Source organism: Pseudomonas sp. NFACC04-2 (assembly GCF_900119265.1).
In the GTDB taxonomy this organism is placed as follows: Bacteria; Pseudomonadota; Gammaproteobacteria; order Pseudomonadales; family Pseudomonadaceae; genus Aquipseudomonas; species Aquipseudomonas fluorescens_AA.
In genome coordinates, this window is the sequence record NZ_FPJC01000003.1 from 115344 (window position 1) to 230686 (window position 115343).

The following is a 115343-nucleotide window of genomic DNA, read 5'->3' on the forward strand; positions in this document are numbered from 1 at the left end:
TGAGCAGGGTCGCCAGATACTGTGAACCGATGGTCAACCCGGCCACCACCGCGCTGAAGCCCAATTGTTCATGGACATACCCCGGCAGCACGGCAATCGGCAGGCCGATGCAGAGGAAGGCGATGAAGGTGTAGAACACGATGGAGACGATCTGCAGGGTGATCGATAGGGAACTGGGGGCAGAGGAGGGCGTGGGCATGGGGCTCGTTCGCGGGCAGCGGCAGGAGAGCCTCATCATGGCGCGAGGTGGGAATAAAAGAAAGCAGGCTAACTAAATGTGTTTCGGGGACTGGGTGTTCAGGCTGGATTGTTGGGGTATGTGCTGCCGCCATCGCGAGCAAGGAGGTTGGGCTTGAACAAAAATGGAGGAGCGCCACAGACCCAATGTGGGAGCGAACTTGCTCGCGATGGCGGTGGGTCAGGTAATACGGTGCGACTGTTAGGGCCTCATCGCGAGCGAGCTCGCTCCCACAGGTTTTTACCCCGCTGAAATACAAAAAAGCCCTGTCGCAGTGGACAGGGCTTTTCACTTGCCGCTTGGAGCTTGCAACTCGGAGCTGGCCTTAGAACACCACACCCTGGCTGCGCAGGTAGTCGTCATAGGTGCCGCTGAAGTCGACCACGCCGTCGGCGCTCAGTTCGATGATGCGGGTGGCCAGGGACGATACGAACTCCCGGTCATGGCTGACGAAGATCAGTGTACCCGGGTAGTTTTCCAGTGCCAGGTTCAGCGCTTCGATGGATTCCATGTCCAAGTGGTTGGTCGGTTCGTCCATGACCAGCACGTTTGGCTTCTGCAGGATCAACTTGCCGAACAGCATGCGGCCCTGTTCACCACCGGAAATGACCTTGACCGACTTGAGGATCTCGTCGTTGGAAAACAGCATGCGGCCCAAGGTGCCACGGACCAGCTGTTCGCCACCCTGGGTCCACTGGCCCATCCAGTCGAACAGGTTGACGTCGTCTTCGAAGTCATGGGCGTGGTCCTGGGCGTAGTAGCCCAGTTCCGCGGCGTCGGTCCATTTCACGGTACCGGCATCCGGTTCCAGTTCATTGACCAGGGTGCGCAGCAAGGTGGTCTTGCCGATACCGTTCGGGCCAATGATCGCCACGCGTTCACCGGCTTCGACGGTGAAGCTGAAGTCCTTGAACAGCGGCTTGCCGTCGAAGCCCTTGGCCATGCGTTCGACAATGACCGCCTGGCGGTGCAGTTTCTTGGTCTGCTCGAAACGGATGAACGGGCTGACGCGGCTCGATGGCTTGACCTCGGCCAGCTGGATCTTGTCGATCTGCTTGGCGCGGGAGGTGGCCTGCTTGGCTTTCGAGGCGTTGGCCGAGAAACGGCTGACGAACGACTGCAGTTCGGAAATCTGCGCTTTCTTCTTGGCGTTGTCCGACAGCAACTGCTCGCGGGATTGGGTCGCCACGGTCATGTATTCGTCGTAGTTGCCCGGGAACAGGCGCAGCTCGCCGTAGTCCAGGTCCGCCATGTGGGTGCAGACACTGTTCAGGAAGTGACGGTCGTGAGAGATGATGATCATCAGGCTCGAACGCTGGGTCAGCACGTTTTCCAGCCAGCGGATGGTGTTGATATCCAGGTGGTTGGTCGGCTCGTCGAGCAGCAGCACTTCCGGGTCGGAGAACAGCGCCTGGGCCAGCAGCACGCGCAGTTTCCAGCCTGGCGACACTTCGCTCATCGGGCCGAAATGCTGCTCGATGCCAATCCCCAGGCCCAGCAGCAGTTCGCCGGCGCGGGATTCGGCGGTGTAGCCGTCCATCTCGGCAAATTCGGTTTCCAGCTCGGCCACGGCCATGCCATCTTCTTCGGTCATTTCCGGCAGCGAATAGATGCGGTCGCGCTCGGCCTTGACCTTCCACAGCTCTTCGTGACCCATGATCACGGTGTCGATCACGGTGAATTCTTCGTAGGCGAACTGATCCTGGCGAAGTTTACCCAGGCGCACGTTCGGTTCGAGCATGACCTGGCCGCCGGACGGCTCGAGGTCGCCGCCGAGAATTTTCATGAAGGTCGACTTGCCGCAACCGTTGGCACCGATCAGGCCGTAGCGGTTACCCGCGCCGAACTTGACAGAGACGTTTTCGAACAGTGGCTTGGCGCCGAACTGCATCGTGATGTTAGCTGTAGAGATCAAAGGTTTATCCTGCGGAACATTCAGAGTAGCTAAGGGTGCGGCAGTACCTGTTCAGTACCTGTTTGCGCACGTTCCGACCGCGCAAAGGCGTCGTGGTCGCAAGCGCAAGGGTCCATCCGGCATAAGAGGACAGCAGCATACGGAGCGCCTGCCCGGGTAGACGTGCGCCGAAGCCGTGGTTTGCGGTGTCGGCCAAAGGGGGCGCGTGATAATTGGCGGCGATTGTACTGATCTGGCCGCATAAACGATAGGGGATTGCCCGGGCAAGACAGTTTTTCACAACTTCGGGATAACTTTTGCTTACAAACTGTGGCTAAAATGCCATCTCACCCGATGCCATCTCCCTTGCCGCTTGGCTGGCCTGGAGACGCAGCCTGTTCACTCCTGCATTGTGACGGACTTTCGTGAAGCTCATCATTGTCGCGATTTACCTCCTCTCCATTGGCTACGTTCACCTGCGCGGACGCGTGCGGCATAAGATCGGGCGCCAGTTGAGCGATCATTCGTCTTTTCTGGCGCCGATCAATTGCCTGCTTTACCTGTGCTCGAAACTGCCGAACAAGCCTTTCCTGAGCCCGGCGCAGTTTCCCGACTTGAGCCCGTTGCAGGCCCATTGGGAAGAGATCCGGGCCGAAGGCCAGAGCCTGCTGCGCGCCGGGGAGATCAAACGCTCGAATCAGTATGACGACGTGGGCTTCAATTCATTTTTCAAGACCGGCTGGAAGCGTTTCTACCTGAAGTGGTACGGCGACAGCCATCCCTCGGCCATGAAGCTGTGCCCACGCACCACGCAACTGGTGCAAAGCATCGGGTCGATCAAGGCGGCGATGTTTGCCGAGTTGCCGCCGGGGTCGAAGCTGGTCCGCCACCGCGACCCTTACGCCGGGTCCTATCGATATCACCTGGGCCTGGAAACGCCCAACGATGCCGGCTGCTACATCAATGTCGATGGGGAGCCTTATCATTGGCGTGATGGCGAAGCGGTGATTTTCGACGAAACGTTCATCCATTATGCCGAGAACACCACCGCCCATAACCGCATCATCCTGTTCTGCGACGTGGAACGGCCGATGAGGTTTCGCTGGGCCACCGCCTTCAACCGCTGGTTCAGCCGTACCGTGATGGCGGCCGCTGGTGCGCCCAACGACGCGGGCGACAGGACGGGCGGCCTGAACCGGGCGTTCTCCAGGCTCTACAAGATCCGGTTGCAAGGCAAGGCCCTGAAGAAGCGCAACCGCACGCTGTATTACCTGCAGAAGTGGGCCTTCTTCGGTGGGCTGTTGGCGATTTTCATCTGGATCTAAGTGTGCGTCCCTGCGCGTAGGCAGCTGGCGAAACCTGCGATCTTTTGATCTTGATCTTTCGCTCTCGATTCAATGGGCTGTGGAAAGATCGCAGCCTCGCTTCGCTCGGCAGCTCCTACGGAGGGTGTTCAATCGTTGGGTTTTTGCGCATCCAGTTGCTCCCACATCCTGGCGGTAATCCGCTGGCGGTGGTTGTAGCCCTCCCAAGGATCGGCGCCCAAGCCTCTGGCCCGTTCCAGCGCGGTATGCATGTCCCATTGCTGGGCGTTGCGCAGGGTCGACAGCTCGGCCCGGGCAATCGGCACCGAGACCGGCAGGCCCGGCCTGGCACGTACCGAATAGGCGGCTACTGTGCTGGCTCCACGGGCGTTGCGCAGGTAATCGACGAATATTTTCCCAACGCGGTTCTTCGGTCCCATGGTGGCGGTGATGCGCTCGGGCATTTGCCGGGTCAGGAACTGAGAGATGGCTTTGGCGAACGCCTTGGTGGTGTCCCAGCCTTCGTTTCTCGCCAATGGCACGATCACATGCATGCCTTTGCCACCGCTGGTCTTGAGGAAGGCCTGCAAGCCCAACTCGTCGAGCACCGCCAAGGTCATGCGGGTCGCCTCGATCATGGCGCTCCAGGGCAGCGATGGGTCCGGGTCCAAGTCCAGGACAAACAGGTCAGGCGTCTCGATCCGGTCGTGGGTCGCGGCCCAGGTGTGCAATTCCACCGTGCCCATCTGCGCCGCGCCGACCAGCGCGTGGATATCATCGATCTCCATCAGGGCTGCATGGCCTGGGTCCAGTTGCGGATCCAGCTGCTTGATGTGGGGAATCTCCAGGCGATCGGCGTGTTTCTGAAAGAACAGTTCTTCGCCGATACCGTCAGGTGCCCGCAGCAGCGCGACCGGGCGCAACTTGAGGTGCGGCAGGATCCAAGGGGCGATATCCAGGTAATACTGTGCCAGCTCGGCCTTTTGCACGCCGCTGACACTGTCGATGACCCGCTCGGGGTGGGTGATCGTCACCCCGTCGACTTTGGCGGTGCTGGCTTTTTTGCGACGCTGGGGTTTTGGCGTGGAGGGCTTTATCGGCAGGGGCTGCTCCCGAACCACTGTGCTGGCGAGCGTGTGGGGCGGCAAGCCAAGGAAAATAGCCTGCCGCACCTGGTTATCGCGGGTCCACTCGGTGAATTCGACTTCACAGGTCAGGGTCGGCTCGACCCATTGCACGCCGCGTCCCTGCGTACCGTTGAGCGGCTCAGCCAGTGGCGAGGTCTCGCGTTGCTGAGTACACAGTTGCTCATGCAATTGCTTGATCTGTACCTGGCTGAACCCTGTGCCGACCCGACCGGCATACACCAGCCCCGGCGCTCCGTTGACGGCCAGCAGCAGCGCGCCGAAACCGCTGCGCTTGCCTTGGGGGCGGGTGAAGCCGACGATGACGAAGGCTTGGCGCAACCGGCACTTGAGCTTTACCCAGTCGGCGCTTCGGCGGGACATATAAGGGCTGCCCAGGCGCTTGCCAACCACGCTGTCCAATGAGAGCGCGATGGCGCTTTCGAACATGTCGTGCTGGCTGGCGGAAAACGACTCGGAAAAGCGCAGGCGCTTGCTGGCATTGTTGCCGAGGGCTTTTTTCAGCGCTGCACGGCGTTCTTCCACGGGTGCCAGGCGCAGGTCGATGCCATTGAGAAAGGGCGCATCGAACAGGAAATACACCATGTCGACGGTGCGGCTGATTTCGAAAGCCTCGCGCAGGGCAGCGAAATCGGAGTGGCCGGTTTCATCGAGCAGGACCAGTTCGCCATCCAGCCAACTGTCCCCCAGGTCCAACCCGGCCAGGGCATCGGCATGCAGCTTCAGCCGATCGGTCCAGTCCTGGTGATTGCGGTTGTATAACCGCACTTCACCGTGTTCGATGCGAGTCAGCAGGCGATAACCGTGGAACTGGACTTCGTAGCGCCATTCCCCGGTGGGCGGCTCGTCCACAGGCGTGGCCAGCTGCGGCGACAGGCGCTCGGGCAGGCCGGTGCCCGGGGCTGCCTTGCCCCCTCGGCCAGGGTTGCGGGGCGTCGTTGCGTCCGACTGGGCATTGGACAAACGAGCAGATTCACTCTCGGCGTTGGCCATGACAGATTCCCTTGTATTGCACACGCCAGGGTTTTAGCCCCGGGAGGCCTTGGTGGCTTTTTTGGCAGGAGCGGATTTACCGGTTTTCGCGGATTTTGCCGCAGGCTTCCCGGCGGATTTGTCGGTGGCCTTGCCCTTGCCGCCCAGGCTGCGCTTGAGCAACTCGGTCAGGTCGATGACATCGGCGGTCTTGCGTTGTTCTTCGCCCGGATCGGCCTCCACGGCTTCGAGGCGGCCTTCGTTGGCCTTTTTCTCCACCAGTTCCATGATCTTGTCTGTAAAACTGTCCCGGTAATCTTGCGGCTCCCAGTCGGCGCTCATGTCCTCCACGAGACGCTTGGCCATTTCCAGTTCGCCCTTGGCCAGGGTCGGGTTCGTGACCTCGTCGCCCAAGTCCAGGACATCCAGCTCGCGCACCTCCGCGGGCCAGCGCAGCAGCACCAGCACCAGGGCCGATTCAAGGGGCATGAGGGCGGCCAGGTGCTGGCGGGTATGCAGCACGACGTGGGCCAGGGCCACCTTGTTGGTCTTGACCAGGGTTTCGCGCAGCAGGGCGTAGACTTTGCCGCCACGCTTGTCGGGGGCGAGAAAGTAAGGCGTGTCGATGTTTTGCAGGGGGATCTTCTCGCTGTCGACAAAGGAAAAGATATCGATGGTCTGGGTGGATTTAGGGTGGGCGGAGCGGATTTCCTCTTCGCTGAGCAGCACGTACTGGCCTTTCTGGTACTGGACGCCCTTGACGATGTCTTCTTTGGTCACTTCCTTGCCCGTAGCCTTGTTGATCCGTTTGTAGCCCACCGGGTCCATGCTGCGTTTGTCCAGCCAGTCAAAATCCACACCCTGTGAAGAGGTGGCCGACACCAGCGCGACGGGGATGTGGACCAGCCCGAAACTGATTGCGCCTTTCCAGATTGCCCGAGCCATGGTGGTGTTTTCCTTGCCTATGGATGTCTCTCTGGTGACCTTCGCGCCTCGGGAAAAGTTTCCATTGTGGACGAGCAAGCTTGCTCCCACCTGTGTTTGGAGACGCTTCGTTACATCTTCACCGGGATATTTCGCTTAACAAGGGCGAACCTGCGGCGTAGCGTGCTTTCGATATGCCTGAACCCAAGAGGTGTCCCAATGAACAGGCTGGTGCTCGTCATCATGACGCTATTACTGATTGCCGCTGCCCAGGCCGCCACGCCCAGCGAAGGCCCAACGGTCCTGGCCCAAAACCTGCCGGGCAACAACAATCCATATAACAGCCCGACGCGCCGGGCCAATCCCAACAGCATGCAGGGCACCCGGCCCAACGTGCCGACGATTCATAACAACCCGACAGTGCCGGTACCTCGGCCACCGACCCTGGAAAATGGCGGCATCGGCAATGGCTACCCCCGTTCCGGCCAGCCATCGGGTTCGCCGCAACCGACCATCGAGTCTCCTGCGCCATCGCGCAACAGCCAGAATGGCAACCGCTAGGCGCTGGCGCCTGTTGTTCTCTTTCAACACCGCAGAAGGAAATGTGCATGTTGCGTAAAACACTCCTGGCCGCATTCTGCGCCAGTGCTGTCCTGACCCTTACCACCCCGGCCAGTGCCGCGCCCACCCAGTCATTCAAGAGCGAGGAGGGCACGCTGGAAGTGACCACCGTGGTCAAGGGCCTGGAGCACCCTTGGTCCGTTGCGTTCCTGCCTGGCCAACAGGGCATGTTGGTGACGGAGCGAGGGGGAAACTTGCGCGTGGTCAGCCCCGATGGCCAATTGTCCGCCCCCTTGAGCGGCGTGCCCGACGTGTGGGCCAAGGGCCAGGGCGGCCTGCTGGACGTGGTGCTGTCGCCGGACTTCAAGCAGGATCGCACCGTCTACCTGTCTTATGCCGAGGCGGGCGCAGACGGCAAGGCAGGTACCGCCGTGGGGCGGGGGCAACTGGCCGAAGACCTCAAGAGCCTGAAAAACTTCGACGTGGTCTTCCGCCAGCAACCCAAGCTGTCCACGGGCAACCACTTTGGCTCTCGACTGGTCTTCGACCGGGACGGTTATCTGTTCATTACCCTGGGGGAAAACAACGATCGGCCCACCGCCCAGGACCTCGACAAGCTGCAAGGCAAGGTGGTGCGCATCTATCCCGACGGCAAGGTCCCTGACGACAACCCCTTCGTCGGTCAGAAAGACGTGCGTCCCGAGATCTGGTCCTACGGCATGCGGAACCCCCAGGGCGCCGCCCTCAACCCCTGGAACGGCACTTTGTGGGAGAACGAGCACGGCCCGCGGGGCGGCGATGAATTGAACATCATCGAGCGCGGCAAGAACTACGGCTGGCCACTGGCGACCCATGGCATCAATTATTCCGGGGTTCCGATTCCTGAAGCCCAGGGCAAGTCCGTCGAAGGCGCCGTTGACCCCTATCATGTCTGGCAGGTCTCACCCGGTCTCAGCGGCATGGCGTTCTATGATCATGAACGCTTCAAGGCCTGGCAACACAACGTGTTCATCGGGGCCTTGGTGTCGGGGGAACTGATCCGCCTGCAATTGCAAGGCGACAAGGTCGTCCATGAAGAGCGCCTGTTGGGCGAGCTCAAGGTGCGCATCCGTGATGTTCGCCAGGGACCGGATGGGTATCTCTATGTGTTGACGGATGAGGACGACGGAGCGCTGTACAAAGTCGGCCTCAAATAATTGAAGAAAACTGTGGGAGCGAGCTTGCTCGCGATTGCTATGGGTCAGCTGACATTGATGCTGACTGATACTCCGCTATCGCGAGCAAACTCGCCCCCACAGGTAATGATGTTGTTCACTTAATGTCATTGCGGCGAATATCGGCTGGCACTTGATATTGCCCATTGACTTGCCGCCAACGCACCGCTAATTTCCAGGCATGAACTCAGCCGTATTGCTCAGCCAGCCAAGCATTATTACCGCCATTCCTTATTTGGCGGGCTAGCTGACGGCTGCACCGAACCCGCCCTCGAGGCGGGTTTTTTCTTTCTGTCTCCTGGGCTCCGAGCGAACCAGGAGATCGCCATGACCGTTGCCCACACGGAGCAAACCCTGCTTGAACACTATGTAAAGAAAATCCTCGCCGCGCCGGTCTACGAACTGGCCGTGCACACGCCACTGCAAGCGGCGCCCGCGCTGTCCGAGGCACTGGGCAACCGGGTCCTGCTCAAGCGCGAAGACCTGCAACCGACTTTTTCCTTCAAGATTCGCGGTGCCTATAACAAGCTCGTGAACCTGACCCCGGAGCAGCGGGCCCGAGGTGTCATCACTGCCTCAGCCGGCAATCACGCCCAGGGTGTCGCGCTGGCGGCACGGGAGTTGGGTATTTCGGCCAGCATCGTCATGCCCGTGACCACCCCGCAACTGAAAGTGCTGGGCGTGCGCAATCGCGGCGCCGAGGCGCTGCTGCACGGGGACAGTTTCCCGTTTGCCCTGGCCCACGCGCTGGAGTTGGCCGAGCAGACCGGGCGGGAGTTCGTCTCGCCATTCGACGACCCGGACGTGATTGCCGGCCAAGGCACCGTCGCCATGGAAATCCTGCGCCAGCATCCCGGCCGACTGGACGCGATTTTCGTTCCGGTCGGAGGCGGGGGGCTGATCGCCGGGATCGCGGCCTACGTCAAGTACCTGCGCCCGGAAATTCGCATCATTGGCGTCGAGTCGCAGCACTCTGCCTGTCTCCAGGCTGCGCTGATCGCCGGAGAGCGGGTGACCTTGTCCGAGGTGGGAACCTTCGCCGATGGCGTGGCCGTGGCGCAGATCGGCGTCCATGGCCTGGATATCTGCCGTTTCTGTGTCGATGAGGTGATGACCGTGACTAACGACCAACTGTGCGCCGCGATCAAGGACATCTATGACGACACCCGTTCGATCACCGAACCGTCAGGGGCCTTAGCGGTGGCGGGCATCAAGCAATACGTGGCGAACACAGGCGCGCGAGGCGAGACCTTGGTCGCGATCGATTCGGGTGCCAACATCAATTTCGACAGTTTGGGCCATGTGGCGGAGCGGGCGGCGGTGGGAGTTCTTTGAGTTTTTACGCTACGTCACACTTTTTTTTTACCAGGCGACGGATGCCCACTTTCTCCTGCGCAATAGGGGCTAATCTAGGTTGCGAACAGGATAAAAGTGATTGCAGTTTGCATGGAAAAAACAACCTTTCCATGCATATTGCACGAGCTCTCCGGCGCGGGACGAAGCTAAGCGCTTGATTCATAATCAATTCGGAAGGTTGTCAATACAGGCATATTTTTTGCGGGATGGTTCAGGAGTTCGCTTGAACGAACTCGTTAACTGAAAACGCCAAGAAAAGAACGAACGGCACGGTATCCAGAGTCCCAGTCCGCAGGGAAGAAAACGGACGAAAGTACCGCCGTCGTGAACATAAATTGGCCGCCTCAACAGGAGAGAGTCGCCATGTTTTTATCTGCCCTCGAAATGCGAAACATCATTGAAAGCAGCTTGCTGCCCAAGCGCTCGCAATGCACGTTGTCACCTGAGCTGACGATGACGATCAAGATCTTCGATGACCACAGGACCGACCATGTGGCCTTGCTCAAAACGAACATCGATGCCAGGAAACTCACCGGGTGCCGAGCCATCAACGACCTGATTGCCGAGTTGCGTACGGAGCTTGACCACAACCCTGCCGCAGGCAATCACTTTCATCAGCAACACCATCGAATGACCGGGCGCTGATTACGGCCTTGTCATTTTCCCTCTGACGCTCGGGTCCGGTGATGTCCGAACCCGGCGTCCAGCTTTTCAGCTATGACGCGCAAGTCAGGCCAGTTGCTGCCGATAGGGCAGGTCCGGCCCGGTTTTGCCGCACGTCAGTGCTGCGGCGCGAATGGCGAACTCAAGTATGGCGCTGACCTGCTCGCGGGTCAGTGTCTGCAGGCCCTCGATCGAATCCAATTGTTGTTCAGTCAGCCAGGCAATCAGCGCGGCCTGGAAGGTGTCGCCTGCACCCACGGTGTCGGCGATCTTCACCGGGCATGCTGGCAGCGACCATGTGCCGTGCTGGCGACTGAAGACGGCCGCCCCCTGGCCGCCACGGGTCAGGAAGACCAATTGGCAGCGGTGCTTCAGCCAACCTTCAATGACCGCCTGGGGCTCCACCCCTGGGTAGAGCAGGCCCAAGTCCTCGTCACTGACCTTGATCAGGTCGGCATATTGCACCAGTGTCGCGATCCGCGAACGCCATAGTTCGATATCCGGCTGCGGGTTAAGCCGCACGTTCGGGTCGAGACTGATCAGGCGCCGGCCGCTTTCCCGTTGCACCAGGGCCAGGAGCGTGTCGGCAATGGGCTGGACCACCAGCGAGAACGAGCCGACATGCAAACCACGCACTTCAGGGCCCAGCGCCGGTAGATGGGCCAGACCCAGTTGTCGGTCGGCACAGCCTTCGCCGCGAAAGCTGTAATGGGGCGAACCGTTGGCCCCTACGGCGACCATCGCCAGGGTGGTCGGTGCGTCGAAATCCAGCAGGTATCGGGTGCTGACACCTTCGTTGAGCAGCACCTGCTGCAAGCGACGGCCCAGATAGTCGGTGGACAATCCGGTAAACAGCGCCGATTCAATACCCAGGCGGCGCAACCCCACCGCCACGTTGAACGGCGAGCCACCGGCAATCGCCTTGTAGTTCACCTGGGAGGCAGGGCCATCCGCCTCGGTTTCACTGAAAAAATCAAACAGCGCTTCACCACACACCAGATACATAGTTGCCCGCTCTCAAAGGGTTGCGACGTGTTGTCGATAACGTTCATAAGCCTGCTGGGACGCCGTGACATGGGCGGCGATTGGCCGGGTTTCGCTGGCCGGGTCGAGCTTGACGCAGCGCTCGCACAGTTCGGAGAGGCTGCCTTGCGCGCCTGAATGGCACCACGCGGCCTGGATCGCCGCACCCAACGCAGCCGCTTCGCTTTGTTCGGTGCAAATGACCGTGGTGTCCATGATATCGGCGACGATCTGCCGCCACACCGGGCTCTTCGAACCGCCGCCGATCAGGCGAATGCTCTGGGCCTTGAGCCCGTTGGCCCGTAACAGGTCCAAGCCATAGCGCAAACCGAAGGTCGTGCCTTCGACCACGGCACGGCACAGGTTGGCCCGGGTCAGGTTGGTGGTGGTCAGGCCCAGCAGACTACCGCTGGCATGGGGCAGGGCAGGCACCCGCTCGCCGTTGAGGAACGGCAGCATGCAGACACCCTCGGCGCCAATCGGGGCCTGGACGACCAGGGCGTTGAAGGTGTCGATGTCCAGGTCCAGCAGCTCGCGAATCGCCCCGGTGGCATTGGTCAGGTTCATGGTGCAAATCAATGGCAGCCAGCCACCGCTGGAGGAGCAGAACGTCGCCACTGACGGTTGCGGGCTGACCGCGGGTTCGGCGGCATAGGCATAGACCGTGCCGGAGGAACCGAGACTCATGGTGATCACGCCGGGCTGGATGTTGCCGGTGCCGATGGCGCCCATCATGTTGTCGCCGCCACCGCTGGCCACCACCGCGTCAGGGTTGATGCCCAGGTGCGCGGCAATGGCTGGCAGGATGCGTCCGACGGGCTGATGGGCCTCGATCAGCTCCGGCAACGCCGCTTGCAAGCGTGCGCTGGGGTCGATGTGCTGCAGCAACTGCAGGTCCCATTGGCGGGTGCGCACGTTAAAATAGCCGGTCCCCGAGGCATCGCCATATTCGCTGCAATGGCGGCCGGTGAGCCAGTAGTTGAGGAAGTCGTGGGGCAGCAGGACGCTGGCGATGCGTTCGAATACCTGAGGATGCTGCTCCCGCGTCCAGAGCAGCTTGGAAACCGTGTAGCCCGGCGCGATCACCACGCCGAGGCGTTTGAGGCTGGCGTCTTCACCGCCCAGGTGCGCCAGGAGCCGATCGTTTTCCGGCGTCGTCTCGGTGTCGCACCACAGCTTGGCCGGGCGCAAGACCTGGCCCTGGTCGTCAAGCAGCACCAAGCCGTGCTGCTGGCCGGACACGCCGATGCCGAGGATCGCCTGGCCATCGACCCCGGCGGCCGCCAAGGCCTGATGAGTCGCCTGGGTAAATGCATCGAGCCATTGCTGGGTGTCTTGTTCACGACGACCGTTGGCCCCGCTGATCATGCTGTGGGCAGCGGCGCCCTGGCCGAGTACCTGGCCGCTGATCGCATCCAGGATCAGCGCCTTGGTGCCTTGGGTGCCACAGTCGATGCCCAGGAACAGTTGTTGGTTTGCCATAGAAATCCTTGGTCGTCAGATCAATATCCGCAGAAAATAGCCACTCGGTCAGCCAACACCTACCTGTGGCGAGGGAGCTTGCTCCCGCTGGGCTGCGAAGCAGCCCTAAAACCTGCCACTCGGTCTATCTGGTTCACCGTGTCGGCTGTCTGGGGGCCGCTGCGCAGCCCAGCGGGAGCAAGCTCCCTCGCCACAAAAGCGGACCGTTAGTCTGTGTCAGCCAATACCCGCTCAAGTGTTCGTGTTACCCCGTGCTCGCGCAAGCTGTTGCAGCACCATTCAAATGCTGCCACGAACTCCGGCGAGCGGGGGATCGCCGTGCCAAAGATTTCTTCCACGTCCAGCACCCGCTGGGTCACCAGCGCATCGTCAGCCACCAATGCCTGGCAGAACGCTGCCCGTGGGTCCGGGATAGAATACGTCACGCCGTTCTCGTCCACGCCCTTCAGGTACACGGCCCAGGCCGCCACGACCAGTGCCGCACGGCGGGTTTCGCCGCCGTCGGCAATCAAGCGGTTGATGGTCGGGACGGTGAATTTTGGAAACTTCGACGAGCCGTCCGAACAGACCCGTTCCAACTGGTCGGCAATCGCCTGGTTGGAAAAGCGTTCCACCAGGGTGTTCTTGTAGTCGGTCAGGTCGATGCCCGGTACTGGTGCCAGTTGCGGCGTCACGTCCAGGTCCATGTAGGCGCGCATGTAACGCACGAACAGCGGATCATTCATGGTCTCGTGGACAAAGCGATAGCCCTTGAGAAAGCCCAGGTAGGTCAACGCCAGGTGGCTGCCGTTGAGCAACTTGATTTTCATCTCTTCATAGGGAGAAACGTCATCGGTAAACTGCACGCCGACCTTTTCCCAGGCCGGGCGACCGTTGACGAATTTGTCTTCCAGCACCCATTGCACAAACGGTTCGCAGACCACCGGCCAAGCGTCATCGATGCCATGTTCGTCATGCAGTTGCAGGCGATGGGCCACGCTGGTCATGGGCGTGATGCGATCGACCATGGCGTTGGGGAAGCTGACGTTGCGGTCGATCCACTGCCCCAGTTCCGCGTCGCGCAACTGGGCGAAGGCCAGCAACGCCTTGCGGGTCACGGCGCCGTTGTGGGGCAGGTTATCGCAAGACATCAATGTGAACGCCGGGATGCTGGCCGCGCGACGCTTGGCCAGCGCAGCGCAGAGGAAGCCGAAGACGGTTTTCGGTGCCTCCGGGTGGGCCAAGTCGTGCTGGATCTGCGGCAGGTGGGCCATGAATTCGCCATTGCTGTCGTCGATGCAATAGCCACCTTCGGTAATGGTCAGCGAAACAATGCGGATCTGCGGATCGGCCAGCTTGTCGATCAGCGCCTGGGCGCCGTCTTCGGCCAGCAACATGTCATTGATCGCGCCAATCACCCGGACTTCGGTGTCATCGGTGTCGCCCAGTTCGTACAGGGTGAACAGGTAATCCTGGCTGGCCAGGTCATCCCGGGCACGGCGATCCTCGGCCCGCAGGCCCACGCCGCAGATGGCCCAATCCAGGTCGGCGCCGGTGTTCATCAGCGCATCGGTGTAGTAGGCCTGGTGAGCCCGGTGGAAACCACCGACACCGATATGGGCGATGCCCTGGCGGATGTCGCCCAAGGGGTAGGCGGGCAGGGCTACGTCAGGGTTGAGGTTGTGCAGGTTTTGTCGGTTGAGTTTCATCGCAATTCTCGGCAATCAGGCGGCGGCGCGCAGCGCGCGGCTCACCGCCACGCCCTCGGCATCGAATAGGTGGCAGTGTTCGGCGTCCAGGTGCAGGTTCAGTTGCTCGCCGAAACGGCTCGCCAGGTCGCCGCGGACCCGCATGGTCAAGGCTTCGCCGGATGTCGTGACGACGTGACAGAAGGTGTCGCTGCCCAGGCGCTCGCTGACGTCGGCGGTGACTTGCAATGTGCAATCGCCGGGTTGCGCCAGGTTCAGGTGTTCCGGACGAATCCCCAGGGTCACCGCGCCGCCGACACTCAGGTTGGCACCGCTGCGCGGCAGGTTGATGCGCGTGCCGGCGTCCAGCAGCACCTCACAGCCCTGGCTGTCCAGGGCGGTGACCTTGCCTTTGAGGAAGCCCATTTTCGGTGTGCCGAGGAACCCGGCGACAAACAGGTTGGCTGGCTGGTGATACAGCTCTAGCGGCGAGCCGACCTGTTCGATGCGTCCGCCATTAAGCACCACCACCTTGTCGGCCAGGGTCATGGCTTCGACCTGGTCGTGAGTCACGTAGATCATGGTCGCCTGCAGCTCTTTGTGCAGGCGTGCCAGTTCCAGGCGCATCTGCACCCGCAGGGCGGCGTCGAGGTTGGACAGCGGTTCGTCGAACAGAAAGATTTTCGGATTGCGCACGATGGCCCGGCCGATCGCCACGCGCTGGCGCTGGCCGCCGGACAGTTGCTTGGGCTTGCGCTCAAGCATCGGCCCCAGTTCGAGAATGCGCGCCGCTTCGTTGACCTTCTTCTCGACTTCGGCCTTGGGCACACCGGCCAGGTCGAGGGCGAAGGACATGTTCTTGCGCACGCTCATGTGCGGATACAAGGCGTAGGTCTGGAACACCATGGCCAGGTCGCGCTTGGCCGGGCTGACTTCGGTAATGTCCCGGCCGTCCAGTTCGATGGTGCCGTCGCTGACCTCTTCCAGCCCGGCGATCAGCCGCAGCAGCGTGGATTTGCCACAGCCCGACGGGCCGACGAAGACCACGAACTCGCGGTCGTTCACCTCAAGGTCGATGCCCTTGATGATGGAGAAGCCTTCGAAACCCTTTTGCAAATTCTTGATTTTCAGGTTGGCCATGATGATGGGCCTCCGCTTCTGATAATGGTGTAGGGCGCGTTACTTCACCGCGCCGAAGGACAAACCGCGCACTAGCTGTTTCTGGCTGATCCAGCCAAAGATCAGGATCGGTGCGCAAGCCAGGGTCGAGACGGCCGACAATTTGGCCCAGAACAAACCTTCCGGGCTGGAGTAGGAAGCGATCAACGCCGTCAGGGGCGCGGCCTTGGAGGAGGTGAGGTTCAGCGACCAGAACGCCTCGTTCCAGCACAGGATCAGCGACAGCAGCACGGTGGACGCCAGGCCGCCCTTGGCGATCGGCAGCAGCACGCGGACCATTTCCTGCCAGAGCGTGGCGCCATCCAGGCGCGCGGCCTCGAGGATGTCTCGAGGAATGTCCTTGAAGTAGGTGTAAATCATCCAGACCACGATGGGCAGGTTGATCAGCGTGTAGATGATGATCAACGCGATACGCGTGTCCAGCAGGCCGAATTGCTTGGCCAGCAGGTAGATCGGCATCAGCACGCCCACCGGTGGCAGCATTTTGGTGGAGAGCATCCACAACAACGTGCCTTTGGTGCGTTGGGTTTCATAGAACGCCATGGAGTAGGCCGCCGGTACCGCGATCAGCAGGCACAGGGCGGTGGCGCTGAAGGAAATCACCACTGAGTTCCAGGCGAAGCTGAAGTAATTGCTGCGCTCGTTGATGTGTAGGTAGTTCTCCAGGGTCGGGGTGAAGATGAACTGCGGCGGCGTGGCGAACGCATCGATTTCAGTCTTGAAGCTGGTCAGCACCATCCAGAAGATCGGAAAGAAGATCAGGATCGCGATGGCCCAGGCCAGCGTGCCCAGCAGCAGGCTTTGCAGGCGACGGGATTGTTGAAGAGTCATGGCGACGGCCTCAATGCTTGTCGGTGAGGTTTTTGCCGATCATCCGGACGAGGATGATGGCGGCGATGTTGGCAATGACCACGGCAATCAGGCCACCGGCCGAAGCCATGCCGACGTCGAACTGCACCAGCGCCTGGTTGTAGATCAGGTAGGCAAGGTTGGTGGAGGCATAGCCAGGGCCACCGTTGGTGGTGGTGAAGATCTCGGCGAACACCGACAGCAGGAAGATGGTTTCGATCATCAGCACCACGGCAATCGGGCGGGCCAGGTGCGGCAGGGTCAGGTGCCAGAAAATCGCAATGGGGCCGGCACCGTCCAGGCGAGCGGCTTCTTTCTGTTCCTGGTCCAGCGACTGCATGGCGGTCATCAGGATCAGAATCGCAAAGGGCAGCCATTGCCAGCTCACGATGATGATGATCGACAGCAACGGGTAATGGGCCAGCCAGTCCACCGGCTGGGCGCCGAACAGTTTCCACACCGAGGCGAGGATGCCCGAGACCGGGTGGAAGATCAGGTTCTTCCAGATCAGCGCACCGACGGTGGGCATGATGAAGAACGGCGAGATCAGCAGCACACGGACGATGCCGCGACCGAAAAACTCACTGGCCTCCAGTAGCGCGCTGATCAATACCCCGAGGACGATACTGATCAACAGCACGCTGCCCACCAGCAACAAGGTATTGGTGGCACCGGGCATGAAACCCGAGTCGGTCAGGAAATAGGTGAAGTTCTCCAGCCCGACGAATTCGTTTTCGCCGGGGTAGAGCAGGTTGTAGCGGATCATCGAGAAGTAGACGGTCATGCCCAGCGGCACGATCATCCACAGCAGCAACAAGGCCACCGAAGGGCTGACCAGGAACCAGCCGGGATTGGCCAGGCGGATCTTGCGCGCCGGCGGCGGAGCAATCTCGATGGGGGCTTTGGCGGTTGTAGTTGAGCTATTCATGGCATTGAACCGATTTTGTGCAGGCCTACAAAAATTCCCTGTGGGAGCGGGCTTGCTCGCGAATAGGGCAGCACATTCAACATCAATGTGACTGACAGATCGCTTTCGCGAGCAAGCCCGCTCCCACAAAAGACAGAGCGGCGGCGCGGGTTACTTGGGATACCCAGCGCGTTTCATCTCGCGTTCGGTGGTGGACTGCGCGGCGGTCAACGCCTGGTCCACGGTCTGCTGGCCGGTCAGCGCGCCCGAAAAGAATTTGCCCACCTGGGTGCCGATGGCCTGGAATTCGGGAATGGTCACCAGCTGGATGCCGATGTAGGGCACAGGTTTGAGGGTTGGCGCTTTCGGATCGGCGACTTTCAACGATTCCAGGGTCACCTTGGCAAATGGCGCGGCCTTCATGTACTCGTCGCTGTAGGTCGAGGTGCGGGTACCTGGTGGCACGTTGGCAATGCCGTCGGTCTTGGCGACCAATTGGCTGTACTCCTTGGACGTCGCCCAAGTGGTAAAGACCGTGGCGGCTTCCTTGGCTTTGGAGCTGGTCGGGATGGCCAGCGACCAGGAGTACATCCACGAGGTGCCTTTGTCGGTTTTTTCGTGGGGGGCGAAGGTGAAACCAACGTGATCGGACACCTTGCTCTGGGTCTTGTCGGTGACGAACGAGCCGGCGACGCTGGCATCCACCCAGATCGCGCATTTGCCGCTGTTGAACAGCGCCAGGTTTTCGTTGAAACCGTTGCTGGAGGCGCCCGGCGGGCCGGATTTCTTCATGTTGTCGACATAGAAGTTGAGTGCGTCTTTCCACTCGGGGCCATTGAATTGCGGCTGCCACTTCTCATCGAACCAGCGTGCGCCATAACCGTTGGCCAGGGTGGTAATGAGCGCCATGTTCTCGCCCCAACCAGCCTTGCCCCGCAGGCACAGGCCATATTGCTCCTTGGATTTGTCGGTGAGTTTTTCCGCGAACTCACCGATCTGGGTCCAGGTCGGGTGTTCGGGCATGGTCAGCCCGGCGTTCTTGAACAGGTCCGTGCGGTAATAGGTGATCGAGCTTTCGGCATAGAACGGCAGAGCGTACAGCGACCCTTTGACCGACAAACCATCGCGCACGGAAGGGAAAACGTCGTCCAGGTCGTAGGAGGCCGGCAAATCCTTCATCGGCTCCAGCCAGCCCTTGGCGCCCCAGAGTGCAGCTTCGTACATGCCAATGGTCAGCACGTCGAACTGTCCGCCTTGGGTGGCGATGTCGGTGGTCAGGCGCTGGCGCAGGACATTTTCTTCGAGCACCACCCAGTTCAGCTTGATGTCCGGGTGCTCGGCCTCGAAGGTTTTCGAGAGCTTTTGCATGCGGATCATGTCGCTGTTGTTGACGGTGGCAATGGTGAGGGTCTGTGCGCCGAAGCTGACGCTACTGAGGGTCATGCAGGTGGAGACAAGCAGAGCTTTTACCGAAGGTTTCATCGCGCACTCCTTTTCCGCGCCCAGAAGGCTGCAGAAGGACAGTTATTGTTTTTGTGTCTTCCGGATGAAGGGAAGAATGTGCGCTGATTACAGCCTTCAATGGACGGTGTGACAAATCATCCGTCGCACTTGTGCTGATACTTTTTTGCACTTAAGAAAATTTCTGGTAGAGAATTTCATCTGTGGTGAGGGGATTTACCCCCGCTGGGCTGCGAAGCAGCCCCAAAAATGTATCTACCATGGAGGCGGATCAGAAAACCCAGGGGGCCGCTTCGCGCCCCAGCGGGGATAATCCCCTCGCCACAGGGTCAGCCCTGGTTCTGCTCGGTCAATCGCTGCACCGCCAGCCGCCGGTAGTGGGAAGGCGTCATGCCCTTGAGCTGCTGGAAACGCCGGTTGAAATTGGAGATGTTGTTGAAACCGGATTCAAAACACACGTCCGTAACCGGTTTGTCGCCGTCGGCCAGCAATTCGCAGGATTTGCTGATGCGCAGGCGATTGACGAATTCGATGAAGCAGCGGCCAGTGGCCTGTTTGAACACCCGGCTGAAGTAAGTGGGTTTCATGCCCAGGTGTTCGGCGACTTCTTCCAGGGGCAGCTCCCGGGCGTAATGGGCAAAGATATAGTCCACCGCGCGGTTGGTGCGGTCGATACTGTGTTCGTCCGCCGTTTGCGGGGCGGTCGCGCCGGACAACAATTGGTAGTCATCCGTGGCGGCCAGCAGCTCCATCAGAATGAAAAAATGCCCCAGGCGGCTCATGCCCTGGGAGTCGGCGATGCGCTGCATCAGGCTCATGGCCTGGCGGATGGTGCGCTTGCAACGGAACTCGATACCGTATTGGGCGCGTTCGAGCAGCGGTGCGACCGTCTTGAGTTCGGCGAATACCTGGTGGCCGCTTTCGAACAACTCGTCGGTGAAGTTCACCAACATGTCGCGCTTGGGCACCACTTCGTCCTCGGCCACCTGGCTGATCCAGTTGTGGGGCAGGTTGGGGCCGGTGAGAAACAGCGACTGGGGGTAGAAGTTGCCGATGTAGTCGCCAATGAACACCTTGCCGGAACTGGCGACGATCAAGTGCAGCTCGTATTCCTTGTGGAAATGCCAGCGCACCAGCGGGCAGGGAAAGCCGTGCTGGCGGTAGATGATGGACAGCCCGTTATGGTCGTCCATCAACTCGTAGGAGGGGTCGGTGACTCTGGCTGTTCGGGTCATGGGCCTGGCGCTTTTATTGTTATCGCCACTGGATAATGCCCCCTTCGCCAGGCAGGTGCCACCCTGACGTCTAACCGTCGCGGTTTTTTTCCTCGATCCACTGGGACATGTATTGGGTGCTTTTGTGCTGGTGGTGACGCAGCATGCTGCCGGTGAAATTGTCTCGGCGTCGTTGTGCCAGGTCCGCTCGGCAAGCGTTGATGCTGTCGATCAGCGCCGGCCCATGCACCTGTTGCCGGTATCGGCTCGCCAGCAGCTCCAGGCCTGTGTGCTGGGCCTGAGTCCAGCGCGCCTGGTCGCTATACAACTGCACCGCCGCGTCGGCGATGCCTTCGGCGCTCTGGGCAATCGACCCGGGCCAGGGCATGTCGCCGTGCATGGCTTCGGCTCCCATGGGCGTGGTGACGTTGGGGGTACCGCAGAGCATGGCGTCGATCAGCTTGCCCTTGATCCCGGCGCCGAAACGCAACGGCGCCAGGCAGATGCGTGCCGCCGACATGACCTGCAAGGCGTCCTCGGCCCAGTTCATGATGTGAAAGCCCTGGGCCGGATTGTGCAGCGCGGCGGCCTTGGGCGGGGTATAGGCGCCGTACAGGTGCAGTTGTGCGCCGGGCAATTGCTGGCGGATCAGCGGCCAGATGGCGTTTTTCATCCAGAGCACGGCGTCCCAGTTCGGCGCGTGGCGAAAGTTGCCGATACTCAGGAAATGCGCCCGGTCCTCGAACGGTACCGACGGTTCACTGGGCAGGTCCAGCATCAATGGGCACCAGTGCAGCAGGTTGCGAGGCAGCTTGAAGTGCTCCACCAAGAGTTCGATTTCAACCTCGGACACCATCAGGTTGAGGTCGCAGCGGTACAGGGCGGCGATTTCTCGCTTGGCCAGATCGGTGTCGGCCATCCGTTGGAACTCCTCGCCCAGGGCCGGGGCGAAGAGATCGCTGAAGTCCTCGCTCGCCTCATCGCGCTTCAGGCGCTCCTTCAGACGTTGATGCCGGGCGTGACGCAGGCTTTGCAGATCGGAGGTCTCCAGCACCCGCAGGGCGCCGGGGCAGTGCTTTTCGACACGCCAGCCGAACTGTTCTTCCATCATGAACTGGTCGAACAGCACGATGTCCGGCGCAAGTGTATGGATGAACGCGTCGAAGCTGCTGTTATTGAGTTCGATGGGCACTTCGCGGATACCCAGCGCGACCAAGTCGGCGCGCTGCTCGCCCGGGCCGGCCGGGCTGCTGAAGGTGATGTCCCAGCCTTGGCCGAGGAAGGTGTCAAGGATCTGCATGACGTGCCCACTGGCCGCCGATGAGCGCGGCTCGGGCCAGACATAGCCGATAACCAGGACTTTGGTGGCAGTCATGAGCAAGGGGTTCCTCGGAGCGAATCAGGCGCTATCGGCGCGCGGGGCGCCGATAGTGACCAAGAATGCGATCCGGCTCAAGCAAGAATGCTTTTGACCTTGTCCCGCAATTGATCGATGGAGAAGGGTTTGCCGATCACCGACATGCCTTCAGGCACGTCGATGCTTTCGGCATATCCGCTGGCAAACAGCACCGGCAGTTGTGGCCGCTCGAGTCGAGCCTGCTTGGCCAGTTCGCGTCCGTCCATTACCGGCAGGCCGACGTCGGTCATCATCAAGGCGATGTCCTGTTGTTGGTCACGCAAAAAACTCAGCGCCTGCTCACAGCCGTCCGCCTCCAGCACCTGGTACTCCAGTTCCTCCAGCACGTCGACGATCAACATCCGCACGATGTCATCGTCTTCGACTACCAGGATGGTGGGCTGGGTGGTGGCTGGGGTGGTGGGCATAGTCGACATTCTCGAAAGATGGGAGCGGGAGGGGCACGAAAAAAATGGCCTCATTCATGAGTAAGTGCCAAGGCGGCACAAGTTCCCTGGGTTGTACAAGAAAGGATCTATAGTACAAGAGCTGACAAGGATAGTCGCTTCCCTGCTATAAGACGGATTGTCGTGGGATTTGTCTCCTTGACTTGTCAGAAAATGTGGATCCAGGCGCGGTTTTTCGGGCAAACTCCACCGATTTCAACTGTCCACCAAGGCCCCTTTCCATGACTCCTTCGTCTTCGGTCGACGAGCAAAGTTTTCGCAAGCTCCTGAGCCGCAATATCAGCCTGCCGTTGGGCATAGGCGCCCTCAGCGCGGTATTTTTCGTCATCCTTATCACGTACCTGCTGTCGGTGATCCAATGGGTCGGCCATACCGACAGGGTGATCAATAACGCCAACGAAGCGCTCAAGCTGAGCGTGGACTTGGAAACCGGTATGCGCGGCTACCTGTTGAGTGGTGACGAGCACTTCCTCGACCCCTATGAAGTGGCCAAACCGCGGATTGCCGTGGCGTTGGACACATTGCTGGAATTGACAGCCGATAACCCCGTCCAGACCGACCGCCTGCACAAGATCCAAGCACTCCAGACGGAGTGGGCCAATTACGCTCAAAGCATGATCGACCTGCAACGCAGCAGCGGCGATTACCGGGGCGCGGTGAAGGCCGGGCGCGGTAAGCGCCTGACCGACGAAATTCGTCAGTCCTTCGAAGAGGTCGTCGAGACCGAGCAACAATTGCGTGCAGCGCGCAACCAGGATGTGCGCACCACCACCGTCTGGAGCATTGCCCTTTACCTGTTGTTCGTCGCAGCGGTCAGTGGGCTCCTGGCCTATGTCGGTCGCCGGGATCTGTTGAACCTGTCCGAAAGCTACAGTGCCAGCCTGAAAGTCCAGCAACGCAGCGCTTTGCACTTGGAAAAACAGGCCTGGCTGCGAAGCGGCCAGACGCAACTGGCCGAGCAGGTCCTGGGGCAATTGTCGCTGAACCTGTTGGGCCGCAATATCCTGCAGTTCTGTGCGAAGTACCTGGGTGTCGCTGTCGCTGCGCTTTATGCGCGAGAAGAAAGTGGCGTCCTCAGGCGTGTCGCCACCTACGGGCTCTCCCGGGAGGATGAAGAACAACAGCAAGTGATCGTCGCCGGCGAAGGCATCGCTGGTCAGGCCGTGCAGCAGGGGCGCCTTATCCGTCTGGACGATGTACCGGACGATTATCTGAAAGTCAGCTCCGGATTGGGGCAAGGTCTGCCCAACAGCGTGCTGGTAGTGCCCACCAGTGACGATGACCGGATCAACGGTGTCATTGAGCTGGGATTCCTGCGGCCATTGACCGAGCGTGACATCGAGTTGCTGGAACTGATCGCCGGTAATATCGGCACTTCCATCGAAGCCGCCCGTTATCGCCAGCGTCTGCAGGAAGTACTGGCCGAAACCCAGCAGTTGAACGAAGAGCTGCAAGTCCAGCAGGAAGAACTCAAGACCGCCAACGAAGAGTTGGAAGAACAGTCGCGTATCCTCAAGGAGTCCCAGGCCCACTTGGAAGCCCAGCAACAGGAACTGGAGCAGACCAACGAGCAATTGGCCGAGCAGCGTGACGCCATGGACCAGAAGAACAGCGAGTTGAACCTGGCCCAGATCCAGTTGCAGGAGCGCGCCGAAGAGCTGCAGCGTTCGAGCAAGTACAAGTCCGAGTTCCTGGCCAATATGTCCCACGAGTTGCGCACGCCGCTCAACAGCTCGCTGATCCTGTCCAAGCTGCTGGCGGAGAACCCGCAGCACAACCTCAGCGAGGAGCAGGTCAAGTTTGCCGAGTCGATCTACTCCGCCGGCAACGACCTGCTGAACCTGATCAACGACATTCTTGACATTTCCAAGGTCGAGGCCGGAAAGCTGGAAGTGCGTCCGGAAAACACCAGCGTGCAGCGTCTGGTGGAAGGGCTGCAGGATATGTTCAAGCCGTTGGCTGCCGACAAGGGCCTGAATTTCGAGGTCCAGGTGCTGCCCGATGCGCCGGCGATGCTCTACACCGACCGCCAGCGTCTGGAGCAGGTGATCAAGAACCTGCTGTCCAACGCCGTGAAATTCACTGAGCAAGGTTCCGTCAGCCTGTCCGTGGCCGGTCAGCCAGGCTCGGGTATCGCGTTCATGGTGCGGGACTCCGGGATCGGCATCGCCGCCGATCAACAGCAAAGCATTTTCGAAGCGTTCCGCCAGGCCGATGGCACCACCAACCGTCGCTACGGCGGCACCGGCCTGGGGTTGTCGATTTCCCGGGACCTGGCCATGTTGCTGGGCGGCTCGATTTCGGTCTCCAGCGAGCCGGGGCAGGGCAGTGTGTTTACGCTGGTATTGCCTGAGCGTTATGTCGAGCCCGGTGACACGCCGATAGCGCCGATGACCTTCACCCCGACGGCCACCGCGCCGGCGCCTGTCGCGCCCCAAGCCGCGCCGGCGCCGCTGATAGCCGATGTGGACACGCCGATTGCCCGGTTCGCCGACGACCGCGACAAGGCGCCGTTCGACACCCGGTGCATCCTGGTGATCGAAGACGAGCCCAAGTTCGCCCGGATTCTATTCGACCTGGCCCACGAGCTCGGTTACCAGTGCCTGGTGGCCCACGGCGCCGACGAAGGTTTCGACCTGGCTTTGCAACTGGCTCCCGACGCGATCCTGCTGGACATGCGCCTGCCAGACCATTCCGGGCTGACGGTGTTGCAGCGTCTCAAGGAGCAGGCCGAAACCCGGCACATCCCGGTGCACGTGATTTCCGTCGAAGACCGTGTCGAAGCCGCCATGCACATGGGCGCCATCGGTTATGCCGTCAAGCCGACGACCCGTGAAGAACTCAAGGAAGTGTTCGCCCGCCTGGAGGCCAAGCTGACCCAGAAGGTCAAGCGGGTGCTGCTGGTGGAAGACGATGATCTGCAACGCGACAGTATTACCCGCCTGATCGGCGACGATGACATTGAGATCACCGCCGTTGGCTTGGCCCAGCAGGCCCTGGATCTGCTGCGGACCAATGTCTACGACTGCATGATCATCGACCTCAAGTTGCCGGACATGCTCGGCAATGACCTGCTCAAGCGCATGTCCAGCGAGGATATCTGTTCCTTCCCGCCGGTGATCGTCTATACCGGGCGCAACCTGACACGGGACGAAGAAGCCGAACTGCGCAAGTACTCACGCTCGATCATCATCAAGGGCGCCCGTTCGCCAGAGCGCTTGCTGGACGAGGTGACACTCTTTCTGCACAAAGTCGAATCCCGGTTGTCCCATGAACGACAGCGGATGCTCAAGACCGCCCGCAGCCGCGACAAGGTGTTCGAAGGCCGCAAGGTGCTATTGGTGGACGACGATGTGCGCAACATCTTTGCCCTGACCAGCGCCCTGGAGGCGAAGGGGGCGATCGTGGTCATCGGCCGCAATGGCTTGGAAGCGATCGATCGCCTGAATGAATTCGACGACATCGACCTGGTGCTGATGGATGTGATGATGCCGGAGATGGACGGTTTCGAAGCCACCACGCTGATCCGCAAGGACCCGCGCTGGCGCAAGCTGCCTATCATCGCCGTGACGGCCAAGGCCATGAAGGACGATCAGGAACGCTGCCTGGCGGCGGGTTCCAATGACTACCTGGCCAAGCCGATCGATCTGGATCGTCTGTTCTCGCTGATTCGCGTGTGGTTGCCGAATATGGAAAGAATTTAGTGGAACGTGACACTGACATTGAACTTCGTTTGTTGATCGAAGCGATTTACCTCAAGTACAGCTACGATTTTCGCGATTATTCCGGCGCCTCCATCAAGCGCCGGGTCCACCATGCGTTGAGCCAGTTCGAGTGCAAGACCATCTCGGCCTTGCAGGAGCGCGTGCTGCACGACCCGGGTGCATTCATGCAGTTGCTGCAGCTGCTGACGATCCCCGTCAGCGAAATGTTTCGCGACCCCTCGCATTTCCTGGCGATCCGCGAGGAAGTCGTGCCGCTGCTCAGGACGTACCCTTCGATCAAGATCTGGATCGCCGGTTGCAGCACGGGAGAAGAGGTCTACTCCATGGCGATCCTGCTGCGAGAAGAAGGCCTGCTGGACCGCACATTGATCTACGCCACCGATATCAACCCGCGTTCGTTGGAAAAAGCCAAGCAGGGCATTTTCTCCCTGGAAAACGTGCGCACCTATACGCAGAACTACCAGAACGCTGGAGGACGGCGATCATTTGCCGAGTACTACACCGCCGCCTACGATTATGCGATGTTCGATAAAAGCCTGTGCGAGAACGTGACCTTTGCCGATCACAGCCTGGCGACCGACAGTGTTTTTTCAGAAACTCAATTAATTTCATGTCGCAACGTATTGATATATTTCAATAAAAAGCTGCAAGATCGTGCGTTTGGACTGTTCCATGAGTCCCTTTGTCACCGTGGTTTCCTGGTATTGGGCAGTAAGGAGACATTGGATTTTTCGGCTTACGGTCATCGATTCGAGCCGTTGGTCAAACAGGAACGGATCTATCGCAAGTTATGAACCAGACGAAGGACAAATCCAACCCGCCCATCGAGGCCATTGTCGTCGGTGCATCGGCTGGCGGCGTCGAAGCATTGCTCAGGGTATTCGGACACCTGCGCAAAGGTTTCGGCTTGCCCATCCTGGTGGTACTGCATTTGCCGGATGAGCGCGATAGCCAACTGGCCTCCGTGCTCGGCCATCGCTTGGCGGTGCCGGTGGAGGAGGCCAGGGATAAACAGGACATTGCGCCGGGTACCTTGTATGTCGCCACGCCCGGCTATCACTTGTCGGTCGAGGCCGACCGTTGCCTGTCGTTGAGCCTGGAAGAGCCTGTACATCATTCGCGACCGTCCATCGACGTGCTGTTCGAGTCGGCCGCCGATGTCTACGGCGAGAAATTGCTGGCCGTGGTAATGACCGGCGCCAATGGCGATGGCGCTCGGGGCCTGGCGAGAGTCAGGGCGCTGGGCGGGATCACCGTGGTCCAAGACCCCGCTGAAGCCCAGGTCGCGACCATGCCCGAAGCGGCGCTGGCCCTGCATGAGCCTGACCATATCCTTACTTTGCAAGGCATCGGCCAATTGCTGGCCGGGCTGGAATGAACCACATGCCAAGAGATATTCAAGCCAAACTGCTGATCGTCGACGATCTGCCTGAGAATCTGTTGGCCCTGGAAGCGCTGATCAGGGGGCCCGACCGCGAGGTCTTCAAGGCCCTGTCGGCGGACGAAGCACTGTCCCTGCTGCTGCAACACGACTTTGCCCTGGCCATCATCGATGTGCAGATGCCCGAGATGAACGGTTTCGGGCTGGCCGAGCTGATGCGCGGCACCGAGAAGACCCGCAGCATCCCGATCATTTTCGTCAGCGCCGCCGGTCGCGAGCGCAACTATGCCTTTACCGGTTATGAAAACGGCGCGGTGGACTTCCTGCACAAGCCGCTGGACACCCAGGCCGTCAAGAGCAAGGTCAATGTGTTCGTCGAGCTGTATCGCCAGCGAAAGGCCATGAAGGAGCAAGTCGTGGCCCTCGAGCAGAGCCGACGGGAGCAGGAGGTCCTGCTGCAGCAACTGGAGGCCACCCGCGGCGAGCTGGAGCAGGCGGTGCGCATGCGTGACGACTTCATGTCCATTGTCGCCCACGAGGTGCGCACCCCCCTCAATGGCCTGATTCTCGAGACCCAACTGCGCAAGATGCACCTGGCCCGGGACAATGCCGCGGCCTTCAGCCTGGACAAGGTGCGAGCGATGGTCGAGCGCGACGAGCGCCAGATCAAGAGCCTGATCCGGCTGATCGAGGACATGCTGGATGTATCGCGGATTCGTACCGGCAAGCTGTCGATCCGTCCGACCCGCTTCAATTTGACGGCACTGGTGGAAAACCTGCTGCGCAACTTCCAGCCGCAGATTGCTATCGCCGAGTGCTCATTGACCTGCATGGCCGAGCCGGCGGTGGAGGGACTGTGGGATGAGTTTCGCATCGAACAAGTGGTGTCGAACCTGTTGACCAATGCGCTGCGCTACGGTGGCAAGAGCCCGATCGAAGTGCGCGTCTACAAGACGCCCGAGCATGCCTGCATCGAGGTCCGGGACCACGGCATCGGCATCAGCGAGGAGAACCAGAAGCGTATATTCCAGCAGTTCGAGCGCGTATCGTCCAAGGCGGCCGCTTCAGGCCTGGGGTTGGGGCTGTTCATTTCCGAGCAGATTGTCACGGCCCATGGCGGGACGATCACGGTCGACAGTCGTCTCAATGAAGGGGCGTTGTTTCGTGTGTGCCTGCCCTTGCAGAAAACTGTCTTGGACAAAACCGCCGAACAGACGCAACCTCTGAGAGACCCTAAGGTCGTATCAGCAGCTATTGATCGAACAAAGGCTTCTCATGAGTGAAGATGCGCAAGATGTTGTATTGATCGTCGAGGATGACCCGTCGATCCTGATGGTGCTGTCGGCCTACCTGTCGGGCGAGGGATACCGGGTGTTGCAGGCCGAAAACGGTGACCAGGCGTTCGAGATCCTGGCGAGCAAGCCGCATCTGGACATGATGATTACCGACTTCCGCCTGCCGGGCGGTATTTCCGGCGTGCAGATCGCCGAGCCTGCGGTCAAGTTGCGCCCCGAACTGAAGGTCATCTTCATCAGTGGCTACGCGCAGGAAGTGCGCGACACCGATAGCCCCATTACCCGCAAGGCCCCGATCCTGGATAAACCGTTCGACCTGGATGAGTTGCAGGCAATCATGCAAAAAATGTTGTCGTAAACCTGTAGGTGCATGGTGGATCTGTGGCGAGGGGATTTATCCCCGTTGGGCTGCGCAGCAGCCCCAATTAATTAGTGAGTTCGAAATATCGAAGCGCCTGATTCAGGGCCGCTGCGCGCCCCAGCGGGGCGGTGCGACGTTTCGATAAATCCCCTCGCCACAACTGTGCTTGAGCTTAAGTTCCGGTTTACCTCAAACCTTGATCATCTCCCGTACTTTGGCCGTCAACAAATCAAAGGTGAACGGTTTGGTGATCATCTGCATCCCCGGGTCCAGGAAGCCGCCGCGTACCGCCGCATGCTCGGCGTAGCCGGTGATGAACAGCACCCGCAGGTCCGGACGCACCTGCCGGCCGATTTCCGCCAGCTGCCGACCATTCATGCCGGGCAGGCCTACGTCGCTGATCAGCAGGTCGATGCGTTGGCCTGATTGGAGGATCGGGACCGCGCCATTGGCGTCGGCCGCTTCCACAAAGGCATAACCCAGTTCGCTCAACACCGCGCTCACCAGCACCCGCACCGCCGGATCGTCCTCGACGATCAGCACGGTTTCGCCGTCCCGCGCGTGCGGCGCGTGCTGCGTGATGACCTGGGGCTCGTGGACTTCTTCACCGCGAAAGCGCGGCAGGTACAGGTTCACGGTGGTGCCTTTGTCGACTTCGCTGTCGATGGTCACGTGGCCACGCGATTGCTTGCTGAAGCCATAGATCATCGACAGCCCCAGCCCGGTGCCCTGGCCGATCGGCTTGGTGGTGAAAAACGGGTCGAACGCGCGGCCGATCACCGCCTCGGGCATGCCACAACCGGTGTCCTGCACGCTCAGCACCACATAGTCGCCGGGCTCCAGATTGCTGTAGGCATCGGTGAAGTCGGCGTCCAGGTGTCGGTTGCAGGTCTGCACCACCAGGTTTCCGCCGTTGGGCATGGCATCCCGGGCGTTGAGCACCAGGTTGAGCAGGGCGCTTTCCAGTTGGTTGGGATCGGCCTCGGCGACCCACAGCTGTTCGTCCAATCGCATGTCCAGGCGAATGCTTTCGTTGAGGCTGCGTTGCAACAGCTCGCCCATGGACAGCACCAGCGTATTCATCTGGACCGCCTTGGAGTCCAGCGATTGCCGTCGGGAAAACGCCAGCAGGCGATGGGTCAGGCCGGCGGCGCGGTTGGCCGAGGTCACGCCCAGGTCGATCAGGCTGTCCAGGTCCTCGGTACGGCCCCGGGCCAGGCGCCGACGCAGCAGTTCGAGGCTGCCGATGATCCCGGTGAGCATGTTGTTGAAGTCGTGGGCGATACCGCCGGTCAACTGGCCGACCGCTTCCATTTTTTGCGACTGGCGCAAGGCCTCTTCGTTATGGCGCAACTGGGCGGTACGTTCTTCTACCTGTTGTTCGAGGGTTTCAAGGGTGGTCTGCAGGCGCAGTTCGCTATTGCTGAGGTCGATCAGGCGGTCGCGGGCTTCGTACTGCCTTCGACGACCCCGCAGGGCGGTGGTCACCAGGCTGATCAGGGTCACTGGATGGAAAGGGCGTTCGAGGAAGGTCACGTTGCCCAATTGCGTACCGATACGGGCCGCCGGGTTCTGTTCCGGCCCGCCGTGATGGGTCAGCAAGACAATGGGCAAATCGGACCAGGCCGGTTGCTGTTCGATTTGCTGAAACAGCGTTTCCAGGTCTGGCCCTACCAAGGCCTCCGAAGAAATCACCAGCAGGCCGGCACCGCTTTCCAACTCTTCGCACAAATGGCCCAGGTGGCGGCATGTGAGGCCGGCAAAACCGGCTTCATTGAGGATCATCAAGGCGATCTGGCTGTCCCGTCCCAGCGGCGCGAGGATCAGCGCCCGCTCGGACAGGGGCTCGGTCAGCGTCACCGGTGTTCATCCTTGAGCAGCGGGTTGCTCTCGCCCATGTAGGTGGGGACCCCGCGCAAGACACCTTGGAACGCCTCCAGTGGCTCGCCGATGGTCATGCCCTGGCGGCTGATGCGGTATTCGCGGATGGTCGACTCGTGGCTGCCGGTGCGTTTCTTGATGATGGAGATCGCCCGACGAACCTTGCCCAGTGCTTCGAAATAACGCAACAGAATCACCGTGTCGGCCAGATAAGTAATGTCCACGGGCGCCTGCATGTCGCCGACCAGGCCGTGCTGTGCGACGGTCATGAAGGTCGCCGCGCCCTTGCGGTTGAGATAGAGCAGCAATTCATGCATGTGCAGCACCAGGGCGTTCTCTTCCGGCATGGCCGCCTGATAGCCGTTGATACTGTCGATGACCACGGTCTTGATGTTGCCCTCATCGACGCAACGGCGCACGCGATGGGAGAACTCGCCGGGGGACAACTCGGCGGCGTCGACCTGTTCGATCAGCAGATTGCCGGTCTCTAGCAGGGCTTGCAGATCGATGCCGATGTTTTTCATGCGCTCGAAAAGCAAGCCCAGCTCTTCGTCGAAGATGAACAGCGCGGCCTTCTCGCCGCGCTGTACGGCGGCTGCGGCAAAAATCAGCGCGATCAGCGACTTGCCGGTACCCGCCGGGCCCAGGATCAAGGTACTGGACCCCGTCTCGATACCGCCGCCCAGCAACGCATCCATTTCGCCTATGCCGCTGGAGAGTTGCTGGCGCAGGTACTGCCCACGGTGTTCGGCGGCCACCAGGCGCGGGAAGACGTGCACGCCGTCGCCCATGATGGTGAAGTCATGGTAACCGCCGCGGTATTTCTGCCCGCGATACTTGACCACCCGGATCCGCCGCCGTTCGGCGCCGTAGCTGGGGGTCAGTTCTTCCAGGCGAATCACCCCGTGGGCGACGCTGTGCACGGTCTTGTCCAGGGACTCGGTGGTCAGGTCGTCGAGCAGCAGGACCGTGGCGTCGTAGCGCACGAAGTAATGCTTGATCGCCAGGATCTGGCGACGATAGCGCAGGGAGCTTTGCGCCAGCAGACGGATCTCCGACAGGCTGTCGAGCACGACCCGGGTCGGCTTGAACCGTTCGACCACTTCGAAAATCTGCCGCGTCGCTTCGCCCAGTTCCAGGTCCGAGGAGTACAGCAGGCTCTGCTGGTGCTCGGCATTGAGTAGGCTTTCGGGCGGGGTCAGCTCGAAAATATGAATATTGTCATCCAGCGTCCACCCGTGGGAGGTCGCGCCCTGACGCAATTCACGCTCGGTTTCCGATAGCGTGATGTACAACGAGCGCTCGCCAGCCTTGGCGCCGGCTAACAGAAAATGCAACGCGACCGTAGTCTTACCAGTCCCGGGTTCTCCCTCAAGCAGGAACACATGACCGCGGGATAAACCACCGGAAAGGACATCATCCAGTCCTTCGATGCCGGTGGCGGCTTTTGCACTGATCAACTCGTTAGATGTAGACAAAAATAGCCCTCTCATGACTAGGGAAGTGGGCAGCAGGCGGGGTAACGCCTGAAATCGACTGCCTGAATACTTGACCTTTGGCGGTGATGGCGGTTCCGCTTACATCTACAAAACGCGGTGTACTGCACAACTTTGTAGGACTGTCGAGTGAAGCGAGGCAGAAGGCAATTGAATGGTCGCAGCCTTCGGCCGCTCCTACAGGCCCTGTTGCAGCGCCGGGTCATCGGGGTTCAACTGTTCCAGTTGCGCCAACAGGATTTGAACGTTCTGCAACTGACCGGTTTCCTTCCAATAGTTGATCAGCAACACCCGTGCCTTGCGGTCGGCGGGGTAGCGCTGGACGATTTCCTGCAGCTGTTTCTGCGCCGCTTCCACCTCCTGTTCGGCATGCAAGGTGGTCGCCAGGTCATAGCGGTAATGCCGGTTCTCGGGTTCCAGTTCCACGGCTTTTGCCAGACCGAGTACCGCATACTCGCTCTGGCCGTGTTGCAGCAGCCACATGCCCAGCGCATGTTGCAGATAAGCCGAGGTTGGCTGGGTTTGCAACTGTCGGGCGAGCAATTGCCGTGCGGCTTCGCTCTGGCCTTGTTTGTCCAGCACTTCGATCTGCATGACCAGCGCCGGGAGATTGTCCGGCTGCAGACGCACGGCCTGCTCAAGGGCCGATTGGGCTTTCTTCAATTCGGCGTTGTGCAGGTGCAGCCGGGCGAGCTGGTAGTGGGCGTCCGCGGTTTTCGGACCATCCTCGAGCACCTGCTCCCAGGTATCGATGGCGATCTGCATCGCGCCGAAATACAAACCGAGGTCATCTGGCGAGAGGCCCAGCAGCGCATTCACGGCAGCGAACCGGACATTCGGGTCGTCATCATCCAGGAGTGGGCCGAGCAACAGGCTGCGCTGGCCCGTCGGTACCAGCCCGACGACGCTGCCGATGGCGGCCCGGCGCACGTCCGGTGATTCGCTGTGCAGGTCTGCGTCGGCCAGTTTCAGAGCTTGCGGGCTGGGATAGTTGGGCAGTTCGGCGTGCAGCCACACACGGCGCTTGGGCGAAAGGTCTGGACGCCCCAGTTGCTGGTAAAGCATGCGCGCCGCTCCCGGCTGTCCGTTTCGGGCGCTTTCCAGGGCTTCACTGTAACCACGCTTGATCGCTTCGGGGATTTGCGGCGTGGTACTGCGTAGCCACACCGCGACAAGACCGATCAACAACAGGACACAGAGGCTGAGGAGCAGATAGCGGCGGCGAGGCGAGGGCATGCAGGGAATCCATTACCAGAAGCGTGAAATGTCGCAAGCTTCGGTCAGGTGGCGGCTTGAGTCAAACCTTGTCACAACGGTAGCGGACCTGTGGGAGCGAGCTTGCGCGCGATGGCGGTTGCGCATCCGACATCACCGCCAACTGAGCCACCGCTATCGCGAGCAAGCTCGCTTCCACAATGGGCTCTTTCACGTTGGGTGGTGGGCGATAGGCAAAAAAAGCCCCGCGTCCAAATGAACGCAGGGCAAAAAATTGGTTGGTTGCGGCCAACCAAAGGAGCTCGGTTGAGCAGGGCGGGTCAGTTGCTGGCAACGGTTTCCGGTTTCCAGCCGCCACCCAGGGCCTTGTAGATCGCGACGATGCCGCGGTACAGGTCCACTTCGGCCTGGGCCTGGGTGTCTTCGGCGGCCAGGCGTTCACGTTGGGCATCGAGCAGCACGAGGAAGTCCACGGTGCCTTCGCGGTAGCGAATCTCGGCCAGGTCGGCGGCGGCGCGGCTCGATTCACTTTGACGGATCAGCGAAATCAGCCGTTGCTGGCGCTTGCCGTAGTCACTGAAGGCGTTTTCCGATTCTTCCAGGGCCAGCAGCACTTGCTGTTCGTAAGTCGCCAGGGCGCCATCCGCCTCGGCGTCGGCACCGCGCAAGCGTGCCCGAACGCTGCCTAGGTCGAAAGCGGCCCAGGTAATGCTCGGGCCCAGCGCCCAGGCGTTGGCGGCCGAGGAGCCGATCTGCGAACCGCGTCCAGCCGTGAAGCCGAGGAAACCGCTCAGGCTGACCCGTGGGAACAGGTCGGCCTTGGCCACGCCGATGCGTGCCGTGGCGGCGGCCAGTTGGCGTTCGGCACTGAGAATGTCCGGGCGTCGTTGCAGCAGTTCACCCGGATCGCCGATGGGCAGGGCCTTGGCGATGGCCGGCAACTGTTTCGGGCTCAGATCCACGCTGAGTTTGTCCGGGCGCTCGCCCAGCAACGTGGCGATACGATTGCGTTGGCGCACCTGTTCGGCCTGCAATTGCGGCACGCTGGCTTCTACAGACGCCAGGCGGGCATCGGCACGCACCACGTCGAGCTGATCGCCGACGCCGGCATCGCGCAGGCTTTCGGTGATCTTGCGCGAGTCCTGCTGATTCTTCAGGTTGGCCAAGGCGATCTTTTCCCGCAGCTGAGCGCCGCGCAATTGACCGTAGGCGTCCACCAGTTCGGCGATCATCGTCACCTGCAACTGATAGAGGTCGGCTTCGACCGCCTGCTGATCGGCATCCGTGGCTTCCAGGTTGCGCCGGATGCGTCCGAACAGGTCCAGTTCCCAGGCCATGTCCAGGCCCAGGTCGTAACGCTCGGTGTTGACCCGGTCGGTGGTCTGCCCGGGAATCTGGCCTTTGCCCAGGTCGCTGCTGGCACGGCTGGTGATGGTTGGCATGACGTCATTGCTGGCGTCATCGCGAATCGCCCGGGCGGCCCGCAAGCGGGCGAAGGCCACGCGCAACTCGCGGTTGCCTTCCAGGGAGCGAGTCACCAACGCGTTGAGCGTCGGATCTTCGAATTGCTGCCACCAGACGCCTTCGAAGCGGGCCCGGTCGAAATTCTTCTGGCCGGCGGCACCGTCGGTGGCGGTGGTGATGGTCGCCGCCTCCGTTTGTGGTGCCTTGTAGTCCGGACCCACGGCGCAGGCGCTCAACGCCAGGGCCAGCAAGCTCGGAACGAACGCTTTCAAACTCATTGTTGCGCCTCCAGTTTCAAAGCCCGGGCCGCCTTGCGGGCCTCGCTGCGCTCGACGAAGTTGCGGATCAGTACATAGAACACAGGGGTGAGCAGCAGGCCGAAGAAGGTCACGCCGAGCATCCCGGAGAACACCGCCACACCCATGGCATGACGCATTTCCGCACCTGCGCCGCTGGAGAACACCAGGGGCACCACGCCCATGATGAAGGCGAAGGAGGTCATCAGGATCGGCCGCAGACGCAGGCGGCACGCTTCGAGGACCGCCGCCAGCGGGTTCATGCCTTCGAGCTGTTTATCCTTGGCGAACTCGACGATCAGAATCGCGTTCTTGCAGGCAAGTCCCACCAGTACGATCAAGCCGATCTGGGTAAAGATGTTGTTGTCGCCACCGGAGAGAATCACCCCGGTAATCGCCGACAGCAGGGTCATCGGTACGATCAGGATCACCGCCAATGGCAGGCTCCAGCTTTCGTACTGTGCCGCCAGCACCAGGAACGCCAGCAGGACGCAGAGCGGGAACACGAACAGCGCGGTGTTGCCCGAGAGGATCTGCTGGTAGGTCAGATCGGTCCACTCGTACGTCATGCCGTTGGGCAGTTCGTCCTTGAGCAGTTTCTCGATGGCCTTTTCAGCCTGGCCGGAGCTGTACCCCGGGGCAGCGGCACCGTTGATTTCAGCGGTGATGAAGCCGTTGTAGTGCATCACGCGATCTGGTCCCGAGGTATCGCTGACCTTGATGAAGGTCGCCAGCGGGATCATCTCGCCACGGTTGTTGCGCACCTTGAGCTGGCCGATCTGGTCCGACTCGAGACGGAACTGCTGCTCGGCCTGGACGTTGACCTGATAGGTGCGACCGAAGCGGTTGAAGTCGTTGGCATACAGCGAACCCAGGTAGATCTGCAGGGTGTCGAAGATGTCGCTGACGGCCACGCCATGGGTCTTGGCTTTCTCACGGTCGATGGCGGCATCGACCTGGGGCACGTTCACGGTGTAGCTGGTGAACAACCCGGCCAGTTCCGGCACGCTGCGGCTCTTGGTGATGATGTTCATGGTTTCTTTGTACAGCTCGTCGTAGCCCAGGTTGCCCCGGTCCTCGATTTGCAGGCGGAAACCACCGATCGTGCCCAGGCCCTGTACCGGCGGCGGCGGGAAGATCGCCATGTAGGCCTCTTGGATCTCCGAGTACTTGCCGTTCAAGGCACCGGCGATGGCGCCGGCCGACATGCTCGGGTCCTTGCGCTCGTCGAAGGGCTTGAGGGTCACGAACACGATGCCGGCGTTCGGGCTGTTGGTGAAACCATTGATCGACAGGCCGGGGAAGGCCACGGCGCTTTCAACGCCTGGTTGCTTGAGGGCCAGGTCGGACATGCGTTTGATCACGTCTTCGGTGCGATCCAGGCTCGCGGCGTCCGGCAGTTGGGCGAAGGCCACCAGGTATTGCTTGTCCTGGCCAGGCACGAAGCCGGTCGGAGTGGTGGAGAAGCCGAAGAACGTCAGCACCATCAGGCCGGCGTAGAGCACCAGAGCGATGCCGCTGCTGCGGATCACCCGAGCGACGGTGCCCACGTAGCCATGGCTGGCCCGCTCGAAGAAGCGGTTGAACGGACGGAACAGCCAGCCACCGAATACCTTGTCCAGGAACTTGGAGAAACGGTCCTTGGGCGCGTCATGGCCTTTGAGCAGCACCGCGGCCAAGGCCGGCGACAGGGTCAGGGAGTTGATCGCCGAGATGACCGTGGAGATGGCAATGGTCAGGGCGAACTGCTTATAGAACTGACCGGTCAGGCCACTGATGAACGCCGCCGGAACGAAGACCGCGCACAGCACCAGGGCGGTGGCGATGATCGGGCCGGTCACTTCGCCCATGGCGCGCTTGGTCGCCTCCACGGGGGTGAGTCCAAGCTCGATGTTTCGCTCGACGTTCTCCACCACCACGATGGCGTCGTCCACCACGATACCGATGGCCAGAACCAGGCCGAACAGCGACAGGGCGTTCAACGAGAAGCCGAACAGGTGCATCACCGCGAACGTACCGATCAGCGAAACCGGCACCGCCACCAGGGGAATGATCGAGGCACGCCAGGTCTGCAGGAACAGGATCACCACCAGCACCACGAGAATCAGGGCTTCGAACAGGGTGTGGACCACCGCTTCGATGGAGCCCCGCACGAAGATCGTCGGGTCATAGACGATGCTGTAGTCCATCCCGGCGGGGAAGCCCTTCTTCAGCTCTTCCATCTTCTCGCGAACGTCGTTGGAGATCTGGATCGCGTTGGAACCCGGGCGCTGGAAGATCGGGATCGCCACGGCCGGCTGATTGTCCAGCAGCGAGCGCAGGGCATATTGGCTGGAACCCAGCTCGACCCGGGCGATGTCCTTCAGGCGCGTGATCTCGCCGTCGGCGCCGGAGCGAATGATGATGTTCTCGAACTCTTCCTCATTCACCAGGCGGCCCTGGGTGTTGATCGACAGCTGGAACGCTTGGGCATTCGGCGCTGGCGGCGCACCCAGGGCACCGGCGGCCACCTGACGGTTCTGCTCACGGATCGCCGTGACCACATCGGTGGCGGTCAGGTTGCGCGAAGCGGTCTTGTTCGGATCCAGCCAGACCCGCAGGGAATAGTCACCCATGCCGAACAGCTGCACATCCCCCACGCCACCCAGGCGCGCCAGCTCATCCTTGATGTTGAGCAGGGCGTAGTTGGACAGGTAGAGCATGTCGTAGCGTTGGTCCGGCGAGGTCAAGTGCACGACCATGGTCAGGTCGGGCGAGGCCTTGTCCACCGTGATGCCGATCCGGGTCACTTCTTCCGGCAGCTTGGGCTCGGTTCGGGTGACGCGGTTCTGCACCTGCACCTGGGCGTTGTCCAGGTCGGTGCCCAGGGCGAAGGTGATGGTCAAGGTGATCTTGCCGTCAGCGGTGGACTGCGAGGACATGTACAGCATGTTCTCGACACCGGTGATGGCTTGTTCCAGGGGCGCGGCTACGGTTTCGCCGATGACCTTGGGGTTGGCGCCAGGGAAGTTGGCGCGTACGACCACGGTTGGCGGCACGACTTCCGGGTATTCGCTGATCGGTAGCTGGAACAGCGAGATGGCGCCGGCGATCAGGATCAGCAGCGAAAGCACTGCTGCGAAGATCGGCCGCGAAATGAAGAACTGGGAAAATTTCATCTTGGATTCAGTCCCTTAACCGCGTGGGGTCGCAGCGGCCAGTTTGCCTGCCGAGCCTGACGCTGCCTTGGATGGCGCGACTTGGGGCAGGTTGCTGGCTTCGAGCGCTTTACGTTGTGCTGCCAGGGCGGCAATGGTTTCTTCACTGGCCATCGGCACGGTTTCAGGCGTGACCGGCGAGCCAGGGCGAGCCCGTTGCAGCCCCTTGACGATGATGGTGTCGTCCTTGCTCAAGCCGTTGCGCACGATACGCAGGCCTTCAATCTTCGGCCCCAGCTCGACAGCGCGGTAGGCCGGCTTGTTGTCGGCGTCCATCACCAGCACGAATTTCTTGCCCAGGTCGGTGCCCACGGCTTCGTCGTTGATCAGCACGGCAGAGTAGGTCCCGCTGCCCACCAGCTTCAGGCGGGCGTACAGGCCTGGGGTGTAGGCGCCGTCCTTGTTGTCGAACACGGCGCGACCGCGAATGGTGCCGGTCTGCGGGTTGACCTGGTTATCGACGAAGTTCATCTGCCCCAGGTGCGGGTTGCCGTCTTCGTTGGACAGGCCCATGTAGACCGGCGTGGCCTGGCCGCGCTGGCCCTGGCGGGCGAGTTGGGTGTACTTGAGGAAGACACGCTCGTCGGCGTCGAAGTAGGCGTAGACCTTGTCGGTGGATACCACGCTGGTCAGCGGCGTGACGTCGGCGGTCACCAGGTTGCCGGCGGTAATCTGCGCGCGGCTGACACGCCCGCTGATGGGCGAGGTGACGCGGGTGAAGCTCAGGTTCAGCTTGGCCAGGTCCAATTGCGCCTGGATAGCCGCGACAGCGGCACGGGCTTCCTGGGCGGCGGTGGTGCGCGAGTCCGCCAGCTCGGCGGAAATGGCGTTGCTCAAGCGCAGGCGTTCGCCACGCTGGGCTTCGTTCTCGCTGCGGGTAGCGGTGGCCCGGGCTTGGGCCAGTTGGGCTTCGAGACGACGCACTTCAGCCTGGAAGGGGCGTGGGTCGATCTGGAACAGCAGGTCGCCTTTCTTGACCAATGCGCCTTCGGTGAAGGCCACTTCGTCGATCTGTCCGGAAACCCGCGGGCGGATCTCGACGGTTTCTGGTGCCTCGAGGCGGCCGGTGAACTCATCCCATTCGTTGACAGGTTGCTCCAACACCTTGGCCACACTGACTTTGGCCGGCGGCATGGACGCTGCCGTGTCGGGAGTCTTGCCGCAGGCGCTCATCACCAGCACCGCCAGCAGTGCGAGGGGAAAACGCAGTTTTGAAAGTGAATGTTCCATGGATAGCATCCGCCAATGTATTGAGAATGGGCGGATGATGCGTGGCGCAAGGCACAGGAACGAATCGAATGAAGCAAAGGTAACTATCATTCAGAATGATATAAGCCATCGATGAGGGCTCTAGTCCGGCTCCCCTCGCCACAGCCTATCGCGGCAAATAAACGTCATGGATACGCTTGACGGTTCCATCCGCGCGAAGCGCTTCAACCGCGTCGCGCAAATGCTCGACCATTTCTGGCGAGCATTGCTTGGAGCAGGCCAGGTAAAGGTCGGCGTTGCTGCCAACCGAACTCATGAGCAGCTTGCGCTTGGACACCTTCGGCCAGATGTAACGACTCTCCGGCACGCCGTTGAACCAGGCATCGATACGCCCCATCAACAGCATCTGAGCGGGATTGTCGCCGATGGCCAACGGATAGATCTGCTCATCGCTGAACCCTTCGCCGCGCAGGATATCTTCCTGTGCACTGCCCAGGCCGACGCCGATCTTGCGGTAGGTTTCTTTCGCTTGGGCGAAGCTGCTCACCCGCCGCTCAAGGCTGAAAAAGGCGCGCTCCATGGGCATGATCGAGGCGATCCAGGTGAAGCGATTCTCACGAGTGGGAATTCGTGACAGGGGGGTGATCAAGTGATCATGTTCTTCACTGACATGCTTTTGCGCCCGGGCCCAGGGAAGCACATGGATCTTTACGGTGTACCCGGCCCTGGTCATTGCGGCCACAGCGACATCGCCCACTATTCCGTGACCCCTGGGGTCGTTGACGAACGTCAGCGGCGGTGCGTCGAGAATGTGCAGTTCAATGATCGGAGACTCAGCGCTCGCCTCATGGGAAGCCAGCAGCGGCAGTAACAGACAAAGCCGGTAAAGTGCTTTGGTTGATGCGTTCAAAACGCGTGTAGTCAGGCTCATGGACGATACTTCAGGCATTGAAAGTGGTGCGCCAATCCCGGCGTACGGGGCGCCGGAAACAACGTCTACAGGCCAGCTTCTTATATAAGGCAGCGCATGATGCAGCGATCCAGCAGGATTCGCCACAACCGCTCCATTCCATCACGTCAGTGCCGCCTTGGCCCGACTGTGCTTCTGAAGGTATAGATCATTTGCTCGGCGCAAGCCGTCAATTTGGATGTGTACCTGCACGGCGGACCTGCGCTGCAAGGTCCTGCCGCGAAAAAACCGTCCGCTCCCAGCATCGCTTGGCCACGGTCTGTAGGGTTTTCTTACCGCAAGCGCGGCGCTAGGATGGCCCAACCCCACACGTAAGAGGACTCTCAATGAGCCTTTCTCCGTTCCATCTGGCGATTCCAGTTTACGATCTTGCTGCCGCCCGTACTTTCTATGGTGAAGTGTTTGGCCTGGAAGAAGGCCGTTCCAGTAGCCAGTGGGTCGATTTCAATTTCTACGGTCACCAACTGGTGATTCATGAGCAACCCAAGACCGCTTTCCAGGAAAGCGCCCAGAGCAATCCGGTGGACGGGCACGATGTGCCTGTCCCGCACTTTGGTGTCGTTTTGGCTTGGGAGGCGTGGGAGGCACTGGCTGAACGATTGAGATCTTTCGGCACGGAGTTCGTGATTGAACCCTACGTCCGCTTCAGAGGGCAGGTTGGCGAGCAAGCCACGATGTTCCTGTTCGATCCGTGTGGCAATGCCCTTGAATTCAAGGCCTTCAAGGATATGAGCCAGCTTTTTGCCAAATGACACGGATGAATCGGGCGTTCTTGTGGCGAGGGAGCAAGGCGTGCGTAACTGATGGACGGCTGTTTTGTGACGATATTCGTGGGTGGTCACAAGTTGTCATCCATCGCAGGGATGCGTAAGCTGCTTCCATGAATCAGCCAACATCACCTTCGCCCAGCACTCGCGGCCCAGCCGACCATGACATTCGCGACCAGATTGTCGCGGCGGCCAACGAGCATTTCAGCCAATACGGCTACGCCAAGACCACCGTGTCTGACCTGGCCAAGGCCATCGGCTTTTCCAAGGCCTACATCTACAAATTTTTCGATTCCAAGCAGGCGATTGGCGAAGCCATTTGCTCCAGCTGTCTTGCGAAGATCGTTGCGGCGGTGGAGGAGGCCATCAGCGAGGAAGGGCTCTCTTCGACCGAGCGCTTTCGCCGCCTGGTCAAGACCCTGATTACCACGGGGATCGATCTGTTCTTCAATGATCGCAAGCTCTACGACATTGCCGCATTCTCCGCGTCGGAGCGCTGGCCCAGCTCCCAGGTGTATGACGCACGGATCAAGCAATTCGTGGTGCAGGTCGTACGGGAAGGGCGCGAAAGCGGTGAGTTCGAACGCAAGACGCCCCTGGATGAAACCGTTGAGGCGATACACCTGACCCTTCGGCCTTTCGTCAACCCCCTATTGCTGCAGTACAGCCTCGATCATGTCGAGGTGGCGCCGACGCTCACCGCCAACCTCATCCTGCGTAGCCTGATGCCCTGAGGGACGGCTGCGACGAGTAGCCGTCCCGATTCAAAAACGACTTTCCGTGCATTCGGGTTGTACCCGACTGGGTGGTCTCTTTTTGCCTGAAAAGTGACTATTGACACAAATGGTCACATGAATAAGTATGGCATCGACTTTCAAAGTGATCCCTCTAGCGATGCATCAGCGGGTTCACGTTCAGGCCAGTCGGGAGACGTCCAAATGACCAGTTTTGCTCAGGTGCTGGCGCAGTTCGATCCGAGCGTGCCGTTCATTGCTCCAGCCAATTGGCAGCAGGGTCGCACGATCTTCGGTGGTCTTTCGGCGGCGCTGTCGTTGGAGGCGGTTCTGCGCGAACGCCCACAGGGCTTTCCTCCGTTCAAGTCGGCGCAGGTGTCATTCATAGGTCCGGTCACGCAAGCCCAGACATTCGATACAAGCGTTTTGCGCGAAGGGCGATCCGTGACTTCGGTGTCTGTCGATTGCAAGTCGGGCGATGAGCTGGCTCTGCGCACGACTTTGCTGTTCGCTCAACCACGAGCCAGCAGGATTACCCATGAAGCATGGGGATGCCCGTTGGTGGAGGAGGCGTCGCGGTACACCACGCTGGCGCTGGACAACACCATTGCGCCTGCCTGCGCCTTCAACTTCGAAATGCGCCCTGCGGGTGGTTCACTGCCAGTGTCCGGGGCTAAAAATCCCGAGTTACTGATGTGGGTTCGTCACCTGGATGCCCAGGGGGTGGACCCGGCGGTGGCTTTGATTGCCCTCGCTGACAGTCTGCCGCCCGCCGCGATGACCTGCTTCACAGAGCCGGCAGCCATCAGCTCGGCTTCCTGGACAATCGATTTGCCGCAGCCCGCCGTGACCGGCGAATGGTTCCTCATCAGCTCGTTCAGTCAGCAAGCCTTGGAAGGCTACTCGCTACAGGATATGGAGATCTGGGACGAAAGCGGTCGGCGGGTGCTTTGGGCGCGTCAGACCGTGGCGATTTTTACCTAGCAGAAAAACAAACCGTTCCCCCAGCAGTTGCTCCTAGAGTCCTAATAATGAAAAAAATCTTGCTCAAGACCCCCATGAGTCTCGCCGTTGCGCTTGCAACGTCCCAAGTATTTGCCAGCGGCTTCGCGCTGAACGAACAAAGCATCAGTGGGATGGGCGCGGGTTTTGCCGGGCGTTCCTCTTCCGCTGAAGATGCCAGTACTGTCTTCGGCAACCCGGCGGGCATGTCTCGCTTGAGGAAAGAGCAGGTCAGCCTGGGCGCTGCGACACTGTTTACCCAGAGCGATATCAGTCAGACCCGCAGCACTTTCGGTGGCCGAGAGGATGGTGACATGGTGCCGACCACCACGGTGCCGATGGGTTACTACGTCAAGCCGGTGGATGAGCATTGGGCTGTCGGCGTCGGTTTTTATGTGCCATTTGGTTTGATCACCGATTACGGCAGCGACTTTGCCGGGCGTTATTACGGCAACAAAAGCGAAGTGACGACGCTGACCTTCCAGCCTACCGTCAGCTATGCCTTCAACGACAAGGTATCGATCGGGTTCGGTCCGACCATCAATCGGATCAGTGGTGAGATCTCCGGGATGGTGCCCAATCCCCTCAGCCCCGGCAGTAACGACGGTAAGCTCAAGAGCAATGGCGACGATACGGCGCTCGGCTTCAACGCCGGCATCCTGGTGCAGGCGACGGACCGGACTCGCCTGGGGCTGACTTACCATTCCAAGGTCAGTTACCACCTGGACGCCAAGTCCAAGCTCACCGGCGGCATTTTCAGCGTGTTGGGGGTAAGCGGCCGCAGCTATGACGCGTCGCTGGATGTGGATACTCCGGAGTCCGTGGACATCTCGGTCACTCATCAGCTCAATGACGACTGGACGATGTATCTGGGAAGTACCTGGACGCGCTGGAGCCGCTTCAAAGAGTTGACCATCGAGAACTCCGGCCTGCCTGCGCTGCTGAGCGGCGCGTTGAGCACCGTCAGCGAAGAACAGAACTGGCATGACACCTGGGCCCATGCCATCGGTGCCGCGTATAAGCTCAACGATCAATGGGGCCTGCGCGCGGGCCTGTCGGTCGACCAGTCGCCCGCCAACAACACCAATCGTGGGCCTCGGATACCAACCGGCGACCGCACGGTGCTCAGCTTCGGTGCCGGCTGGACGCCAGTGGAAGAGGTGACGATCGATGTGGCTTACTCCTACTTGCAGGAAGAAAGCGTGCGCATCAACGAAACCTCGTCGACCCGTGGCGCATACAGTTCCAAATACCGGAACAGTGCCAGCGGTTTTGGTACTTCAGTCAGCTATCGCTTCTAACGCAATAGGGCGTGTGCCGGGAGCCATTGTGGCTCCCGGTCCTTCGCCGCAGCGCATTCATGCCCCCATGACATTCGCCATGAGACGCTGGTGAAATCGGCGTGGCGTGGCCCAGGTCAACACCGTGAGCGCCTTGTTGCCGAAGCCGGGTACCACACTCATGCGCCCGGCTTGCAGGGCGCGGATGCCTGCGCGAACCACGGGCTCGGGTTGCATCATCACCATTTTCAGCGCTGGCGTGAGGGTCTGGTTGGCACTCTGCGCAAACCCGGTATCCGACATGCCTGGGCACAGTGCGGTCACGACGACACCGTCGCCCTTGAGTTCCTGATGCAGTGCCTCGGAGAAGCGCAGCACGTAGGCCTTGGCCGCTGAATAGACGGCGAAATTTTTCACGCCTTGATAGGAAAGCAAGCTGGCGACCTGCAAAATGTGGCCGCGGCGGCGGATGCGCATGTCCTGGGCAAAGAGGCGAGTCATGGTGGTCAGGCTGGCGATGTCCAGATTGATCATTGCCAGGGATTGGTCAATGGCGTGGTCCAGGAACGGGCCCTGCAATCCATGGCCGGCGTTGTTGATGAGCACATCGACCGCAATACCCTGTTGAACCAGCCGCTTGTGCAGTTCGATGACTGCCGGAATCGAAGACAGGTCGACTTGTTCGTTGATCACCTCGATGCCAAAACGCTCACGCAGTTCTTTTGACAGCGCTTCTAGTTTGTCCAGCCTGCGGGCTACCAGAACGAGGGATTTCCCCTGCGCTGCGTATTGCCGGGCGAACTCCTCGCCAAAGCCGCTTGAAGCGCCCGTGATGAGCACCCAGGAATTCTCGTTGGTTTTCATGTGGCTGGACTCCGGTTGCCAAGATTGAAAATAGTTGTGATTGACTGATCGCGAGCAAGCTCGCTCCCACAGGAAATGAGCGTTAACCCTGGGGGAGCGAGCTTGCTCGCGATGACAGCCTGGTGTTCATGTCAGATCATCGGCTCGCGATGGGCTGGGGTGGCTGCGGCGCTTGCCAGCCGCCGCCGAGCGCCCTGAATGCCGCGACCGCCGCCCGTGCCGATTCCGTCCGTGCTTGTGCCCGGGCATCGGATGCCTGGAGCAGTGTTTCGTCGGCGTTGAGGACATCGATCAGGCTGGCCGTGCCTTTCTGATAGGCAATAAAGGATGATCGACGGGCCTCGCTCAATGATGCTTCGCCTGCGCTGAGCGTGGTGGCCTGGGCTTCTCGGTTGACCAAGGCGGAGAAGGCATTCTCGACATCCTCGGTGGCGCGCAACGCGGACTGGCGGTAAGCGGCCAGCGCCTCGGCCTCCTGTCCCTTGGCCTGGTCGATCTGGGCGTTGATCCGGCCAAAATCGAACAGCCTCCAGCGCAGTCCCAGTGCCCCCGACGCCTGGCTGGCGCCGCCGGAGAAAAGGTGCCCGGCAGAGACCGTAGTGGCGCTGCCGAGCAACGCGCTGAGGGAAAATTTTGGATAGTACTCGGCGACGGCTTCACCGATGCGGGCATTGGAGGCGGCCAGACGGCGCTCGGCGACAATGAGGTCCGGCCGGCGGCGCAGCAAATCAGCCGGCGTACCCATCTCGCTGATTTGTGGGGGCAGGGGAATGCTAGCCGTCTCGGTCAGTCGCGGGCGGTGGGTGCCTGGCGGCGTGCCGAGCATGACATCCAGCGCATTCATGGCGGCATCCAGCCCGGTTTGCAGGACCGGTACCGTTGCTTGGACCTGGGCAAGTGCGCCCTCGGTCTGGCGGACCTGATAGCTGGCGGCGAGCCCTTTGCTGTAGAGCAGCTGGACTTTTTCCAGCAGGTCCTGCTGGGTCTTGACCTGACGGTTCGCAATGTCCAGTCGCGCTTGCAAGCCGCGCAGGGTGATGTAGATGTCAGCGGTCTGTGCGGCGACGGCCAGCCTCGTGGCCGCGGCCCCGGCCTCGGAGGCCTGGTACTCGGCCAATGCAGCTTCGCGTCCGCGTCGCAGGCCACCAAAGACATCCAGTTCCCAGCTCGCGCCCAGGTCCATCGAGTAGGTATTTCCATATCGATCATAACCGGGGGTTGAATCGAGCACCTTGCCCAGCGGCGTCTCGACGGATTGATAGGCCCGTGCGGCCTGGCCGCTGATATTTCCCGACGGCAGCATGGCGGCGTTGGCGGCGCCGAGACCTGCCCGCGCTTGGGCAACGCGCGCTAAGGCCTGGGCAAGGTCGAGGTTCTGCTCCAGCGCCCTGGTGATGAAATCGGTCAGCACCGGGTCGCCAAAACCCTCCCACCAGACTGTGAGACTGGTCCGTGTTGTGCCGGTCCTTTGTTCGACAGAAGACTGGCCCAGAAAACGATCCGACAGCGCGGCATCGGGGCGCTGATAGTCCGGACCGACCGCGCAGCCGGTCATCAAGCTGGCGCTTACTAAAAAAGCAAGGGGGCGCAGGGGTGGCATTGACGTTTCCTTGGGATCAACATTTGTGACCATATTATATGATGGTCACACTCTGTCAATTGGTGGTGGAAGTGGTCTTCGGAATTGAAAGTCTAGTATTTACTGGGTTTCTGTAAAAAATTAGCTTTCATAAACTACCCAGCGATATGTGACCATTGACAGTATTGGTCACGAGCGCAAGAATGAGTTCCCAATCCTCCATTCAGTAAAGGGAACCTATGCTCCGGCTCCGACCTGTCACCCTTGCCGCTTGCGTGTTGCCTCTTGTCCTCACGGCGTGTGGCGACTCATCCACTGCCACCGATCCGCGCACGCTTGCTCCTCTGGTGAGGGTTGCGCAAGTACAGGGTTCCTCCGCCGGCGCTCGTTCCTTCACCGGCGTCGTGGCGGCCCGCGTCCAGAGCGACCTGGGCTTTCGTGTGTCAGGCAAGGTCCTGGAGCGGTTGGTGGATGCCGGTCAGGCCGTCAAGAAGGGCCAGCCGCTGATGCGTCTGGACCCCATCGACCTGGGCTTGCAGGCGCGAGCCCAGCAAGAGGCTGTCACGGCCGCCCGCGCCCGGGCCAAGCAGACCGCGGACGATGAGGCTCGATATCGCGAGCTGGTGGCCGCCGGGGCGATTTCGGCGTCGGGCTATGACCAGATCAAAGCCGCCGCCGATACCGCGAAGGCGCAGCTCAGCGCCGCCGAGGCGCAAGCCGACGTGGCCCGCAATGCGTCCGGCTATGCGGTGCTCCTCGCCGACGCCGATGGTGTGGTGATGGAAACGCTTGCCGAGCCGGGGCAGGTCGTCAGTCCGGGTCAGCCGGTGGTCCGACTGGCCCGAGCCGGGCAGCGCGAAGCCGTCGTGCAACTGCCCGAGACCTTGCGGCCGGCCGTCGGGTCCAGCGCCCAGGCGACATTGTATGGCAACACCCGCGGGGCGGTCGCCGCCAAGCTCCGCCTGCTTTCCGAGTCGGCTGACCGGGTGACCCGTACCTTTGAAGCACGCTATGTCCTGGAGGGCGCCCTGGCTAATGCCCCGCTGGGCTCGACCGTCACGCTGCGTATCGCCGAGGGCGTGACCCAGGGGCAGGTGCTGCAAGTACCGATTGCGGCGCTTTACGACCCCGGCAATGGCACGGGCGTGTGGGTCATCGACGGCGAACCGGCAAAAGTGACTTGGCGTCCCGTCCAGGTCTTGGGCTTGAGTGACGACGCGGCGCGCGTTGCAGGCCGTCTCAACGTCGGTGAGCGCATTGTCGGCCTGGGTGCGCATCTGCTGCGTGAAGGCGAGCCCGTCCGGCTGCTTGCGCAGGGTGATGTGAACGTCGCGGGGACCCGTCAATGAGCTTCAACCTTTCGGCGCTCGCCGTGCGCGAGCGCGCCATCACGGTATTCCTGATTTTCCTGATCGCCGTCGCCGGGACCCTGGCGTTCTTCAAGCTTGGCCGCGCGGAAGATCCGCCGTTCACAGTCAAGCAACTGACCGTCATCACAGCATGGCCGGGGGCGACGGCGCAGGAGATGCAGGATCAGGTCGCCGAGCCACTGGAAAAGCGCCTGCAGGAATTGAAATGGTACGACCGCTCGGAAACCTACACCCGACCCGGCCTGGCTTTCACCATGGTCTCGCTGCTGGACCGTACGCCGCCCTCGCAGGTGCAGGAAGAGTTCTACCAGGCGCGCAAGAAGCTCGACGACGAAGCCACCAAGTTGCCGGCGGGGGTGATCGGGCCACTGGTCAACGACGAGTACTCGGACGTGACGTTTGCGCTGTTTGCCCTCAAGGCCAAGGGTGAACCGCAACGCCTGCTGGTACGTGATGCCGAGGTTCTGCGCCAGCGCCTGTTGCATGTGGCGGGGGTGAAGAAGGTCAACATCATCGGGGAACAGGCCGAGCGCATTTTCGTTTCCTTCTCCCATGACCGGCTGGCGACCTTGGGTGTTTCCCCCCAGGACATCTTCGCCGCACTGAATAGCCAGAACGTACTGACGCCCGCCGGCTCCATCGAAACCAAGGGGCCGCAGGTTTTCCTGCGGGTGGAGGGCGCCTTCGATAAATTGGAGAAAATTCGTGACACGCCGCTGGCCATCCAGGGGCGCACGTTGAAGCTCTCGGACGTGGCGACGGTTGAACGTGGCTATGAAGACCCGGCCACCTTCCTGGTGCGCAACAACGGCGAAGAAGCGTTGTTGCTGGGCGTGATCATGCGCGAGGGGTGGAACGGCCTCGATCTGGGCAAGGCGCTCGATGCCGAGACGAGCAAGATCAATGAAGACATGCCGCTGGGCATGACGCTGACCAAGGTGACCGATCAGGCGGTGAACATCAACTCGGCTGTCGACGAATTCATGGTCAAGTTCTTCGTTGCCTTGCTGGTGGTGATGGTCGTCTGCTTCATCAGTATGGGCTGGCACGTCGGGATCGTGGTCGCGGCGGCAGTACCCTTGACCCTGGCCATCGTGTTTGTGGTGATGGCGGCCACCGGCAAGAACTTCGACCGGATCACTCTGGGCTCGCTGATTCTGGCCCTCGGATTGCTGGTGGACGACGCCATCATCGCGATCGAAATGATGGTGGTGAAAATGGAGGAGGGCTACGACCGGATCAAGGCCTCCGCGTACGCCTGGAGCCACACGGCCGCACCAATGCTGTCCGGTACGCTGGTGACGGCGATCGGCTTCATGCCCAACGGCTTCGCCCAGTCCACCGCTGGCGAATACACCAGCAACATGTTCTGGATCGTCGGCATTGCCCTGATCGCTTCCTGGGTGGTCGCGGTAGCGTTCACCCCCTACCTGGGGGTGAAGATGTTGCCGGACATCAAGAAGGTCGAAGGCGGGCAAGCGGCCATCTACGACACCCCACGCTACAACCGCTTCCGGCGAATCCTGACGCGGGTGATCGCCCGCAAATGGCTGGTGGCCGGCACCGTCATCACACTGTTTGTGGTCGCCATCCTGGGCATGGGCCAGGTCAAGAAGCAGTTCTTCCCGACCTCGGACCGTCCCGAGGTCATGATCGAAGTACAAATGCCCTATGGCACCTCCATCGAGCAGACCAGCGCCGCCACCGCCAAGGTTGAGGCGTGGCTGCAAAAACAGGCGCAAGCCAAGATCATCACGGCTTACATCGGGCAGGGCGCACCGCGCTTTTTCCTGGCGATCGCGCCAGAACTGCCGGACCCATCGTTCGCCAAGATCGTGGTGCTGACAGACAACCAGGAAGCACGGGAAGCCCTCAAGCTCCGCCTGCGCGAAGCGGTCGCTGAAGGGCTGGCCCCGGAGGCACGGGTCAGGGCGACGCAAATTGTCTTTGGTCCGTACTCACCCTTTCCAGTGGCCTACCGGGTGATGGGACCTGACCCGTCGAAACTGCGGGAGATCGCAAGCCGCGTCCAAGACGTCATGCAAGCCAATCCGATGATGAGGACCGTCAACACCGATTGGGGCCCACTGACGCCGACGTTGCATTTCAATCTGGACCAGGATCGCTTGCAGGCGGTTGGACTGACGTCCAGCGCCGTCGCCGAGCAACTGCAATTCCTGCTGGCCGGGGTGCCGATCACGGCGGTTCGCGAGGACATTCGTTCGGTGCAGGTGATGGGACGCGCCGCCGGGGATATCCGCCTCGATCCGGCCCGGATCGAGGGCTTTACGCTGGTGGGCGCGGCGGGGCAGCGTATTCCGTTGTCCCAGGTTGGCGAAGTGGACGTGCGCATGGAGGATCCGATCCTGCGCCGCCGTGACCGGACCCCGACCATTACCGTGCGCGGCGACATTGCCGAAGGCCTGCAACCGCCGGATGTGTCGAGTGCAATTATCAAGCAACTGCAACCGATCATCGACACGCTGCCCGGCGGCTACCGGATCGAGCAGGCGGGGGCCATCGAGGAGTCTGGCAAAGCCGGCCAGGCCATCGTGCCGCTGGTGCCGATCATGATTGCCCTGACGCTGCTGATCATCATCGTCCAGGTGCGCTCGATCTCGGCCATGATCATGGTGTTCTTCACTGCGCCGCTGGGGTTGATCGGCGTGGTGCCGACGCTGCTGATTTTCCACCAGCCATTTGGCATCAACGCCCTGGTGGGGCTGATTGCGCTGTCGGGCATCCTGATGCGCAACACGCTGATCCTGATCGGGCAGATCCATCAGAACGCAAAGGAGGGGCTGGACCCGTTCCACGCGGTCATTGAGGCCACGGTGCAGCGGGCTCGTCCGGTGCTGCTGACGGCGCTGGCGGCGATCCTGGCATTCATCCCGCTGACCCATTCCGTTTTCTGGGGAACGCTGGCCTACACCCTGATCGGCGGCACCTTCGTCGGCACCATCATAACGCTGGTGTTCCTGCCGGCGATGTATGCCATCTGGTTCAAGATCCGTCCGGTCAATACCGTTCAAACTGAAACAGCAACCCTGGCATAAGCGATTAATCGCATACCGCTCCAGTGAGCGCCTACAGAACTGAAGAGGTTTCCATGAGTAGTGCAGCAGGTCAAACACGCATTGTAGTCACGGGCGTCGGCATCGTCGGCCCCCTGGGTTGTGGTGTGGAGCAAGTCTGGCAGCGGCTGCTGGCTGGGCGTTCCGGCATCCGTAGCCTGCCTGAGGCGTTCACTGAGGGGACCGGCGTCGGGGTTGGCGGCCAGGTGCCCTCTCTGGAAGAGGATTCTGTTGCCGGTTATGACCCGGAACGCTTTATCGCGCCCAAGGATCGCAAGAAAATGGATCGCTTCATCGAGTTTGCGCTGGTGGCCGCCCATGAGGCCCTGGAGCAGGCGGGCTGGCATCCGACCGAAACCGTCGACCAGGAGCGGACCGCGACGATCATTTCATCGGGCGTGGGTGGGTTTGGCGCCATTGCCGATGCCATACGCACCACCGACTCGCGGGGGCCGCGTCGGCTGTCACCGTTCTCTGCACCGGCGTTTCTCGCCAACATGGCGGCCGGCCACGTGTCCATCCGGCATGGCCTCAAAGGCCCCCTCGGTGCACCGGTAACCGCCTGTGCCGCCGGCGTCCAGGCCATCGGCGACGCGGCCCGGCTGATCAGGAGCGGGGAGGCGGACATTGCCGTTTGCGGCGGTACCGAGGCGGCGATCGATCGCGTGACCCTGGGTTGTTTCGCGGCGGCCAGGGCGCTCTCCACCGGTTTTGCCGAACGCCCGCAGGAAGCTTCGCGCCCCTTCGACCGTGATCGCGATGGCTTTGTCATGGCCGAAGGCGCGGGGTTGCTGGTGATCGAGTCGCTGGAACACGCCTTGGCGCGTGGGGCCAAGCCCCTGGCGGAACTGGTCGGTTATGGCACCAGCGCCGATGCCTACCACCTGACGGCCGGCCCGGAAGACGGCAACGGCGCCCGCCGCGCAATGGAACAGGCGCTGCGCCAGGCCGCTGTCAGCCCAGCCGACGTGCAGCATATCAATGCTCACGCGACCTCTACCCAGGTCGGCGACAGCGGAGAACTGGCGGCGATTCGTTCGGTGTTCGGCACGCACTCCGGGGTGGCGATTACCTCGACTAAATCGGCTACCGGCCACCTGCTGGGCGCGGCCGGGGGCATTGAAGCCGTTTTCACGGTATTGGCGCTGCGTGACCAGATCGTGCCGCCAACCCTGAACCTGATTCATCCTGACGAGGCTGCCGCTGGGCTTGATCTGGTTGGCTTGAAGGCCAGGAAGATGCCGATTACCCATGCGCTCTCCAATGGGTTTGGGTTCGGTGGAGTCAATGCCAGCGTGTTGTTTCGTCGTTGGGAGGCTGAGACTTGAGTATTTGATCTTGTGTCGCCCGCCGCGCAGGGCCACCCGCGTGGCGTATCACCTGTCACGCCAATTTCGATCTTTCCTTAAGAACTGCAAAACCGTGCCGATACAACGCGGTAGATCCGATTGTGCGGGCGCTCCAGTGGTACCCGCCGAGCGGTATTCCAGGCGTTCGCGTGCCTGTGCCCTTGTGATTTTTCAGGTTTGACCAGAATCGGACCTCAGGTGATGAACCATGTCAGCCCACGCCAGGACCGAACTGGAAGGCGCCCTTGCCGTCTGCAAAGGTAGTTTTCTTTCCGTTGGTTTTTTCAGTTTTTTTGTCAACTTGCTGATGCTGGTTCCTTCGTTCTACATGCTACAGGTGTATGACCGCGCGGTAGGCAGCGCCAGCCTGTCGACGCTGTTGATGCTGACGCTGATCATGTTGCTGTTGATGATCACGATGGGTGGTTTGGAGTGGGTCCGTTCGCGAATCATGGTGCGGATCAGTACTCGACTGGACACGCTGCTGAGCCAGCGTCTGTTCGACGCCAGTTTCAAGCAGGCGCTCAATACCAGTGGCATGAATGCCACGGCCCAGCCCTTGAGCGACCTGAACGGTTTGCGCCAGTTCCTGACGGGCAACGGGCTGTTTGCATTTTTCGATGCGCCGTGGATCCCGATCTACCTGGCTGTCATGTTCATGTTTCACTCCTGGTACGGCTGGATGGGGATCGTGAGTGCCGTGTTGCTGGGCGCGCTGGCCTTTGCCAACGAAAAGCTCACCCACTCGCCGCTGCAGGCTGCCAACCGTGAACAAATGGCGGCCACTGCGTTCACCAACAAAAGCTTGCGCAATGCCGAAGTGGTGGAATCCATGGGCATGCTTGCCAGCTTGCGCGAGCACTGGAGCGGGCGAACCCATAAGATTCTCGCCCTGCAAAGCCTGGCCAGCGACCGTGCCGCGACCATGACATCGGTGTCCAGGACGTTCCGGCAGATCGTTCAGTCGCTGGTGCTGGGCCTGGGCGCCTATTTGACGATCAATCACGAGATTTCGTCCGGGCTGATGATTGCCGGCTCGATTTTGCTAGGGCGTGCGTTGGCGCCCATCGATCAGTTGATCGGCGTCTGGAAAGGCTTCCTGGGCGCCCGCTCGCAATATGCACGACTGCACGAGTTGCTGCTCAAGATTGCCGCCGAGCCTGAACGCATGCCGTTGCCGGCGCCCGAAGGGGCGATTCGCGTCGAGGATCTTTCGGCGGGATCGCCGGACGCTCGCAAACCGATTATCCGTGGTGTGAATTTCCAGGTGGCCGCAGGCGAGGTCGTGGGCATCATTGGACCCAGCGGTGCGGGGAAGTCGACCCTGGCCAGGGCGTTGTTGGGCGTCTGGCCAAGCCTGGTCGGCACCGTGCGCCTGGACGGTGCGGACATCAGCCAATGGCGTCGGGAGGAGTTGGGCCAGTACATCGGTTATCTGCCCCAGGACATCGAGCTCTTCGAAGGCACGATCAGCCAGAACATTTCCCGCTTCGGCCCGGTGAACGCACCTGCCGTGGTCGCCGCCGCGCGCATGGCGGGCGTACATGAGTTGATTCTGCAACTGCCCGATGGCTACGACAGCCTGATCGGTGCCAATGGCGGTGGGTTGTCCGGCGGCCAGCGACAACGTATCGGCCTGGCCCGCGCCTTGTACGGTGAGCCGCGCCTGGTGGTGCTCGATGAACCCAACTCCAACCTGGACGATGCCGGAGAAAAAATGCTCGCCGAGGCGCTGCAAAAGCTCAGGCAGAGCAGGGCCACGGTATTTGTCATTACCCATCGATCCGGCGTGCTGGCGCAGGTGGACAAGCTGCTGGTGCTCAATCATGGCGAACTGAGTCTGTTCGGGCCACGGGACCAGGTCTTGGCACGCCTGCGAGACGTAACACCCGCGGCCCGCCAGGCTGCCGCGATTCAACCGTAGGAAACGGATGAGCCATTTCATGCAAAACAGTCAGCACTCATCCACTGCGTTGCCCGTCGATGACAGGCCGATACGCCGCGTCGGCTACCTCATGCTGCTGGTCACCTTTGGCCTGTTCGGTGGCTGGGCGGCATTGGCCCCCCTCGACAGCTCGGCACTCGCGCCGGGCGTGGTCACGGTCAAAAGTTACCGCAAGACGGTGCAGCACTTGGAAGGTGGCATCGTGCGCGAACTGCGCGTCCACGACGGGGACCTGGTGAAAACCGGCGATGTGTTGCTGGTGCTCGACAACACCCAGGCGCGTTCGGAAATGGAAACGACGCGCAGCCAGTTGATCGCCGCGCTCCAGTTACAGGCCCGGTTGGAGGCAGAACGTGACGCGCTGTCCGAGCCTGTGGCGGTGCCGACCCTGGACCCCGCTGACCCGCGAGTACAAGAGGCCCGGGACAGTGAAGCACGAATTTTCCAGACTCGACGGACCTCATTGCTGGGCGAAATCGGTTTGCAAGAGAAGACCATCGGACAAATCGAGGAACAGATTCGCGGATTCAAGGCCATCATTGCCAGCAAGCAGATGCTGGCGGCCTCTTATCAAGACGAAATAGTCGATCTGCGGGCACTGCTTGCCGAAGGCTACGTGGACAAGCAGCGCCTGCGTGAGCAGGAGCGCAGCCTCGCTCGCCTGCAAACCGAAATAGCCGAAAGCCAGTCCGAGATCGCGCAAGCGCGGGTCCATGTCGACGAGGCGCAGTTGAAGATCCTGCAATTGAAAAAGGCCTTCGCCAGCGAAGTGGCCGGCCTGCTGGGCGATGCGCGGACCAAGGTGTATGAGTTGCGCGAACGACTGGCCACCTTGCAGGACCGCGATCAACGTACCGATATCCTCGCCCCCGAGTCCGGAATGGTCATGGGCATGACCGTCCACACCCTCGGTGCCGTGGTCAGCCCGGGCACTGCGCTGCTGGACATCGTCCCGGCCAACGAGGAATTGATCGTCGAGGCGCAAGTGTCGCCGATGGACATCGACCGCATCGCGTTGGGCAAGTTGGCGGACATTCGCTTCAGCGCATTCAAGAGCAGCACCACGCCCGTCATCGAGGGGCGGCTGGTGCAGATTTCCGCCGACCGTCTGATCAACAAGGACACAGGCACGGCTTATTACCTGGCGCGCGTAGCCCTGACGGACAAAGGGCGCCAGACGTTGGGCAACCTTACCCTGGTGCCGGGAATGCCGGTCGAAGTGCTGGTCAATACGGGCGCGCGGACGCTGTTGCAATACTTGATGCAGCCCGCGAGCAATGTGTTCGCCCGTTCGTTGATCGAGGACTGAGATGAAGCGCCTGATCATCCTGTGCCTGGTCCTCATGCCACTGGGAGCCCTCGCTGACGACACTTATGTCGACCTGTGGCAATTGCACCAGGAGGCGCAGGGGGCCGATCCGCGCGTCCTGCGGGCACAAGCCCTGACCCGAAGTGGCGAGGGCAAGGAGCGGGCAGCCTTCGGTCAATTGTTGCCGCAACTCAACGCCAGCGGCAGCGTCAACCGCGGCCGGCGCGACGACGACCTGAACCGTATCCAGTACAACGGCAAGCGCATGGCCGTGGTGCTCAATCAGGTGATCTACGATCCGCAGGTCTGGCGCAGTTACCAGAAGTACATCGAGTTGGCCCGGCAGAGTGGCTACGAGTCGACCGATACCCAGGTGCAGGCCAGCATCGACCTGTCCGAGCGCTATTTCGCCGTGCTTGCCGCGGAAGACGAGCTGTCGTTGGTGCGCAGCGAACTGCAGGCGACGGAGCGTAACCTCAAGCGGGTCAAGGCCTTGTACGCGCGACAGATGGCGATGGTGACCGACGCACTGGATCTTGAGGCGCGGGTGGATGCGCTCAAGGCAGACGAGATCGAAGCCAGCAACAAGGTCCTGGTCAGCCGTGAAGCGATTTCCGAACTGGTGGGGCGCGATGTCAGCGAGCGGTTCAAGCGCATCGGCGACAATCCAGCCTTCAGCCTGCCGGCGCAAGCGCAGGACTACTGGGTGCAGACGGCACTCGACAGCAACCCGGCGCTGCAAGCCCGGGAGCACAGTGTCCTTGCTGCCGAGGCGGCCATCGCTGAAAACAAGGCAGGGCATCTTCCCCGGCTGGGCCTGAACTTGACGGCGCAACGCAGTGATATCGGTTATGAAGGCGCCGTGACGCCTCGCTCGGACAACCTCGTTGCCTCCCTGGATTTGCAGATGCCGCTCTACAGCGGCGGCTCCACCCGGGCACGAGTATCGAGTTCCGAAAGTGACAAGGAAGTCGCCCAGCAAGAACTGGAGGCCTTGCGTCGCCAGGTCATCAAGGAAACCCGCACGGCTTATCTCGGCATGAGCGCCGAACTCAGCCGGATCAAGGCAACACGGCGTGCGCTGGAGTCTGCCGAGAAGTCACGCATGGCCACGGAAAAAGCCTTTGGCTACGGGGTCAAGAATGCCGTCGATGTGCTCGATAGCATCAAGGAAGAGTTTCGTGCACGGCGTGATTTCTATCAGTCCCAATACAAGTTCGTGACCAGTTTGCTGGTGCTGCATCGCTGGAGCGGTCGATTGGGAGATGGGGATATTCGTCGGGCGAATGAGTGGTTGGTTGCGCCGCCATCGTCTGATTTGGGATCAAAAATAGTGGCTAAGTGATGTCAATCTCAACGCTTCTCATGCAAAATAACCCTATGTAGCGGCCGCATCCAGGAAGGTCCGCAGATAGCCCACAGGAAACATACATGCCCAGTCCATTAGGTTATTCATCCATTTCGTACGCAAAGCTGACCGGCAACGCACAGGTCAATAGCTTGCTCTATGGCACTTACTGGACTGGCAGCTTGAGCACCACGTCCTTGACGTACAGCTTCATGACGATGAGTTCGTTGTTCGCCAGCAACTACAGCAGTGAAAATGAATACGAGGCTGGTTATGTTCTATCGTCCGCGCAAAAAAATGGCATTGTCAGCGCGCTAGGCACATGGAGTTCGGTTGCCAACATTCAATTCCGGCAGGTCAGCGAGACGGCCAGCAACGTTGGTGACTTGCGGTTCGGTGGCTATCTGTACATGGACGATGACACCGCTGCCTGGGGCTATTTCCCGGGTAACACCCCCAGCGCCGGGGATGTCTGGCTGGGGCCTGTCACGAACAACCCGGCTCCCGTCAAAGGTACCTACGACTACCTGGTATTCATGCATGAGATTGGCCACGCCCTGGGGCTCAAGCATCCCTTCTCCCCCAGCTCGTCGAACTCAACCGTGCTTTCTGCTCAGTTCGATGATGTCCGTTACACGATCATGAGCTACAACACCGCGTACGCCTATGAGCCAACCACCCCAATGCTGCTGGATATTGCCGCCATCCAGAGTCTCTATGGCGCAAACACCCAGTGGCAGACGGGTAATAACACCTACAGTTGGGCCGTCGGCCAATCGGTTTTCGAGACGATCTGGGACGCAGGCGGCAATGACACGATCGACGCAAGCAATCAGCTGACAGCGGTGCGCATCAATTTGAATGAAGGCCAGTTCAGCAAGATCGGCCAAACGTTTCTGAAGCTCGACACCCAGACGGCCTTCAATGAAGGATTGGCGATCGCCTACGGGGCCAAAATCGAAAACGCAATCGGCTCGGCCAATGACGACACACTGATCGGCAATGCATTGGCCAACCTTCTGAACGGTCGTGCCGGTAAGGATACGATGATCGGTGGAGCGGGCAGCGACACTTATGTTGTCGATAATATCGGTGACAGGGCGCAGGAAAGCAGCACCTTGGCCAGCGAAATTGACACTGTCATCTCGTCGGTCAATTACACCCTGGGTGCCAACATCGAGACCCTGACGCTGAGCTCAACCGCCAATCTCAACGGCACGGGCAACGCGTTGAGCAACCGCATCAACGGCAACGCCGGCGCCAATACCCTGGATGGCGGCGGCGGTATAGATACTCTCGTTGGCGCTGCCGGCAATGACATTTACGTGGTGGACAACCTCAAGGATGTCGTCACCGAAACCAGCACCCTGACCAGCGAAATCGACTCCGTACGTTCTTCGGTGAGCTGGGCCCTGGGCGCCAACCTGGAAAACCTCATCCTGACCGGTTCCGCTCATCTCAATGGCACCGGCAACGCTCTGAACAATGTGCTGACCGGCAATGCCGGTAATAACGTGCTGAACGGTGGAGTCGGACGGGACACCCTGATCGGCGGGGCGGGAAATGACACCTATGTGCTCGATCGAGCCGATGAATTGGTCCTGGTACAAGAGAATGTCAATCAGGGCAGTGATGGCCTGATCGTCACTTACACCGCGAGTTCGTCGAGCAGTGTCCTCAACCTGAACCTGAGCAATCTGCGCAACGTCGAAAACGTCGTTCTGAACGGCATTGGGGCGTTCACGGTGGTTGGCAACGAGCTGAATAACAGCCTGCTGGGCAATGCCTCCGTGAACAACCTTCAGGGCGGGGCAGGCAACGATGTTCTTGATGGGGGGGCAGGTGCCGATACCTTGATTGGCGGCACTGGCAACGACACCTACGTGGTCGACAATCTCAAGGATATCGTCAGTGAAACCAGCACCCTGGCCGGTGAAATCGATACCGTGCGCTCCTCCCTGAATTGGAACCTGGGAGTCAATCTGGAGAATCTCACGTTGATCGGCAGCGCCAACCTCAATGGTAACGGCAACGCCCTGAACAACGTACTGATCGGCAACACCGGCAACAACGTACTGAGTGGTGGGGCAGGTAACGATGCCCTGGACGGCAGCAGCGGTATCGATACCCTTATTGGCGGTACCGGCAACGACACTTACTGGGTCGACAACCTCAAAGATGTCGTCACCGAAACTAGCACCCTGGCCGGCGAAATCGATACTGTGCGCTCCTCGGTGAGCTGGACCTTGGGCGCGAATCTGGAAACCCTGATCCTGGCTGGGTCCGCCCTGCTCAATGGCACCGGCAACGCTTTGGGCAACGTGCTGATTGGTAACGCCGGCAACAATGTGCTGAGTGGTGGAGCAGGCAGTGACACTCTGGATGGGGCCGGCGGTATCGATACCTTGGTTGGCGGTAGCGGCAATGACACTTACGTGGTCGACAACCTCAAGGATGTCGTCACCGAAACCAGCACCCTGACCAGCGAAATCGACACCGTGCGTTCTTCGGTGAGCTGGGCCCTGGGCGCCAACCTGGAAAACCTCATCCTGACCGGTTCCGCTCATCTCAATGGCACCGGCAACGCTCTGAACAATGTGTTGACCGGCAATGCCGGTAATAACGTGCTGAACGGTGGAGTCGGGCGGGACACCCTGATCGGCGGGGCGGGGAATGACACCTATGTGCTCGATCGAGCCGATGAATTGGTCCTGGTACAAGAGAGTGTCAATCAGGGCAGTGATGGCCTGATCGTCACCTACGCCGCGAGTTCGTCGAGCAGTGTCGTCAACCTGAACCTGAGCAATCTGCGCAACGTCGAAAACGTCATCCTGAACGGCATTGGGGCGTTCACGGTGGTTGGCAACGAGCTGAATAACAGCCTGCTGGGCAACGGCTCCGTGAACAACCTTCAGGGCGGGGCAGGCAACGATGTTCTTGATGGGGGGGCAGGTGCCGATACCTTGATTGGCGGCACTGGCAACGACACCTACGTGGTCGACAATCTCAAGGATATCGTCAGTGAAACCAGCACCCTGGCCGGTGAAATCGATACCGTGCGCTCCTCCCTGAATTGGAACCTGGGAGTCAATCTGGAGAGTCTCACGTTGATCGGCAGCGCCAACCTCAATGGTAACGGCAACGCCCTGAACAACGTACTGATCGGCAACACCGGCAACAACGTACTGAGTGGTGGGGCAGGTAACGATGCCCTGGACGGCAGCAGCGGTATCGATACTCTTATCGGCGGTACCGGCAACGACACTTACTGGGTCGACAACCTCAGTGATGTCATTAGAGAAACCACCGTCCTGGGCAGTGAAATCGATACCGTGCGCTCCTCGGTTGGCTGGATCCTGGGGGCCAATCTGGAGAATCTCACGCTGACTGGCACTGCCTTCATAGGTATCGGTAACGACCTGGATAACGTGCTGATCGGCAACGCCGGGCGTAACGTGCTGGATGGCGGGACGGGCAATGACACACTGATTGGCGGCCTGGGCAGTGACAGCCTCACTGGAGGAGGCGGAAGCGACCGTTTTGTTTTCAATACGCTGGGTGAGCTGGGCACAGGTTTTAACCGTGACTCCATTTCCGACTTCAGTAGCCTGCAGGGCGACAAGTTGGACCTGTCGAAACTCGATGCCAATCTCCTGACCACGTTTGCCGACACGTTCAGCTTCATCGATTCGAATGATTTCACGGCAGCGGGACAATTGCGCTTCGTCGACCAGATGCTGTACGGCAACGTCAATGGTGATTTGGGCGCGGATTTTGAAATCCAGCTGACGGGTGTCAATACCCTCAACGCCAACGATCTGATCGTTTGATAGCTCGGGCCCTGTGAGGAAAATCCAGGGCCCTTTCTGTATCAAGTGTCGCGTTGTCACCATGTGCCTGCTGCTTGCGCTGGCGCCCGGTCACTTGCTGCCGGAGGATGCGGAACTCGTCAAGCCAGTCGCTTTGCTGGCGGACTTTACCGAGGCTCGTCGGTGGGAGCCATGAAGGCGTTGGCATTTTTCGCCAACGCCTGATCGAGTCACAGCATGCGGCGCAGGACATCGTTTCGAGGGTCGCGGTCATAAAACCGGTGCTTCAGGGCACCGGCGACATGCACCAGGATCAGGCCGAGCAGGGTGTAGGCGAGCACTTTGTGCAGCCATTGGAAAACCACGAACCAGTCGTCATTCTTGCCCAGTAGCTCGGGAAGGTTCACCCCAAAGAAAAACACACCGTCGCTCATCGTGTAGGTACTCGACATCGAATAGCCCATCAACGGCACGATCACCAGCAGCGCGTACAAGGTACGGTGGGCGAGCCGTGAAGACACCCGCTCATACCGTGCCAGCGTCTCTGGCGGTTGCGGCAGCCTGGCCGTTCTCACCCGCACGGCGATCTGGACCAGGACCACCAGGAATGCCAATACCCCAAAGGATTTGTGCCACGGGTAGTAGAGCTCATATTTGCTCGCCACTTCGTCATCCAGCCCAGTCATGTGCCAGCCCGCCCAGAGGAGGCCAGCGATGAGCATGGCGCGTACCCAGTGCAAAATTCGCAGGGATGTCGGATACCGATCAATTGTTGTTTGATTTACCGGATTCATCACGGTTTCTCCATCGATCATCAGAGCCAGGGGAATGCACGTTTGAACGGCCACCCTCTACAACACAGGGGCGTGGAGGGTGGCCGGGGCAGTGCGGGTTTACGCTTAGCCAGGCAGCAGCACGGTGATCACCTTCTCCTCGGTGTAGGCCAGTGCGCCGCTGAATCCACCTTCCCGGCCAATGCCGCTGGCCTTGACGCCACCCCAGGGCAGGTTGGCGTCCAGCGGGCTCCAGCAGTTGATACCCACGGCGCCAGCCTTTACCGCAGCGGCTACGCGGTGTGCTCGCACCAGGTCGGCGGTCCAGACCGTGGCCGCCAGGCCATAGGTGGAATCGTTGGCCAGGGCGACCGCTTCATCTTCGCTGTCGAAGGTGATCACCGTGCCGACGGGCCCGAAGATCTCATCCTGGGCGATCGCCATGCCATTGCGGGCATTGGCGAAGATCGTCGGCTGGACAAACCAGCCCTGTTCAGGGCTCGATACCCCGCCGGCCAATAGCGAGGCGCCTTGGTCGATGCCCAGCTGGATGTAGCGGTTGACGCGATCGAATTGCGCTTTCTTGGCCACCGGCCCCATCTGTATATCGGGTTGCCGGGGATCGCCCACCTTGACCGCACGGGCAGCATCGGCAAGCGCCGCGGCGAAGCGATCGGCGAGGCTGCGGTGCACCAGGATGCGCGAGCCCGCTGCACAGATCTGGCCTTGGTTGACGAACAGGCCGAGCGCGCAGCCGCGCAGCGCGTCCTCGAAGGAGGCGTCGTCGAAGACAATCTGTGGGCTCTTGCCGCCCAGCTCCAGTGCCACGCGCTTGAACAGCACGCCGGCGGTGCGTTGGATCTCGCGTCCGGCCTCGGGGCTGCCGGTGAAGCTGATCTTGGCGACGTGCGGGTGTTCGCACAACGCGCGACCCACCTCGCCGCCGTAGCCGGTGACCACGTTGATCACGCCGTCAGGGAAGCCCGCTTCCTGGGCCAGCGCCGCCAGGTGCAGCGCCGATTGTGGCGTCTCTTCCGACGGTTTGATGACCACGGTGCAGCCTGCTGCCAGCAACGCGGCGAGCTTCCACACCGTGATCATCAGCGGTGAGTTCCAGGGCACGATGGCGCCGACCACGCCCACCGGCTCGCGTATCGTGTACGAGAGGGTCTTGGCGCCGAAGTAGCCACCGGAGGGAATGGTGCGCCCCTCGAGCTGGTTGGCCCAGCCGGTGGCGGCGCGCAGGTTGGCGATCGCGTTGGGCAGGTCCATCCGGCGCGGTTCGAGCGGTGAGCGACCGATGGCGTTGGCGTCCAGGTCGGCCAGCACGTCAGTGTCGCGTTCCACCAGATCGGCCAGTTTTGACAGCAGTCGAGCGCGCTGGGCACCGTCGAGCTGGCTCCAGGCGCCACGTTCGAGTTGGTGGCGTGCGGCTCCCACGGCACGGTCCACGTCCTCGACGGTACCGCGGGCGCAGCTGCCGTAGACCTGTTCCGTCACGGGGTTGACGAGGTTAATGCAGCGGCCGTCAGAGGCTTCGAAAGACGCGCCTGCGATGAAGTGTTTCAAGTGCTCAGTCATTTTGAAGTCCATGAGTGATGTGCAGGAGTCGGGGCAGGTCACGCATCGAGGGCGTCCAGGGCATCGCCGAAGATGTCCAGGGCCTTGAAGAACAGCGCCCGTGAGATCGTCAGCGAGGGCATGACACGCATCACGTTGCTGTAGCGACCGCAGGGAATCATCAGCACGCCGTGGCTCAGCAGGTAACCCATGAGTTGGCCAATCTTTTCCGGTGCCAGTGGCGCCTTGGTGGTCGGGTCCGAGACCAGCTCGATCCCGATCATCAGGCCGCGACCGCGGACCTCACCCACCAGCGGGCTGCCGAAGCCACGGATACGCTCCTGTGCTTCCAGACCCAGCGCGTGGGCACGGTTGAGCAGATCGAGCTCCGGGTCCTGGAGGATGCTGATGTTGGTCAGCGCCACTGCCGCGGACAACGAGTTGGCGGCGAAGGTGTTGGGCATTGATCCGTCAGGAATTGCCGCCGCCAGGTCCGAGCGCATGATTAGGCCGGCCATTGGCAGGTCGCTGCCGATGCCCTTGCCAAAGGTGAGCATGTCGGGCTTCACGCCGGAGTGCTCGACCGCCCACATCTTGCCGGTACGCCCGGCGCCGGACTGCACCTCGTCGACGATCAGCAGCGCACCGCTGCGGTCGCAGGCCTTGCGCAACAGTTGCAGGAACTCTGGTGAGGGCGGCACATAACCGCCTTCGCCTTGCACCGGCTCCACGATCACGGCCGCTACGTCATCGGCGGCGGTGTAGGGGGTATTCAGCAGGTAATCCACGTACTCACCGGCGATCTGCTCGGCGCTTTTGTGCGTGGTATCGAAAGGGAAACGGTAGGCATAAGGGTAGGGCGCATGAATGACGCCACCCATTTGGGCACCATAACCCTTGCGATAGGCCGTGCCTGTCGTCAGCGCACCGGAAGCGTTCCACACGCCGTGGTAGCCACCGTGGAAGGCGATGATCTGGTGCCTCCCGGTGACTCGCTTGGCGAACTTGATGGCCGCCTCCAGCGCATCGCTGCCGCTTTGCGTGAAGAACGTGATGCAGTCACCGCGCAAGCCGTCGGGCGCGATCTCGGAGAGCTTGGCGGCCAGTTCGGTGCGCCGGGTGCTATTGACCTCCAGGGCGTGCATCAGCACTTCGGATTGTTCGCGAATGGCTTGCACCACTTTCGGGTGGCAGCGACCCACGCTGCTGACCCCTACACCAGCGGACAAGTCGATATAGGTGTTGCCATCGGCATCCTTGAAGGTCGCGCCGAATGCCCGGTCCATAGCCACCGGCATGCGTCCGCCGCCGCGTGCCATGGATTCGGTACGCGCCGACAATGCCAGCGCCTCGGTGGTTCGGGGGCCGGGAATGGTGGTGGTGATCCGCGGGGCATCCGCGAAATGGAGGGCTTCGAGTTTGGCTTCGCTCACGACGGTCTCTCAGGATGTCGGTTTCAGTGTGCCGATCATCCCCGTGGCCTGTTCCGGGCCGGTAGCCCGAATCGGCACATGGATGGGCCGCCGCGCGCGTCAGCACCGGAGCATAGACATTGCCCAAAGAAAATTTGCAGAATTCTCTTTATGTGAGAATATCGCTCAGGAAGGCGATCTAAAAAAGAAGAATATCGGCCGAGGCTTTCGTCATCATGAAAAACCAGAACATCAGCCATTTCCATGACATCCATGTCCACGCCGCCACCGTCCAGGAGTGGAGCCAGGATTACAACCAGTTGACCGCTGGTACGGCTGAGAGCTCACTTATCCAGTTGACGACGGCGCGCTGCCACGTGTTTCGCGAGCAGATCAACCAGCGTGTCGTGCAGCACGGCGTGGCCCCACGGGGCAAGATGTGTTTCGCTGTGCCGATCACCGTCCCGGGTTCGATCCGGATGCAAGGGCGGGAAGTGGACGACAGCAGCCTGTTCTTTCTTCATGGTGGCGAGGAGTTCATGTTCCATATGCCGCTGGGCATGGAACTGCTGGCGATCACCTTCGAGCGGGAGTTGTTCGAAGACGCGTTGGCGCAAACCGCGTCGGCCAAGGAAATCGCTCAGTTGTTGCGTCAGCCGGTGATCAAGGTGTCCACTCAGCGCTATGCCGAGGCTCGCCGCCGAATGCTGGCGGCGTTCTCTCAGGCGCTCTTGAGTGAAGAGCTCGACAATGCGCAAGACCGGGAACAGGCGCTGGAGCAGACCATGCTCGGCGAGCTGCTGCAATTGATGACCGACCCTGCCTGCGACAAGCAGCAGCGTACGCCAAGTTCCACGCGCAGCTACATTGTCGAAAAGTGCCACCGCCTGGCGACCGCGCAATTGAACAACGTGCCCAGCGTGGACGAGTTGTGCCAACGACTCCAGGTCAGTCGACGTACCGTGCAGAACAGCTTCCGCTCGGTGACCGAGACGACGCCGGTCAATTACCTGCGCTCCGTGAGGCTGAACGGTGTGCGCCGAACCCTGATGTCCACCCCCGCGACGCATCTTTCGATTGGCGATGCCGCAGCCCAGTGGGGCTTCTATCACCTCAGCCATTTTGCGGCGGAGTACCAGGCGCTGTTCGCAGAATTGCCGTCCCAAACCGCGCGCGCTGCCATCAGCGGTTGCGCCCTTGCTTGAGCCTTTGCCCGCTGCACCCGGCAGCGGGCGGGCTGGCCTGCACAAGGATGGGGAAAAGATGAATAGCCTTCGCCGTCTGCTCAGGGTCTTCGACTTGTTCCGCCCTGAACAGCCGGTCATCGACGTGGACGTGATTTGTCGGGAACTCGGCTACACGCCCGCCACTGCCTATCGTTATTTGCGTGAACTCGGTGACGCGGGTTTCTTGAAGCGATTGCCACGTGGCTACGCGCTCGGCCCACGGATCGTCACGCTGGAACACCAGATGGCCCACTACGATCCATTGCTAGCCTGCAGCCGGGGCCTGGTGGACAGACTGGTGACCGACACGGGCCTGGACGCACTGGTCAGCGAATGGCATGGCGACTCAGTGGTCAACGTGCTGATCCAGCGGGGGTCCGACGCCGGCCCCGTGGGTGGCGACCGGGGGCGGCCGATCGATCTTTTTCACAGCGCGACCGCTCGGGTCGTATTGGCCTATCTGCTGCCGCGCCAGATCCGCCGCATCTACGACGTCCACGCGAACCCCGCCGAAGTGCCGCATCAGGGGCTGGAGTGGAAACCCTTCACCAAGGAGTTGCTCGCTATCCGCAAGCAGGGCTACTGCATCAGCGAAAGCGAGCTGCACCCGGGGCGCAGTGGCGTCGCGGCACCGATCTTCGACGAAAAACGCCGAGTGCTCGGGAGCATGACCCTGGTGGGGCGTAGCGAGCGGTTTCATGCGTTCCAGCAGGGCTACCTGTGCGACCTGGTCACCGGTGCGGCGTCGGAACTGACGGCGCGTATTGCCTCGCAATAAGGCAAGCACAGCTGGACGGCTGGCTTTTTCGAGGGGAACGCGCCGATTACCGATTTGGGCTAATGGAGCGTTCGGGAAGAGGCATAGGATCGAGTCCAGCGTACGACACGAACAATAACGCTATCCGGTGACGGCGAGGGATTGACTGCACCGATTCTACAGCGATTGCCTCATACAATAAGGTCAAGAAAACATGAGTGTACCTCTCCCGGTCAATAGCTCCACGGAGCTCAAGCGTGGGGCCCTGGGTGTCGGCTTCATCATCTTTTTCGTGGTTTCGGCGGCGAGCCCCTTGAGCGTCATCGCCGGCGGCTTCCCTATCGGCATCATGCTGGGCAACGGCGCCGGCACACCGGCCTTGCTGATCCTGGCCTTGCTGGTGTTACTGGCGTTTTCGGTGGGCTACACCACCATGTCCCGGCACGTGACCAACGCCGGCGGTTTCTATGCCTTCACTTCTCGCGGCCTGGGTGGCCTGGCCGGTGGAGCGGCGGGGGTGCTGGCGATGTTTGCCTACAACATCCTGCAAGTCGGACTGTATGGCATGTTCGGTGGCGTGGTCAGCGGCACGATGGAAAGTGTCTTCGGCCTGGTCTTGCCCTGGTGGTCGTACTCGCTGATGGCGATGGCCAGCGTTGCTATTCTCGGCTATCGCAAGATCGATCTGTCCGCTCGGGTGCTGTCGGTCATTGTGATCGCCGAATACCTGGCGATCCTGCTCCTGGATTTCGCCATTCTCAAAACGGGCGGCGACAGCGGCATCAATCTCGACGCGTTCGATCGCAGCCACGTGTTCAGCGGCACGCCGTCCATCGGCTTGCTGTTCTGTTTCGCGGCGTTCATCGGCTTCGAGGCCACCACCATCTATGGCGAAGAGGCCAAGAACCCGCAACGCACGATCCCGATTGCCACCTACTGTTCGGTTTTGCTGATTGGCGGGTTCTATGCGCTGTCGGTCTGGTCGATGGTGATTGGCGTGGGGGCGGACAAAATTGTCTCCACGCTTCAGGCCTTGCAGGACCCGACGACGTTTATCTATGGCATGTCCGACCACTTTGTCGGCCCACACCTGACCCAGGTCATCCGCGTGCTGTTCATGGTCAGCATCTATGCCGGGCTGCTGGCGTTCCACAATGCCGCGGCCCGTTACTTCTACGCCATCGGGCGTGACGGTTTGCTGCCCAGCCGGTTGGGTACCACCCATCGCGTCCACCAGAGCCCGCACATGGGTTCGGCATTGCAGAGCTTGATCTCCGCCGTGGTGGTACTGATTTTCGCCGCCATGGATGCCGATCCGATCCTGCAACTGTTCGCCTGGCTTTCCAACCTGGCGACGCTGTGCGTGATTTTGCTAATGGCGCTGACTTCCGCAGCGGTCTGGGTCTTTGCCCAGCGCCACCCCGAACTCAAACTGGGGATCTGGCGTGGGCGGATTTTCCCTGGTTTTTCTTGTGTGGCGTTACTGGCGGTCCTGGTCATTGCGGTGGTGCATTTCGATGTGCTGACCGGCGCGAGCAAGGCCTTGTCATACGGCCTCTGCGCGATCATTCCCGTGGCCTTGCTGGCGGGTGTGTTTCTGGCGGCGCGACTGCGCAAAGTGGCGCCGCAGCGGTATTTGGGGTTGGGGAGTCATAAGCTCTAAACCCCCCATTTTGGACCCATGGGTCAGATACTGTGTGCATCCCTTGTAGCTTGGCGGCTAACCGAATCACTCCATCAGCTTAGACTCCGCGGCCTCGTCAAACTTCGACCGGGCCGCTTCAACCTCAGGCAACTTGTCCAGCGTCCATTTATGCAATTCGCGAAATGGCTGTTGAAGTGTTCGCCCCAGCGGGGTGATCTCATACTGCACTGCCACGGGCGAGAACGAAATGATCTGGCGCGAGACGAGACCATTGCGTTCCAACCGCCGCAGGCACTGGGTAAGTGCCTTCTGGGTGACGCCCTCCAGGCGACGCTTGATGGCGTTAAAGCGATGCGGCCCGTCATCGAGCACCGCCAGAACCATCATTGACCACTTATCCGCGATCTGGTCGAACAACGCCCGGCTTGGGCACTCCGACGAAAAACATTGCGGCTTTAATTCCAGCATCGAAGTTTCCTCACGTATACCTAGGCGATTTTAAGTGCCTAATTGACATCAGGTTTACAAAATATACTTTATGGCCTCCGAAAACAAATGGAGTCCATCCGATGTCGATCCTTGATACCAGCATCTTATTCCGTCCTTTTTCCATCCGGTCGCTCGAACTGAAAAACCGGATTGTCATGGCGCCGATGACGCGTCTGTTCTCACCCGAAGGTATCCCGGGTGAAGCAAGCACGGCCTATTACCAGCGGCGGGCGGAGGGAGGTGTGGGCCTGATTCTGTCGGAAGGCACCGTGATTGATCGCCCGGCATCGCGCAATGATGCCGGCATTCCTTTTTTTCACGGCGAAGCGGCGCTGGCTGGATGGAAGAACGTGATCGATGCGGTCCACAACGCTGGCGGGCGCATGGCACCGCAGATCTGGCACACCGGCTCGACGCGTTACATCAACGACTGGGAGCCAGATGCACCCGTTGAAAGCCCGTCGGGCCTTGTTTCGCCAGGTGACCTGCGTGGCGTGGCGATGAGTGAAGAAGACATTGCCGACACGTTGGCAGCGTTCGCCAAGGCCGCAGCAGATGCCAAGCGATTGGGCTTCGATACCGTTGAGATCCATGGAGCCCATGGTTACTTGATCGATCAGTTTTTCTGGTCTGGTAGCAATCTGCGTACCGACCGCTACGGCGGCCCGACAATCAAGGAACGCTCGCGTTTTGCCAGTGAGGTCGTCTCTGCCGTTCGTCAGGCTGTTGGCCCGGAGTTCCCGATCATCATGCGCGTCAGCCAGTGGAAGCAACAGGACTACGGGGTGCGCGTTGCCGAAACGCCGGCGGTGATGGAGGACTGGTTGTTGCCACTGGTCGAGGCCGGTGTCGACGTCCTGCACTGCTCGCAGCGCCGCTTCTGGGAACCTGAGTTTCCCGAAATTGACGGGGAGAACGGCTTGAACTGCGCGGGCTGGGCGAAGAAAGTCACTGGAGCCACGACCATCAGCGTCGGTTCGGTTGGGCTGGAGAATGATGTCACTAACGCCTTCGCCGGCAAGGGATCGGTCCCTGCGAGCCTGGATCGGCTCATCGAGCGTATGGAGCGCGGAGAGTTCGATCTGATCGCAGTAGGGCGTGTGTTGCTGAGTGACAAGGATTGGGTCGCCAAGGTGGAAAGAGGCGATTACGCGGATCTGAAGGGCTTCAATCCGGCATCTTTAGCTGAATTGGTTTGAATTGCAGTGTGGCCCGGGCATTTACACCCAGGCCACGCAGCATCACAAGCTATCCGGATCACCGAAGAATGCTTTGACTAGGCTCTAGGACCAATCATTGAGCATGAGAACCGCAGCGTCATGGAATATTGCGATAGAGCATCAGCCGAGCCGTTTCATGCAGCCCCCGTGTCAGCCCGTTCAAGCGCTGAAACTCCTCGGGATACTGCGCGGCCACATCGTCACGCGGCGTGGGTGATGCCAAGTCGTGCAGGGTCGGTGAACTGCCGTCGTGCTGCATCTGCAGCAGGAAGTCCTTGGTAACGCCGCCAATGATCGGGAGTGTACCCTCGCGCAGCACCAGCGGCACCACGCGCTCACCCTCGGGTGCCGGCTGCTGGATATCCTGGCCCAGCGCGCCATTTCTGAACGGTATACCCGCCATGCCCGCCACCGTCGGAGGCACCGACGGCGCTGGTGCCGAGGGATTCGAGCATGACGAAAATCACATTCGGCGGGCGCTCACCGGCCAGTCGATAAGGCTGCACGCCTTGCTCGCCCCGTGAGGCAGGGAGCATTCAGATCTGCATTTAATAGGTAGCAACTAGGGATGCCGCTAGTATCATTGTGTTGAATTCTAACGGCACCAATCTGGACTTATAATTCGAATAAATTCGAGTTGTGATCGAAAAAATCGAATGTGATTGGGTGTTCACGTGATGGTCATGGCGTTTCGCGAAGGTAATGGAAGCTTTCTAGCTGGAGGAGCCGAGCATGGTGATCGACTGCCCGCTTACTCTCTAGAACTAAAAAAAAACCATAACCACGCATGCACGAAGTCCACGCTGCACGGTTGTAGAAAAGCAATCAAGCTGAATCCATCGTTGAAGGAGGGGCACTCGCCCACCAAGTCGACATCTTCCCAGCGCATCTGTACCAGTTCGCCGGGGCGGACGGGCAACATGACCAGCAGGCGCATTGCGGTGATGGTGCGTACGCGCCGAGCCATGGCCATAATGCGCTTGCGGCGCAGCTCCGTGATGATTGTGGTGATGTCCTCCAGCTTGATCTCGCTGACCGGTTTATTACCAATGGCAGGCAAGATGTGGTTATTCAACGCGCCACTAAATCCTGAGATAGATTTGGTCACCAGTTCGGTAGACTTAAATGCTAGCCATTGCTTGGCCACATATTCGAAGTGTGCTCTTCGTTGAGCAACTGTGCCTCGATCTTCGCGGTCTTGGCCCTGAGAGGGGCGATGTGGTTAGCCACGTCGCGGCGCGCGCCGCGGGCAATGTCGCGCGTTTCCTTCAGACCGATGTGAAAACAACCGCATTATCTGGGGGCATCGGTGGGGGCATCCTTTTTAAGGATGCCGAAATTTGCCCCCAATTATGCCCTCATGATCCTTGGAGTTCATTGGATTTAGACAGTCGGCAGTGGACCGAAATTACCGATAAGCGCTTGTTATAAAAAAGTTTTATGGAATTTGCTGGAACTCCATTACAAGCTATCGGGGTCCCCGAAGAACATTTGAATCCGCGAACGCAACCAGCGCTCCCCAGGATCATTGTCCTGAGAGCCCCGCCAGGCCATATGCAGTTCGAAGCTGCGTACCGGTATGGGTGGGTCTTCGGCGCGTACGCCACCGGCGGCGGTCAGCGCGTCGGCGGTGTAGTCGGGCACGGTGGCGATGATGTCAGTGCCCGACAGCAGGGTGCTCAAGCCGTTGAACTGCGGCACGGCCAACACCACATGGCGTTTGCGGTCGAGCTTCGCCAGTTCTTCGTCGATGAAGCCGCTCAAGTCCCCTGCGAAGGAGACCAGGGCGTGGGGACGAGCGCAGAACTCATCCAGGGTCAGTCGCCCCGGTGCGGTGTCGGCCCGCAACACTTTGGGCATGCTGCGCCGCAAGACCTTGCGCTTGGCGTTGGCCGGCAGGTCGTCGGTGTAGCTGACGCCGATGGAGATTTCACCGGACGCCAGCAGGCCCGGCATCAGGATGTAGTTGACCCGGCGCACCACCAGCACAATGCCCGGCGCTTCGGCCCGCAGGCGTTTGAGCAGCATGGGCAGCAGGGCGAATTCGGCGTCGTCCGACAGGCCAATGCGAAACACCGAGGTGCTGGTGGCCGGGTCGAATTCCGCGGCGCGGCTGACCGCCGTGGAAATCGAATCCAGGGCCGGAGAGAGCAGGGCGAAGATCTCCACCGCCCGGGCCGATGGTTCCATGCTGCGGCCGGTGCGCACGAACAGTGGGTCATCGAACAGGCTGCGCAGGCGCGACAGTGCGGCACTGATGGCCGGCTGGCCGAGAAACAGCTTCTCGGCCGCGCGAGTCACGCTGCGTTCATGCATCAACGTTTCGAACACGATCAACAGGTTCAGATCGACACGCCGCAGGTCATTACGATTCATCTGGGGTCCTGGCAGATTCGGTAAGCTTGACGTGAACGGCCATATGGGAACAATGGCCGGCATGAATCTTACGGGGAAAGGCTGGTACTCTGCACCGGCTAATTGAGTTTTCTTAGGTTAAGTCCTACAGGAGTGGTTGGTTTTCTTGCTGCGGAATCAATGACAGGCATGTCGACTATTAATAGCCACTGATGGTCTTGGCTACAAAGCCCGGATAGAGTTCATGGCATTAGAGGTTACTTTGACGAGGTTTGCGATGTCCCGCACGATCCGTTTTCACAAGTTTGGTGGTGCCGAGGTGCTCAAATGCGAAGAGCATGCGGCGGCTCTTCCTGCGCCAGGAGAAGTGCAGGTCCGCGTCGAAGCGATCGGCATCAGTTGGTACGACACCTTGTGGCGCCAGAACCTGGCGTCCTCCCAGGCACGCCTGCCTTCGGGCCTGGGCCATGAAATGGCCGGCGTGGTCACAGCCGTCGGCGACGGCATCGATGACTTGGCCGTGGGCGACAAGGTCGCCAGTTTTCCGGCCGAAAGCCCGAACGATTATCCGGTGTACGGTGAAGTCATCGTGCTGCCCCGCACCGCCCTGACCCGTTATCCCGACGTGCTCAGCCCGATCGAAGCCGCCGTGCATTACACGCCGCTGCTGATCGCCTATTTCGCCTACATGGACCTGGCGCGGGTCAAGCCGGGGCAATTCGCCTTGGTCACCGATGCCAGTCATTGCGCCGGCCCGTCCTTTGTCCAATTGGGCAAGGCCTTGGGAGTCCGGGTGATCGCGGCCACCAAGACGGCCGACGAGCGTGAATATCTGTTGTCGCTGGGCGCCGAGAAAGTCATCGTCACCGAAGAGCAGGACTTGTTGATGCAAATCAACAAGCTCACCGACAGCCGTGGCGTCGATGTGGTATTCGACGGCCTTGGCGGGCCGCAGATGTCGCTGTTGGGTGATGTGCTGGCACCCCGTGGCAGCCTGGTGTTGTATGGCTTGCAGGGTGGCAACCAGACGCCGTTCCCGGCCTGTGCGGCGTTCCAGAAGAACATTCAGTTCTTCGTGCATTGCATCGGCAATTTTACCGGCAAGCCGGAACTGGGCATCGTCCAGGACCAGGTGGCGTTGCAACGAGCATTGCGCGATATCAATCAACTGACCGCCGATCGCGTGCTGTTGCCACTCAAGACTCGGGTTTTCCCGTTTTCCGAGTTTGTCGAAGCGCACCGGTACATGGGTGAATGCCCTTGCCGTGAGCGCGTTGCCCTTCAGGTCGTCGACCCCGCCTGATACCTGTCTTGCGCAAGAGTCATTGCCGGCTCTTGCGCTGTCCTCGATTCGATCTCCATCCCTCCTTTCCCACGCACTGCCGGCCTGGCGGCGGCGCGTTCGTGCCTCGCAAGCCCCCTCAAGCAGCCTGTCCCGGTTCTCTCGAAGCAGAAACGGTTTGTCGATGCACATCTGAACTGGTTTTTGCCCTCAATCTGTATCTTCTAATCATTATTTAAGTCCTGATAATTGAACGCTGATTTCCATATCAAGGAAGAAGTCGTGGTGCGGTGTAACTTTTTCGAAGGCTTTCATCCTTCTAGCTGCATTCAAGGTACAGCGAGCGTTAATTGGCAAGGGGCTATCTATCGATCCTGGAGAAAACAGGGTGGGGTAGAAGGTCGATTAAAGTTCGGTAAGTTCCTTATTTCTCGTACTCATTGTCTGTGGGACGTTGTCGGAATTCTCCTAGGACGTACCGTCAGCCCGGCAAGTCCCAGTGTTTTCAGGGGGCGCAGCGGCGGCCCCAGGAGCATAGGGTGACTTTCTTCGTATGTATCAAATAATTACGACAAGCAACGCTTGAGCGTATTGCTAATACTCTTTGAGTACTAGAACGATTCATTAGACCAACACGTCGCGCGGTCACGTTGGTGCGGGTGCGGCGCCGATAGTTGAATTTCAGGTAAATGGCTATGAGTGCAATTCATGAGCAGGCAATGACTCACGTATATCAACAGATACTGCAACGATTGTTGGGGTTTTATTCCCGGGCCGAACGGACCGCGTTGCAGCTTTTGATCCAGCGCTTGATTGTCGCCGCCGGAGGCGTCGATCGGATTGGCGACTATCGTGTGTTGACAGTCCAGAACGGGAGCCGGGAGAGCTTTTATGCACTGACCGCTTTGCGGGCCGCCCAGTTGAGCATCGCGGGCCGGCATCCGGTGACCTTCGCCTTGCGCGTCGCCACGCCGCGCCTGAGCGAAACCACCCAGGCGACGCTGGAGAACATCCACCGCTGCTACAGCGCGTTGTTTGTCTATGACGATCCCCGGGTCGAATTGCTGATGGCGGATAATCGCGAGGTGTTGCCGTTCAATCACCGGCAGCCCCTGTCGGTGGCGGGGCACGAGGCCAATCGCATGGACCTGTTGGCCTTGGGGCACCTCCGCTCGGTCGACAGCCCCCTGGAAATCGGGAGCGACGGTTACCTGGCGATGGCCGAATTCTATCGGCACATGGCCCGGTGGGAGTCTGGCGTGGATTCGATGGTCAGCAGCGATACGCCGCGCCAGCAAAAACAGTTCATTTCAGGCCTGCGTCGCGCGGCCCGCAAAATCGGTCTGCCGACCGACAATATCGGTTGCTTCGACAGCCTCTTCGCGCACCTCGATACCTTGAGCAGTGACCTCTTCGAGCATTTCTACGGTCCCGAGCGCCTCGGTGCCTGGAAGCCCGAGGGGCATTTCGAGGCCTGCCGGCGGATGAGCCACATCGGCATCGACGACCTGATCGTCGACCGCCTGGAGGGCACCAACTGGCCGCTTTTCAACGAATTCCTGCGGGTACAGACCGATGGCCTCATGCCCTCGGCGATTGAAAACGAATACCTCAGCCCGCTGCTGTCGGCCCATTTGCATGGCCTGCAGGCCTGCTACGTGCAAGGGCGCAGCTACGAAACGGGATACAGCGACTACGTGCAGCGGGCGATCATGATCATGCATCGCAAGCAACTGCCGGAACAAGCCTGCGAGCAGGCTAGGGCGTTGTTCGGCTCACCTTCGGCAATTCCCGAGCGCCGCGCCTACGCCGCCCTCGAAGCGCAGAAGGTCCTGGGGCTCAGCGAAACGCAACTGGTGTGCATGCTGTTCGCGCCATTCGTGGGGCAGGGGGCGGGCCTGGAACACTTCCTTCGCTGTTGCCACCCCGGCATGCTGGTGGCGATGCCGGACCTGCACAAGGCCATGCAGGGCGCGACGGTCGCCGATCAGATCGCGCAATGGATGGTTGACGTCAGTGGCCTGCCCATCGACATCCTTGGCAAACTGTACCGGGCGAGCGTTACCGTGCCGGAACAACCGGAAGCGGTTCCGGGAGCTGAACTGCAACAGGCTCTTGACGACGTTGATACCGTAGAAGCCGGACAGGTCGCCGATGAGCCACACGAACGCTCGGCAAGGCATTGAGGAACGAGGTTTGATGGACTCGTCTACCTCGTCCCGGGGCGTAATGCCCGGCGTTGCGGCCCGGTCGACTGCAACCTTTGCACCTGGCGTGATTCCATGAAAGGTTGCCGGGAGACAGACTTCGCCTACCAAGCGGTTTATCGCTACCTGACCACGTTGATCAACGAACTGGAGGTGGATGCTCGGGTGCGCCTGCCTTCGCTGCGGCAATTGGCCGAGCGTCTGAATGTGTCGATATCGACCATCCAGTACGCTTATTCGTTGCTGGAGAAGGAAGGGCGGGTCTACTCGATCGCCAAGTCCGGTTATTACGCGCTGCCGGCGCCCAGCATGACGACCCTGGAGGGCGGTGACGATTTGCTTGAGAGCTTGTACGTCAATGCCCGGCGACCCGGCATGCTGGTGCTCAGCGCGGACGAGCCGGCGTCGATGCAGCCTTTGGACAGCCCGATGCTGTTGCTCGAGCGCGAGCTGCTGCGCCAGTATCCACGTTCCTCGCAGACGCCCTCGCAACCCTGGGGCGAGCTGGAACTGCGCGCCGCGCTGGCGGCCCGCTACACCTCTTCGCCGGCCCGTTGCTGGAATGCCGATGACGTCTACATCGGCGCCGACCTGCGGGGTGTCCTGGAGATCCTGATCGCCGTGCTGGCACTCAGGGGCGCCACAGTGCTGATCGAATCGCCCTGCGACTGGGCGGTATTGCGCTTGCTGCAGGCCGCCGACATCAACATCATCGAGCTGCCACTGCTGGCCGGCGGGGGAATCGACATCGAGCAGCTGGAGCAACTGCTTGAAAGCGAAACGGTACGGCTGGTGGTGCTGTCGTCGGTCCTGAACATGCCAAGGGGTTCGCTGGTTCCCGAAGAAAACCGTCGTGCCATCGCCCAATTGCTGGAACGGCATGGCACCTGGGTGCTGGAGAACGACAGCCATACAGACCTGGCGTTCGAGGCAGGGGTGACGCCTTTTCGGGACTTGCTCGACCCGGACAGGTTGATCGTCTATTCCACGTTTGAGAAGACCATCGGCCCAGAGGCTCCATACGGCTACGTGTTGTCGCGCCAGATGACCCTGCACCTGCAACGACATTTCCTGCTTCGCGCGTTTCGGCTGTCGCCTATTCGCCAGAAAGCCATCGCCCGGCTGTACAGCAACGGTCGGATTGACCAGCATTTGCTGGTGTTGCGGCGCCTGCTGCGCGAGAGCGCGGTTTCGACCGCTCAATTGCTGCGCGAGCGCCTGGGCGATAGCCTGCAATGGGCGGAACCCCAAGGTGGCGCGACGATCTGGGTACGCTCGACGCGACGGGTTGATTTGCGGCGGGTTTTCCATCGGCTGCTGGCCCAGCGAATTGTCATCGCACCGGGGGAGTTGTTCAGCCTTCATGGGCTATACGGGCAACATATGCGTCTGACCCATGCGCTCAATGGGGCCCAGGACTTGGACGCTGCACTCTGCGCGCTGGCCGACGCCCTGAGGCTGGAACAATCGTAATCGGCGGCGATGGATCGAACCCGTCGCGCCACGGTCGAACTGTCAGTAAACTGCACTCCATTTCCCGAGCCACTCCACTCAGAGGTTTTGCATGACAGTCAGTCCATTTGCGGGCAAGCCGGCACCGGCAGAGTTGTTGATCGATATCCCGCGACTGGTGACGGCCTACTACACTGGCCGACCCGATGCCTCGGTAGCGACCCAGCGCGTGGCTTTTGGCACCTCCGGTCACCGTGGCAGCTCCTTCGACCTGGGCTTTAACGAGTGGCATGTGTTGGCAATCAGCCAGGCGATCTGCCTGTACCGCGAAGCCCAGGGCATCAACGGGCCGTTGTTCGTCGGTATCGATACCCACGCGCTGTCGACTCCGGCGGGCGCCAGCGCACTGGAAGTCTTCGCCGCCAACGGTGTGACCGTCATGATCGCCGAGGGGGATGAATACACTCCGACCCCGGCGGTTTCCCACGCCATTCTCTGCTACAACCGTGGCCGCACTTCGGGCCTGGCGGACGGTATCGTCATCACGCCGTCCCACAACCCACCGCAAAGTGGCGGCTACAAGTACAACCCCACCAACGGCGGCCCGGCCGATACCCATATCACCAAGTGGATCGAAGCCAAGGCCAACGAACTGCTGGCCAACCAACTCGCCGGCGTCAAGCGAGTCAGCTACGAGCAGGCTCTGAAAGCCGATACCACCCACCGGCACGACTATGTCAACACTTACGTGGCGGACCTGATCAATGTCATCGATTTCGATGCCATCCGCACCGCCGGGTTGCACCTGGGCGTCGATCCGCTGGGCGGGGCGGGCGTGCGCTACTGGCCGGCCATTGCCGAGCATTACCGCCTGGACCTGGACGTGGTGAATACCCACGTGGATTCCACCTTCCGTTTCATGACCGTCGACTGGGATGGGCAGATCCGCATGGACCCATCCTCCAGCCACGCCATGCAAGGGTTGATTGGCCTGAAGGAGCGCTTCGACGTGGCCTTCGCCTGCGATCCGGACCATGACCGTCATGGCATCGTGACGCCATCCGGCGGCCTGTTGGCGCCGAACAATTACCTGGCGGTGTCCATCGACTACTTGTTCCGGAATCGCCCGCAATGGCGCGCCGATGCCGGTGTGGGCAAGACGGTGGTGAGCAGCGGCCTGATCGACCGCGTCGCCAAGCGCCTGGGGCGCCGTCTCTATGAAGTGCCGGTGGGCTTCAAGTGGTTTGCCGACGGCCTGTTCGATGGCTCCCTGGGCTTTGGCGGCGAAGAAAGCGCCGGTGCTTCGTTCTTGCGCAAGGATGGCGGCGTCTGGAGCACCGACAAGGACGGCCTGATTCCGGCGTTGTTGGCGGCTGAAATGACGGCGCGCACTGGTCGCGATCCGAGCCAGGCCTACCGCGCCTTGACCGACGAACTGGGCGAACCGTTCTCGGTACGCGTCGATGCCAAGGCCAACCCGCAACAGAAGGCCCTGTTGAGCAAACTGTCGCCGGATCAGGTGACGTCTACCGAACTGGCGGGGGAACAGATCCAGAGCATCCTCAGCCATGCGCCGGGCAATGACCAGGCCATTGGTGGCCTGAAGGTCATGACCGAAAACGGCTGGTTCGCGGCGCGTCCGTCCGGTACCGAGGATATCTACAAGATCTACGCCGAAAGCTTCATTGGCGATGCGCACCTCAAGCAACTGGTGGCTGAGGCGCAAACGTTGGTGGATGGGGCGATCACCAGCAAGTAATACCAATGTAAGTGATACATGTGATGTGCGCTTGTGGCGAGGGAGCTTGCTCCCTCGCCACAAGCGCAGCAGTGCGGCGATACAGGGTTTAGGCGAGGTCCACCAGCACGATTTCGCTGTCTTCGATCGCGGTCACCTGCAATATCTGTTCGTCTTCAATCGCAACGCCGTCTCGAGCTTTTGCACGCAACCCATTGATTTTTATTAACCCTGTGGCCGGCACAAGATAAGCTCGTCGCCCGGCGTCCAGCCGATATTCCGCACTCTCACCTGCCTTTAGATTGGCCGCTACCAGTCGCGCGTCGGCGCGGATGCGCAGGCTCTGGTCGTCGCCGGCCTTGCCACTGGCCAAGGTCACGAAGCCTTCGCGCGAGTCTTTGGGAAACGGTTTGGCGCCCCACGACGGTGCCAGACCTTCTTCGTTGGGAATGATCCATATCTGGAAAATGCGCGTGGCCGTCGACTCAAGGTTGTACTCGCTGTGGGCGATCCCGGTGCCCGCGCTCATGACTTGTACGTCGCCAGCCTCTGTGCGGCCCGTGTTGCCCAGGTTGTCCTGGTGGCTGATCGCGCCTTCGCGCACATAGGTGATGATTTCCATATCCCGGTGGGGATGTTGAGGAAAGCCGCTGCCGGGGGCGATGACATCGTCGTTCCAAACGCGCAGGTTGCCCCAGTGCATGCGTTGTGGGTCGTAATATTCGGCGAACGAAAAGTGGTGATGGGCATCCAGCCAGCCGTGGTTGGCGGCGCCCAAGGTGGCGAAAGGCCTGAGTTCGAGCATGTTCGTGTCCTTTTCGCTGGAGCGAAAGCGATGGTTGATGGCGCTATTCTCGCGAAGGAAATCATCGACAAAAAGCGTAAAAAACGCGTCAAACCTATCGCCTTATTAGATATGAATTCGTGAGCCAACTTTCACTTCATCGCCTAAACCCATGACTTAAAAGCTTTTGGGTGGAACCTGGCAGCAAATACAGACACCATAGCCGTCATGGTTCATGAACACCGGAGTCCCCAGCGTGTCGCAACACACTCCCGATCTTCCCCCCGAGCTCCTGCCCCTGGGCCAGATGCCCTTGCTCAAGCGCCTGGCCGCCCGGCTCTTCGGTCATGGCCTGACGCGCCTGCGCGCCCAGCACCGAGCGTCCTGGTTGCACGGCCAGGCCGACGGCTTCCGCAGTGGTCATACCGCCGGTTTCGACTATGGCTATAAGGAAGGCCGGGCCGAAGGGCTCGAGGAGGGCCGCCAAGTCCTGTTGATCCGTGATTCCCGCAGCACAGAGCATCCGGCACCGCAGGTGGATGATTTGCTGTTCGATGACTGGCGCCTGCCGCTGACCAACGAGCTGAAGAAACGCATCAAGGCAGACGTTGCCCGATTGCTGCCGACGCATGCACAACCGAGCGCCGCGCAATGGAAGATGATTTTCAGCGATACGCCGTCTACCTCAGTGGTCGCCGGGGCGGGTGCGGGCAAGTCGACGACCCTGGTGCTGCGTATTGTGTTGCTGTCCCACTACCTGGGCTTCGAACTGGACTCAATGACCGTGGTGACGTTTACCCGGGAATCACGCAAGGACTTCATCCAGAAATTGATCGAAGTGTTTGCCCTGTGGGGACGAACCGTCAGCCTCAAGCAAGCGCGTGATCTGGTGCGCACCTTCCATTCGCGTATCTTGCCCATGGTCCGCAGCCTGCCCGGGTTCGAGCGGCTCCAGGCCTTCGAGACCCTGAGCCATCGCGCCGAAGCGGACGACGATGCCCAAGGCAACCCCTTTGAATTGCGCATCAACGATGTCCAACGTCAGCAACTCAATGCCTGTTACTACAACCTTTACCAGCGGGACGCGCGTTTCCGTGAGCTGATACAGCCGTTGTCCCGCCATGCCCTGCAACTCAAGGAGCTGGAGCGCGATCACCCGGATGTGCAAAAACGGGTGGCCGTGACCGAACTGGCGGCCCAGCGCGACGAAGAATTGTGCGATGCCGTCGAAGACCTGTGGTTTCGCGCCGGTGCCTGGCCAATCAAGGGGATCGAGCCAAAGCGACAAACTTTCGAAATCAATGGTTCGATATTCCACTGCCATGGCTACGCGCCCTCACTGGATGCCTGGGTGATGCTGGGTTTCGATCCGCGGGAAGACGCCCGGCTCAGTCGTCCGGGCGCCAAGTTGAGTATCCGTGCGGAGTGGGCGGTAAAGCGCACCTTGTTTCAAGCTTTCTGCCGTAAGCCACTGATATGGCTTGAAAGTTATGAGGCATCAAAGCGTGTGGTGGCATCCATGGCCGGCGACGCCAGTGCCGGTCCTGGGTTCGACTATAAGGTCAAGGGTGAACTGGGGTCGGCGCCATTGTTGGACTGTTTTGTCGCGGCGGCGGGCTTTATCGAGAACCTTGGCCTGGACGTCCCGGACGCCGTGGGCCGGATGTCCTTTGCCCCGGATGACCCCGATCGATATTTCTTCGAGGCGCTGAGCCGTTACTGGCGGGCATTCGAAGACCATTTGCTCGATCAGTCGCCGCCGATCATGACCTATAACCGTATGTTCGCGCTGTTCAGCGAACACTCGCCGGAAAATTTCAAGTTGCTGGCCGATGCCTTGCTCAGGCCGCTTTCGCACCTGATGATCGACGAGTTCCAGGACGTATCGCCGCAGATCGTCTCCTGGCTGCGCGCCAGTCTTCGGGAAGTCCGCAGTCGTGGTCCTGCGCTGCATGTGGGGCGCGGCGCCCAGCGTTCTTCCTTGTTGTGTGTCGGGGACGACTGGCAATCGATCTATGGCTGGCGCGGCAGCTCGCCGAGCTACTTCATGGCATTCAACAAGCAATTTCCCTCACCGGCGACAACGCGGGTGATGCTTACCGACAACTACCGCAGCCATCAACACATCATCGACGCTGCCGAGCACATCGTGCGCGCCGCCGCGGCTATCCCAGGCAAAAAAGCCAAGGCCAGTGGCGTGCCCCGATCGCTGAGCCCGGTCAAAGTGTTGGATCGAGACGATGAAGGGTTGGCCCTGAGATTGGAGGAGCACTATCACAAGGGCGATTCAATCTTGATGCTGTATCGAAAAAGTAGCGATAAGCTACTGATAGAAAAGTATATTCAGTCAACAGTTAATGTCGACTCTAGCTTGCCGTACGAGGCTCGACGGCTCAGGCAGATGACCTACCACAGCGCCAAGGGGCTTCAGGCGGATGCGGTGTTCTTGTTGGGAGACTGCCAGCACCTGAGCAGTTCGCCCTACAAGAACCAGGTCTATCGAATGGCTGGGCTAGGCCAGGATGCAGACGCCGAACCCTACGACACGGCGCAAAAAGACGAAATCCTGCGCTTGGCGTATGTGGGCATCACTCGCGCCGTGCAGCACTGTTACTGGTACGTCGATGGCCAGGACGGCCAGGCGGTCAACGCGCCTAAGGCGTCGGATCGTATTGCAGTGGACAAGCCCTTTTTCGCTGACCATCGTCGTGCCCGCAAAGGATGAAACAAACATAAGCCCCGAGTGGCGGGGTAAACGCGTTCCAGAGGCATATAAAAGCGGCGCCTTCCCTGGAGAGGAAGGCGCCGCGTTCAGAAGCTCAGTGGTGTTCCGTCAGGAAGCGAACCGCCGTAACCCTACCGGTGGCACAAACGCTTCCAGCTCGGCCTCCACCGCCTCGATTATTCGTTCCACATCCGGCGCATTCATCACTGTCGCGCAGGGGATCCCTGCAATGGCGATCATCGTCTCGCCGCTGGCACGGTCGAATAGCCGGGCAACCATACTGCCAGGCGCATCCATGCTCGCTTCGAATCCCATGGGATGGAAGTGCCAGCGCATCAACTGGCAAGCATTGGGGAACGTAACCTTGCTGAAAGATCCTTTATTCATGTGTTGCCCGCCGTCTTCAATCGAGCGCTTCCTTTTGCTCATGTCAGGAAGGAAGAGCCATCATGGCTCTACCAGTGAGAACTAAAAATAGCACCTGAAAATGAAGCTCATGTGGATTTTTTCAGTCCGTTTTGCGATTGGTTCACTTTTTTTGATTTGGATCACGACTTAAGCGGCGATGCTCAGAATGTCATCACGCTTGGTCCGGCGTGTCCTCGGCGTCGCTCAACCGCTCTGGCACACGGCATTTCAAGGTGATGACCACCGCCAGGACCGCCACCGCCAGGGCGGCGGCGAAGGTGGTGTGCAGGCCGTTCAGCACGGCTTCGGGGCTGGCGCGGGTGATGTCATTCGTCGCCGCTGCGCTCGCAAACACTGCGCCGAGCACGCAGGCTCCGGTGAAGAAACCCAGGTTGCGCGACAAGTTGAGCAGCCCGGCTATGACACCCCGCCTTTGGGCGGCCACATCGGCCATCACAGCCGTGTTGTTGGCAGTCTGGAAAAATGCGTAGCCCAAGGTCGTCACCACGATGGCGCCGATATAGCCGGCGATGCCAAGAGCAGGGGGAACCAGTGACAGCATCAGGCAGCCGAGGGCCATGGTCGCCAGGCCGGCGAACCGCATGGGGTGCACACCGAACCGACCCGCCAGGCGTCCGGCCGGCACCCCGGCCAGCGCCGCGACGGTCGGCCCTGTTGCCAGCGCCAACCCGACGAAGGTCGCTGGCAGTCCGAGGGTGATGGATAAGTAAAAAGGCCCGACCAGCAGCGTTGCCATCATGATTGTTGCGACCAGGGCGCTCGTCGCCAGGCCCGAGACCAATGACTTGTCGCTAAACAAGGCCAAGGGAATCAGCGGCGACACGGCCCGGGACTGAACCCGAACGAACATCCCGCCGCCCACCAGCGCAGCCAGTAGCAGCGCAATGTTCAACCCGCCAAAGCTCCCGCGCCCGGCGGTCATGGCCAAGGCATAGGCGGCGAGCGTCAACGCCAACAGCACCGTGCCGGTAATATCGAAGCGAATCGTTTGCGCCTTCGGCGGCGCTTGTCGCACCGGTAGCGAGTACCACGCCAGCCATAACGTCAGCAGGCCGAGGGGGATGTTGACCAGGAACAAGGCCTGCCAGCCGAACCCACTGATCAGCAGCCCGCCGAAGGACGGCCCAAGGGCCGTGCCCACCGCCGACAGTGTTGCCAGCAGCCCCATGGCACTGGCGGTTTTTTCCTGGACGACCGTTTCGCCGACCAGGGCCAGGGTCAACGTCATCATGATGGCGGCCCCCAGGCCTTGCAGCGCCCGACCTGCGATCAGCAGCCAAAGCGAAGGGGCGAGGCCGCAAAGTACCGAGGCCAAGGTGAACAAGGCGATGCCGGCCAACAGTAGTTTGCGACGGCCCATCAGGTCACCCAAGCGGCCGACGCTGACAATCAGCGTGGTCATGGCGAGCAGATAAGCCAGCACCACCCATTGGACCTGCTGGAAGGAGGTATCGAGCGCTTGAGCCAGCGTGGGCAGCGCCACGGCGGCCACACTGGCGCCCAGAGAGGCCAGCAGCGTCGAGAGTGCAAGGCTGGCCAGGGCCCAACGAGGTGAAAAGAACCGGCTCGTGGGTGCGGCTGCCGGCCGGCTTGGTTGCGTGTTGATGGGTTTCATCGTTTTACCTGTACCCGTGGCGTTCGAAATGGCGCTGTCAGAACGTTACAGCTAGGCATAACATGGCGGAAGACGCAGCGTTTGCAGGTTATAGCTGCACCAGACGCCATCTATTCAATTCGAGACTTCGCCATGTCTTCGCCGGACCTCAATCTACTGGTCACCCTCGATGTGCTGCTCTCGGAAGGCAGCGTGGCCGGTGCCGCCCGGCGGCTGCGGCTCAGCCCGTCGGCCATGAGCCGGGCACTGGCGCGGTTGCGGGAAACCACCGGTGACCCGCTGCTGGTTCGGGCCGGGCGAGGGCTCGTGCCGACTCCCCGTGCGCAGGAGTTGCGTGAACAGGTCAGTCAGTTGGTGCAGCAGGCTCAGGCGGTGCTGCGCCCGGTGACGACGCCGGATCTCGGGCGCTTGAGCCGTACCTTCACGCTGCGCACTCGCGAGGGGTTCGTGGAAAATTTCGCCATCGACCTGATCGCCCGTATTCACGAGCAAGCGCCGGGTGTGCGGTTGCGCTTCATGGAAAAGACCGACCGGGACAGCACGGCGCTTCGCGAAGGCACTGTGGACCTGGAGACCGCCGTCGTGGACAAGGACACCAGCCCGGAGTTGCGAACCCAGGCGTTGTTCAGCGACCGCTTGATTGGTGTGGTGCGCATGGGGCACCCGCTGAGCCACGCGGCGGTGAGCGCCGCCGGCTATGCGGCGGGTGGGCATGTCGGGGTCTCGATGCGCGGGTTGGACCATGGCCTTATCGATCAGGCCCTGGCGGCGCTGAACCTGTCCCGGGAAATCGTCACTACCGTGCCAGGTTTTTCCTCGGCGCTGGGGTTGGCCCGCGCCAGCGACCTGATCGCCAGCGTGCCTGAGCGCTACACCACGAGCCTGCGGATCGGTCTACACAGTTTCGCGCTGCCGGTCCCGGTGCCTGGGTTCACGATCGCCATGCTCTGGCATCCACGAATGGACGCCGACCCCGTGCATCGCTGGTTTCGTGGCTGTTTGCGGGAAGTCTGCGCAAGTAAGGCGTAGAGGCTTAGTAGATATTCATTAATAGCACTTCGCTGGCACTTAGTTGGCGAAAGTGCGACGCTGTCCGCAACTGACTAGTTACCCATATTTAATATTTAAATAGAGTTTTGTCCGACAATCTGCAACTCGGGCAGTTGAGCGTGCGCACTAGTAAGGCAGAAACCTATTGTTTATGGGCGTTAAGGGGCAGTGCTTGAAATTGAACGAAAAAAATGACTAGACGTTTGATTTCCAATTGTGTCAGGTTTCTTGCGTCCTCATTGGGCGAGTGATAGGACGATCTCGCCAGAGATCGTCTGTCTGACTAAATTGTTCCATTTGCAAACAAGGAAGTGTGTTTATGTCGAAAGTCAAAAACAGCGCTATCGATTCTGCCGAACAATTGCTCTGGGCCCCGCAACTGGCAGCTCCTAGTAATGCGTTCAACCAGATCAATAGTTTCAGCCACCAATACGACCGCGGCGGTAACCTGACCGTCAACGGCAAACCATCGTACTCCGTCGACGAGGCGGCCACGCAGTTGCTGCGCGACGGCGCGGCTTACCAGGACCGGGACGGCAGCGGCAAGATCGAGCTGACCTATACCTTCCTGACGTCTGCCTCTTCCAGCACCATGAACAAACATGGGATCAGCGGCTTCAGCCAGTTCAGCGCCCAGCAGAAAGGCCAGGCCGCCCTGGCCATGCAATCCTGGGCGGACGTGGCCAATGTCACCTTCACCGAAAAAGCCAGCGGTGGCGACGCTCACATGACCTTCGGCAACTACAGCGGCGGCCAGGATGGCGCGGCGGCGTTTGCTTATCTGCCAGGGACAGGCGCCGGTTATGACGGGACGTCCTGGTACCTGATCAACAGCAGCTATACCCAGAACAAGAATCCGGACCTGAACAACTACGGCCGCCAGACCCTGACCCACGAAATCGGTCACACCCTCGGCCTGGCCCACCCGGGTGACTACAACGCCGGCGAAGGCAGCCCGACCTACGATGACGCCACCTATGGCCAGGACACCCGTGGCTACAGCGTCATGAGCTACTGGAGCGAAAGCAATACCAACCAGAACTTCAGCAAGGGTGGCGTCGAAGCCTATGCCTCGGGGCCGCTGATGGATGACATCGCGGCCATCCAGAAGCTTTACGGTGCCAACACCTCGACCCGTACCGGCGACTCGACCTATGGTTTCAATTCCAACACCGGTCGCGATTTTCTCAGTGCCTCTTCGTCGTCGGACAAAGTGGTCTTTTCGGTATGGGACGCGGGTGGTCGCGATACCCTGGATTTCTCCGGGTTCACCCAGAACCAGAAGATTAACCTCAATGACGCCTCGTTCTCTGACGTGGGTGGCATGGTGGGTAACGTGTCCATTGCCAAGGGTGCCGTCATCGAAAATGCCATCGGCGGCTCGGGCAGCGACCTGTTGATCGGCAACTCGGTGGCCAACGAGCTCAAGGGCGGTGCCGGCAACGATATCCTTTGGGGCGCCGGTGGTGCGGACAAGCTCTGGGGCGGTTCGGGTTCGGACACCTTCGTATTCGCCGCCAGTTCCGATTCGCGGCCGGGCACGACGGACCAGATCCTCGATTTCGTCAGCGGCCTGGACAAGATCGACCTGACCGGCATCACCCAGGGCGCGGGCCTGCATTTCGTCAGCGCCTTCACCGGTGCGGCGGGCGATGCGGTGCTGTCGACATCGGGTGGCAACAGCCTGCTGTCGGTGGACTTCTCCGGGCACGGCGTGGCTGACTTCCTGGTCAGCACCGTTGGCCAGGCGGCGGCCTCGGATATCGTGGCGTAAGGCTAACAACTCTGTAGGCGCTGCCGCAGGCTGCGGTCTTTCAAGTAGTAGGGGAAAGATCGCAGCCTCGCTTCGCTCGACAGCACCTACAGGACCCCGGCCAGGATCAAGCAAATGTGTAGAAAGTCGATGCCCTGTAGCGTTCAGGCAACCGTCGGGTTGCTCGCTACGCTGTTGATGTTTTGTGGAGAAGTCGCCATGGCGCGCAGCCTGTTGTTAGCAGAACCCTCGCAGTTGGCCGGTCAGTGGCTGGCCGTTTTGTCGAGCCCGCAGGACACCGTGCAAAGCCAGGCGATACAGGACAAGCCGTCCAACACTTGCCTTGTCGAGCTTCGGGCTGACCAGACCCTGGGTGGACAAACCGAATGCCTGGGGCACTGGCTGGGGGAAGAGCCGGTCCATTGGTTTACCGAACCCGATGGTCTTTCCCTGATTGGCAGACAGAACTCTAGAGTGCATCTGGAGTTGCGCCAAGAACATCATTATCAGGTCACTTTGAAGTCCGGCCTGATACTCAGGCTTGAGCGCCCGATCGAACCTTAACAAATTGTTACATTTGTCCCGTGGCAAGGCGCGTATGTTCAATCAGGCGTGCGCATCGGCCGGGGCCGATTTAATAATTAAAGATTGGTAGTGCATAACAGCCGGATATCCGGCGAAGCCAACAGCAGGAAGATCCATGACTAAGAGCCGGGGCGCTGTCGCCGTGCCGTTGTTTAAAGCGCTGGGCGCTTATAAACACATTCTGATCAGTGTCGGTTGTTTTACGGCGTTGATTAACGTCTTGATGCTTGCGCCTTCGATATACATGCTCCAAGTGTATGACCGCGGGTTGTCATCCCAAAACGAAACCACCTTGGCGATGTTGTCGTTGATGGTGGTCGGGTTCTTTGTGTTCATCGGGCTGTTGGAGATGGTGCGCAGCTTCATTGTCATCCGCATCGGCAGCCAATTGGAAAGACGCTTCAATCTCCAAGTGTACAAGGCTGCGTTCGAGCGCAACCTGTGTCAGGGCGAGGGCAATGCCGGGCAATCCCTGGGCGACCTTACCCATGTCCGCCAATTTGTCACGGGACCCGCATTGTTCGCCTTCTTCGACGCGCCATGGTTCCCCATTTACCTGCTGGTGATTTATCTGTTCAACGTTTGGCTCGGCGTATTCGCCACCGTCGGCACACTGCTGCTGATCGGCCTGGCCTGCCTGAACGAAGTCATGACCAAAAAGCCGTTGGGGCAGGCCAGCGTCTACTCGCAACAGTCCAGCCAATTGGCCACCAGTCATTTGCACAACGCTGAAACGATCCAGGCCATGGGCATGCTCGCGGCGCTGCGCAGCCGCTGGTTTGCGGTGCACTCACGCTTTCTCGGCCTGCAAAACCAGGCTAGCGATACTGGCGCGGTGATCAGTTCTCTGAGCAAGACCTTGCGCCTGTGCCTGCAATCACTGGTGCTGGGCCTGGGCGCGTTGCTGGTAATCAAGGGCGAGATGACCGCCGGAATGATGATTGCCGGCTCGATCCTGATGGGCCGGGTATTGAGCCCCATCGACCAGTTGATTGCCGTGTGGAAACAGTGGAGTGGCGCCAAGCTCGCCTATCGCCGCCTCGATGCGCTGTTGCAGGCTTACCCATCTCAGGATGATGCGATGGTGTTGCCGCCGCCCAAGGGCCACCTGAGTTTCGAGCAGGTGAGCGCCGGCCCGCCGGGGCGACGCAACGCCACCCTGCAGCAGGTCAGCTTCAGCCTGGCGGCTGGGGAAGTACTCGGGATTCTGGGGGCTTCGGGCTCTGGTAAATCCACCCTGGCTCGTGTGCTGGTGGGTGTATGGCCGACACTGGGGGGAACGGTGCGGCTCGATGGGGCCGATATTCATCGCTGGAATCGCGATCAGCTCGGCCCGTATATCGGCTATCTGCCTCAGGACATCGAGCTGTTCAGCGGCAGCATCGCCGAGAACATCGCCCGCTTTCGCGAGGCCGACCCGCAAAAGGTCGTCGCTGCCGCACAACAGGCCGGCGTCCATGAATTGATCCTGCGCATGCCCCAGGGCTACGACACCGTGCTGGGGGAGGACGGCAGCGGTTTGTCGGGTGGGCAGAAGCAACGGGTGGCCCTGGCCCGGGCGATGTACGACCGGCCGAGCCTGGTGGTGCTCGATGAGCCCAACTCCAACCTCGACACGGTCGGTGAAGCGGCGCTGGCCGGCGCCATCGCGCAAATGAAGGCCCAGGGTACCAGCGTCGTGCTGGTGACCCATCGCTCCTCGGTGCTGGCCCAGGCCGACAAGCTGCTGGTGCTCAACGAGGGCCGGCTACAGGCTTTCGGGCCTAGTCAGGAAGTACTGCGGGCGCTGTCCGGCCAATCGGAGGCACCACAACGGGACCGCTCCCAGGCAACCCCCAACGGACTGAGTATGAGTCGCCAGTACCATGCTGCCAGCAAACCGGGTGGCGTATGAGCAAGGAGTGCGAGATGAACCTCGAACAGGCTCAGGACGTTGAGCGCCCGGAGCGCGACGCCCGTTTCTTCACCCGTATGGGCTGGATACTGGCGCTGGTGGGCGCCGGCAGTTTTTTCACCTGGGCCAGCCTGGCGCCACTGGATCAAGGCATCCCCGTGCAAGGCACCGTGGTGGTTTCAGGCAAGCGCAAGGCGGTGCAGTCGATGAGCAGCGGTGTGGTCAGCCGGATCCTGGTGCGTGAAGGCGAGGCGGTGAAGCAGGGCCAGCCGCTGTTCCGCCTGGACCAGACCCAGGCCGACGCCGATGTGCAATCGTTGCAGGCACAGTACCGGATGACCTGGGCCAGCCTGGCGCGCTGGCAAAGCGAGCGGGACAACCTGTTGCAGGTGAGTTTCCCGGCCGAGCTGAGTCGCGATCCCGATCCACGCCTGGCCCTGGTGCTCGAAGGCCAGCGGCAACTGTTCAGCAGTCGCCGCGAAGCCTTCGCCCGCGAGCAAGCGGCGCTGCGCGCCAGCATCGAGGGCGCCACGGCGCAATTGGCCGGCATGCGTCGGGCCCGCGGCGACTTGACCGCCCAGGCCGAATCCCTGCGTCTGCAACTGGGCAACCTGCAGCCCTTGGCCGACAACGGCTACATCCCGCGCAACCGCCTGCTGGACTATCAGCGCCAGTTGTCGCAAGTGCAGCAGGAACTGGCGCAGAACAGCGGCGAAAGCGGGCGGGTGGAGCAGGGGATCGTCGAGTCGCGCCTGAAGTTGCAGCAGCACAACGAGGAGTACCAGAAAGAAGTGCGCAGTCAGTTGGCCGACGCCCAGCTCAAAAGCGAAACCTTGCAACAGCAACTGAAATCCGCGGGGTTCGAGTTGCAACACAGCGAAATCCTCGCCACCGCCGACGGCATCGCCGTGAACCTGGGCGTGCACACCGAAGGCGCGGTGGTGCGCCAGGGCGACACCTTGCTGGAAATCGTTCCCCAGGACGCGCGGCTGGAGGTGGAAGGGCACCTGCCGGTGCACCTGATCGACAAGGTCGGGCCCCATTTGCCGGTGGACATCCTGTTTACCGCCTTCAACCAGAACCGCACGCCGCGGGTGCCGGGGGAAGTCAGCCTGATTTCCGCCGACCAGATGCTCGATGAGAAGACCGGCACGCCGTATTACGTGCTGCGCAGCAGCGTCAGCGACGTGGCGATGGACAAGCTCAACGGCCTGGTGATCAAGCCCGGCATGCCGGCTGAAATGTTCGTACGTACTGGCGAGCGCTCGTTGCTCAACTACCTGTTCAAGCCGCTGCTCGACCGAGCTGGCTCTGCGTTGACCGAAGAATAAGGATGTCCGGTGGCATGAAGCGTTTCTATTGGATGGCCGTGCTGGCCGTTTCCGTGTGCAACAACGCCTGGGCCATGGGACCTTTCGAGTTCTATGAGCAGGCCCTGCGCAATGACCCGGTCTACCTGGGCGCGATCAAGGAGCGCGATGCGGGCCTGGAGAACCGCGCCATTGGCCGGGCCGGGCTGTTGCCGCACTTGGGCTACAGCTACAACAAGGGCCGCAACCAATCCAAGGTCACGTACCTCAATGACCGTGGCGCCAGCCAGCATGACGATCGCAACTACAGCAGCTACGGCTCCAGCCTGACGCTGCAACAACCCTTGCTGGACTACGAAGCGTACGCGGCCTATCGAAAGGGCGTGGCCCAGGCATTGTTCGCCGACGAAAGTTTTCGGGACAAGAGCCAGGCGCTCTTGGTGCGGGTGCTGAGTCAGTACACCCAGGCGCTGTTCGCCCAGGATCAGATCGACATTGCCCTGGCCAAGAAAAAGGCGTTCGAGCAGCAATTCCAGCAGAACGAACAGCTATTTCGCCAGGGCGAAGGCACGCGCACCGACATCCTCGAAGCCCAGGCGCGCTACGAACTGGCAATCGCCGAAGAAATCGAGGCGCGGGACGAGCAGGATGCCGCCTTGCGTGAGCTCGGCTCGCTGATAGGCGTCCCGGCCCTGGATATCGGCGACCTGGCGCCTTTGCACGACACCTTCCAGACCTTTGCCTTGCAGCCAGCCAGCTTCGATACCTGGCACGAACTGGCGGTGAGCAATAACCCCAGCCTGGCGTCCCAGCGCCAGGCGGTGGATGTGGCGCGCTTCGAGGTCGAACGCAACCGCGCCGGACACCTGCCCAAGGTCAGTGCCTACGCAACAATGCGCCAGAACGAATCGGAAAGCGGCAACACCTACAACCAGCGCTACGACACCAACACCATCGGCCTGGAAGTCAGCGTGCCGCTGTATGCCGGCGGCGGCGTCTCGGCGTCGACCCGCCAGGCCAGCCGCAACATGGAACAGGCCGAATACGAACTGGAGGCCAAGACCCGCGAGACGTTGATCGAACTGCGCCGTCAGTTCAGCGCCTGCGTGTCGGGGATGAACAAACTGCGCGCCTACCAGAAAGCCCTCAGTTCCGCCGAAGCGCTGGTGGTATCGACCCGGCAAAGCATCCTCGGCGGCGAGCGGGTCAACCTCGACGCGCTCAATGCCGAGCAACAGCTCTACACCACTCGCCGCGACCTGGCCCAGGCCCGCTACGACTACCTCATGGCCTGGACCAAGCTGCATTACTACGCCGGCACCCTCGGCCCGCAGGACCTGGCGAAGGTGGATGAGGCGTTTGTGTCCCGGGCGCCGATGCAATAACCGGCTCCCTCGCCACAGAAGCCAAGCAAGCCACAGGATTTTTACAACAACTAAGGATGGTTCGTGATGAAAATCGATAACAAAAAACGCCCCAGGCCGGCAGGTCGCCTGTTCCTGCTCAAGGCCCTCAACCATGCCATGCTCTGCGCATTGGCGACCTTGGGCACGGCCCAGGCGGCGCCTTATGTCGAGAGCGGCAGGGTGGGTGATCCGGACAGCTGGAGCAGCGGCGAATTCAACGCCGAATGGGGGCTGGGTGCAATCAACGCGCAGCAGGCCTACGCCGCCGGATACACCGGCAAGGGGGTCAAGCTGGGGATCTTCGACCAGCCGGTCTACGCGGCCCACCCGGAGTTCTCCGGCACCGGAAAAGTCGTGACGTTGGTCACCAGCGGCATTCGCGAATACACCGATCCCTACATCCCGGTGAAGGCCGGTGATCCGTTCCGCTACGACGGTTCACCCACCGTTGGCTCGGACGGTAAGCTGGGGTCCCACGGCACCCATGTCGGCGGGATCGCCGCCGGCAGTCGCGATGGCAGCCCGATGCACGGTGTGGCGTTCAATGCGCAGATCATCAGCGCTGACAACGGCGACCCAGGGCCCGAAGACGGCATCATCCGGGGCAACGATGGCGCGGTGTACAAGGCGGGCTGGGACGCATTGATCGCCAGCGGCGCACGGATCATCAACAACAGCTGGGGCATTGGTATCACCGACCGCTTTGATCAGGGCGGTCGCGATCCGGCGTTCCCGCACTTCACCGTGCAGGATGCGCAACTGCAATTCGATCAGATCAAACCCCTGCTGGGCACCAAGCCCGGCGGCGCCTACGAGGGGGCCATCGCGGCGGCGCGCAGCGGGATCGTGACGATTTTCGCCGCAGGCAACGACTACAACCTCAATAACCCCGATGCCATCGCGGGGCTGGCGTATTTCGTTCCGGACATCGCGCCGAACTGGCTCACCGTGGCGGCGCTGCAGATCAACCCGGACACCGCCAGCGCCAATCCATACACCATCAGTACCTTTTCGTCGCGCTGCGGCTACACCGCCAGTTTCTGCGTGTCGGCACCGGGCACCCGGGTCTACAGCGCCGTGATCGGCGGCACCAGTGCCGACGACCTGACCGTGGGCTACGCCAACAAGAGCGGCACATCCATGGCCGCGCCCCATGTCGCTGGCAGCGTGGCCGTGTTGATGGAGCGTTTTCCCTACATGACCGGCGCCCAGGTCGCGAGCGTGCTGCGTACCACCGCCACCGACATGGGTGCGCCGGGCGTCGACTCGTTGTACGGCTGGGGCATGATCAACCTTGGCAAGGCCATCGACGGTCCGTCGATGCTGGTGACCGAACAGGACATCCCCGCGGAGTTTCGCATCGATGGCGCCTATGGTTCCGGTCAGTTCGTGGCGGACCTGCCGGGCATCGGCGCGATCATCGATGCGGGCAAACCCACGGAGCGGGTGTGCAGCGGCATCCAATGTGGCCTGGACGTTTGGCGCAACGACATCGCCGGTCACGGCGGGTTGACCAAGGAAGGCATTGGCACCCTGGTGCTTACCGGCGAAAACACCTACAGCGGGCCGACCCTGGTCAATCAAGGGCGACTGGCGATCAATGGCTCGCTGGCGTCGGCGGTTACCGTCAACGACGGCGGCATCCTCGGCGGCAATGGGCGCATCGCTAGCCTGAGCGCCAGCCGCGGGGGTAGCGTGGCGCCGGGCAACTCCATCGGCACCTTGCAAGTGGCCGGCGACGTGACGTTTCAACCCGGTTCGAACTACGCGGTGGAAGTCTCGCCCACCTCCAGTGACCTGATCGTGGCGGGCGGCAAGGCGTCCATTGACGGGGCGACGGTGTCGCTGTCCTTGGAAAACAGCCCGACGTTGCTGACGGCTGGCGAAGTGAAAAGCCTGCTGGGCAGGCAGTTCAATATCTTGCAGGCCGCCGGTGGCATTGATGGGCGTTTCACGCGAGTCTTGCCCAACTACGCGTTTCTGGGGGGCGACCTGGCGTACAGCGCCAACGGCATTCAACTGGCGGTCGAGCGTAACGACGCGTCATTCGCCAGCCTCGGCTTGACGCCCAACCAGCGTTCCGTGGCCACCGCCGCCGAGCAATTGGGCGCGGGCAACGGGTTGTACGAGGCCTTGCTGCTGGCGCCCAGCACCGCGGTGGCACAGCAGGCGTTCCAGCAGTTGTCCGGTGAAATCCATCCGGCCATCGGCACGCTGCTGATCAATGACAGCCGTCAACTGCGCGACACCGTGGGTGATCGCCTGCGCCAGGACGCGCTCTACGACGCCGGTACGCCGACCGACGCCAGCAGCAATGCCTGGTTCAAGGTACTGGGCGCTTGGGGCAAGAACGAGGGTGGACATGATCAAGCCAGTACCACCAGCTCCATCGGTGGATTGCTGGCCGGCGTCGATGGCCTGATCAGCGACCAGACACGCCTGGGCTTCGTCACCGGCTACAGCGACAGTTCGCTGAGCATGGGCGATGGCACCCATTCTTCGGCCAAGGCCGACAGCTATCACCTGGGTGTCTATCTGGGGCATGAGATCGACGCGCTGCGCCTGACCGTCGGCGGCGCCCACAGTTGGCACCGCATCGACGTCAAGCGCGACTTGCAATGGGGAGACGTCAGTGGCCGGGAGAAAACCAAGCGCGATGCCCGGACCACCCAGCTCTTCACCGAAGCGGCGTATCGCCTGGACGGGCAAGTGGTGGCCCTGGAACCGTTCGCCAACCTGGCTTTTGTGCACCTGGACAGCGACAGCTTTCATGAGAAAGGCGACAACGCAGCCCTGCACGGCGGCGACGACCGCCGCGATGCCGTACTTTCGACCCTGGGCGTGCGGGCCAGCCAAACCCTGGCGCTGTCGGATCAACAGCAACTGCAGCTGTCCGGCTCCCTCGGCTGGCAGCACAACCTGAGCCATACCACGTCCGAACAGGACCTGGCCTTCGCAGGCAGCAGCAACACCTTCACGGTGCAGAGCGTGTCGATGGACCGTAACGCCGCCGTGGTCGGCGCCCGCGCCGGGCTCGCGGTCGCCAAGGATGTGCGGGTCAACCTGGACTACAACGGCCTGATTGGCTCCCGGGATAAAACCCACGGCGTGGGCCTGACCCTGGATTGGCAGTTCTAACCATGAAGAAGGGGCTGGACATGCCCCTGTGGCGAGGGAGCTTGCTCCCGCTGGAGTGCGAAACGCTCCCCAGGGCGGCTGCAAGCACCCGAGCGGGAGCACGCACCCTCGCCACAAAAAAAGTTACCTCCCGGTTTTAGCATTCCAACAACAAAAAGAGAGCAACAACCATGGGTATCTACGACTACAAAAACCTCGGCACCGCCGAATCCAAGGCACTGGTCAGCGACGCAATGGCGATCATGCTGTACTCCTATCACAACCTCGACCATGGCTTTGCCGCCGGGTACCAGCAAAACGGCTTCGGTGCCGGTCTGCCGGCGACTCTGGTCACCGCGCTGCTGGGGAGCACCGACTCCCAAGGGGTGATTCCCGGCGTGCCGTGGAACCCGGATTCGGAAAAGCTCGCCCTGGAGGCGGTGCAGAAGGCCGGCTGGACGCCCATCAGCGCCACGCAACTGGGCTACGCTGGCAAGGTGGATGGCCGCGGGACGTTTTTTGGTGAAAAAGCCGGTTACACCACCGCGCAGGTCGAGATCCTCGGCAAGTACGACGCCGCGGGTCACCTGCAGGAAATCGGTGTGTCGTTTCGCGGCACCAGCGGCCCTCGGGAAAACCTGATTGGCGATTCCATTGGCGACGCGATCAACGATCTGATGGCCGCCCTGGGGCCCAAGGACTATGCGAAAAACTACGCCGGCGAAGCCTTTGGCAACCTGCTGGGGGACGTCGCGAAGTTTGCTCAGGCCCATGGCCTGACGGGCGCGGACGTGCTGGTCAGCGGCCACAGCCTGGGCGGGTTGGCGGTCAACAGCCTGGCGGACTTGAGCGCCAGCCAATGGTCGGGGTTCTACGCCGATGCCAACTACATCGCCTACGCCTCGCCGACCCAGAGCAGTACCGACAAGGTCTTGAATATCGGTTACGAGAACGATCCGGTGTTCCGCGTCCTGGACGGCTCGACGTTCAACCTCGCGTCGGTAGGCGTGCACGATGGGCAACAGGAATCAGCCACCAACAATATCGTCAACTTCAATGACCACTACGCTTCGGCGGCATGGAACGTCTTGCCATTTTCCATCCTCAACATCCCCACCTGGATTTCTCATCTGCCCAGCGGCTACGGCGATGGCATGGGCCGGATCATGGATTCGGCGTTCTACGACCTCACCGAGAAAGACTCCACGGTCATCGTCGCCAACCTGTCAGACCCCGCGCGGGCCAATACCTGGGTGCAGGACCTCAACCGCAATGCTGAAACCCATACCGGCAGCACGTTCATCATCGGCAGCGACAGCAATGACCTGATCCAGGGCGGCCAGGGCAACGACTACCTGGAAGGTCGTGCCGGCAATGACACCTTTCGCGATGGCGGCGGTTACAACGTGATACTGGGCGGGCAGGGCAGCAATAGCCTGCAACTGCAGCAGTCGGTGAAGGATTTCAGTTTCGCCCATGACGGGGCGGGGACGCTGTACCTGCGCGATGGCCATGGCGGGATCAGTATCACCCGCGACATCGGCACGCTGGTCAGTAAGGAGCCGGGATTGTTCTGGGGGTTGCTCAAGAATGAGGTGAGCCACGCCGTCACCGTCAATGGTCTGGTGGCGGGCGGCAACCTGACGGCGTATGCGTCTTCGGTCAAGGGCAGTGCGGCCAACGACACCCTGGTGGCGAGCGCGAAGGGTGACTGGCTGTTCGGCCAGGACGGCAACGATGTGCTGGTGGGCGGCGCGGGTAACGACACCTTCGTCGGCGGTGCGGGCAACGACCTGATGCAATCGGGCGGTGGCAGAGACACCTTCCTTTTCAACGGCGCGTTCGGCCAGGACCGGATCAGCGGTTACGAGGCGGGGGACAAACTGGTGTTCCTCGGCGTACCTGGTGCCGGTGCCGTTCATGACTACAGTGAGCACCTGTCGCAAGTGGGCAATGACACGCTGCTCAAGGTCGGCGACAGTTCCGTGACCCTGGTGGGCGTTGGTATCGGTCAGATAGGCGGCGAAGGGATCGTGTTCGCCTGATATCGCTATCGCGAGCAAGCTCGCTCCCACGGGGGATTTCGGTGTACGCATGATTAGTGTTCACCGCCGGACCCTGTGGGAGCGGGCTTGCTCGCGAAGGGGTCTGAACATTCAACATCATTGCAAACTGACCCACCGCTTTCGCGAGCAAGCCCGCTCCCACAGGAATGGGTGGTGAATACAGGATTCTGCGAGCGCCGGAAAAAAAATGTGGGAGCGAGCTTGCTCGCGATGGCTGCCTACAGGCCTGGAAATCAGTCTTCCTTGCGAATGGTTGCCACATCATCGGCGCGGACCCGGACTTGCCTGCCGGATATATCCTCGAACTCGTAGAAACCGTCGGCGGTGCGGGTGTTAGGGGTGTCCTTGGTCAAATACTGGGTACCGTTTTGCAAGGTCACTACCGTGGGCGACGCGCAGCCAGCCAGAGCCATAAATGCCACGGCGACCAGGGGCATGCCCAGAAACCTGATGTTCATAACCATAACCTCTCAATCAAAGGACACGGAGCAGCTGATTCGACCGCGCCATCACATTAACTAACCGCCATTGGTCTCGCTTGTCGTAGGAAAGTTCATCGCTAGCTGAAGGATTTCACCTTAAATATAGGAGACCGTTCATCTTTTGCGGTTGCCTGAGTGGTTTACAGCTGTTATCTGTATGCATAACCAGTACCCCGACCTTCTTGGCGTTTTCTTTCCGTGGCAGCCCGTTCTCTCGACGATCCGTTTTACTACCTGAACAACTTCCAGCAAGTGCTCGCGTGGTTGAGCCAGCGTTATGCCGACGTGCTCAGCAGCGAAGAGCAGCGCTTTATCGACGATTTCACGGCGCTGCCCCGTGCTTCCCAGGGCTTGTTGGTGCGGATGGTGATGCGCAAGGGGCTGCGGTTTCGTCATAGCAAGCTGAGTTACCCGGAAATCGGCGACATTGGCGCCGCCGCCGCGCCGCTATTGGCCCTGGGATGGGTCGAGGAACAGGCCCCCATCGGGCTCGTTGAGCTGTTCGAAGTGCTGCTCAAGGCGGAAATCCTTCTGTGCCTGGGCCACCTGATCGAACACCCCAAGGCGAAAAAGACCGAATGGCTCCAGGCCCTGGATAACCGCCCCAGCCCGCTCCAGCCTTTTCGTACCTGGTGTCCGCAGCTTGACGACCGCCTGTACAGCCTGACGATCATGCACCTGTGCGACAGGCTGCGCTTGATGTTCTTTGGCAACCTCTACCAGGATTGGTCGGAATTCGTCCTGGCGGACCTGGGCATCTTCACCTACGAAACCGTTGAGTTCAGCGCCGAGTCGCGAGGCTTGCGCAGTCGCGAAGACGTCGATGCCTGCCTGTTCCTGCACGACTGCCAGCAGCGCTTCGAAGCCGGCGAGCCCCTGGAATCGATCGTCGCCCAGGTCAACGGACTGTCCTTGGATAATCCGTGGCTGGAGCGACGCCGGGGCAAGTTGTTGTTCCAGATCGGCCAGCACGGCGAGCGCCTCGGCGATTGGGCCTTGGCCTTGTGCATCTATCGCGATTGCACCTACCCGGGCGCGCGACTGCGGATGGTCCGGGTATTGGAGCGAATCGGCGAGTATGCCCTGGCCCTTGAATTGGGCGAGGCGGCGGCGCAGGCACCGCAAAATGCCGCCGAAGCCCAGGCCTTGCTCCGGATCGTGCCTCGCCTGCGGCGCAAGCTGGGCGGCCCGCCGGTGCCACGGACCATAGCCCGGGAAGTGGAGCGCCTTGAACTGCATCTGCCTCGCGTCGATCCGGGCTTGTCAGTGGAATATCACGTCCAGGCCCACCTGCACGATGAAACCGCGCCGGTGCATTACGTCGAGAACAGCCTGATCAATTCACTGTTCGGCCTGCTGTGCTGGCCGGCGATCTTCGCACCGTTGCCGGGCGCGTTTTTCCACCCGTTCCAGCGCGGGCCGGTCGACCTGCTCAATGAGGATTTCCATGCCCGTCGCGCCGACTTGTTCGAAGCCTGCCTGGCGGAGTTGGACGATGGCCGCTATCGGCAGACCATCGGTCGTCGTTACGTTGAGAAGTGGGGCGTGCAATCGCCTTTCGTGTTCTGGGGCGCGTTGTCCGAGCCCTTGCTGGAACAGGCCCTCGATTGCTTGCCGGCCGAACACCTCAAGCACTGGTTCCAGCGCCTGCTGCTGGACATCAAGGCCAACCGCGCCGGCATGCCGGACCTGATCCAGTTCTGGCCGCAGCACAAGACTTACCGCATGATCGAAGTCAAAGGCCCCGGTGATCGTCTGCAAGACAACCAATTGCGCTGGCTGGAGTTCTGTCACGAGCACCAGATGCCCGTCGCCGTTTGCTATGTGCAATGGGCAGCGTCTGTCACCGCGAGCGAGCTCGCTCCCACAGAAGACGAACCATCGCCGATCATCCATGGCAGCGAGCTTGCTCGCGATAGGCACACATGAGCCCGACACCCAGCTACAGCATCGCCGTGCGGGCGCTGTGTGAGTTCACCGCCAAAGAGGGCGACCTTGACCTGCGCTTCACCCCCTCGCCGACAGCCCTGGAAGGCATCGCCGGCCATCGCACCGTTGCCTCGCGGCGCACCGAGGGTTATCAGGCTGAAGTGGCCCTCGAAGGTCACTGGCAAACATTGACGGTCAAAGGCCGGGCCGACGGCTACGACCCGGTCCGCCAGTGCCTTGAGGAGGTGAAGACCTATCGGGGCGACCTGAGCAAGCAGCCGGCCAACCATCGCCAGTTGCATTGGGCCCAGGCGAAAATCTATGGCTGGCTGATGTGCCAAAAGCGGCAGTTGCCGCACATCGACGTGGCCCTGGTGTATTTCGACATCGTCAGCGAAAAGGAAACCTGCCTCACCCAACGCTTCGAGGCGGCTCAGCTGCAAGCCTTCTTCGAAGCACAATGCACGCTGTTCCTGGCCTGGGCCGAGCAGGAAATGGCCCATCGACAGGCGCGTAACCTCGGCGCGCAGGCGCTGGTCTTCCCCCATGCGGGTTTCAGGCCCGGGCAACGGCACCTGGCCGAGTCGGTGTTCAAGGCAATCAGTACCGGCCGCTGCCTGATGGCCCAGGCGCCCACCGGCATCGGCAAGACCGTCGGCACCTTGTTCCCGATGCTCAAGGCGTTGGCGCCGCAGCAACTGGACAAGGTGTACTTTCTCACGGCGAAAACCCCGGGGCGCAAGCTGGCCCTGGATGCGGCGCGGGTGATTACCCACAGTGCGCCGTCGATGCCGTTGCGGGTGCTGGAAATGATCGCCCGGGACAAGGCCTGCGAGTACCCGGACAACGCCTGCCATGGCGAATCCTGCCCGCTCGCCCGAGGTTTCTATGACCGCCTGCCGGGCGCCCGGGCAGCGGCGAGCCGGGTCTCGTTGCTCGATCAGGCGGCATTGCGCGACATTGCATTGGCCCATGAGGTGTGCCCGTATTACCTCAGCCAGGAAATGGCCCGTTGGGCCGACGTGGTGGTGGCCGACTACAACTATTACTTCGACTTCAGCGCCTTGCTCTTTGGCCTGGCCCAGGCCAATGGCTGGACGGTCGCGACCCTGGTGGACGAGGCCCATAACCTGGTGGAGCGCGGACGGCAGATGTACAGCGCGACCCTTGACCAGGCCACGTTGAGCAGCGTGCGCAAAACCGCCCCCGAAGCGCTGAAGAAATCCCTGGAGCGGGTCAATCGCCAGTGGAACGCCTTGCATACGCCCCAGGTGGCGGCCTATCAGGCCTATGAAAAACTGCCGGAAAAGCTGCTCCAGGCCCTGGCCACTTGTACCACCGCCATCGGCGATTACCTCAACGATCACCCCCAGGGCCTGGACAGCGGCTTGCAGGCGTTCTACTTCGACGCCTTGCAGTTTGGCCGGGTGGCGGAAGCCTTCGACGAGCACTTTCTGTTCGACATCCACAAGCGCGAACTCGGCCGCCAGCGCAGCCTGTCGACGCTGTGCCTGCGCAACGTGGTGCCGGCCGCGTTCCTGCGGCCCAGGCTGACGGCGGCCCGTAGCACCGTGCTGTTTTCCGCGACCCTGAGCCCTCGACATTACTACGCAGACCTGCTGGGAACGCCGGGCGATACGGTGTGGATCGATGTCGAATCGCCGTTCAAGGCCGAACAGTTGGATGTACAGGTAGTCAGCCGCATCTCCACGCGCTTTGCCCATCGCCAGGCGTCCCTGGAACCGATTGTCACGTTGATGGCCCGCCAGTTCAGCGAGCGCCCGGGCAACTACCTGGCCTTTTTCAGCAGTTTCGATTACTTGCAGCAAGTGGCCGGGCTGTTTGCCGAGCGGCACCCGCAGATAGCCCTCTGGACGCAATCGCGGGGCATGGGCGAAGCTCCCCGGCAGGCGTTTCTCGAACGATTCATGGAACACAGCCAAGGCATTGGCTTTGCGGTACTGGGTGGCGCGTTCGGCGAGGGCATCGACTTGCCGGGTTCACGCCTGATCGGCGCGTTCATCGCCACCTTGGGGCTGGCGCAGTTCAACCCGGTCAATGAGCAGATCAAGCAACGCATGGCGGCGATCTTTGGCGATGGCTATGACTACACTTACCTTTACCCCGGACTGCAGAAAGTCGTACAGGCGGCAGGCCGCGTGATCCGCACCCAACAGGATCGCGGGGTGGTGATGCTGATCGATGATCGGTTCGGCGAGGCCAGGGTGCAGCACTTATTGCCGCGCTGGTGGTCTGTCACTCAGGAAACACACCCCGCCACAGGGGAATCCAATAGGGCTTGGGTTTGTGAATAGCCTGGGAGCGCTGAGTATTGCGCTCCCAACGCTCAATCATTTTTCCTGGCACCAGACTTGCTCCATAATCCGCAAAAAATCCACACGGATGCCCCGGCCAGATGCTCGAGAATGCCCCCAAACCCCCGCTCATGAACGAAGAACAGCGCTTTCGCCTGCTCATCGACGCGGTGGTCGACTACGCCATCTACATGACCGACCCTTCGGGCATCATCACCAGTTGGAACTCCGGGGCCAGGCGTTTCAAGGGGTATGAGGAGTCCGAGATCCTCGGCCAGCATTTCTCCCGTTTCTATACCGATCAGGACCGCGCCGCCGGTCTGCCACAACGGGCGCTGGACACGGCCCTGCATGAGGGACGTTTCGAAGGCGAGGGCTGGCGGGTGCGCAAGGACGGCACGCTGTTCTGGTCCCACGTGGTGATCGATCCGATCATCGACAGCCAGAGTGGTACCTTGCTCGGCTTCGCCAAGATCACCCGTGATCTGACCGATCGCAAGATAGCCGAGGAAACCCTCAAGCAAAGCGAGCAGCAGTTTCGCCTGCTGGTGCAGAGCGTCACCGACTACGCCATCTACATGCTCGACCCTGAAGGTCAGGTCACCAACTGGAACCTGGGGGCGCAGCGGATCAAGGGGTACCTTCCGGTGGAAGCCATCGGCCGGCATTTCTCGATGTTCTACACCCCCGAGGATCGTGATGCCGGCGAGCCGCAGCGCGCGTTGAGCATCGCTGCCAGCGAAGGGCGTTTCGAGAAAAAGGGCTGGCGCATGCGCAAGGATGGCACGCGCTTCATGGCCCACGTGGTCATCGATGCGATTCGCAGTGATACCGGCACGCTGCTGGGGTTTGCCAAGATCACCCGCGACATAACCGATGCCACCCAGGCCCAGCAGGCCCTTGAACAGGCCCGTGAGGCATTGTTTCAATCCCAGAAACTGCAAGCCATCGGTCAGCTCACTGGTGGTATTGCCCATGATTTCAATAACTTGTTGACGGTCATCCTTGGCAACCTGGAAATCGTGCGCAAGCGCATGGCCAACGAACCGAAACTCACTCAATTGCTGGACAACGCGACCCAGGGCGCGCTGCGCGGGGTTTCGCTGACCCAGCGCATGCTGGCGTTTGCCCGCCGGCAGAAATTGACCTACGAATCGGTCGAGCTGTCGGCCCTGGTACAGGGCATCAGCGGCCTGCTGCAAAGCTCCTTGGGTCCGTCGATACACATCCAGACCCGTTTCGCCGAGGCGCTGTCGCCGGTGCTGGCCGATGTCAATCAACTGGAACTGGCGATTCTCAACCTGGCAACCAATGCCAGGGACGCCATGCCCCATGGCGGCCGGATCGTCATTGCCGCCGAGGAGCGGCAAGGGGCTGATGCCGGGCCGGACAAGCCGATGGCCCCCGGACGCTACATTTGCCTGGCGATGACCGATGAAGGCGAGGGCATGGATGACGCCACGCTGGCTTCGGCCGTGGACCCATTCTTCACCACCAAGGGCGTCGGCAAGGGCACGGGTCTGGGGCTGTCCATGGTGCATGGCCTGGCGGAACAGCTGGGTGGCCGCCTGATACTCAAAAGCCAGAAAGGCCTGGGGACCACCGCCGAATTGTGGTTGCCGGTGGCCGGCGATACGGCCCCTGGCAAAGCGGCGATCGAAGAGGCAGCGCCGCCGGTCCACGAGTTGAAAGTGCTGGTGGTCGACGATGACAGCCTGGTGCTGACCAGCACGCGCTTGCTGATCGAAGACCTCGGGCACCGAGTCCTTTGCGCCCCGTCGGGGGCTCAGGCGCTGGAGCTGTACGAGCAGAACCCGGACATTGACCTGGTGATCACCGACATGGCCATGCCGCAAATGGACGGCGCGCAGTTGGCAAAATTGTTGCGCAACCGTCAACCGACCCTGCCCATCATCCTGGCCACCGGTTATGCCGAACGCCTGGAAGGGTTCGCCACACAACTGCCTCGGTTGATCAAGCCGTTCAAGCAGATTGACCTGATGCAGGTCATTGGGCAGACGATGAAGTAAACAGGAATGCAAGGCCCGGCTCCTGTGGCAACGGAGCTGCGTAGGAGCTGTCGAGTGCAACGAGGCTGCGATCTTTCCCCGACACTTGAGTCCCAAGCGAAAGATCAAAAGATCGTAGCCTTCGGCAGTTCCTACAGCACAATAGCAGGCACTTATTCAGTGTTCTTCTTGAACCCACGCAAATTCATCGCACACAAGCAAAACTGCAACACGATCAATGCATACGCATGGGTATGCAGCCCCCAGACCACCCACAGAATATTGCTGGCGATAAAACAACTGAATCCCGCCACCCTGCGGCGGGGTTGGCGTGAGCCGATCAACCAGGCGGCCAGCACCGTGACGAGCATCGCCGGCCATTGCACCCATCCAAGATAATCCACGCAGCGGTCCTCTTGCCCTTTACACATTAAAGACCTTGGCGCGTGGGCAGCGTTTCCTCGGACTTTGCTGCACCTGTGGTCCATTGGCTTGAACTTGCCGCGCGCCGGGTTCTTCTAATGAGTCCGAATCATCATTGAGGCAGCACCTGCGCAATGCCCAGAATACTCACCGGACCCACCCCGGAAGAAGAACTGACGGAACACAACGCCAAACTGTTCGGCTCGCCCAAGGAGCGACTGGACTTCTATCGCCGGGAGATCCAATACGAAACCAGCATCCTGGCCAATCGAACCGATGCTTACCTGGCCGCCCAATCCTTTCTGGTGATCGCCTTTGCCTCCTGCATGGCCAACCTGAACCCGGAGTGGGGCAAGTTGTTCACGCTGGTCGTGCCGCCATTCCTGGCCTTACTGGGATTCCTCAGTTCGCTCAATGCCTGGCCGGGCATCAAGGCGGCCTACGAGATCATCGATCACTGGCATTTCAAGCAGAGCGAACTATTGCGCGCCGAACCCTTGATGGGTCTGGCCTATGACGAATCGCCGCTGTTCAGCAAGCGGGAGTCGACCCACAAGGGCTACCGCAAGTCGTTGCTGTTTTCGTTGCGTACCCCTTGGATCTTCGCCACGTTCTGGGTATTGCTGGGGGCGTATTCGGTCTATATCCAGCTGAGCAATCCAGGCGGTTGAGGCACACGCGCCTCAACTCGACTGCTTACGGCGCTCGTACCATGCCAACGTGGGCTGGGTGGTGACGCCATGCACCAGAATGCTCAGGGCCACCACCGACAAGGTGAGATTGATGCACAGTTGAGCCACCGCTGGCGGCAGGTCATGGTTCAGGGCGAAGAACAGATAAAACAGGCTGCCGATCCCGCGAATGCCAAACCAGCCGATCAACAATCGTTGCGGTCCGTCGAGCAATCGCCGCCAGGGCACCACCAGCACACTCAACGGGCGAATCACGAAAAACAGCAGGGCACCGATCACCAAGGCTCGCCAGTCCCAATGGCTGGCCAGCACGACCCCCAGCAGGGTCACCAGGAAGACTTCCATCGACCGCTCCACCAAGCTGCCGAACGCCAGCATGTCGCTCATCATCACCCCGGCGGCCAATTGACCATCGTCCAGCGTCTCGGTATCGCCCACGACGGCCTGTTGGGGATCGACGGTTTCGTGGCCCACCACCGGCTGCACCAGGTGTTCTGCCGGTGGCGCCCCTTCATCGGTGGATTGGACCTCGGCCTGACGCAGCCCCAGGCCGGCGGCGAACACTGAGAGAAAGCCATAGCCCTGGATCCACTCGGCCACGACGTAGGCCAGGGCAATCAGCGCCAAGGCCAGGTAATCATTGGGCGACAAGGTGCTGTCGGCATTCCTGATGCGCATCGACAGGGTCAGCTTGCCGATGCCGCGGCCCATCCAGTAGCCGACCAGCAACCCCGCTGGCACGGCCCACAGGACGTTGCGCAGCAGCCATTCACCGAGAAAACCACTGCCGTCCTCACGCAGCATCAACAGACCCAGGATTACAAAGGGAAACGCCGTGCCGTCGTTCAGTCCCGCTTCGCCCGACAAGCCGAACCGTACCCGGTCGTCATCCCGGGCATCGTTGACCTGCACCAGCGCCGCTAGCACCGGGTCGGTGGGCGCCAGCATCGCGCCGATCAGCATCGACACGCCCCAACCCAGGCCCAGCAGATAGTGCAACGCCAGGCACAGGCCGGTGATGCACAGGATCATTACCGGCCCGGCCAGCCCATAGGCCACGCGCCAGGTGCGGTCCTTGAGAGGCAGGCGCAACTTGAGGCCGCTGACGAACAGCGAAAACACCACCGCGACTTCCGTGAGGTGTTCCATCCAGACCGACGAGTCGCTGATGTCCAGCTTCAGCACGTCCAGCCCCAGCGGCCCGATAGCGACACCCAGCACCAGGCACATCGCCGAGGTGGTGACCGGCATCCAGCGCAGATAAGAGGAGGTCAGGGCCAGGGTCAGCAACACCGCGCCGAGCACCGCTACCCATACTGTGAACGTCATCGTTGCTCCTTGGATAGCGCCTGGTACCGCCTGGCGAATGCGTGTTCTGAGTGTTTGAGGCCCGGAGCGAAGCGAGGGTTCCCATCAAAGCCGCAAGCCTCCGTTTATCCGCCGGCCATTTAATCCGACGGAATTTTTCGCCGTTCCCCGCGCTCTGCAAAAGAAGAGACGTTCTGATTCAGCGTCCGCCAAGAACCGAGAGGCCCTTATGACTGCGCTGACACCCCTCCAATCCCAGCCGGCCACCGTGCACCCCGTCGTCCATAACGGACAGGTGCGCCAATGCTATGAACGGCTGTTCCAGGGCCCCGACGATGCCGACAAGCAAGCCGTTGCCCAAACGTTCCTCCAGCGATGCATCGCCAAAGCCGAGGCGCTCCCCCAGGAAATGCCCTCTGATCCTACGGTGCTGCAGGCCTGGGTCGAACAACACAGCGCCGGCGTGGCCCGGCAATACGCTGATTACCTGCAGCGGCGCAAAAACGGCGGCCCGCGGGAGTTCTTCAGCGGCAAGGCCCACGCCCTGTACTTCCTCCAGGCCGTGGCCCCGACCAAACGGGTGGACGGCGCTTGGCTGTATGGCGTGGTCAAGCACTGGCACGACCACCGTTTCGAAGGGTTGTTGTGCACCTATCTGGAAGAGCTGGGGGACGGTCATCCCGCGCAAAATCATGTGGTGCTCTATCGCAAGTTGCTCGCCGAATACGACCTGTCGGACGCCCCGGACATCGACGACGATCTGTATCTGCAAGGCGCCGTGCAACTGGCCCTGGGCTATGCCGGCGACGAGTACTTGCCGGAGGTCATCGGCTACAACCTGGGCTACGAGCAATTGCCCCTGCATCTGTTGATCAGCGCCTATGAGCTGAGCGAACTGGACATCGATCCGTACTATTTCACCCTCCACGTCACCATCGATAACGCCAGCACCGGCCATGCGCAGAAGGCCGTGCAAGCGCTGCTGCAGCTGATGCCGATGGAAGCGGACCGCGAGGCCTTCTGGCAGCGAGTCGCGCTGGGCTATCGCCTCAATGATCTGGGGCAGGGCAGCCGGGCCATCATCGGCTCGTTCGACCTGAATCGCGAAGTGCTGGATATGCTCGAACGCAAACGCCCGTTCGGTCAGCACATGCATTCCGATTACTGCAAGTTCGAAGGCAAGACCGTCAACCAGTGGCTCTCGGCGCCGGGTCAGTTGGAAGGGTTCCTGACGGCCATGCAGAACAAAGGTTGGATCAAGCGCCATGAAGACCCGCAACACAGCCGTTTCTGGACGCTGATCGACGGCGCAGGCGCGGCCATGTTCGGAGTGTTCAGCCCCTACGAAAAACAGCTGCTGCATGACTGGATCGCCGGTGACTGGCTGGACGAGGGTGCGAAATCCGGTGCCCGGCGTGCGCCGGTTGCGGCTTGCGCGCCCGCGACGCCGATGGACGATCCCGATGTGCAAAGTCTGCAACAGGCGCTGCAAGGCCGCACGCCGGACGAGCAGATGCAAGTCCTGATGCCCTGGCTCTGTGCCCGCTGCCACAGCCATCCGGCCGGGCTGCTGGCAACTCGCCGGTTCATCGAACTCAAATCCGCACTTCGTTAGGGAGCCCTGCATGAATGAAGAAGAACGCCTGTCCGAGCCGGACCTTGCACTGCTGCAACTGGGCCGACGCCTGCAAGCCGACGGCTACCGTTTCATCACCCCGACCCCGTTGACCCATGAACGGGTCAACCAGCGTCCCGGCAATGAGCGCGCCAAGACCTTGCGGGACGTGTTCGGCTGGTCGCGGCCGTTTGCGCCGGGGCTGATCAGCACTGACGAACAGCGGCAACTGCAAGACGCCCAGGTGCTGGAAGCGCACGACGGCTTGCTGCGTAGCCGGGTGCGCTGGTCGAGCCTGGATGGCTTGTTGTTTGCCCATTCGCAGTTTCCCACGCAAGCCAGCGACGCGGTGTTCTTCGGCCCTGACAGCTATCGTTTCGCCCAACTGATCCATACTCACCTGCAACAGAACTTCACGGCTGTGCAGCGCGCCGTGGACATCGGTTGCGGCGCGGGTGTCGGGGCCATCGTGATTGCCCGCGCCCGTCGTGAGGCGCAAGTGCTGGCCGTGGACATCAATCCCCAGGCCCTGCGCCTGAGCGCCGTGAACGCCGCGCTGGCGGAGGTGACCAACGTCGAGGTCGCCCGCAGCGACGTGTTGCAGGACGTACCAGGCCAGTTCGACCTGATCGTCGCCAACCCGCCGTACATGGCCGACCCCTCCGAGCGCGCCTATCGCCATGGCGGCGGCACCCTGGGCGCCGGGCTGTCGCTGCGCATGGTCGAGCAGGCCTTGCCCCGGCTCACACCTGGCGGCTCGCTGGTGCTCTACACCGGCGTGGCCATGGTGGATGGGCGCGATCCGTTTCTCGAAGCGCTGGGGCAATGGCGTGACTCGGCGGATTTCGGCTGGACCTACAAGGAATTGGACCCGGACGTGTTCGGTGAAGAACTGCTCACGCCGGGTTATCAGGATGTGGAAAGGATCGCCGTGGTGGCGTTGGTTGTAACCCGCATTGGCGCAGGTCTGGGCGGGGCTATCGGAGGGACCATCGATGAACAGACGCATGAAATTCGGCGTTGAAGAGGAGTATTTCATCACTGACCTGAACACCCGGTGCATGCCGGGTGAACCCCCTGCGGAGGCGGTCGCCGCCTGCCAGGCTGAGCTGGGCAAGCATTTCGCCCATGAAATGTTCCAATGCCAGGTGGAGATGGCCTCGCCCATCTTTCGCGGCCTGCCCGAGGCTGCCGACTACCTGAACCAAGTGCGTACGGGCCTGAACCAGCGGCTGGCGCCCTATGGCCTGGGCCTGCTCAGTGCCGGTTCGCACCCGATGGCCACCCAGGTGCTGCAACCCACCGACGAGCTGCATTTCCAGCAACTGTTCGATGATTATCAGCGGGTGGCGCGGCGCAGCGTACTTTCGGGCCTGCATGTACACGTGGAAGTCCCGGCCACGCAGGATCGAGTGCGGATCATGAATGAGGTCTTGCCGTGGTTGCCGATGTTCCTCGCCCTGAGTGCGTCATCGCCGTTCTGGAACGGTGGCTACAGCGGCTTCAGCAGCTATCGACAAGTGGCCTGCGATGAATGGCCGCGCATGGGGGTGCCGGAGTATTTCGAAGATGAGTCGGCGTTTGGCGGCTATGTCGACATGCTCATGCGCACCGGGTCCATTCGCCAAGCCAGCGATTGCTGGTGGGTGATACGGCCTTCTTCACGTTATCCCACGTTGGAGCTGCGCATATGCGATGCCTGCCCGCGGGCGGACGATGTGCTGTGCCTTGTCTCGCTGTTCCGCCTGATGGTGGCTCACGCCGTGACGCAACGCCGACCCGGTGCCCGCTACAGCCAGATGTCCCAGTGGATCCTCAAGGAAAACCGCTGGCGGGCCAAGCGCCACGGGATTCTCGCGGAGTTTATCGTCGAGGGGCAGGAACAGCCGATGCTGATCGGTGAGTGGCTGACCCTGGCGGAGCAGACTTTCGGTGAAACCGCGGCCGAGCTGGGCGTCCAGGACGTCTTCAAGCAGGCCCGCCGGATCGTCCAGGAAGGCACCAGCGCCGATCGGCAAATCGTGCTCTACGAACAAGGCTTGCTGCTGGGCGATTCGGTCGAACAAGCCTTGAGCCGAGTGGTCGATCAGTTGCTCGCGGAAACCGCCGGGATGCCGGTTGCCGACCCAGCCTTGCAACAGGTGGCAGGTGGTCCATGAGCAGCAAGACCCTGGATGATTACAACCGTATGCGAGATTTCGCTGCCACCCCGGAGCCGGCGGCGAAACGTTCGCGAAAATCGACAAAAACCGCCCATGCCTTGCAGTTCTGCATTCAAAAGCACGACGCCTCGCGGTTGCATTACGACTTTCGGCTGGAGCTTGACGGCGCGCTCAAGAGCTGGGCAGTGCCCAAGGGGCCTTCCCTGGACCCCAAAGCCAAACGCCTGGCCGTGCATGTCGAAGATCATCCGCTGGATTACGCCACGTTCGAGGGCAACATCCCTGAAGGTCATTACGGCGCCGGTGACGTGATCGTCTGGGACCGAGGCGTCTGGATTCCCCAGGGGGATCCCCACGAGGCTTACGCAAAAGGCCGGCTCAAGTTCGAGCTGCAAGGGGAAAAGCTCAGCGGCCTGTGGAACCTTGTGCGCACCCACATGCCCGGCAAGCAGGAGCAGTGGTTCCTGATCAAGCATCAGGACCAGGCCGCCCGCCCCGAAAGCGAATACGACGTGGTCCAGGCCGAGCCGGACAGCGTGCTCAGCGATCGCACCCTCGTACCCAAGCGTCGAGGCAAGGCTGCCGCCAAAGCGGTGAAGCAACCGGAAAAAGCCGCGCGGCCGAAATCGCCGAAACGCGCCTCCAAAGGCACCCTCAGCGGTGCGGTCGCCGGGCCACTGCCAGAAACCCTCAAGCCGGAACTGGCGACCCTGGTGGAAAGTGCGCCCGACGGCGAATGGCTCTATGAGATCAAGTTCGACGGTTACCGGGTCATGGCACGGATCGAAAACGGCGACGTCCGGCTGCTCACCCGTAACGGCCATGACTGGACCCACAAATTGCCAAGACAGGCCGAGGCCTTGGCCGCGTTGGGGTTGGAATCGGCTTGGCTCGACGGCGAGATGGTCGTCGCCAACGAGCAGGGTGTGCCGGACTTCCAGGCTTTGCAAAACGCCTTCGAGGCCGGCAGCAGCGGCAAGATCGCCTATTACCTGTTCGACGTGCCTTATCTCAATGGCATGGATTTGCGCAACGTGCCGGTGCAAGAGCGCCGGGCCGCATTGGCCGCCGTGCTGGAGCCCAACGAAAGCCCCTTGTTGCGCTTTTCCGATGCCTTCGAAGAAACCCCTGAGGCGCTGCTCAACAGCGCCTGCCAGATGCAGATGGAAGGGCTGATCGGCAAGCGCGTCGGCAGCGCCTATGTGTCCAGGCGCAGCAACGACTGGATCAAGCTCAAATGCAAGAATCGCCAAGAGTTCGTAGTGGTGGGTTTCAGCGATCCGAAAGGCGCCCGCAGTGCCTTCGGTGCCTTGCTGCTGGGGCTGCATGATGCCGACAGCGGCCAGTTGCGCTACGCCGGTAAGGTCGGCACCGGGTTCAACGAAACCACCCTCAAAAGCATCTACCAGCAATTGCTGCCCCTGGAGACGAAAAAGGCCGCCGTGGTGAACCCGCCCACCGGCTACGAAGCCAAGGGCGTGCACTGGCTGGAACCGAAGCTGCTGGCCGAAGTGGCTTTTGCCGAAATGACCAAGGAAGGCTCGGTGCGCCATGCGGTCTTCCATGGCTTGCGCAACGACAAGCCGGCCAAGGACATCACTCAGGAGCTTGCCAAACCCGTGAAAAAAACCACTGCGGCGAAAAAAACCAGCACCCAGGACGAACCCGACGCGAAACCGCACAAGGCAAAGACCAGGACAAAAGCCAAGGCCCCGGCCATGGACGGCAAGGTCCGCATCACTCACCCGGAGCGAGTCATCGACGCCAGCAGTGGCACCACCAAGCTGCAGTTGGCCGAGTATTACGCCAGCGTTGCTGAATTCATCCAGCCGGAACTGGAAGATCGCCCGGTCGCCTTGGTCCGGGCGCCGGATGGCATCGCCGGTGAGCTGTTTTTCCAGAAGAACCCCGAGCGCCTGGCGATTCCCGGTATCACCAGCCTGGACAAGGAACTGACCGGGCAGCCAGTGATGATCATCAACAACGCCGAGGCGCTGATCGGCGCGGTGCAAATGAGCACGGTGGAACTGCACACCTGGAATGCCACCTCTGTCGATCTGGACAAGCCCGACCGCTTCGTTCTCGATCTGGACCCGGACCCGGCGCTGCCCTGGAAAAGCATGGTCGAGGCGACGCAGCTCACCTTGTCGGTGCTCGATGAACTAGGGCTCAAGGCGTTCCTCAAGACCAGCGGCGGCAAGGGCATTCATGTAGTGGTGCCATTGACGCGCAAACTGGGCTGGGACGAGGTCAAGGGCTTCAGTCATGCGATTGTCAGTCACATGGCCAAGCTGCTGCCGGACCGTTTTTCGGCGGTATCCGGGCCGAAGAACCGGGTAGGGCGGATCTTCATCGATTACCTGCGCAATGGGCTGGGCGCTACGACGATTTGTGCCTACGCCGCCCGGACCCGAGAGGGGTTGCCGGTGTCGGTGCCGATATTTCGTGAGGAGGTGGCTGAGCTCAAGGGGGCGAACCTGTGGAATGTGCACAATGTTCATGAGCGTCTGGCGGAGGTGGGGCATGAGCCTTGGGCTGGGCTGAAGAAGACTCGGCAGAGTATTACGGCTGAGATGCGCAGGCGTATCGGTATGAAGAAAGTCTGAGGTATAGCAGCTATTCGGATGTTCAGAAGTCACAAACTCTATATACGACGCGGCCCCCTGTGGGAGCGAGCTTGCTCGCGAAGAGGCCAGCAAGCCCAATATCCATGTGACTGAACCAACACCATCGCGAGCAAGCTCGCTCCCACAGGATGAACCTGATCATCTCAAGCCCCTGTCATCGGTAATCTGAAATGCGTTCAGCCCACCGGGACACGCAGATACTCCGGCTGCAGGTAGTTGAACCACAGCAGGATCATTTCCACCAGGATTGTCACCAGGACCAGCAGGCCCACGCCCCAGACACTTGCCGAATACAGCAGGCCCTGTTCCTTCTTGAGGCCCATGAACTTGGGCAGCCCGACGAACAGCAGGAATGTCGAGTAGGCCGATGCCAGCAACAGCACCGCCACGGCCAACCAGCGGCTCGGGTAAAGCCCGAAGATTCCGGCCAGGAAATACGGCGTTGCGGTATAGGCGGCGAACCCGATGCATTGGTTGACCGTCGGGCGCGCTTCGAAAGTGCGGGACATCCAGCGGATGAACAGCCCCATCAACGTGACGCCGACGACGATGGTCACGTACAGCAGCACGCACAATTGAAGTGCGCTGGCACTGCTGAGCCGTACCGTTTCGTTTTCGGCCAGGCTCCATCCGGTCCAGGTGGTGCCGATGAACAGGCATACCGCGGGAATCAGCGCGAGCAGCAGCAAATGCGCCAGGTAATGACGTGGATGTGCCTGTTCTTGCTCGCGTATGTCGGCCCAGGCGAATTCGGGCTGGGTGAACAGTTTGACGAAAGGTGCGGACATGACGACCTCCTGATCAGGACGGCCTCTGCATGAGGCCCTTATTGGGTTTGAGGCACAGAAAAAGACGCGGGTTTCATTTATTTGCTGTTCCCTGCCGACGGGGCGATAAAGGGAATGAATCACAACGGCAAAGGTCAACCCATCAGCATCCCTGAAGGACCGTATGCCATGACTGTTGCCCAAATCCTGGTTGATTACCTGCGCGATCATGACCTGCGCCTGACCACGGCCGAATCCTGCACCGCCGGAAAGATCGTTACATTGCTGGCCGAGGTGCCCGGCAGTGGGTCACTGATCGAAAGCGGGTATGTGGTGTATTCCCCGGAGGCCAAGCAACGCTTGCTCGGTGTCAGCCCACGCACCATCGAGACGTTCAATCTCACCAGCCGCGAAGTCGCCGAGGAGATGGCCCTTGGTGCCTTGCACGATGCGAATGCCAACGCGGCGGTCGCCACCACCGGTCTGCTCGGGCCAGAAGACAAGGACGGAATACCCGCCGGCACTGTCTGCTTTGCCTGGGCGTTCGATGTGGACAGTCAGCGAGCACTGTTCAGTCGCTGCGTGCGGTTCTTCGGCAGTCGCTGTCAGGTGCAATTGTGGGCCGCCGAATATGTACTGCAACAACTGCCCAGCTTTCACCAGCGCGCCCTGGCCGGCGAGCGGCGCTAGGGGGGCGGCCATGAGCGATCCATACGAGCAGGACGACCACCGGAGCCGCCAGTTTCCGGTACGCGAAGACATGGCATTCCAGCACAAGGTCTGGCGTTTCGAGCGAATTGGCTGGTACGTGTTGGTGCTGTTGGTGATCCTGGCCTTGCTGGGGCTGTTTTCCCGTGGCCCGCTAAGCAACCGGGAGCTGCACAGCAACGACGGCAGCCTTGGCGTCGAGTACCAGGCCTTCCACCGCAACGGCTCCAGCAACGCCCTGGTCATCCGTCTCAAGGGCCAGCCCAACGCCGTGTTGGAAGTCGAATTGGGCGGCGATTGGCTGGAAGGTTTCGAGGTGCAGGCGTTGCAACCTGAACCGATGCGCTCGGCGGGCGCGGGGCAGGGCATGACCCTCTGGGTACAGGCCGATGAACGAGGCCAGGCCAACCTGCACCTGTCATTGCTCGGCGATGGCTTCGGGACCTATCACAGTCGTATCGCAACCCCCGGCGGTGCCTCGGTGAGTTTCAATCAGTTCATTTTTCCTTAGGTGACCTATGGACTCGGTGCTGCGAGCTGCCGTGATGTACGCGGCGTTGATGGTGTTGTTCAAGATCGCCGGGCGACGTTCGCTGGCAGAACTCACCACCTTTGATTTC

Annotated in this window: 84 protein-coding genes and 3 pseudogenes (2 of these 87 cut by a window edge); 50 read left to right on the forward strand and 37 right to left on the reverse strand. The window is 61.0% G+C overall.

The annotated features are described in order from the left end of the window. Positions 1 to 199 carry the beginning of an MFS transporter gene (locus BT125_RS05100; protein WP_072405473.1) on the reverse strand. The gene continues 995 nt to the left of window position 1, outside the view, so the window shows 199 of its 1194 coding nt (coding positions 1–199); the start codon lies at positions 197 to 199; the stop codon falls past the left edge of the window. A 364-nt stretch (positions 200 to 563) separates the two neighbouring features. Beyond that, complete coding sequence (locus BT125_RS05105) at positions 564 to 2153, reverse strand: ABC-F family ATPase (protein ID WP_003181279.1); 1590 nt, start codon at positions 2151 to 2153, stop codon at positions 564 to 566. Positions 2154 to 2557: 404 nt separating this feature from the next. Here BT125_RS05105 and lpxO point away from each other — a divergent pair, with 404 nt between their 5' ends. Further along, positions 2558 to 3457: a lipid A hydroxylase LpxO gene (lpxO, locus tag BT125_RS05110; protein ID WP_072405474.1), complete on the forward strand. Its 900-nt coding sequence runs from the start codon at positions 2558 to 2560 to the stop codon at positions 3455 to 3457. A 128-nt stretch (positions 3458 to 3585) separates the two neighbouring features. On the opposite strand, the gene ligD (BT125_RS05115) is transcribed toward lpxO, so the two are convergent. Further along, positions 3586 to 5574, reverse strand: a complete 1989-nt coding sequence (gene ligD, locus BT125_RS05115; RefSeq protein WP_072405475.1) for a DNA ligase D — start codon at positions 5572 to 5574, stop codon at positions 3586 to 3588. 33 nt (positions 5575 to 5607) lie between these two features. Then, entirely contained in the window at positions 5608 to 6498 is an 891-nt protein-coding gene (locus tag BT125_RS05120) for a non-homologous end joining protein Ku (RefSeq protein WP_072405476.1), read from the reverse strand. Between the two features lie 198 nt (positions 6499 to 6696). Between BT125_RS05120 and BT125_RS05125 the strand changes: the two genes are divergently transcribed. The 4 genes and pseudogenes from BT125_RS05125 (at position 6697) to BT125_RS05140 (ending at position 10253) form a co-directional block, all read left to right on the forward strand. Continuing rightward, positions 6697 to 7038: a hypothetical protein gene (locus tag BT125_RS05125; RefSeq protein ID WP_072405477.1), complete on the forward strand. Its 342-nt coding sequence runs from the start codon at positions 6697 to 6699 to the stop codon at positions 7036 to 7038. 47 nt (positions 7039 to 7085) lie between these two features. Further along, positions 7086 to 8234 (forward strand): PQQ-dependent sugar dehydrogenase, encoded by a 1149-nt coding sequence (locus tag BT125_RS05130; protein ID WP_072405478.1) that lies wholly within the window; start codon positions 7086 to 7088, stop codon positions 8232 to 8234. 345 nt (positions 8235 to 8579) lie between these two features. Further along, positions 8580 to 9578, forward strand: a pseudogene (gene ilvA / locus BT125_RS05135) (threonine ammonia-lyase, biosynthetic); the annotation flags it as partial. A 393-nt stretch (positions 9579 to 9971) separates the two neighbouring features. Further along, positions 9972 to 10253 (forward strand): DUF1652 domain-containing protein, encoded by a 282-nt coding sequence (locus tag BT125_RS05140; RefSeq protein ID WP_060742536.1) that lies wholly within the window; start codon positions 9972 to 9974, stop codon positions 10251 to 10253. Positions 10254 to 10337: 84 nt separating this feature from the next. Here BT125_RS05140 and BT125_RS05145 read toward each other — a convergent pair whose 3' ends face one another. The 10 genes from BT125_RS05145 to BT125_RS05190 all read right to left on the reverse strand — a co-directional run bounded on the left by BT125_RS05145 (position 10338) and on the right by BT125_RS05190 (position 21886). Then, positions 10338 to 11276 carry a carbohydrate kinase family protein gene (locus tag BT125_RS05145; protein WP_072405480.1) on the reverse strand — a complete coding sequence of 313 codons (939 nt, stop codon included), beginning with the start codon at positions 11274 to 11276 and terminating at the stop codon, positions 10338 to 10340. Positions 11277 to 11288: 12 nt separating this feature from the next. Next, positions 11289 to 12776, reverse strand: a complete 1488-nt coding sequence (xylB, locus tag BT125_RS05150; protein ID WP_072405481.1) for a xylulokinase — start codon at positions 12774 to 12776, stop codon at positions 11289 to 11291. Between the two features lie 206 nt (positions 12777 to 12982). Continuing rightward, positions 12983 to 14464, reverse strand: a complete 1482-nt coding sequence (locus BT125_RS05155) for a mannitol dehydrogenase family protein (RefSeq protein WP_072405482.1) — start codon at positions 14462 to 14464, stop codon at positions 12983 to 12985. Positions 14465 to 14479: 15 nt separating this feature from the next. Further along, a complete protein-coding gene (locus BT125_RS05160) occupies positions 14480 to 15583 on the reverse strand; it encodes an ABC transporter ATP-binding protein (protein ID WP_060742532.1) in 1104 nt (367 codons plus the stop codon). A 39-nt stretch (positions 15584 to 15622) separates the two neighbouring features. Then, positions 15623 to 16453, reverse strand: coding sequence for a carbohydrate ABC transporter permease (locus BT125_RS05165; protein WP_060742531.1), 831 nt, complete (start codon positions 16451 to 16453; stop codon positions 15623 to 15625). Positions 16454 to 16463: 10 nt separating this feature from the next. After that, the gene (locus tag BT125_RS05170; protein ID WP_053184628.1) at positions 16464 to 17399 is read right to left on the reverse strand and encodes a carbohydrate ABC transporter permease; all 936 of its coding nucleotides are present in this window, start codon (positions 17397 to 17399) and stop codon (positions 16464 to 16466) included. 150 nt (positions 17400 to 17549) lie between these two features. Then, complete coding sequence (locus tag BT125_RS05175; RefSeq protein WP_060742530.1) at positions 17550 to 18860, reverse strand: ABC transporter substrate-binding protein; 1311 nt, start codon at positions 18858 to 18860, stop codon at positions 17550 to 17552. Positions 18861 to 19168: 308 nt separating this feature from the next. Beyond that, positions 19169 to 20074, reverse strand: a complete 906-nt coding sequence (locus BT125_RS05180) for an AraC family transcriptional regulator (RefSeq protein WP_060742529.1) — start codon at positions 20072 to 20074, stop codon at positions 19169 to 19171. A 70-nt stretch (positions 20075 to 20144) separates the two neighbouring features. After that, a complete protein-coding gene (locus tag BT125_RS05185; RefSeq protein WP_072405483.1) occupies positions 20145 to 21428 on the reverse strand; it encodes a glycosyltransferase in 1284 nt (427 codons plus the stop codon). A gap of 77 nt (positions 21429 to 21505) precedes the next feature. Next, on the reverse strand, positions 21506 to 21886 hold the full coding sequence (locus tag BT125_RS05190; RefSeq protein ID WP_139271681.1) for a response regulator: 381 nt from the start codon (positions 21884 to 21886) through the stop codon (positions 21506 to 21508). Between the two features lie 251 nt (positions 21887 to 22137). Between BT125_RS05190 and BT125_RS05195 the strand changes: the two genes are divergently transcribed. Genes BT125_RS05195 through BT125_RS05215 form a run of 5 tightly spaced genes read left to right on the forward strand, consistent with a single transcriptional unit; the run spans position 22138 to position 28675 of the window. Further along, positions 22138 to 25620, forward strand: a complete 3483-nt coding sequence (locus BT125_RS05195; protein ID WP_072405485.1) for a response regulator — start codon at positions 22138 to 22140, stop codon at positions 25618 to 25620. Continuing rightward, entirely contained in the window at positions 25620 to 26435 is an 816-nt protein-coding gene (locus BT125_RS05200; protein WP_072405486.1) for a CheR family methyltransferase, read from the forward strand. Before BT125_RS05195 ends, BT125_RS05200 begins: the two co-directional genes overlap by 1 nt. Next, positions 26432 to 27019 (forward strand): chemotaxis protein CheB, encoded by a 588-nt coding sequence (locus BT125_RS05205; RefSeq protein ID WP_072405487.1) that lies wholly within the window; start codon positions 26432 to 26434, stop codon positions 27017 to 27019. The genes BT125_RS05200 and BT125_RS05205 overlap by 4 nt, the downstream gene beginning before the upstream one ends. A gap of 5 nt (positions 27020 to 27024) precedes the next feature. Beyond that, complete coding sequence (locus BT125_RS05210; protein ID WP_072405488.1) at positions 27025 to 28305, forward strand: hybrid sensor histidine kinase/response regulator; 1281 nt, start codon at positions 27025 to 27027, stop codon at positions 28303 to 28305. After that, entirely contained in the window at positions 28298 to 28675 is a 378-nt protein-coding gene (locus BT125_RS05215) for a response regulator (protein ID WP_072405489.1), read from the forward strand. The genes BT125_RS05210 and BT125_RS05215 overlap by 8 nt, the downstream gene beginning before the upstream one ends. Before the next feature lie 192 nt (positions 28676 to 28867). On the opposite strand, the gene BT125_RS05220 is transcribed toward BT125_RS05215, so the two are convergent. The 7 genes from BT125_RS05220 to BT125_RS05250 form a co-directional block, all read right to left on the reverse strand. Beyond that, entirely contained in the window at positions 28868 to 30538 is a 1671-nt protein-coding gene (locus BT125_RS05220; RefSeq protein ID WP_072405490.1) for a response regulator, read from the reverse strand. Continuing rightward, positions 30535 to 32037 (reverse strand): ATPase domain-containing protein, encoded by a 1503-nt coding sequence (locus tag BT125_RS05225; RefSeq protein ID WP_072405491.1) that lies wholly within the window; start codon positions 32035 to 32037, stop codon positions 30535 to 30537. Before BT125_RS05225 ends, BT125_RS05220 begins: the two co-directional genes overlap by 4 nt. 195 nt (positions 32038 to 32232) lie before the next feature. After that, a complete protein-coding gene (locus BT125_RS05230; RefSeq protein ID WP_072405492.1) occupies positions 32233 to 33291 on the reverse strand; it encodes a tetratricopeptide repeat protein in 1059 nt (352 codons plus the stop codon). Positions 33292 to 33590: 299 nt separating this feature from the next. After that, positions 33591 to 35012 (reverse strand): efflux transporter outer membrane subunit, encoded by a 1422-nt coding sequence (locus BT125_RS05235; protein ID WP_072405493.1) that lies wholly within the window; start codon positions 35010 to 35012, stop codon positions 33591 to 33593. Continuing rightward, positions 35009 to 38188 (reverse strand): efflux RND transporter permease subunit, encoded by a 3180-nt coding sequence (locus tag BT125_RS05240; RefSeq protein WP_072405494.1) that lies wholly within the window; start codon positions 38186 to 38188, stop codon positions 35009 to 35011. Before BT125_RS05240 ends, BT125_RS05235 begins: the two co-directional genes overlap by 4 nt. Positions 38189 to 38203: 15 nt before the next feature. Beyond that, positions 38204 to 39457: a multidrug efflux RND transporter periplasmic adaptor subunit MexE gene (mexE, locus tag BT125_RS05245; RefSeq protein WP_072405495.1), complete on the reverse strand. Its 1254-nt coding sequence runs from the start codon at positions 39455 to 39457 to the stop codon at positions 38204 to 38206. 145 nt (positions 39458 to 39602) lie between these two features. Further along, entirely contained in the window at positions 39603 to 40367 is a 765-nt protein-coding gene (locus BT125_RS05250) for a substrate-binding periplasmic protein (RefSeq protein WP_072405496.1), read from the reverse strand. A 365-nt stretch (positions 40368 to 40732) separates the two neighbouring features. On the opposite strand from BT125_RS05250, the gene BT125_RS05255 reads away from it, so the two are divergent. From BT125_RS05255 to BT125_RS05270, 4 genes are all read left to right on the forward strand, one after another. Then, complete coding sequence (locus tag BT125_RS05255) at positions 40733 to 41158, forward strand: VOC family protein (protein WP_072405497.1); 426 nt, start codon at positions 40733 to 40735, stop codon at positions 41156 to 41158. A gap of 128 nt (positions 41159 to 41286) precedes the next feature. Continuing rightward, positions 41287 to 41907 carry a TetR/AcrR family transcriptional regulator gene (locus BT125_RS05260; protein ID WP_072405498.1) on the forward strand — a complete coding sequence of 207 codons (621 nt, stop codon included), beginning with the start codon at positions 41287 to 41289 and terminating at the stop codon, positions 41905 to 41907. A gap of 204 nt (positions 41908 to 42111) precedes the next feature. Then, positions 42112 to 42891 carry a thioesterase family protein gene (locus BT125_RS05265; RefSeq protein WP_072405499.1) on the forward strand — a complete coding sequence of 260 codons (780 nt, stop codon included), beginning with the start codon at positions 42112 to 42114 and terminating at the stop codon, positions 42889 to 42891. A 47-nt stretch (positions 42892 to 42938) separates the two neighbouring features. Then, the gene (locus BT125_RS05270; RefSeq protein ID WP_072405500.1) at positions 42939 to 44210 is read left to right on the forward strand and encodes an OmpP1/FadL family transporter; all 1272 of its coding nucleotides are present in this window, start codon (positions 42939 to 42941) and stop codon (positions 44208 to 44210) included. A 57-nt stretch (positions 44211 to 44267) separates the two neighbouring features. On the opposite strand, the gene BT125_RS05275 is transcribed toward BT125_RS05270, so the two are convergent. Further along, positions 44268 to 45053 carry an SDR family NAD(P)-dependent oxidoreductase gene (locus BT125_RS05275; RefSeq protein WP_072405501.1) on the reverse strand — a complete coding sequence of 262 codons (786 nt, stop codon included), beginning with the start codon at positions 45051 to 45053 and terminating at the stop codon, positions 44268 to 44270. Positions 45054 to 45189: 136 nt separating this feature from the next. Then, positions 45190 to 46653: an efflux transporter outer membrane subunit gene (locus BT125_RS05280; RefSeq protein ID WP_072405502.1), complete on the reverse strand. Its 1464-nt coding sequence runs from the start codon at positions 46651 to 46653 to the stop codon at positions 45190 to 45192. A gap of 218 nt (positions 46654 to 46871) precedes the next feature. On the opposite strand from BT125_RS05280, the gene BT125_RS05285 reads away from it, so the two are divergent. The 7 genes from BT125_RS05285 to BT125_RS05315 all read left to right on the forward strand — a co-directional run bounded on the left by BT125_RS05285 (position 46872) and on the right by BT125_RS05315 (position 60857). Then, complete coding sequence (locus tag BT125_RS05285) at positions 46872 to 47981, forward strand: efflux RND transporter periplasmic adaptor subunit (RefSeq protein ID WP_072405503.1); 1110 nt, start codon at positions 46872 to 46874, stop codon at positions 47979 to 47981. Then, positions 47978 to 51058 (forward strand): efflux RND transporter permease subunit, encoded by a 3081-nt coding sequence (locus tag BT125_RS05290; protein WP_072405504.1) that lies wholly within the window; start codon positions 47978 to 47980, stop codon positions 51056 to 51058. The genes BT125_RS05285 and BT125_RS05290 overlap by 4 nt, the downstream gene beginning before the upstream one ends. 53 nt (positions 51059 to 51111) lie before the next feature. Next, positions 51112 to 52404: a beta-ketoacyl-ACP synthase II gene (gene fabF, locus BT125_RS05295; RefSeq protein ID WP_072405505.1), complete on the forward strand. Its 1293-nt coding sequence runs from the start codon at positions 51112 to 51114 to the stop codon at positions 52402 to 52404. A 229-nt stretch (positions 52405 to 52633) separates the two neighbouring features. Next, positions 52634 to 54349 carry a type I secretion system permease/ATPase gene (locus tag BT125_RS05300; protein ID WP_072405506.1) on the forward strand — a complete coding sequence of 572 codons (1716 nt, stop codon included), beginning with the start codon at positions 52634 to 52636 and terminating at the stop codon, positions 54347 to 54349. A 19-nt stretch (positions 54350 to 54368) separates the two neighbouring features. After that, the gene (locus tag BT125_RS05305; RefSeq protein ID WP_256573717.1) at positions 54369 to 55679 is read left to right on the forward strand and encodes an HlyD family type I secretion periplasmic adaptor subunit; all 1311 of its coding nucleotides are present in this window, start codon (positions 54369 to 54371) and stop codon (positions 55677 to 55679) included. A 1-nt stretch (position 55680) separates the two neighbouring features. Next, positions 55681 to 57024, forward strand: coding sequence for a TolC family protein (locus BT125_RS05310; protein ID WP_072405508.1), 1344 nt, complete (start codon positions 55681 to 55683; stop codon positions 57022 to 57024). Positions 57025 to 57110: 86 nt separating this feature from the next. Then, positions 57111 to 60857 carry a M10 family metallopeptidase gene (locus BT125_RS05315; protein WP_072405509.1) on the forward strand — a complete coding sequence of 1249 codons (3747 nt, stop codon included), beginning with the start codon at positions 57111 to 57113 and terminating at the stop codon, positions 60855 to 60857. A gap of 209 nt (positions 60858 to 61066) precedes the next feature. Here BT125_RS05315 and BT125_RS05320 read toward each other — a convergent pair whose 3' ends face one another. The 3 genes from BT125_RS05320 to BT125_RS05330 all read right to left on the reverse strand — a co-directional run bounded on the left by BT125_RS05320 (position 61067) and on the right by BT125_RS05330 (position 64602). Continuing rightward, the gene (locus tag BT125_RS05320; protein WP_072405510.1) at positions 61067 to 61630 is read right to left on the reverse strand and encodes a cytochrome b; all 564 of its coding nucleotides are present in this window, start codon (positions 61628 to 61630) and stop codon (positions 61067 to 61069) included. A gap of 105 nt (positions 61631 to 61735) precedes the next feature. Continuing rightward, positions 61736 to 63190 carry an aldehyde dehydrogenase family protein gene (locus tag BT125_RS05325; protein ID WP_072405511.1) on the reverse strand — a complete coding sequence of 485 codons (1455 nt, stop codon included), beginning with the start codon at positions 63188 to 63190 and terminating at the stop codon, positions 61736 to 61738. Positions 63191 to 63228: 38 nt separating this feature from the next. After that, entirely contained in the window at positions 63229 to 64602 is a 1374-nt protein-coding gene (locus tag BT125_RS05330; RefSeq protein ID WP_072405512.1) for an aspartate aminotransferase family protein, read from the reverse strand. On the opposite strand from BT125_RS05330, the gene BT125_RS28565 reads away from it, so the two are divergent. The 4 genes from BT125_RS28565 (at position 64589) to BT125_RS05345 (ending at position 68227) form a co-directional block, all read left to right on the forward strand. Beyond that, positions 64589 to 64849 (forward strand): hypothetical protein, encoded by a 261-nt coding sequence (locus BT125_RS28565; protein ID WP_139271683.1) that lies wholly within the window; start codon positions 64589 to 64591, stop codon positions 64847 to 64849. The genes BT125_RS05330 and BT125_RS28565 overlap by 14 nt on opposite strands. After that, positions 64818 to 65786: a helix-turn-helix domain-containing protein gene (locus BT125_RS05335; protein ID WP_072405513.1), complete on the forward strand. Its 969-nt coding sequence runs from the start codon at positions 64818 to 64820 to the stop codon at positions 65784 to 65786. Before BT125_RS28565 ends, BT125_RS05335 begins: the two co-directional genes overlap by 32 nt. A gap of 58 nt (positions 65787 to 65844) precedes the next feature. Continuing rightward, entirely contained in the window at positions 65845 to 66585 is a 741-nt protein-coding gene (locus BT125_RS05340; protein ID WP_072405514.1) for an IclR family transcriptional regulator, read from the forward strand. Positions 66586 to 66778: 193 nt separating this feature from the next. Beyond that, the gene (locus tag BT125_RS05345; RefSeq protein ID WP_072405515.1) at positions 66779 to 68227 is read left to right on the forward strand and encodes an APC family permease; all 1449 of its coding nucleotides are present in this window, start codon (positions 66779 to 66781) and stop codon (positions 68225 to 68227) included. A 66-nt stretch (positions 68228 to 68293) separates the two neighbouring features. On the opposite strand, the gene BT125_RS05350 is transcribed toward BT125_RS05345, so the two are convergent. Continuing rightward, entirely contained in the window at positions 68294 to 68677 is a 384-nt protein-coding gene (locus BT125_RS05350) for a winged helix-turn-helix transcriptional regulator (protein WP_072405516.1), read from the reverse strand. A 101-nt stretch (positions 68678 to 68778) separates the two neighbouring features. On the opposite strand from BT125_RS05350, the gene BT125_RS05355 reads away from it, so the two are divergent. Further along, positions 68779 to 69897: an NADH:flavin oxidoreductase gene (locus BT125_RS05355; protein ID WP_072405517.1), complete on the forward strand. Its 1119-nt coding sequence runs from the start codon at positions 68779 to 68781 to the stop codon at positions 69895 to 69897. A gap of 118 nt (positions 69898 to 70015) precedes the next feature. Here BT125_RS05355 and BT125_RS05360 read toward each other — a convergent pair. From BT125_RS05360 to BT125_RS05370, 3 genes and pseudogenes are all read right to left on the reverse strand, one after another. After that, a pseudogene (locus BT125_RS05360) lies at positions 70016 to 70336 on the reverse strand (sulfatase); the annotation flags it as partial. A gap of 444 nt (positions 70337 to 70780) precedes the next feature. Beyond that, positions 70781 to 71196: pseudogene (locus tag BT125_RS05365) on the reverse strand (integrase); the annotation flags it as partial. A gap of 183 nt (positions 71197 to 71379) precedes the next feature. Then, positions 71380 to 72294, reverse strand: a complete 915-nt coding sequence (locus tag BT125_RS05370) for a LysR family transcriptional regulator (protein WP_072405519.1) — start codon at positions 72292 to 72294, stop codon at positions 71380 to 71382. A gap of 256 nt (positions 72295 to 72550) precedes the next feature. Here BT125_RS05370 and BT125_RS05375 point away from each other — a divergent pair, with 256 nt between their 5' ends. The 4 genes from BT125_RS05375 to pgm all read left to right on the forward strand — a co-directional run bounded on the left by BT125_RS05375 (position 72551) and on the right by pgm (position 78973). Continuing rightward, positions 72551 to 73576 (forward strand): zinc-dependent alcohol dehydrogenase family protein, encoded by a 1026-nt coding sequence (locus tag BT125_RS05375; RefSeq protein WP_072405520.1) that lies wholly within the window; start codon positions 72551 to 72553, stop codon positions 73574 to 73576. A gap of 674 nt (positions 73577 to 74250) precedes the next feature. Next, positions 74251 to 75741 (forward strand): hypothetical protein, encoded by a 1491-nt coding sequence (locus BT125_RS05380; protein ID WP_072405521.1) that lies wholly within the window; start codon positions 74251 to 74253, stop codon positions 75739 to 75741. A gap of 96 nt (positions 75742 to 75837) precedes the next feature. Next, positions 75838 to 77235 carry an aminotransferase-like domain-containing protein gene (locus BT125_RS05385; protein ID WP_072405522.1) on the forward strand — a complete coding sequence of 466 codons (1398 nt, stop codon included), beginning with the start codon at positions 75838 to 75840 and terminating at the stop codon, positions 77233 to 77235. A gap of 91 nt (positions 77236 to 77326) precedes the next feature. Then, the gene (gene pgm, locus BT125_RS05390; protein ID WP_072405523.1) at positions 77327 to 78973 is read left to right on the forward strand and encodes a phosphoglucomutase (alpha-D-glucose-1,6-bisphosphate-dependent); all 1647 of its coding nucleotides are present in this window, start codon (positions 77327 to 77329) and stop codon (positions 78971 to 78973) included. Positions 78974 to 79061: 88 nt separating this feature from the next. Here pgm and BT125_RS05395 read toward each other — a convergent pair whose 3' ends face one another. Continuing rightward, entirely contained in the window at positions 79062 to 79757 is a 696-nt protein-coding gene (locus tag BT125_RS05395; RefSeq protein ID WP_072405524.1) for a pirin family protein, read from the reverse strand. 235 nt (positions 79758 to 79992) lie between these two features. Between BT125_RS05395 and BT125_RS05400 the strand changes: the two genes are divergently transcribed. After that, a complete protein-coding gene (locus tag BT125_RS05400; protein WP_072405525.1) occupies positions 79993 to 82461 on the forward strand; it encodes a UvrD-helicase domain-containing protein in 2469 nt (822 codons plus the stop codon). A gap of 108 nt (positions 82462 to 82569) precedes the next feature. On the opposite strand, the gene BT125_RS05405 is transcribed toward BT125_RS05400, so the two are convergent. Continuing rightward, positions 82570 to 82848 (reverse strand): DUF1652 domain-containing protein, encoded by a 279-nt coding sequence (locus BT125_RS05405; protein WP_003201764.1) that lies wholly within the window; start codon positions 82846 to 82848, stop codon positions 82570 to 82572. Between the two features lie 193 nt (positions 82849 to 83041). Further along, positions 83042 to 84505, reverse strand: a complete 1464-nt coding sequence (locus BT125_RS05410) for an MFS transporter (protein WP_072405526.1) — start codon at positions 84503 to 84505, stop codon at positions 83042 to 83044. A 132-nt stretch (positions 84506 to 84637) separates the two neighbouring features. Here BT125_RS05410 and BT125_RS05415 point away from each other — a divergent pair, with 132 nt between their 5' ends. The 8 genes from BT125_RS05415 to BT125_RS05450 all read left to right on the forward strand — a co-directional run bounded on the left by BT125_RS05415 (position 84638) and on the right by BT125_RS05450 (position 97665). Further along, positions 84638 to 85534 (forward strand): LysR family transcriptional regulator, encoded by an 897-nt coding sequence (locus BT125_RS05415; RefSeq protein WP_072405527.1) that lies wholly within the window; start codon positions 84638 to 84640, stop codon positions 85532 to 85534. Positions 85535 to 85874: 340 nt separating this feature from the next. Beyond that, positions 85875 to 87329, forward strand: coding sequence for a serralysin family metalloprotease (locus tag BT125_RS05420; protein ID WP_072405528.1), 1455 nt, complete (start codon positions 85875 to 85877; stop codon positions 87327 to 87329). Positions 87330 to 87443: 114 nt separating this feature from the next. Then, positions 87444 to 87872, forward strand: coding sequence for an AprI/Inh family metalloprotease inhibitor (locus BT125_RS05425; protein WP_072405529.1), 429 nt, complete (start codon positions 87444 to 87446; stop codon positions 87870 to 87872). Positions 87873 to 88008: 136 nt separating this feature from the next. Further along, on the forward strand, positions 88009 to 89787 hold the full coding sequence (locus tag BT125_RS05430) for a type I secretion system permease/ATPase (protein ID WP_072405530.1): 1779 nt from the start codon (positions 88009 to 88011) through the stop codon (positions 89785 to 89787). Further along, positions 89784 to 91118 carry an HlyD family type I secretion periplasmic adaptor subunit gene (locus BT125_RS05435; RefSeq protein ID WP_072405531.1) on the forward strand — a complete coding sequence of 445 codons (1335 nt, stop codon included), beginning with the start codon at positions 89784 to 89786 and terminating at the stop codon, positions 91116 to 91118. The genes BT125_RS05430 and BT125_RS05435 overlap by 4 nt, the downstream gene beginning before the upstream one ends. Positions 91119 to 91132: 14 nt before the next feature. After that, positions 91133 to 92482 (forward strand): TolC family outer membrane protein, encoded by a 1350-nt coding sequence (locus BT125_RS05440; RefSeq protein ID WP_072405532.1) that lies wholly within the window; start codon positions 91133 to 91135, stop codon positions 92480 to 92482. 138 nt (positions 92483 to 92620) lie between these two features. Then, positions 92621 to 95641, forward strand: a complete 3021-nt coding sequence (locus BT125_RS05445) for an autotransporter domain-containing protein (RefSeq protein ID WP_371857791.1) — start codon at positions 92621 to 92623, stop codon at positions 95639 to 95641. A gap of 170 nt (positions 95642 to 95811) precedes the next feature. Continuing rightward, positions 95812 to 97665 (forward strand): polyurethane esterase, encoded by a 1854-nt coding sequence (locus BT125_RS05450; RefSeq protein ID WP_072405534.1) that lies wholly within the window; start codon positions 95812 to 95814, stop codon positions 97663 to 97665. Between the two features lie 254 nt (positions 97666 to 97919). Here the strand turns inward: BT125_RS05450 and BT125_RS05455 are convergent, their stop codons facing one another. Further along, the gene (locus BT125_RS05455) at positions 97920 to 98144 is read right to left on the reverse strand and encodes a YgdI/YgdR family lipoprotein (RefSeq protein WP_072405728.1); all 225 of its coding nucleotides are present in this window, start codon (positions 98142 to 98144) and stop codon (positions 97920 to 97922) included. Positions 98145 to 98366: 222 nt separating this feature from the next. Here BT125_RS05455 and BT125_RS05460 point away from each other — a divergent pair, with 222 nt between their 5' ends. The 3 genes from BT125_RS05460 (at position 98367) to BT125_RS05470 (ending at position 104442) form a co-directional block, all read left to right on the forward strand. Then, positions 98367 to 100097: a VRR-NUC domain-containing protein gene (locus BT125_RS05460; RefSeq protein WP_072405535.1), complete on the forward strand. Its 1731-nt coding sequence runs from the start codon at positions 98367 to 98369 to the stop codon at positions 100095 to 100097. Continuing rightward, positions 100094 to 102412 (forward strand): ATP-dependent DNA helicase, encoded by a 2319-nt coding sequence (locus BT125_RS05465; protein WP_072405536.1) that lies wholly within the window; start codon positions 100094 to 100096, stop codon positions 102410 to 102412. The genes BT125_RS05460 and BT125_RS05465 overlap by 4 nt, the downstream gene beginning before the upstream one ends. Before the next feature lie 101 nt (positions 102413 to 102513). Further along, positions 102514 to 104442, forward strand: a complete 1929-nt coding sequence (locus BT125_RS05470; RefSeq protein ID WP_072405537.1) for a hybrid sensor histidine kinase/response regulator — start codon at positions 102514 to 102516, stop codon at positions 104440 to 104442. Positions 104443 to 104594: 152 nt separating this feature from the next. Here BT125_RS05470 and BT125_RS05475 read toward each other — a convergent pair whose 3' ends face one another. After that, positions 104595 to 104825: a hypothetical protein gene (locus BT125_RS05475; protein WP_060742403.1), complete on the reverse strand. Its 231-nt coding sequence runs from the start codon at positions 104823 to 104825 to the stop codon at positions 104595 to 104597. Positions 104826 to 104978: 153 nt separating this feature from the next. Between BT125_RS05475 and BT125_RS05480 the strand changes: the two genes are divergently transcribed. Next, positions 104979 to 105515, forward strand: coding sequence for a hypothetical protein (locus tag BT125_RS05480; protein WP_072405538.1), 537 nt, complete (start codon positions 104979 to 104981; stop codon positions 105513 to 105515). 12 nt (positions 105516 to 105527) lie between these two features. Here BT125_RS05480 and BT125_RS05485 read toward each other — a convergent pair whose 3' ends face one another. Then, complete coding sequence (locus tag BT125_RS05485; protein WP_072405539.1) at positions 105528 to 106865, reverse strand: cation:proton antiporter; 1338 nt, start codon at positions 106863 to 106865, stop codon at positions 105528 to 105530. A 208-nt stretch (positions 106866 to 107073) separates the two neighbouring features. Here BT125_RS05485 and BT125_RS05490 point away from each other — a divergent pair, with 208 nt between their 5' ends. From BT125_RS05490 to ligD (BT125_RS05505), 4 genes are read left to right on the forward strand one after another with little or no spacing between them, the layout of a single operon-like run. Beyond that, a complete protein-coding gene (locus BT125_RS05490; RefSeq protein ID WP_072405540.1) occupies positions 107074 to 108459 on the forward strand; it encodes an iron-containing redox enzyme family protein in 1386 nt (461 codons plus the stop codon). A 10-nt stretch (positions 108460 to 108469) separates the two neighbouring features. Then, entirely contained in the window at positions 108470 to 109483 is a 1014-nt protein-coding gene (locus tag BT125_RS05495; protein WP_072405541.1) for a methyltransferase, read from the forward strand. Next, positions 109455 to 110618 (forward strand): carboxylate-amine ligase, encoded by a 1164-nt coding sequence (locus BT125_RS05500; protein WP_072405542.1) that lies wholly within the window; start codon positions 109455 to 109457, stop codon positions 110616 to 110618. The genes BT125_RS05495 and BT125_RS05500 overlap by 29 nt, the downstream gene beginning before the upstream one ends. Further along, positions 110615 to 113227 (forward strand): DNA ligase D, encoded by a 2613-nt coding sequence (gene ligD / locus BT125_RS05505; RefSeq protein WP_072405543.1) that lies wholly within the window; start codon positions 110615 to 110617, stop codon positions 113225 to 113227. The genes BT125_RS05500 and ligD (BT125_RS05505) overlap by 4 nt, the downstream gene beginning before the upstream one ends. Before the next feature lie 197 nt (positions 113228 to 113424). Here the strand turns inward: ligD (BT125_RS05505) and BT125_RS05510 are convergent, their stop codons facing one another. After that, positions 113425 to 114036: a Yip1 family protein gene (locus tag BT125_RS05510; RefSeq protein WP_072405544.1), complete on the reverse strand. Its 612-nt coding sequence runs from the start codon at positions 114034 to 114036 to the stop codon at positions 113425 to 113427. 168 nt (positions 114037 to 114204) lie between these two features. Between BT125_RS05510 and BT125_RS05515 the strand changes: the two genes are divergently transcribed. The 3 genes in view from BT125_RS05515 to BT125_RS05525 are tightly spaced (at most 10 nt apart) and all read left to right on the forward strand, a layout consistent with a single transcriptional unit that may run on beyond the window. Beyond that, positions 114205 to 114705 (forward strand): CinA family protein, encoded by a 501-nt coding sequence (locus BT125_RS05515; RefSeq protein WP_072405545.1) that lies wholly within the window; start codon positions 114205 to 114207, stop codon positions 114703 to 114705. 10 nt (positions 114706 to 114715) lie between these two features. After that, a complete protein-coding gene (locus tag BT125_RS05520) occupies positions 114716 to 115234 on the forward strand; it encodes a hypothetical protein (protein WP_072405546.1) in 519 nt (172 codons plus the stop codon). Between the two features lie 7 nt (positions 115235 to 115241). After that, on the forward strand, positions 115242 to 115343 hold the 5' portion of the coding sequence (locus BT125_RS05525) for a DUF421 domain-containing protein (RefSeq protein ID WP_072405547.1). It continues 348 nt past the right edge of the window; 102 of the gene's 450 nt are visible here — the first part of the coding sequence; it begins with the start codon at positions 115242 to 115244; its stop codon lies beyond the right edge, outside the window.

Excerpts from the sequence above, each read along its gene's own strand:
- BT125_RS05470 (WP_072405537.1), top strand. The coding sequence starts at position 102,514 with ATGCTCGAGAATGCCCCCAAACCCCCGCTCATGAACGAAGAACAGCGC.
- BT125_RS05440 (WP_072405532.1), top strand. The coding sequence starts at position 91,133 with ATGAAGCGTTTCTATTGGATGGCCGTGCTGGCCGTTTCCGTGTGCAAC.
- BT125_RS05445 (WP_371857791.1), top strand. The coding sequence starts at position 92,621 with ATGCTCTGCGCATTGGCGACCTTGGGCACGGCCCAGGCGGCGCCTTAT.
- BT125_RS05340 (WP_072405514.1), top strand. The coding sequence starts at position 65,845 with ATGAATAGCCTTCGCCGTCTGCTCAGGGTCTTCGACTTGTTCCGCCCT.
- ligD (WP_072405475.1), bottom strand. The coding sequence starts at position 5,574 with ATGGCCAACGCCGAGAGTGAATCTGCTCGTTTGTCCAATGCCCAGTCG.
- BT125_RS05275 (WP_072405501.1), bottom strand. The coding sequence starts at position 45,053 with ATGAAAACCAACGAGAATTCCTGGGTGCTCATCACGGGCGCTTCAAGC.
- BT125_RS05250 (WP_072405496.1), bottom strand. The coding sequence starts at position 40,367 with ATGAGCCTGACTACACGCGTTTTGAACGCATCAACCAAAGCACTTTAC.
- BT125_RS05335 (WP_072405513.1), top strand. The coding sequence starts at position 64,818 with ATGAAAAACCAGAACATCAGCCATTTCCATGACATCCATGTCCACGCC.
- BT125_RS05130 (WP_072405478.1), top strand. The coding sequence starts at position 7,086 with ATGTTGCGTAAAACACTCCTGGCCGCATTCTGCGCCAGTGCTGTCCTG.
- BT125_RS05235 (WP_072405493.1), bottom strand. The coding sequence starts at position 35,012 with ATGAGTTTGAAAGCGTTCGTTCCGAGCTTGCTGGCCCTGGCGTTGAGC.
- BT125_RS05170 (WP_053184628.1), bottom strand. The coding sequence starts at position 17,399 with ATGAATAGCTCAACTACAACCGCCAAAGCCCCCATCGAGATTGCTCCG.
- BT125_RS05305 (WP_256573717.1), top strand. The coding sequence starts at position 54,369 with ATGCAAAACAGTCAGCACTCATCCACTGCGTTGCCCGTCGATGACAGG.
- BT125_RS05345 (WP_072405515.1), top strand. The coding sequence starts at position 66,779 with ATGAGTGTACCTCTCCCGGTCAATAGCTCCACGGAGCTCAAGCGTGGG.
- BT125_RS05435 (WP_072405531.1), top strand. The coding sequence starts at position 89,784 with ATGAGCAAGGAGTGCGAGATGAACCTCGAACAGGCTCAGGACGTTGAG.
- BT125_RS05140 (WP_060742536.1), top strand. The coding sequence starts at position 9,972 with ATGTTTTTATCTGCCCTCGAAATGCGAAACATCATTGAAAGCAGCTTG.
- BT125_RS05405 (WP_003201764.1), bottom strand. The coding sequence starts at position 82,848 with ATGAATAAAGGATCTTTCAGCAAGGTTACGTTCCCCAATGCTTGCCAG.
- BT125_RS05350 (WP_072405516.1), bottom strand. The coding sequence starts at position 68,677 with ATGCTGGAATTAAAGCCGCAATGTTTTTCGTCGGAGTGCCCAAGCCGG.
- BT125_RS05380 (WP_072405521.1), top strand. The coding sequence starts at position 74,251 with ATGAGTGCAATTCATGAGCAGGCAATGACTCACGTATATCAACAGATA.
- xylB (WP_072405481.1), bottom strand. The coding sequence starts at position 12,776 with ATGGCAAACCAACAACTGTTCCTGGGCATCGACTGTGGCACCCAAGGC.
- BT125_RS05375 (WP_072405520.1), top strand. The coding sequence starts at position 72,551 with ATGTCCCGCACGATCCGTTTTCACAAGTTTGGTGGTGCCGAGGTGCTC.
- BT125_RS05290 (WP_072405504.1), top strand. The coding sequence starts at position 47,978 with ATGAGCTTCAACCTTTCGGCGCTCGCCGTGCGCGAGCGCGCCATCACG.
- BT125_RS05395 (WP_072405524.1), bottom strand. The coding sequence starts at position 79,757 with ATGCTCGAACTCAGGCCTTTCGCCACCTTGGGCGCCGCCAACCACGGC.
- BT125_RS05450 (WP_072405534.1), top strand. The coding sequence starts at position 95,812 with ATGGGTATCTACGACTACAAAAACCTCGGCACCGCCGAATCCAAGGCA.
- BT125_RS05485 (WP_072405539.1), bottom strand. The coding sequence starts at position 106,865 with ATGACGTTCACAGTATGGGTAGCGGTGCTCGGCGCGGTGTTGCTGACC.
- BT125_RS05325 (WP_072405511.1), bottom strand. The coding sequence starts at position 63,190 with ATGACTGAGCACTTGAAACACTTCATCGCAGGCGCGTCTTTCGAAGCC.
- BT125_RS05205 (WP_072405487.1), top strand. The coding sequence starts at position 26,432 with ATGAACCAGACGAAGGACAAATCCAACCCGCCCATCGAGGCCATTGTC.
- BT125_RS05265 (WP_072405499.1), top strand. The coding sequence starts at position 42,112 with ATGACCAGTTTTGCTCAGGTGCTGGCGCAGTTCGATCCGAGCGTGCCG.
- BT125_RS05310 (WP_072405508.1), top strand. The coding sequence starts at position 55,681 with ATGAAGCGCCTGATCATCCTGTGCCTGGTCCTCATGCCACTGGGAGCC.
- BT125_RS05320 (WP_072405510.1), bottom strand. The coding sequence starts at position 61,630 with ATGAATCCGGTAAATCAAACAACAATTGATCGGTATCCGACATCCCTG.
- BT125_RS05355 (WP_072405517.1), top strand. The coding sequence starts at position 68,779 with ATGTCGATCCTTGATACCAGCATCTTATTCCGTCCTTTTTCCATCCGG.
- BT125_RS05155 (WP_072405482.1), bottom strand. The coding sequence starts at position 14,464 with ATGAAACTCAACCGACAAAACCTGCACAACCTCAACCCTGACGTAGCC.
- BT125_RS05125 (WP_072405477.1), top strand. The coding sequence starts at position 6,697 with ATGAACAGGCTGGTGCTCGTCATCATGACGCTATTACTGATTGCCGCT.
- BT125_RS05410 (WP_072405526.1), bottom strand. The coding sequence starts at position 84,505 with ATGAAACCCATCAACACGCAACCAAGCCGGCCGGCAGCCGCACCCACG.
- fabF (WP_072405505.1), top strand. The coding sequence starts at position 51,112 with ATGAGTAGTGCAGCAGGTCAAACACGCATTGTAGTCACGGGCGTCGGC.
- BT125_RS05260 (WP_072405498.1), top strand. The coding sequence starts at position 41,287 with ATGAATCAGCCAACATCACCTTCGCCCAGCACTCGCGGCCCAGCCGAC.
- BT125_RS05210 (WP_072405488.1), top strand. The coding sequence starts at position 27,025 with ATGCCAAGAGATATTCAAGCCAAACTGCTGATCGTCGACGATCTGCCT.
- BT125_RS05420 (WP_072405528.1), top strand. The coding sequence starts at position 85,875 with ATGTCGAAAGTCAAAAACAGCGCTATCGATTCTGCCGAACAATTGCTC.
- mexE (WP_072405495.1), bottom strand. The coding sequence starts at position 39,457 with ATGGAACATTCACTTTCAAAACTGCGTTTTCCCCTCGCACTGCTGGCG.
- BT125_RS05285 (WP_072405503.1), top strand. The coding sequence starts at position 46,872 with ATGCTCCGGCTCCGACCTGTCACCCTTGCCGCTTGCGTGTTGCCTCTT.
- BT125_RS05490 (WP_072405540.1), top strand. The coding sequence starts at position 107,074 with ATGACTGCGCTGACACCCCTCCAATCCCAGCCGGCCACCGTGCACCCC.
- BT125_RS05160 (WP_060742532.1), bottom strand. The coding sequence starts at position 15,583 with ATGGCCAACCTGAAAATCAAGAATTTGCAAAAGGGTTTCGAAGGCTTC.
- BT125_RS05520 (WP_072405546.1), top strand. The coding sequence starts at position 114,716 with ATGAGCGATCCATACGAGCAGGACGACCACCGGAGCCGCCAGTTTCCG.
- BT125_RS05120 (WP_072405476.1), bottom strand. The coding sequence starts at position 6,498 with ATGGCTCGGGCAATCTGGAAAGGCGCAATCAGTTTCGGGCTGGTCCAC.
- BT125_RS05145 (WP_072405480.1), bottom strand. The coding sequence starts at position 11,276 with ATGTATCTGGTGTGTGGTGAAGCGCTGTTTGATTTTTTCAGTGAAACC.
- BT125_RS05455 (WP_072405728.1), bottom strand. The coding sequence starts at position 98,144 with ATGAACATCAGGTTTCTGGGCATGCCCCTGGTCGCCGTGGCATTTATG.
- BT125_RS05315 (WP_072405509.1), top strand. The coding sequence starts at position 57,111 with ATGCCCAGTCCATTAGGTTATTCATCCATTTCGTACGCAAAGCTGACC.
- BT125_RS05430 (WP_072405530.1), top strand. The coding sequence starts at position 88,009 with ATGACTAAGAGCCGGGGCGCTGTCGCCGTGCCGTTGTTTAAAGCGCTG.
- BT125_RS05165 (WP_060742531.1), bottom strand. The coding sequence starts at position 16,453 with ATGACTCTTCAACAATCCCGTCGCCTGCAAAGCCTGCTGCTGGGCACG.
- BT125_RS05515 (WP_072405545.1), top strand. The coding sequence starts at position 114,205 with ATGACTGTTGCCCAAATCCTGGTTGATTACCTGCGCGATCATGACCTG.
- BT125_RS05300 (WP_072405506.1), top strand. The coding sequence starts at position 52,634 with ATGTCAGCCCACGCCAGGACCGAACTGGAAGGCGCCCTTGCCGTCTGC.
- BT125_RS05415 (WP_072405527.1), top strand. The coding sequence starts at position 84,638 with ATGTCTTCGCCGGACCTCAATCTACTGGTCACCCTCGATGTGCTGCTC.
- BT125_RS05270 (WP_072405500.1), top strand. The coding sequence starts at position 42,939 with ATGAAAAAAATCTTGCTCAAGACCCCCATGAGTCTCGCCGTTGCGCTT.
- BT125_RS05190 (WP_139271681.1), bottom strand. The coding sequence starts at position 21,886 with ATGTCGACTATGCCCACCACCCCAGCCACCACCCAGCCCACCATCCTG.
- BT125_RS05255 (WP_072405497.1), top strand. The coding sequence starts at position 40,733 with ATGAGCCTTTCTCCGTTCCATCTGGCGATTCCAGTTTACGATCTTGCT.
- BT125_RS05425 (WP_072405529.1), top strand. The coding sequence starts at position 87,444 with ATGTGTAGAAAGTCGATGCCCTGTAGCGTTCAGGCAACCGTCGGGTTG.
- BT125_RS05180 (WP_060742529.1), bottom strand. The coding sequence starts at position 20,074 with ATGACCCGAACAGCCAGAGTCACCGACCCCTCCTACGAGTTGATGGAC.
- ligD (WP_072405543.1), top strand. The coding sequence starts at position 110,615 with ATGAGCAGCAAGACCCTGGATGATTACAACCGTATGCGAGATTTCGCT.
- BT125_RS05230 (WP_072405492.1), bottom strand. The coding sequence starts at position 33,291 with ATGCCCTCGCCTCGCCGCCGCTATCTGCTCCTCAGCCTCTGTGTCCTG.
- BT125_RS05495 (WP_072405541.1), top strand. The coding sequence starts at position 108,470 with ATGAATGAAGAAGAACGCCTGTCCGAGCCGGACCTTGCACTGCTGCAA.
- BT125_RS05185 (WP_072405483.1), bottom strand. The coding sequence starts at position 21,428 with ATGACTGCCACCAAAGTCCTGGTTATCGGCTATGTCTGGCCCGAGCCG.
- BT125_RS05195 (WP_072405485.1), top strand. The coding sequence starts at position 22,138 with ATGACTCCTTCGTCTTCGGTCGACGAGCAAAGTTTTCGCAAGCTCCTG.
- BT125_RS05465 (WP_072405536.1), top strand. The coding sequence starts at position 100,094 with ATGAGCCCGACACCCAGCTACAGCATCGCCGTGCGGGCGCTGTGTGAG.
- BT125_RS05510 (WP_072405544.1), bottom strand. The coding sequence starts at position 114,036 with ATGTCCGCACCTTTCGTCAAACTGTTCACCCAGCCCGAATTCGCCTGG.
- BT125_RS05370 (WP_072405519.1), bottom strand. The coding sequence starts at position 72,294 with ATGAATCGTAATGACCTGCGGCGTGTCGATCTGAACCTGTTGATCGTG.
- BT125_RS05480 (WP_072405538.1), top strand. The coding sequence starts at position 104,979 with ATGCCCAGAATACTCACCGGACCCACCCCGGAAGAAGAACTGACGGAA.
- BT125_RS05175 (WP_060742530.1), bottom strand. The coding sequence starts at position 18,860 with ATGAAACCTTCGGTAAAAGCTCTGCTTGTCTCCACCTGCATGACCCTC.
- BT125_RS05280 (WP_072405502.1), bottom strand. The coding sequence starts at position 46,653 with ATGCCACCCCTGCGCCCCCTTGCTTTTTTAGTAAGCGCCAGCTTGATG.
- BT125_RS05385 (WP_072405522.1), top strand. The coding sequence starts at position 75,838 with ATGAAAGGTTGCCGGGAGACAGACTTCGCCTACCAAGCGGTTTATCGC.
- BT125_RS05240 (WP_072405494.1), bottom strand. The coding sequence starts at position 38,188 with ATGAAATTTTCCCAGTTCTTCATTTCGCGGCCGATCTTCGCAGCAGTG.
- BT125_RS05215 (WP_072405489.1), top strand. The coding sequence starts at position 28,298 with ATGAGTGAAGATGCGCAAGATGTTGTATTGATCGTCGAGGATGACCCG.
- BT125_RS05500 (WP_072405542.1), top strand. The coding sequence starts at position 109,455 with ATGAACAGACGCATGAAATTCGGCGTTGAAGAGGAGTATTTCATCACT.
- pgm (WP_072405523.1), top strand. The coding sequence starts at position 77,327 with ATGACAGTCAGTCCATTTGCGGGCAAGCCGGCACCGGCAGAGTTGTTG.